Below are 109,841 nucleotides of genomic sequence, written 5' to 3'. Positions count from 1 at the left end.
GTGAGCTGGCGGCGGCCGTCGCCGCGCTCGGGGTCACCCACCACCTGCTGGGCGCAGCCGGCCCGCACGACGCCCCCGCCTTCCGCGACTCCGGCATGGCCGGTTCCGCCGCCGCGGCCGACCCGCGCGCCTTCGCCGGGGTCCCCCTGGCGGTCGCGGCCGAGGCCGTCGGCGCGGTCCTCGACGCGGTCGACCCCCACGTCGTCGTCACCTACGACGCCGGCGGCGGCTACGGGCATCCCGACCACGTGCGCACCCATGAGGCCACCCGGCTCGCGGCCGCGAGCCGGGGCGTGCCCGTGCTCGGGGTCCTGGTGCCGCTGTCGTGGGCCACGCAGGACCGCGAGTGGCTGGCCCGCTCCGTGCCCGAGGGCGAGGGCTGGGTGCTGCCCACCGCCGAGCACGCCTACGCGGCCAACGTCGTGCCCGACGAGGTCGCGACCCGCGCCGTGGTCGACCCGTCGGTGGTCCCGGTGCAGGAGGGCGCCCTGCGCGCCCACGCCACCCAGGTCGTGCTCGGCGCCGGCTGGTACGCCCTCTCGAACCACCACGTGTTCCGGCTCGCCGGGCGCGAGGCCTACGCCCTGCTCGACCCCGACACGGGGCGGCCCCTGCCCGAAGGACGACCGTGACCGACTCCGACCCCGCGCTCGACCCCAGCCTCTTCCGTCAGGCGATGGGCCGCCTGGTGCAGGGCGTCAGCGTCCTGACCACGCGGTACGAGGGCCACGACCACGCGATGACGGCCGACACCGTCACGTCGGTCTCGCTCGAGCCGCTCCTCGTGCTGGCCTGCGTCGAGACCGAGAGCCGCTGGCACGACGCCGTCCTGGAGTGCGGGGTCTGGGGGGTCTCGGTGCTCTCGGCCGACCAGCGCGCCCTGTCGGAGTGGTTCGCGACCCGGGGCCGCCCCCTGCACGGCCAGCTCGACCGCACGCCCTTCCACCGGGGTGCGCGCACCGGCGTCGCGCTGCTCGACGGGGCCATGACTCACCTCGAGGTCCGCACCACCTCCACGCTGGAGGCCGGTGACCATGTCATCGTCGTGGGTGAGGTCCTCGGGCTGGGCCTCCCCGACACCGTCGGGCCCGCCCTCGTCCACTACCGCGGCCGCTACGGGAGCATCGAATGACCGACCTGCTCGAGCACGCACGCTGGGAGGAGCCCAGCTGGGAGGAGCGTGCCCCGGGCCCGCGCCGCTGGCCCCGGGTCCTCCTGGGGGTGCTGCTCGCGCTGGGCCTGGTCTACCTCGCCGCCGCGTGGTGGCTGGGTGACCGCATCCCGCGGGGTACCACCGTGGCCGGCGTGCCGGTCGGCGGCCAGGACGCCGGCGAGGCCGGAGCCACGCTGGGCCGCGCCCTCGCGGGCGCCGACACCACCCCGCTGACGCTGACCTCGCGGGTCGGCAGCGCCCGGCTCGACGCGAGCGCGGCGGGCCTGTCGGTCGACGTCCCGGCCACCGTCCGGGACCTCACCGGCTTCAGCCTCGCCCCGACGGACCTGTGGCACCACCTCGTGGGCGGGACCGCGCAGCCGGCGGTGGTGCGGGTCGACGAGGCGGCGTTCGTGAAGGCCGTCGAGGGCGTCCGCGAGCGCCTCGACGCGGCCCCGAAGGAGGGCTCGCTGTCGCTGGCCGGCGGCACCGTCGCGTACGTGGCACCGACCCCCGGGGTCGTCACCGACGTGCAGGGCACCATGGCCGCGGTCCGCCGCTGGTGGCCCGGGCAGGACGGGGTCGAGGTCGTGGCGGCCACGACGCCGGCCAAGGTCTCGGCCTCCGAGCTCGAGCGGGTCCGCGACGAGTTCGGCCGCGTCGCGGTCTCGGCACCGGTCACGGTGGAGGCCGGTGACCGCTCCTTCCGCATCTCCACGGCCAACCTCGCCACCGCCATCGTGCTCACCCCCGACGCCGACGGCACCATCACCCCGCGCGCCGACGACGCCAAGCTCCGCGCCGTGGTGCACAAGGGCGCGCTGGCCGCGAAGCTCGAGGCACCGGCCCAGGACGCCGTCGTCACCTTCCGCGGCCTGACCCCCACCGTGACCCCGCAGGTCGTGGGGGTCGCGCTCGACGACGCGGCCATCTCGCGCGAGGTCTGGAAGGCGATCACGAGCGCCGACGACCGCACCGCCACCATCCCCACCCGCCAGGTCCAGCCCGCGTTCACCACCGCGGCCGCGACAGCCAGCCTGCCCACCGGGGTCATCTCGACCTTCACGACGAAGTTCCCCTGCTGCCAGGCGCGGGTCAAGAACATCCAGCGCGGCGCGTCGGTGGTCGACGGTACCTACGTCCGGCCGGGCGAGCAGTTCAGCCTCAACGCGGTGCTCGGCGACACCACCACCGCCGAGAGCGGCTACGTCCAGGCGGGCATCATCCGCTACGGCCGGGCCGCCATGTCCTACGGCGGTGGGCTCTCGCAGGTGTCGACCACGGTCTTCAACGCCGCCTTCTTCGCGGGCATGCGGCTCGACGAGTGGACGCCGCACAGCTACTGGATCTCGCGCTACCCCGAGGGTCGGGAGGCGACGATCTCCTACCCGGACCTGCAGCACAAGTGGACGAACACGACCCAGGGCGGCGTGCTCGTCAAGGCCACCACCACGGGCACGTCCATCACCGTCACGTTCTACGGCCGCAAGACCTACGACGTCACGGCCACCAAGAGTGCCCGGTACGACATCACCAAGCCCGAGGTGATCGTCGACGACAGCCCGGACTGCCTGCCGCAGAACCCGGTCGACGGTTTCACCGTCGACGTGGGCCGGATCATGAAGCAGAACGGCAAGGTCGTGAAGCGCGAGACCTTCACGACGAAGTACGTGCCCGAGGACGACGTCACCTGCACCAACCCGAAACCGGTGTCCTGACGCCGGGCCGGCCGAGGGCCCGTCAGGCGCGCCGCAGGGTCACGTAGTCGTGGTGCGGGCGGAAGCCGTGCGCGCCGTAGGTGGCCAGGGCGGGCACGTTGTCGGTGTCGGTCTGCAGATGCAGCGAACGCACCCCCCGCCCGGCCGCCTCGCGCGCCAGCGTGCCTAGCACGGCCGAGGCCAGCCCCCGCCGGCGGGCCGACGGCGCCACCCACATGGCCCCGATGCCGCCCCAGGCGGCCGCCACCCCGAGTCGCCCGATGGCGACGACCGCGCCCGAGGCGTCGCGCACGCGGGCGAAGACCTGGTCGGGCGAACCGGTGAGGACGCCCTCGGCCGCGCGGCGCGGGGCCTCCCGGTAGGCCGAGAAGGCCGCGAACCAGTCGTCGTCGAGGGCGGTCGAGCACTGCACCTCGGTGCCGGCCGTCGCATCGGCCGTGGAGGCGCAGACCGCCGTGACCGCGGCGGTGAGCGTGCGCGTCGGGACCCGGGGGAGGTGGCCGCGTTCGAGCAGCAGGGCGCCGAGCGGGTCCTGCGTGACGTCGAGCCCGACGGGGCCGGCCACCGTGACGGCCGACGGCAGCCCGCGCGCGGTGTACCAGGCCCGGACCCGGTCGAGCGCGGCGTCGAGGGGGAGCCCCGGGTCGCCGGCCGTCATCACCGAGTTGGCCCGTCCGGTGAAGCCCTCGGCCGCCCGCAGCAGCCAGTCGCCGAGGTGCTCGGTCTCGGTGGCGGGCCAGGCCCCCACCATCACGCGCTGGAGGTCGTCGACCGACAGGGCGAGGTGCGGGGCGCCGCGGCGCGCCGGCGCCGGAGGCACCTCCTTCAGGGCCGTGACGTCGGCCGAGGCGACCTCGACCACGCCCCGGCGGGTGCGCACCACGAGGTGGCGGGGGTCGGCGTGGACCAGGTCGCCGACGACGTCGGTGAGGGTCGCCCCCGTGCGGGGGTCGGGCACCGGGAGGCGGTGGCGGACCACCACCCTCGACCCGAGGGGCGGAACCCCCGCGAGCCCGTGCTCCGGCGTCTGCATGGCGTGAATAGTATGAGCGGCATGACGTACGTGATCGCGCAGCCCTGTGTGGACCTCAAGGACAAGGCCTGCATCGAGGAGTGCCCCGTGGACTGCATCTACGAGGGCGAGCGCAGCCTGTACATCCACCCCGACGAGTGCGTCGACTGCGGCGCCTGCGAGCCGGTCTGCCCGGTCGAGGCCATCTACTACGAGGACGACGTCCCCGAGCAGTGGGCCGAGTACTACAAGGCCAACGTCGAGTTCTTCGACGACCTGGGCAGCCCCGGCGGGGCGGCGAAGCTCGGGGTCATCCCCAAGGACCACCCGATCATCGCCGACCTGCCCCCGCAGGAGCACGCCGAGTGACGTAGGTGCTCACCCTTCCCGACTTCCCCTGGGACTCCCTCGCCGCCGCCAAGGAGCGCGCCCGCGCGTTCTCCGACCCCTCGCTGGGGGAGGGTGCCGGCACCGGGCTGGTCGACCTGTCGGTCGGCACCCCCGTCGACCCCACCCCGTCCCTGGTCCGCCAGGCGCTCGCGGAGGCCGCCGACGCCCCCGGCTACCCGCAGACGTACGGCACGGCCGACCTGCGCGAGGCGGTGGCGGCCTGGTTCGCCCGCCGGCGCGGCGTGCCCGACCTCGACCCGGCGGGGGTGCTGCCCACCATCGGCTCCAAGGAGCTGGTCGCCTGGCTGCCCACCCTGATGGGGCTGGGCCCGGGCGACGTCGTGGCCTTCCCGCGGGTGGCCTACCCCACGTACGACGTGGGGGCCCGGCTGGCGGGGGCCGTGCCGATGGCGGTCGACGGTCTCACCGCCCTCGGCCCCCTCACCCCGGCAACGACCCCGAAGCTGTTGTGGCTCAACACCCCCGGTAACCCCACCGGCCAGGTGCTGGGCGTCGAGCATCTCGCGAAGGTCGTGGCCTGGGCCCGCCAGCACGGCGTCGTGGTGGCCTCCGACGAGTGCTACGCCGAGCTCGACTGGCGCGAGCGCGACCCCGGCTCCACCGAGCCGCCGACGACCCCGTCGGTCCTCGACCCCCGGGTCTGCGGCGGCTCGCACGAGGGGGTGCTGGCGGTCTACTCCCTCTCGAAGCAGTCGAACCTGGCCGGCTACCGCGCCGCCGTCGTGGCCGGCGACCCCGCCCTGGTCGCACGGCTGCTCGAGGTCCGCAAGCACGCCGGGATGATCGTGCCGTGGCCGGTGCAACGGGCGCTGGTGGCCGCGCTCGGCGACAGCCGCCACGTGGAGGAGCAGAAGGCGCGCTACGCCGCCCGCCGGGCGCTGCTCCGCCCGGCGGTCGAGGGCTTCGGCCTGCGGGTCGAGCACTCCGAGGCGGGGCTGTACCTCTGGGCCACCGCCGACGAGGACTCCCGCGCCACCCTCGACCGGCTGGCGGCGCGCGGCATCCTGGTGGCGCCGGGTGACTTCTACGGCGCCGCCGGCCGCCGGCACGTGCGCATCGCGCTCACCGCCACGGACGAGCGGGTGGCGGCCGCCGCCCGTCGTCTGACCTGACCCTCCGGTCACGCGGACCGTCCCCGGATTCCGTAGGCCGCGTACGGGCGGGTAGGGTCGAAATGAAGCCCGAACCCGACGACCCGCGAAGGATCGCGACATGACCGACGGAGCAACCCTCCACGCTGCGGGCAAGCAGCTCGACCTCCCCCTCGTGCCCGCCACCGAGGGCAACAGCGGCTACGACATCTCGCCGCTGCTCAAGGAGACCGGCAACGTCACCCTCGATGCCGGCTTCACCAACACGGCCAGCACCACCAGCGCCATCACCTACATCGACGGCGACGCGGGCATCCTGCGCTACCGGGGGTACCCGATCGAGCAGCTGGCCAAGAGCTCGACCTTCCTCGAGACCTCCTACCTCCTCATCTACGGCGAGCTCCCCACCGCGGTCGAGCTCGCCGGCTTCGAGGACCGGGTCCGCGAGCACACGATGCTGCACGAGGACCTCAAGGGCTTCTTCCAGGGCTTCCCGCGCGACGCGCACCCGATGCCGGTGCTCTCCTCGGCCGTCTCGGCGCTGTCGACCTTCTACCAGGACAGCCTCGACCCGTTCGACAAGGAGCAGGTCGAGATCTCGACCATCCGCCTCCTCGCGAAGCTGCCGACCATCGCGGCGTACGCGTACAAGAAGTCCATCGGGCAGCCCTTCCTCTACCCCGACAACGACCTGTCGCTGGTCGAGAACTTCCTGCGGATGACCTTCGGCGTGCCCGCCACCCGCTACGAGATCGACCCCGACATCGTCAAGGCCGTCGAGCTCCTGCTGGTGCTGCACGCCGACCACGAGCAGAACTGCTCCACCTCCACGGTGCGGCTCGTCGGCTCCTCGCACGCCAACCTCTTCGCCTCGGTCTCGGCCGGCATCAACGCCCTGTTCGGCCCGCTGCACGGCGGCGCCAACCAGGCCGTACTCGAGATGCTCGAGCGCATCAACGGCGCCGAGTACACCGCCGAGGAGTTCATGACCAAGGTCAAGAACAAGGAGGACGGCGTCCGGCTCATGGGCTTCGGCCACCGGGTCTACAAGAACTACGACCCGCGCGCGGCCATCATCAAGGACACCGCCCACGAGATCCTCAGCAAGACCTCCGGCGGTGACGAGCTGCTCGAGGTCGCGATGCGCCTCGAGGAGATCGCGCTCGCCGACGACTGCTTCGTCGAGCGCAAGCTATACCCGAACGTCGACTTCTACACCGGCCTCATCTACAAGTCGATGGGCTTCCCGACGCGGATGTTCACCGTCCTGTTCGCCCTGGGCCGCCTCCCCGGCTGGATCGCCCAGTGGCGCGAGATGATCGAGGACCCGGCCACCAAGATCGGCCGTCCCCGCCAGGTGTACATCGGTGAGGGCGAGCGCGACTACATCGCCCTCGACCAGCGCTGACCCCGGCGCTCCGCGCGACGACGAGGCCCGACCCCCAGCGGGGTCGGGCCTCGTCGTCGTTCCGGGCGGGTCCGGCGACGGGCCGGTCAGGCGGTGGCGATGACGACGGTGGTGGGGGCGCCGGTGGTGTCGGTACGGCGCCAGGTGAGGGCCGAGTCCTCCATCGAGCGCACCCACTGGCGGCCGTCGACCGCCACCCGCACCGCGCCGGTGTCGGTGGCACGGGCGACCGCCCAGGACGCCACCGCCCAGGCGGCGTCGGCCGAGCCGGTCGTGACCGTCACGGTGCTGCCCGAGACCCGCCCGGTCAGGCCGAAGTCCTTGGAGAGCAGGGCCGCGAGCTCGTGCGGGTCGCCGGCGGCCTCCGGGTCACGCAGAGCGCAGCCCAGGCCGGCGTGCGTCTGGCCCGAGACCACCGAGGCGGTGGCGCGGGCCTGTCCCTCGTGCTGGGCGTAGGCCTCGCCGGCGGCCGAGCGCTGCACGGCCTGAGCGGCGGCCGCGATGTCCATCTCGGTGTAGCCGCGCACCTTGACGAGGGCGTCGTAGAACTTGTTGGTCGAGTACTCGGGGTCGAGGATCTGCTCCGCGGTGCCCCAGCCCTGGGAGGGCCGCTGCTGGAAGAGCCCGAGGGAGTCGCGGTCGCCGAAGCGCACATTGCGGACCTTGGACTCCTGCATGGCGGTGGCGATGGCGATGGACGCGGCCCGCGGCGGCAGGCCGCGCTTGACCGCGATGGCCGTGATGGCGGCCGCGTTGCTGGCCTGGTCGGGGGCCCACGAGTAGGTGGAGCCCCCCGCCGTCACCTCGCACTGCTCGCCCGAGACGGCGTGCACGAGGCGCTGGACCCCCCTCCAGCCCACGACCCCGACGACCGCGACGACGACGAGCACGAGCAGGGCGGCGAGACGGCGTCGGCCGGGGGAGCGGCGCGGCATCGGTGGTCGTCCTTCGGTCGGGGGCGTTCGGCGGATGGGTGGTGCGGAGGGGTCAGTCGTTGGCGTGCAGGGCGGAGTTCAGGACGACGCCGTGGCCGTCGCGGGGCCGGGCCTGCACGGTGCCGGTGACGGAGTGCCGCAGGAACAGCAGGCCGCTCTGCCCCGACAGCTCACGCGCCGCGGCGACGGTGCCGTCGGGCAGGGTGACCTTGGTGCCGGCGGTCAGGTACAGCCCGGCCTCGACGACGCAGTCGTCACCGAGGGCGATGCCGAGCCCGGCCTCGGCTCCGAGCAGACAACGCCTGCCGATGCTGACCCGTTCCGTGCCGCCGCCCGACAGCGTGCCCATGGTGGAGGCGCCCCCGCCGATGTCGGACCCGTCACCGACGACGACACCCTGGCTGATGCGCCCCTCGACCATCGAGGAGCCGAGGGTGCCGGCGTTGAAGTTGACGAAGCCCTCGTGCATGACGGTGGTGCCGCTCGCCAGGTGTGCCCCGAGCCGGACGCGGTCGGCGTCGCCGATGCGCACCCCCGACGGCACCACGTAGTCGACCATCCGCGGGAACTTGTCGACGCCGAGGACCTGCACCGGGCCCCGGGCCAGCATCCGGGCGCGCGTGAGCTCGAAGCCCTCGACGGCGCACGGGCCCTGGGTGGTCCAGACGACGTTGGGCAGGACGCCGAACAGGCCGTCGAGGGAGATGCTGTTGGGGAGGGCCAGCCGGTGCGAGAGCAGGTGCAGGCGCAGGTAGGCGTCGGCGGTGTCGGCCGGGGCGGCGTCGAGGTCGATGCTCACGAGGCGGAGCTCGCGCCGCACGCCGCGCACGGCGTCGGTGCCGACGAGCTGCGCCAGCCCGCGGGGAGCCTCGATCTCGCCGGCGCCGCCGACCGCGCCCAGAGCCGGCGAGGGGTACCAGGCGTCGAGGACGGTCCCTGACTCGTGGACGGTGAGGAGGCCGTGGCCCCAGGCGGTGCGCGACATGGCATCCAGCCTACGGGGCGGGCCGACGCGACCGCGGCGGCTCCGGGCGCCCTCACTAGGGTGTCGGCATGGCTGCGAGCACCCCCTCCCTGGACCTGACCGACGACGTCACGACGCTCACGGCGCGCCTGTGCGACATCCCCTCGGTGAGCCTGGAGGAGGCCCCGCTGGCCGACGCCGTCGAGGCGGCGCTGCGCGCGCTGGGGCGCCTCGAGGTCACCCGCATCGGCAACACCGTCGTCGCCCGCACGGAGCTGGGCCGGGCCGAACGGGTGGTCCTGGCCGGCCACATCGACACGGTCCCGCTCACCAGCGACCCCGAGAACCTCCCCACCCGCCGCGTCGCGGGCCCCGGCGGTGACGTCCTCTGGGGACGGGGCACCGTCGACATGAAGGGCGGGGTGGCCGTGACGCTGCGGGTCGCGCAGCAGCTGGCCGAGCCCAACCGCGACGTCACCTACGTCTTCTACGAGGCCGAGGAGATCGACAGCCGCTACAACGGCCTGCTGCACGTCCAGGAGCAGGCGCCCGAGCTGGTCGAGGACGCCGACTTCGCCGTCCTGCTCGAGCCCACCGACGCCCGCATCGAGGGCGGGTGCAAGGGGACGCTGCGCGCGACCGTCACGACCAAGGGCATCGCGTCGCACTCGGCCCGCCCCTGGAAGGGCCACAACGCCATCCACGACGCCGCCGACGTACTGGCGCGCCTCGTGGCGTACCGGCCCGCCACCCGCGAGGTCGACGGCCTGGAGTTCCGCGAGGCCCTCAACGCCGTGGGGATCCAGGGCGGCATCGCGGGCAACGTCATCCCCGACCGTTGCGTCGTCACCGTGAACTACCGCTACGCCCCCTCGCTGAGCGAGTCCGACGCCGAGGCCCACGTGCGTGGGGTGTTCGACGGCTTCGACGTCGAGGTGCACGACAACGCCGGGGGCGCCCGTCCCGGCCTGCACCTCCCGGCCGCGCGGGCGTTCGTGGAGTCCCTCGGCGTGCCGGTCGAGGCCAAGCAGGGCTGGACCGACGTCGCGCGCTTCTCGGCGATGGGCGTGCCGGCGGTCAACTTCGGCCCCGGCGACCCCAACCTGGCCCACATGGACGACGAGCAGTGCCCGGTCGAGCAGTACGGCGCGTGCGAGGCGGCCCTGCTGCGCTGGCTCGGCTGAGCCGGGCGGACCCGGCGACAGCACGCGCCGCCGGGCCACCCCACGGTGGCGCTCAGATGCCCCGGTAGCGCTCCCACCAGGTGAATGCGACGCGGTAGGCGCTCGGGGTGTTGTCGGCGGCGTGGCTCGCGAGGCCGTTGCGCCCGCGCCAGTAGTCGCAGACCTGGTCGCGCGCCACGTGGCCACCGTCCTGCTGCCAGAGGTCGGGGTCGCCGATGGCCACCGCGTGCACGTGATAGGCGAAGCCCTGGGCGGGGGTGCGCAGCCAGGCCGCGAACCCGACGGTGCGCAGCGCCCGCACCAGCTGCCAGCGCTGGGTGGTGGTGAGGCCGGTCACGGTCACGTCGACCACCCCGCCGCCGTCATGGGTGCCTGCCGAGGCGCCCACCCCGCCCGGGTTGTAGCTGCCCTGCGTGAGGCGGATGGCGAAGGGCAGCTTCGCGTCGGCCGCCGCCAGCATCTGCCGGGTGCGGGTGTTGACCCGCCGGCCGCCGTAGGTGTCGGTACGCGAGCCGACGGTCACGGGGTGGGCCACGGTGAACCGGTTGGCCCCCAGCTTCGTCAGCGAACCGGTGCCGGGGAGGCCGTTGGCGTCGATGCCGGAGTACCCGAGGCGGCGCTGCCAGGTGGCGTACGAGCCGGTGGTGCCGCTGCCGTACCAGCCGTCGGCCGTGGTGGAGATGCCGCGGGCCGTCAGCGCCTGCTGCACGCGCACCGTCGAGGGGTTGTCGGACAGCCCGGCGGTCTGGCCGCAGCGGGGCTCGACCTGGCCGGCGACGACCACGCGGGCCATGTCGACCGCCGGTAGGGCGGCCGACGCCGGGGCGGCGGTGGCCACCGCGGCGACGAGGGCGGCGGAGGTGCCCGTCGCGGCGAGTGTGGTGCGGAGTGACATCGGTGTTCCTTCCCGTCGAGGGCGACGGCCGCAGGCCGCCGCGGGCGGTCCGGTTCCCCCCGGAGCCCACCGCGGACGCTACGGCGGCGGGCCGTGAGCGGCCATGGGGAGCGGTCCCCACCGCCGTGGGCCGGACTAGGGTGCAGGCGTGGACACCCCGACGCCGCCCGAGCCCAGCGCCGCGCCCCGTCGCGACCGCGAGTACCACCAGGGCCCGGTGCTGATGCGCGGCTCGAAGGTGCCGGGCTCGACCACCGACCAGCGCCTGCTCGACAGCAGCGACTCGGCCGACTGGCTGCACACCGACCCGTGGCGCGTGATGCGCATCCAGTCCGAGTTCGTCACCGGCTTCGGGGCGCTGGCCGAGCTGGGGCCGGCCGTCAGTGTGTTCGGTTCGGCCCGCACCCGCCCCGACGCCCCCGAGTACGCGCTGGGCCAGGAGGTGGGGCGAGCCCTGGTCGAGGCCGGGTACGCCGTCATCACCGGCGGTGGCCCGGGCGCCATGGAGGCCGCGAACCGCGGCGCCCTGGAGGCCGGGGGCACCTCGGTGGGCCTCGGCATCGAGCTGCCGTTCGAAGCGGGGCTGAACCCGCACGTCGACCTCGGGGTCAACTTCCGCTACTTCTTCGCACGCAAGACGATGTTCGTGAAGTACGCCTGCGGGTTCATCGTGCTGCCGGGCGGCTTCGGCACCCTCGACGAGCTGTTCGAGGCCGTCACCCTCGTGCAGACCCAGAAGGTCACGAGCTTCCCGATCGTGCTCGTCGGCGCCGCGTACTGGGGCGGCCTGCTCGACTGGCTGCACGACACCGCCGCCGCCGCCGGTACCCTCAACGCCGCCGACCTGTCGCTGCTCACCGTCACCGACGACCCGCACGAGGCCGTGGGCCGCATCGTCGAGGCCGACCACGCCGGCACTCGGGCGCGCGCCGTCGCGCCGAAGCACCCGGAGTAGCCGCAGGGGGCGCGCCCGTAGGATCGCCCCGTGGTCCCGGTCCTGCTCGCCCTCGTCGCCGTCGCACTCATCGTCGCGGCGCTGGCCGTCGCGAGCGGCCGGTGGGCGGTCGACGGGCTCGCCGACGCCACCCGCAGCACGCCCGACCACGGGCTGCCCTCCGAGCCGGACGCCGCCGACGTGGCCGCCGTCCGGTTCGACACCGCCCCGCGCGGCTACCGGATGGACGAGGTCGACGAGCGCCTCGACCGGCTGCGCACGACCCTGGCCGAACGCGAGCGCGAGCTGGCCGACCTCCGGGCCCAGGAGGACTGATGGCCTTCACCATCCGCCGCGACAGCACGCTGGAACGGGGGCCGGCCTGGGACGCCGTCACCGACCTGGCCGAGCACACCCGGCACGTCCCCCTCACCGAGGTCTCGGTGCCCGCGGGCGGCCTCGCGCTCGGCTCGGAGGTCTCGGCCGTCACCCGCCTGGGGCCCCTCGCCGGGGCCGACCGCATGCTCGTCACCGCCCTCGAGCCGGGGCGGCGCCTGCGCCTGGTCAAGACCGGCTGGTTCCTGCGCGGCTGGGCCGACATCGAGGTGCACGACACCCCCGGGGGCTCGCGCGTGGAGTGGACCGAGGAGCTCTGGCTCCCCGGGCTGCAGCGCCTGACCCGGCCCGTCGGCGACCGACTGGGCCCGCTGCTGTTCGGGCGGGTCGTCGAAGCCCTCGTCGCCGGTGCCGAGGAGCGCCGCCCGTCGGCCCCCGAGGAGGCCGGGTGACCTGGTCGTTCCTCGCCGCGCTCGCCGCGGTCGCGACCCTCGCGGGCGCCGCCTGGTGGCTGGGTCGCCCCCGCCCCGACGCCCCCGCCGACGGGACCCCGGCGCCGGAAGGGTTCGCCACCGCGCTGCGCGGCTACCGGATGGACCAGGTCGACGAGGTCCTCGACCGGCTCGAGGCGCGGGTCGCCGACCGGGAGCGCGAGATCGCCGTGCTGCGCGGGGAGGCCCGCGACGAAACCCCCGGCGGGCCTGCGGCCGGCGCCCCCACCGCGCTGGCGACGCGGGCGCTCCCGGACGCACCGCCGGACCGCCCGGACCGCCCGGTCCGCCCGCTCCGCCCGGCCCGGCAGGGGCTCTCCTGGGCCGTCGCCGGCACGCCCCGCCCCTGGGGCCGTCCCGACCTGCTGGCCCCTCTGGCGTACCTGCTCGTCGCCGCTTACGTGACGATGCACCTGCTCACGGCGGTGCGCACCGGCTACCTGTCGCAGGGGGTGCAGGACCAGCAGGCCTTCGAGTGGTACTTCGGGGCCACCGCGCACAACGTCGCGACCTTCTCGAACCCGCTCATCAGCGACCTCCAGAACTTCCCCGACGGCGTGAACCTGATGGCCAACGCCGCCGTGCTGGGGCTGGGCCTGCCGCTCACCCCGCTCACCCTGCTGGCCGGCCCGCAGGTCACCTTCGTCCTGGTCGAGCTGCTCGGCCTGGCCCTCACCGCCTCGGCCTGGTACTGGCTGTTCCGCCGCCGGCTACCGGTGCACCCCCTCGCGGCCTTCCTCGGCGGCCTGCTGGCGGGCTTCGGCCCCGGGATGGTCTCGCACGCCAACGGCCACCCGAACTTCGTGGTGCAGGTGCTGGTGCCGGTCATCCTCGACCGGCTGCTGCGCCTGGCCCGTGGCAGCGCCCGCCCGGTCCGCGACGGCGTCGTCCTCGGCCTCCTGGTCGCCTGGCAGGTCCTCATCGGCGAGGAGGTGCTGCTGCTGACGTCCGTGGGGGTGCTCGTCCTCCTCCTGGGGTACCTGGCCGCCGGATGGCGCCCCACGCTGGCCGCCCTGCGCGGGCTCGGCACCGGCGTCGGCGTCGCGCTCGTCATCACCGCGCTGCCGCTGTGGTGGCAGTTCCTGGGGCCGCAGAGCTACACCTCGATCTACCACCCGCCGGCCGGCAACGACCTCGCGCAGCTCTGGGGCCGCGCGAGCCGCACGGTCGGCGCCGACCCCTGGGCGGCGGCCGCGGTGTCGATGAACCGCACCGAGGAGAACTCGTTCTTCGGCATCCCGCTGTGGGGGGCCGCCGCCGCCACCCTCGTCGTCCTGTGGCGCAGCGTCCTGGTGCGCGTGCTGGCCGTCGTGGTCGTGCTCTCGTGCTGGCTCAGCCTCGGCGAGGAGCTCACCCTCCACGGCACGCCACTGGGCATCCCGGGTCCGTGGGCCCTGCTCGAGCACGTCCCCGTGGTCGAGAACGTCCTGCCCACCCGCTTCACGCTCATCGCGCTGCCGGCGTTCGCCGCCCTGCTGGCACTGGGCGCCGAGGCCGCCCGCCGGGCCGTGCTGGCCGTCATCGGCGAGCGGGTGCCGGCCCTGGTCGTGGGCATCGGCGTCGGGGCCATGGTGCTGCTGCCCGTCGTGCCCACTCCGCTCGTGGTCGACCCGCGCAGCCCGATGCCCACGTTCTTCTCCGAGGGCGCCTGGCGCGACTACGTCGACGACGGTGGCTCGATCCTGGCCGTCCCCCCACCCGACGTGGCCGACACCCGGGCCCTCGAGTGGCAGGCCGAGGCGCGCTGGGGGTTCCCCGTCGTGGCCGGCTACTTCGTCGGTCCCGACGGCACCGCCGAGCGCGGGGGCCGGTACGGGGCCACCCCCACGGCCCTCGCCGGCTGGCTGGCCGAGGTCGCGCAGAGCGGCGTCGCGCAGCCCGCCGGCCCCGAGCAGAAGGCCCGCTTCGACGACGACCTGCGCGCCGGCCGGGTCGACGCCCTCGTCCTGCCGGTCGACCGGCCGGCCGCGGACGCCCTCCTGGCCTCGGTCTCGTCGGTCTACGGCCGGCCCACCACCATCGGCGGGGTCCACGTCTGGGACGTGCGGGAGGTGACCGATGGCGCGCGCTGAGGTGGCACCCGCCGCCGGCGTCCAGGCCGCACCGACCCGCCGCCCGGTGCTGCGCCGCCTGCTGACCTCGCAGGGGCGCCACGAGCTGGCCGGGCACGCCCTGGCCCATCCCGTCCGCACCCTGCTGGCCGTCTACGTCGTCTCCCGCCTGGTCTCGCTCCTGGCCCTCTGGGTGGCGGCCACCTGGTTCCAGAACCCCGCGGGCGTCGGGCACCCCGACCCCTCGGTCGGCGACATGGTCGGGCTCTGGGACAGCGTCTGGTACCGCCGCATCGTGCAGGACGGCTATCCGGTGCCGCTGCCGGTCGACACCACCACGGGCTACGTCACCTACAGCGCCTGGGCGTTCTACCCGCTGTACCCCTACCTGGTGAAGGGCCTGATGGCCACCGGGCTGTCGTTCGAGGTCGCCGGGGTCGGGCTCAACCTCGTCCTGGGCGCGGTGGCCGTGCTCCTCATCCACGCGCTGCTGCGCACGACCCACCACGCCGGCCCGCAGCCGCAGCGCGAGCGGCTGGCCCTGGTCGCGGCCGCGCTCTGGTGCTTCTACCCCAGCACCGTCGTGATGCTGAAGCCGTACACCGAGGCCCTGGCCGTCGTCCTGGTCTGCGCCGCGCTGCTCCTGCTGGTGCGGCGGCACTACCTGCTGGTGGCCGCCGTGGCCATCCCGCTGGGCTTCACCCGCGGGGTCGCACCGGCCCTCGGCATCGCCGTCCTCATCCACCTGGGGGTGCGCTGGCGCGAGGAGCGCGCGGCGGGTCGCCGCCCGCTCGCGGGGGAGTGGACCCGCGTCGTCGTGATGCTGGGGGCGCTCGGCGTGAGCGCCATCGCCTGGCCGGTCGTGGCCGGGCTGGCCACGGGCGTCCCCACCGCCTTCTTCGACGTGCAGGAGGTCTGGGGCCAGAAGCCGGCCGACGGACCCTTCGTCCTCTGGGTGCAGTGGGCCTGGGACGCGCGCGGCCTGTTCGGGGTGCTGGTCCTGCTGGCGCTGGCCGCCACCTACGTGGCCCTCGTGCTGGGCCGGCACGGGAGCTGGCTGAGCATCGAGGTCCGCGCCTGGGCGCTCGCGTACCCGATCTTCCTCTTCGCGGTGGTGCGGCCGATCACCTCGATGTGGCGCTTCCTGCTCCTCGACGTGCCGCTGGCGGCGCTGGTGGCGTCGGTCGCGATGCGCACCGCCAACGGCCAGCAGGTGGTGCCGCACTGGCGCCGGCGGGTCGCCGTGGTGGTCGCCCTGCTGGTCGTCGGGATGCTCTGGTGGACCACCAGCCTGCTCACGTACACCCCGTGGGGCTCCTTCCCCCCGTGACCGCGCGGGGCGTGGATTTCGCCACGTCGGAGGACTACGGGATAATGGGCGTCTGTCCGGCGGTACGGCGCGGGGCGACGCACGCGGCGCGACATCCGCAGCCGCGGTGACGAAGGGAAATGAGCCCATGGCGGCAATGAAACCCAGGACGGGTGACGGCGATCTCGAGGTCGTCAAGGAGGGACGTGGCATCGTGCTGCGCATGCCCCTCGAGGGTGGCGGCCGGCTCGTCGTCGAGATGACCCCGGACGAGGTGCGCGCCCTCGGTCGGGCCATCGACAGCTGCGACGGCCTCTGACCCCTCACGTCCGACCATCGGGGCCCCCACCGCCATGCGGCGGGGGCCCCGTCGCGTCCCCGGCCCGTGAGACACGCTGGCGGGCGCTCGCGGCCCCGCCTAGCGTCGGGGGCCCCGGTCCGGCACTCTGCCGCGCCGGGTCACGACTGCCGCGCGAGCGGCTGGAGGAGACACGATGAACGCCGGGTACGGGCTCACCGTCCGATGGTCGCTCGAGCAGGCTCCCGACGGGGTGGCCGACGAGCTGCGCGAGTACGTGGTCGGCACCTCGATCGCGCGCTTCATGTTCCTCGACGGGCTGGCCTTCAAGGTCTGGCGGATGCGCGAGGGCGAGTGGTTCGAGGGCACCTACGTCTTCGACAGCGAGGAGGAGCGCCGCGTGTTCCGGGCCGACTTCGAGCCCGGCGCCGACACCGCGCCCGGCAGCGCGATCATCGGCTCGGGCCCGGTGCTCGTCGAGGAGTGGGAGGTCGTGGCCATCGCCGAGGGCCCCGCGGGCTTCCGGCGCGGAGCCGGCCCGTCGGTCAGCTGACGCCCCAGGGCCCCGCTGCCGTCAGCGGCGGACGGCGACGAGCATCCCGTCGCTGACCGGCAGCAGCGAGGCGACCAGCTCGTCGTGGTCACGCAGGGTCTTGCCGAGGGTGCGCAGCGACACGGTGGTGGCGTCGCGCGCCGCGGGGTCGGCCACCTGGTCGTGCCAGAGCATGTTGTCGACGGCCAGAACCCCGCCCGGGCGCAGCAGGCGCACCGCGTGCTCGACGTAGCCGGGGTAGCCCTCCTTGTCGGCGTCGACGACGACCATGTCGTAGGCGCCGTCGGTCATGCGGGGCAGGACCTCGGCGGCGGCCCCGGTGATGACCCGGGTGCGCTGGGGGGCGTGGCCCGCGGCGGCGTAGGCCTCGCGGGCGGCTCGCTGGTGCTCGGCCGAGACGTCGATGGTGGTGAGCACACCGTCGTCGGGCATCCCGGCCAGCAGCCAGAGGCCCGAGGTGCCGGCGCCGGTGCCGATCTCGACGACGTGGCGCGCGGCGACCGCAGCGGCCAGGAGACGCAGGAGGGACCCGGCCCCGGTACCCACCGGGCTCGCGGAGCCGAACTCGACCCCACGGCGGCGGGCGGCCTCCACGACCTCGGGCTCGGGCACGAACTCCTCGGCGTAGGACCAGCTGGCCGGCTTCATCCCGCTCATGCGCCCCACCCTACGGCGCGCGGCAGGACCGGGCCGACGCCCCACGCTCCCAGCGTGCGTCCAGGTTCGCCGGGAACAATTCCCGGCCACGACACGTATCGATGGGTGACATGAGCAGCATGGTGAGGGACCAGCCGATGACGACCACGACGCAGGACGCGGGCCCGCAGTCCGCGCCGGGGTGGACCCCGCCCACGTGGGAGGAGGTCGTCGAGCAGCACTCCGCCCGGGTGTACCGGCTGGCCTACCGCCTCACCGGCAACGTCCACGACGCCGAGGACCTGACCCAGGACGTCTTCGTCCGGGTCTTCCGGTCGCTGCACACCTACCAGCCCGGCACCTTCGAGGGCTGGCTGCACCGCATCACGACCAACGTCTTCCTCGACAAGATGCGCCGCAAGCAGCGCATCCGCTTCGACGCCCTCTCGGACGAGTCGGCCGCCCGGCTGCCGAGCCGCGACCGCAGCCCCGAGGTGACGTACGAGGAGACCCACCTCGACGACGACGTGCAGCGGGCGCTCGACGCGCTCTCGCCCGACTTCCGTGCCGCCGTCGTGCTGTGCGACATCGAGGGGCTCTCGTACGAGGAGGTCGCGGCCACGCTGGGCATCAAGCTCGGCACCGTGCGCTCGCGCATCCACCGCGGCCGCTCCCAGCTGCGCGAGGCCCTCGCCCACCGCGCGCCGGCACCGCGCCCGGAGCCCGTCACGCCCGTCCGCCGCCGGCCCATGGTCCGGCGCCCCGCCGCGGGGACGGTATGAGCCGCCACGGCGTCCGCTGCCACGACGACGACCTGGCCGAGTACGCGACGGGCCGGCTCGACGCCGACCGCTCCCGCGAGTGGGACCGCCACCTGGTGGCCTGCGAGTGCTGCCGCCGCGAGGTCGCCGAGGAGCGCCGCCTGCGCGAGGCGCTCGCCGGGGGTCCCTCCATGCCCGGCGACCTGCGGGCGTCCCTGCTGGCGATGTCACGCGACCTGTCGCCGACGCCGTTGCCGGTGACCGGCCCCGAGCCGCTGGCCCTCCTGGCGCCGGGTGCCCCGCCCTGCCACCGCAGCCCCCTGCGGGCCACCGTCGTGGCCGCCGCGGCCGCCGGGGTGTCGGCGGCCGCCGCCTGGAGCCTCACCGTCGGCCTGGTCCCCGCGCGCCCGGCGGTGACCGGCCAGAGCCTGCCCGTCGTGTCGCCGGGCGGAGCCACCGCAGGCCCCGTGGGGTCGTCGGGCACCACGGCCTTCGTGCCGGTGCGGTGGACGATGCGGACCTCCGTACCCGTCGTCACCGACCGACGGGCAGAATCCACCCCATGAGCGAACGCGACCCGGGGACCGACGACTGGCAGCCCTGGGACCGCGGCCGGCCGGCCGACGCCACCGAGGTCACTCCCACCGACGCGCCCCCGGAGCCCACGTGGGCCCGCACCCCCGAGCCGACCCAGCCCGTCCCCGCCGCCGGTGCCACCGCGCCGTACACCCCCATCAGCGGCTCCTGGTCGGCCCTGCCCACGGCGCCGCCTCCGGCCCCGCTGGCGGGGCCCGACGGCGCCGCGGTCGGCGCACGACGCCGAGGCCCCGGCTGGGGCGCCCTGGTCGGTGCCACCGTGGCGGCCGCGCTCATGGCGGGCACCGGCGGCGGCATCGTCGGTGGCTACCTGGCCGACCGCGGCGGCGAGGCGGGGGGTGGCTCCGTCCCCACGGCCGCCGCACCCACGCCCGGCCCCGGCGCCACCACCCGCCCGCAGGGCTCCATCGCCAACATCGCGGCCACGGCGCTGCCCAGCGTCGTCACCCTCAGGGTGCAGGGCGCCGACGGGGGCGCCACCGGCTCGGGCTGGGTCTACGACGACGCCGGCCACGTCGTCACCAACAACCACGTCGTCGCCTCGGTCGGCGCCAAGGGCAAGGTCACCGTCGTCCTGTCGAACGGCAAGCAGGTCTCGGGCACGGTCGTCGGGACCGACGCCTCCTACGACCTGGCCGTCGTCAAGGTCTCCGGGGCCGACCTCACGCCGCTCACCGTCGGCCGCTCGCGCGACGTCGTCGTGGGCGACCAGGTCATCGCCGTGGGCGCACCGCTCGGCCTCGACTCCACGGTCACGGCGGGCATCGTCAGCGCGCTCGACCGCCCGGTCACCCCCGGGGGCGAGAGCGACCAGTCCTTCATCAACGCCATCCAGACCGACGCCGCCATCAACCCGGGCAACTCGGGGGGGCCGCTGCTCGACATGGCCGGCGAGGTCATCGGGGTCAACTCGGCCATCGCGGCCATCCCGGGCAGCTCGATCGGCGGCGGCCAGAGCGGCAGCATCGGCGTCGGCTTCGCCATCCCCAGCGACCAGGTCGCCACCACCGTCCAGCAGCTGATCGCCACCGGCAAGGCCGTGCACCCGGTGATCGGGGTCTTCCTCGACAGCACCTACGACGGCGAGGGCGTCCGCATCGCCGACGAGGGCCCGAACGGCGCCCCGGCGGTCGACCCCGAGGGCCCGGCGGCCAAGGCCGGCCTGCGCCCCGGCGACGTCATCGTCGCCTTCGAGGGCGCACCGGTCAGCAACGACGGTGAGCTGGTGGTCAAGATCCGGGCCCGCAGGGTCGGGGACTCCGTCCGGCTGACCGTGCGGCGCAACGGTGGCGAGCAGGATGTCACGATGGTCCTGAAGGGCTCGGAGTGACCGGGCCGTCGCCTGCCACGGAAGGGGAGTGACGCGGTGTTCGGCGTCAACGGGTGGGAGGTCATCCTGCTCGCGCTCATCGCGGTCTTCGTCCTCGGCCCCGACCGGATGCCCGAGTACGCGGCCAAGCTGGCCCGGGCCATCCGCAAGCTGCGGGTGATGGCCGAGGGGGCCAAGGACCAGCTGCGTGACCAGCTGGGCCCCGAGTACGAGGACATCAACTGGCGCCAGTACGACCCGCGCCAGTACGACCCGCGGCGCATCGTGCGCGAGGCGCTGCTCGAGCCCCTCGACGACGCGGTGGCGCCGATCCGCGACGAGATCGGCTCGGTCCGCTCGGCCGCCCGGCTGCGCGGCGGCGCCGACGCCGGCGCCGGTGCTGCCGGCGCCCTCGGGGCCGCGGCGGTCGCCGGTGGCGCCCCCGGCGCGGTCCCGGGTGACGGCCCGGCCGACCTCGACCGGCCCGCCGAGCCCGAGATCGGCCCGCACGACGCGATGGCGCGGGCCTGGGGTGCCCCGCGCGCGTACGACCCGGGCCGCCCGGTGCCCTACGACGCCGAGGCCACCTGAGGCCCGCGGCAGCGCGAGCCGGCGATGTGGGTCAGCGGCCGACGGGGCTGAGCCCCAGTGAGCGCCCGGCCAGCCCGCGCGAGCGCGAGGCCAGACCCTTGGCGATGCCCCGCAGCGCCACGGCGGCCGGTGAGTCGGGCTCGCCGAGGACGACGGGCATCCCCTGGTCGGCCCCGACCCGCAGGCAGGTGTCGAGCGGGATCTGACCGAGCAGCGGCACGTCGGAGCCGATGGAGCGGGTGAGGCTGTCGGCGACGTCCTGGCCGCCGCCGGAGCCGAAGATCTCCTGGCGCGAGCCGTCGGGCATCTCGAGCCAGCTCATGTTCTCGATGACGCCGGCGAGACGCTGGTGGGTCTGCAGCGCGATGGACCCGGCCCGCTCGGCGACCTCCGCGGCGGCCTGCTGCGGGGTGGTGACGACGAGGATCTCGGCGCCGGGCACGAGCTGGGCGACCGAGATCGCGATGTCGCCGGTGCCGGGCGGCAGGTCGAGGAGCAGGACGTCGAGGTCGCCCCAGAAGACGTCGGCCAGGAACTGCTGCAGCGCGCGGTGCAGCATCGGCCCGCGCCACACGACCGGCTGGTTGCCCGGCACGAACATCCCGATCGAGATGACCCGCACGTCGTGGCTGACCGGCGGCATGATCATGTCGTCGACCTGGGTCGGCTTGTGCTCGACGCCGAGCATGCGGGGGATCGAGAAGCCGTAGATGTCGGCGTCGACGACCCCGACCGAGAGGCCCTCCTGGGCCAGCGCGGCCGCGAGGTTGGCGGTGACCGAGGACTTGCCCACCCCGCCCTTGCCCGAGGCGACGGCGTAGACCCGGGTCAGCGACCCCGGCTTGGCGAACGGGATCTCGCGCTCGGCGACGCCGCCGCGCAGCTTGGTCTTCAGCTCGCCGCGCTGCTCGTCGTTCATCACGCCCAGGGTGACGGTGACCCCGGTGACGCCCTCGACGCCCGCGAGCGCCGCGGTCGTGTCCTGGGTGAGCTTGTCCTTGAGGGGGCAGGCGCTGACGGTGAGGAGGATGGTGACGGCGACCCGGCCGTCGGCGTCGCAGTCGAGGGCACCGACCATCCCGAGCTCGGTGACGGGGCGCCGGATCTCGGGGTCGATGACCGTCTCGAGAGCGGCGTGGAGGGCGTCCTGGCTGACCTGCGGCATGCCCTCGAGTCTAGGTCGGCTCCGGGGCCGGCCCGTCCTCGCCCCCGTCGTCGGGGGACGTCTGCTTGGTCACCACCAGCCCGCGCTCCTCCATCTCGTCGAGGAGGTCGCGCAGCTCGCTACGGACGAAGTCGCGCGTGGCGGTGTCGCGCATCGCGATCCGCAGGGCTGCGACCTCACGGGTGAGGAACTCGGTGTCGGCCAGGCCGCGCTCGTCGCGCGAGCGGTCCTGCTCCAGCGCCACGCGGTCGCGGTCGGCCTGGCGGTTCTGCGCCAGCAGGATGAGGGGCGCCGCGTACGACGCCTGCAGGCTGAGCATCAGGGTCAGGAAGATGAACGCGTACGGGTCGAAGCGCAGTGCGGGCGGAGCCAGGGTGTTCCAGAGCAGCCAGAGGACGACGAAGACCGTCATCCCGATGAGGAAGTACGGCGTGCCCATGAAGCGCGCGAACTTCTCGGACAGGACCCCGAACGACTCCTGGGTGAACAGGGCCGGCATCTGCAGGCGCCGCCGCGTGGTCTCGCGCGGCTGGTCGATGCGGGGGCGGCGCTCGCGCTCAGCCACGGGTCACCTCGGAGGGCGGCACGACGTCGTGCCGCTCCTCGCGCCAGTCCTCGGGGAGGATGTGGTCGAGCACGTCGTCGACGGTGACCGCGCCGAGCAGGTGGCCCTCCTCGTCGACCACCGGCATCCCCACGAGGTCGTAGGTGGCGAGCATCCGGGTGACCTGGCCCAGGCTGGCGGTGGGCAGCAGCGGCTCGACGTCCTTGTCGAGGATGCCGCCCACCGGGTTGTGCGGCGGCTCGCGCAGCAGGCGCTGGATGTGGACGATGCCGAGGAACTTGCCCGTGGGTGTCTCGAGCGGCGGCCGGCAGACGAAGACCGTGGTGGCCAGCGCGGTCGAGAGCTCCTGGCGGCGCACCACGGCCAGGGCCTCGGCGATGGAGGCCTCGGGCCCGAGGATCACCGGCTCGGTCGTCATCAGGCCGCCGGCGGTGTTCTCGTCGTAGGTGAGCAGCCGGCGCAGGTCGGCGGCCTCGTCGGGCTCCATCTTCTGGAGCAGCTCCTCGCGGCGCTCGGCCGGCAGCTCGGAGAGCAGGTCGGCGGCGTCGTCGGGCTCCATGGCCTCGAGGACGTCGGCCGCGCGGGAGACCTCGAGCCCCGCGATGATCTCGACCTGGTCGTCCTCGGGGAGCTCCTCGATGACGTCGGCGAGCCGCTCGTCGCCCAGCGCGGCCGCCACCTCGGCGCGGCGCTGGGGGCTGAGGTCGTGGATGACCTCCGCGAGGTCGGCGGGCTTGAGGTCCTCGTAGGTCTCGAGCAGCTTGGCGGCGCCCTGGCCCTCGCTGGCGTCGCGCAGGCCGCGGACGTCCTCGACGGTGGCGACGAAGGTCTCGCCGCGCCGCCGGCCCAGCAGCCCGAGACGGGTGGGGCGGGAGGTCTCGAGCCGCACCGCGACCCGGGCCACCCCCCAGCCGCGCGTGCCCATCTGCTCGATCCCGATGTCCTGCACGGTGGCGGCCACGACCTCGCCGCCCTCGGTGCTGACCTGCACCGGGCGCTCGAAGAGCTCGGCCACCACCAGGGTCTCGTTGGGGCGCTGCTCGAAGCGGCGCATGTTGACCAGGCCGGTGGTGATGACCTGGCCGCCCTCGACGGAGGTGACCCGGGTCATCGGCACGAACACCCGGCGCCGCCCGGGCACCTCGACCACGAGCCCGATGGCCCGAGGGCGCGCTCGTGAGGCGCTGAACGTGACGACGACGTCGCGGACCCGGCCGACCTTGTCACCGAGAGGGTCGAAGACGTCGAGCTCGGACAGGCGGCCGACGAAGGCGCGGGTCGGCGTGCTCACGTCCGACAGGCTAGCCGCCGGGCGGGGTGCCGCCGACGCCTCAGCGGGTCGTGTTGCGGCGCGCCCCGGCGCGGCCCCGCCAGTGCCAGGGGCGGCGGGTGACCGTGGCCGGCGCCGCGGGGCGCACGGGGGCCGCCCCGGAGCCGTCGTCGTAGGAGCCGGGGCCCTCGACCGGGCGCCCGTGCGGGCTGACGACGTGGATGGTGTTCTCCTCGCGCCAGCGGGCCGCGACGTCCCCGGTCGCGTTGAGCCGCTCGGGGCGCAGGACCTCGACCGCGGCGTCCCACTGCGGGGTGCCGGGCTCGAGCCGTCGGGCGGTGGCGTGCAGGGTCAGCAGCCGGCCGCCGCTGTCCTTGCTGCGCAGCACCATCTCGACCTCGTCGGGGAGCGGGGGGAGGGGCTGCTCGCCGGGGCCGGAGACCACGTAGGCCGCCGGGCCGCTGCCCCGCTCGTCGCCGTCGTCGTGCCACACGTGCCACACGGGGTGGGTGCCACCGCCGGGGACGCGCAGCCAGAGCAGCCCGGACTTCTTCGCCGCCTCGTCGATGAGCCGGGTGACGTCGACGCCCACCGCGGGGGGCGGGCCCTCGCCGGGAGGCGGCGCGCTCTCCTCGCTCATGCCCGGCACTCTCCCACACCGGCGGCGGGGCGGGCGGGTGCGGTGGGCGACCACTGGGCCGCGCGGGTCGTTGTGTGGTACCCATCACGGATGAGGGAGTCCGCGACGCCGCGGGGCGCCGCCGCCGACGGTCCGGTGGTCCTCGTGGTCGACGACGACGAGGCCGTGCGTACCGTCGTGCGCTGGCAGCTCGAGCACGAGGGCTTCCGCACCGTCGAGGCCGACGACGGTCCCTCCGCCCTGCGCCGCATCCGCGACGACCGCCCGGCGTTGGTGGTGCTGGACCTGTCGCTGCCGGGGCTCGGCGGTCTCGACCTGCTGCGCGAGCTGCGCCGCGGGGGGAGCGGGCGCTCCGACACCCCGGTCATCGTGCTCTCGGGCCGCAACGGCGAGCACGACCGCATCGTCGGCCTCGACCTCGGGGCGGACGACTACCTGGTGAAGCCCTTCTCTCCCGGCGAGCTCGGCGCGCGGGTGCGCTCGGTGCTGCGGCGCGCCAGCCCGGAGCTGTCGGGCGAGGTCGTGGGGGTCGGGCCGCTGCAGGTCGAGACGGCCACCCGGCGGGTCACGGTCGACGGTGAGGAGGTCGAGCTGACCCCCAAGGAGTTCGACCTGGTGGCGTTCCTGGTCACCCATCCCCGGCAGGTGTTCACCCGGAGCCAGCTCCTGGACCGGGTGTGGAGCTCCTCGTCGGAGTGGCTCGGCGAGGCGACCGTCACCGAGCACGTGCACCGGCTGCGGCTCAAGCTCGAGCAGGACCCGGCCCGGCCGCGGCTGCTGCTGACGGTCCGCGGCGTCGGCTACCAGCTGAGCGACCCCGGATGACGGCCACCGGGCGGGCCGCGGGGGCCGGGGCGCTGCGCCCCGACGACGTGCGCGACATGCTCGAGCGGCAGACCGCCGTGCTGGAGCTCATCGCCGCCGCCACCCCCCTGCGTGAGGTGCTGACCCACATCCTGACCTCGCTCGAGCTCTTCATCCCCGGCGCCCGCTGCTCGGTTCTGCTGCTCGACCGCGAGCACGGCACCCTCCACCACGGGGCCGCCCCCAGCCTGCCCGGCGGGTACGTGGCGGCCATCGACGGGATGGCGATCGGCGACGGTGCCGGTTCGTGCGGCACCGCGGCCGCGCTCAACCGGGCCGTCGTGGCGCGCGACGTGCGCCGCGACGTCCGCTGGGTCTCCTACCGCCCCGCGGCCGAGGCGGCGGGGCTGCGCAGCTGCTGGTCGACGCCGATCGAGGGGCCGGACGGGCTGCCGGTCGGCACGTTCGCGGTCTACCACCCGGAACCGCACCGCCCGACCCGGCGCGAGCAGCTGCTCGTCGAGCGCTTCACCCACCTGGCCTCGGTGGCCATCGAGCACGCCGACGTGCTGGGCGAGCTGGTCGAGAGCGAGGAGCGCTTCCGCCGCTCGTTCGACGACAACTCGCTGGGCATGGCCATCGTGGGCCTCGACCGGGCGGTGGTCACGACCAACACCGCGCTCACCGCCGTCCTGGGCGAGCGGCGCGCCGACCTGGTGGGACGGCGACTGGCCGAGGTCGTCACGCCGGTCGACGGCCCCTTGGACGCGCGCCTCGACGGCCTGGGCCGCGACGACGCCGCGCCCGTGGTCTTCGAGGCGGTGCTGCACCGCCGGTCGGCGCGCGCCGTCGAGGTGGAGGTGACGGTCTCGCTGGTGCACGCCCGCGACGGCGGCCCCGGCCAGTACGTGGTGAACGTCTTCGACCTCACCGAGCGCCGGGCGGCCGAGCAGCACCGCCGGGCCCGGCTGGAGGCCGAGACCGCCCGCCGTACGGCCGAGCAGCTGCTGCGGGCGCGCTCGGCCCTGCTGGCCGCGGTCGGCCACGAGGCGCGGACCCCCATCCAGGCCATCGTGGGGTTCGCCGAGCTGCTCGGCACCCTCGAGCTCGACGAGGCCCAGCGCCGCGAGGCGCTCGGGCGCATCGACGCCGCGGCGGGCCACGTGATGGACCTGCTCGCGGACGTCCTCGACCTGAGCCGCCTCGAGGCCGGGGCCCTGCCCGTGGCGCTCGAGCCGGTGCTGGTGCGCGACGTGGTCGTCGAGGTCCTCGGCCTGCTGTCTCCGGCGGCCGACCGGCGCGAGGTCGACCTGTCCATGGCGCTGCTCGACGACGTGGTGCTCGCCGACCGGCGGCGGCTGCGCCAGGTGCTGCTGAACCTGGTGGGCAACTCCATCCGGCACGGTGCCGTGGGCGGCGATATCGCGGTGCGCACCCGGCCGGCCGGCGAGGGCTGGGTGGTCGTCGCGGTCGACGACGACGGCCCGGGCATCCCGCCCGACCTCCTGCCCCGTGTCTTCACCCCGTTCGCTGCCGCGTCGGCGCCCGAGCGCGAGGCGGCGGAGGGTGGCGCCCCCGACGGTGACAGCAGCATCGGGCTGGGGCTGGGGCTCGCCCACGGGCTGGTCGAGGCGATGGGGGGCGAGCTCACGGTGGCCTCGTCGTCGCCGGCGGGGACGTCGGTCCAGGTGCGGCTGCGCCGCGCGCCCCCCGACGCCTGAGCCCCTCGCCGCGTCGAGTCGCGTCGCGTCGCGTCGCCTTGATGGTCCGTTGAGACGGCCGACCTACGCTGCGCCGGAGCGCCGGCACCGGGCCGGTGCGCACCCCGCGAAGGAGTTCGACGACGATGTCCAGCACCCTGTTCGCCTGCTACCGCGAGCCCGATGACCCTGCCGCGTTCGACCGGCACTACGACGAGGTACACCGCGGTCTCGCCCTCGCCCTCCCCGGGCTGCGCTCGTTCACCGGGACGCACCCGACGGCGGGCCCCGACGGCGCCGCGCCCGCGTACTACTTCATCGCGGTGCTCACCTTCGACGACGACGCCGCCCTCGGCGCCGCGCTCTCGGGCCCGGAGGGGCAGGCGGCCGTGGCGGACCTGCCGAACTTCGCCGGCGCGGGCGTCGACCTGATGACCGGCCCCACGGCCACCTACTCCTGACCGTGCCCGGGGCCCGGGGGAGGGAGGCCGCCCCGCCCCCGGGCCCCGTTGAGCAAACCATGAGACGGCGACCCCTTGTCACCGGGCCCGCACCTTGGGTTGGCTGATCGCAACGGTCGGAGCGGACCTCGTCCCCGGGGTCCACCGGGCCGGCCGGGCCCACGACCTCGTGAGGAGATGTGTGATCGATGAAGCTCGCCCTCTACCTGCCCACCTTCCGTGACCATGTGACGGTCCAGGAGCTGGCCGACCTGACCGACCTGGCCGAGGAGCTCGAGTTCGACTCGGTGTGGACCCTCGACCGGATCATCGTGCCGGAGGCCTCCGACCGCGGAGAGCTGCAGTACCCCTTCGGCATGATGGAGCAGTTCCCCCTGCAGATGCCGGTGTCCTCCAAGGGCAAGTGGTTCCAGGGCTGGCCGCTGCTGCCCTGGCTCGCCGCCCGGACCGAGAAGGTGCGCATCGGCATGAGCATCACCGACACCCCGTACCGCTCGCCGGGTGTCTTCGCGGCCGAGTGCGCCACCATCGACCACCTCTCGAACGGGCGGCTCAACGTCGGGGTCGGGGCGGGCTGGATGCCGGAGGAGTTCGCCGCCGCCAGCGCCACGCACCTCTTCCCGCGCCGGCACGCCCACGTGCGCGAGACCATCGAGATCTGCCAGGGCATCTGGCAGAACGAGATCTTCGAGTACCACGGTGAGTTCGCCGACTTCGGCCCGTCCGGCTTCGGCCACCAGCCCCTGCAGAAGCCCGGGCCGCCGATCTTCTTCAGCGGCCTGAAGGACCCCAAGCGCTCGGCCCGCCGGGTGGCCAAGTACGGCCTGGCCGGCTGGATCGGCATCCAGGACACCCCCCGCGAGCTCGCCGAGTGGCGCGCCGCGATCGCCGAGGAGCTCGAGGCCCTCGGCAAGTCGATCGACGACCTCGAGATGAGCAGCATGATCTGGTTCACCATCACCGACACCGAGGTCGACCAGACCGACAACCGCAAGCTCACGAACATCCTGGTCGGCACCGAGCAGCAGATCACCGACCGGCTCAAGAGCTACCAGGAGGCCGGGCTGACCATGCCGCTGCTCTGGCCGCCCTTCGCCGACGTCCCGGTGTCGAAGACCCTCGACGACCTCAAGCGGCTGAAGAACGACATCATGCCGAAGGTCGAGGCCTCCTGACCCGAGCCCCGGCCATCCCCCCGGTCACGCGGGTGGGCGACGCGACCACGCTCGCCCACCCGCGTCCGTGGTGGGTCAGGGCAGGCTCAGCGCCAGGTTCGCCGCCTGGAGGGCGGCGAAGGCGGGCTTGCGCGACCAGTCGGTGCGCACCAGGCCGTAGTGGTCCTGCTGCACGTTGCCGAGGGCGGTGTCCCGCACGGTGTACCAGAACAGCGCGGTGACCTGCGGGTACTGGCTGTTCACCAGGGTGTACATCTGGGTCAGGTAGTCGGCCTGGACGGCGTCGCTCACGCCGCGGTTCCAGTTCTCGACACCGGTCCAGTTGGTGTGAGTCGACCAGCCGAGCTCGGTGAGCCACACCGGCGTGGTGTCGCCGTTGCGGGCCATGACGTCCATGTAGGTCTTCATGTTTGCGACGGTCCACTTGGTGCCGTCCCAGGGCGCGAGCGGCGACTGGTCGGCGATCGCGGGGTAGGGGTGGAACGCGTTGACGTCGTAGCTGCCCTTGACGCCCGCGTCGTACATCTGCTGCAGGAAAGCGGTGTCGGAGTACTCGAGGCCACCCATCACCACGAGGGTGTCGGGGTTGCCGGCCTTGATCGCGGGGTAGGCCGCCTGGAGCAGTCGGGTGTAGGCGACGGGGTCGGCCGGGTTCCAGAACCGGGCCCCGTTCTGCTCGTTCCAGACCTCGATGGCCTTGACCTTGCCCTTGTAGCGCGCGGCGACCCACTGGGCGGCCCGGGCGTAGGCGGCCGGGTCGGGGTGGGCGGCCTTGCCGGTGCCCACCGTGGCCCACTCGGGGGCCCAGTAGAGGGTCAGCAGGACGTCGAGGCCGGCGTCGGTGGCGTTGGCCACGGCGCGGTCGACCATGGGGACACCCCAGCCGAGGTCGTACGAGCCGGGCCCGGTGGGCTGGAGGGTGGCCCAGGCGACGTCGAGTCGAGCCCAGCGGGAGCCCGACTGGGCGATCGCCGCGGCCATCGACTTCTGGTCGGCGTCCGTCACCCCCTGCCACATCGCGGTGTACTGCACCCCCGAGGCGAGCCGCGCGGTGCGGGTCGTCGTCGGCAGGGTGTTCGGGACCGGGGTGGTCGTCGACGGCGTCGTGGTGGTCGTCGGAGCCGGCTTCGCGGTGGTCGTCGCCGTGCGCGAGAGGTACTTGCGCGCGTTGTCGGAGATGGGACGGGCGGACGTCGGAGCGGCGCCCAGGGCGAGGAGGAGGCAGCACGACAGGGTCGCGGCCAGCCAGGTGATGGCCTTCATGGGAGTCTTTCGGTAGGACCGATGGTCGTCAGGTCCCTGCGCGCACATCTTCTCCGGCCGCCGTTCGCCCGCAGCGGTTTCGGCGAAACATCCACCGAACGGACGAACCGGGCCCCGAACGTCGCGCCCGGCCCGGCCGGATGACGTACGACGGCCCGAGGTCCGGGTCGCCGTGGGCCCGGCGCGCGAGGGCGTACTGTCGGGGTACGGAGCCGTCCAGGCTTCCCTCTCAGAGAGTTCCCCCATGGCCGACAAGTCGCCGCGGAACAGCATGTCCAAGAAGTCCGGGAAGTCCATCAAGGAGAAGCGCGCCGAGAAGCGCAACGGCGCGGAGGCCACGCTCTCCGACGCGATCCACCCGCCGAAGAAGAAGTGAGCCTGCTGGGGCTCGGTGTCATCGGGTCCTCGGCCAAGGAGAACGAGTACCGGCTGCCGCTCCACCCGGAGCACCTGCCGGCGCTCGACGCCGACCTGCGCGCGCGCATCACGCTCGAGCACGGGTACGGTGCCCGCTTCGGCGCCTCCGACGCCTCGCTGGCGCCGCACGTGGCGGGCTTCGCCTCGCGCCAGGAGATCCTGGCCGGGTCCGACGTGGTGCTGCTGCCCAAGCCGCAGCACGAGGACGTCGCGGCGCTCGGGCCGGGGCAGGTGCTGTGGGGCTGGCCGCACTGCGTCCAGGATGCCGCGCTGACCCAGCTCGCCATCGACCGGGGGCTCACCCTCATCGCCTTCGAGGCCATGAACCACTGGACCCGCGACGGCAGCGTCGGGCTGCACGTGTTCCACAAGAACAACGAGCTGGCCGGGTACTGCTCGGTGCTGCACGCGCTCCAGCTCGCCGGGCTGACCGGCGACTACGGGCGCCGGCTGAGCGCCGTCGTCATCGGGTTCGGGGCCACGGCCCGGGGCGCGGTGACCGCGCTGAACGCCCACGGGGTGCACGAGGTCGCGGTACTCACCAACCGCCAGGTCGCCGCCGTCGGCTCGCCGATCCACTCGGTGCGCATCCGCCAGTTCGACCACGAGCCGGGTGGGGCCGCGCTGAGCCATGTGGTGACCGAGCGGGGGCGCGAGCCGCTGCCGGCCTACCTGGCGGAGAACGACATCGTCGTCAACTGCACGCTGCAGGACACCTCGGCGCCGCTGGTGTACCTGCGCACGTCCGACCTCGACGCCTTCCGGCCCGGCAGCGTCGTCGTCGACGTCTCGTGCGACCTCGGGATGGGGTTCGAGTGGGCGCGCCCGACCTCGTTCGACGAGCCGACGTTCGTGGTGGGCCCGAACGTCCTCTACTACGGGGTCGACCACAGCCCGTCGTACCTGTGGAGCTCTGCTACGTGGGAGAACAGCACTGCGCTCATCCCGTTCCTGCGCCCGGTGCTCGAGGGCAGCGCGTCCTGGGACGCCGACGAGACGCTCCGCCGGGCCATCGAGATCCGTGACGGGGCGGTGGTCAACCCCGCCATCCTGGCCTTCCAGGGGCGCTCGGCGGAGGCTCCGTTCGCGGTGTGCTGAGACTCGCCGCGACATCGAAAACGATTGCGCTGCAGACGAACACCTGTGGGTAGTTGCTTGCATCCGAACGTGTGTTCGGGTATCCATGCTCCATGGACAGGGGGCAGCTCAGCAGCCGTATCGCGGCCGCGCGTGCGGAGGTCGCGGCGCTGGGGCGTGCGCTGGTCGAGCACGGCCGCGGGCTGGATGCCGCCGAGTGTTACGAGCTGGCCGGTGAGGCGCAGAAGCTGGCGAACGCCGCTGATGGTCTCGTGTCCGTGAGTGCCGCGTTGGGGCTCGGGTCGAGGTGCGACTGTCGGGGGACGGTCCCGTCGAGCGGGTCCACGCCCTCGGGTACGTGGACCAGATGGCGGCGAGCCTGGTCGCGCTCGAAGCGGGCCTGACGGAGGGGCTGGCGGGGCGGAAGGTCCACCTCGGCGCGGCCCTCGGTGAGCGGTTCCCCCTGGTCCGTGACCGGGTCCTCGCGGGGGACGTCCCGGCGGCGACGGCCCACAAGGTGGTCGACTCGTGCGCCGGGCTGGACGTCGAGGCGCGCGGGCGGGTCGATGCCGAGGTGTCGGGCCGGTTGAGTGAGCTGGACCCGGCCCAGGTGACGGCGCACGTGCGTCGGGTGGCTACGCGAGCGGCGGCCGACCAGGTCGCCGCGCAGGTCGCGAAGAGTCGCCGCACCCGGACGGTGGAGGTCCGCCCCGGGCCGGACGGGTTGACCGACGTGTACGCCCTCCTGCCGACGGCGACCGTGGCCGCGGCCTGGGCGGCGACCGAGCAGCTCGCCGGGGAGTACCGCGGCATCGACGACACGCTGACCCTGTCCGAGGCGCGGGCGGATGCGTTCGGGGATCTGTTCCTGCGCAACGTGACGGTCAGTGCCTCGGTCACGCTCGGGGTGCCCGTCGTCACCGACCGACCAGCGCCCGAGCCGGCCATGGTCGAGACCGTCGAGGTGCCCTGGGGCGACGACGACACGGTCATCGATGCCTACACCGGGGAGGAGACCCGCTTCGGCGACCTCCCGCCGGAGGCGCAGCGCCTGTTCGAGACCACGACGATGACCGTCGACCCGGACCTGCGCGCGATCCCCATGGCCCAGGTCACACCCGGGTTCGCCGTCTCCGGCACGCAGTTGCCCGGCCTCGGCTGGGTCGACGCCGCCACCGTCGCCAACCTCCTCAAGGTCCTCCCGATGGACGTCGCGGGGGCCGTGCTGGACGCCGAGACCGGCACCCTGGCCTCCCTGACCACCAGCGCCTACCGACCGAACAAGGCGATGCGGGACTTCGTCACCACCCGGGACGGGACCTGCCGGATGTGGGGGTGCTCGAGACGGGCGGAGTACACCGACCTCGACCACACCAGACCCTGGCCCGGGGGCGTCACCTCACCGACCGACCTGGCGTGCCTCTGCCGACGGCACCACCGGCTGAAGCAACAAGGCCGCTGGCGCCCCACCCTCGACCCCGACGGCACCCTCACCTGGACCTCGCCCTCCGGCACGCGCCGCGGCACCGAGCCGGCCCACCGCGTCGCTGCCTCCGCCCCACCCGACGTGCCTCCTTTCTGACCGCCGACGCTGTCCGGGCGCGGGATGGGTCACACCGTGACCTGGCTCATGCGCCCGCGCGCGTCGCCGCTGCTAGCGTCCGACGCGACCCCGCACCCGCCTCGGAAGGCCGCTCGATGCGCAGCGCCAAGGACTTCTTCGCCCCTCTCGCCGTCGGTGCCCCGGACCCGGTGCGCGAGGTGCCGGCCCGCCCGAGCCGGATGATCCACTTCTTCGACCCGAGCAACCCGAAGATGGCCGCCAAGGTGCCCGACCTGGTCGGCACCGTCGACGTGCTGCTCGGCAATCTCGAGGACGCCGTCAAGGCCGACAACAAGGAGGCCGCGCGCCGAGGGCTGGTCGACATCGCGAAGGTCACCGACGTCGGCGAGCACACCCAGCTCTGGACCCGGGTGAACGCGCTCGACAGCCCCTGGGTGCTCGACGACCTGACCACCCTGGTCACCGAGATCGGCGACCGCCTCGACGTCGTGATGGTGCCCAAGGTCCAGGGCCCCGAGGACATCCACTACGTCGACCGCCTGCTGGCCCAGCTCGAGGCCAGGGCCGGCCTGCGCCGGCCGATCCTGGTGCACGCCATCCTCGAGACCGCCCGCGGCATGGCCAACGTCGAGGAGATCGCCGGCGCGAGCCCCCGCATGCAGGGCATCAGCCTCGGCCCCGCCGACCTCGCCGCCGACCGCCGGATGAAGACCACGCGCGTGGGCGGGGGCCACCCCGGCTACCTGGTGCGCCAGGACCCGACCGACGGCGACGTCCAGGGCCCGCGCGCCACCTACCAACAGGACCTCTGGCATTACACGATCGCCCGGATGGTCGACGCCTGCGCGATGCACGGGATCCTCCCGTACTACGGCCCCTTCGGGGACATCCAGGACGTCGTCGCGTGCGAGGACCAGTTCCGCAACGCCTTCCTCCTCGGCTGTGTCGGCACCTGGACCCTGCACCCGGTGCAGATCGCCATCGCCAAGAAGGTCTTCAGCCCCAGCGCCCACGACGTCGCCCACGCCCGGCGGGTGAAGGAGGCCATGGGCGACGGCACCGGCGCCGTGATGCTGGACGGGAAGATGGAGGACGACGCCAGCCTCAAGCAGTGCCTCGTCATCCTCGAGCTCGCTGACCGGCTGAGCGCGAACGACCCCGAGCTGGCCGCTCTCTACGCCCCGGCCGAGGGGGACGGCCCGGCATGAGCGAGCCCTACCGCCCCCGGCGCTCGGTGCTCTACATGCCGGGCAGCAACGAGCGGGCCCTCGAGAAGGCGAAGACCCTGCCGGTCGACGGGCTGATCCTCGACCTCGAGGACGCCGTCGCCCCCGACGCCAAGCCGGGCGCTCGCGAGAACGTCTGCGCGGCAGCGGCGTCCAGCGCGTACGGCCAGCGCGAGGTCACCATCCGGGTCAACGCCGCCGGCACTCCGTGGCACGACGCCGACCTCGAGGCAGCCTGCGCCGCGGGCCCCGACGGCATCGTGGTGCCCAAGGTGGGCTCGGCCGACGAGGTCCGTTCGCTGGTGGCTGCGATGGAGCGCCACGGCGCCCCCGACCGCACCCGGCTGTGGGCGATGGTCGAGACGCCCGGGGCCGTCCTCGACGCGCGCGCCATCGCCGCCGCGTCCGACCGGCTGGCCGTCCTGGTGCTCGGCACCAACGACCTCGTCAAGGAGCTGCGGGCCCGCTTCGTCGCCGGCCGTGCCCCCTTGCTGACCTCGCTGTCCCTCGTGGTCCTGGCCGCCCGCGAGGCGGGGGTGGCCGTCCTCGACGGGGTCTACAACGACGTCGTGGACCTCGAGGGGTTCGAGGCCGAGTGCCGTCAGGGCGTCGACCTGGGCTTCGACGGCAAGACCCTGATCCACCCGGGGCAGGTCGAGCCCTGCAACCGGGCCTTCGCGCCGAGCCAGGCCGAGGTCGAGGACGCGCGGGGCGTCGTCGCGGCCTGGGCAGCGGCTCGCGGCCGTGGCGTGGTCACCCACGACGGCCGGATGGTCGAGAACCTCCACGTCGAGGTGGCGCAGCGGGTCCTGGCGGTCGACGAGGCCGTGCGGTCCCGTTCCTGACCGCAGGCTGTGCGTCGGGCAACGATGCGGTCACGGCAGGCGTGTCGATGTGGTCGCTCCGGGCCCTATGGCGTCCCCTGGAAGGGATGCGACCCTCCAGCCTCCACCCGTCCGCCCTTGCCGCACTGGCCGCCCTCGCGGCGGTGACGGCGTTGTCCGGGTGCGCCCAGGCCGGGGTGTGGGGTGGGGCCGTGGGCGGCCCAGCGGCACCGGCGGCGGCCTCGCCCTCCCCGAGCCCCGCGCGCACGACGCCGAGCGTGAGTCCCACGCCGAGCGTGAGCCCGACGCCGAGCGTGAGTCCCACGCCGAGCGCGAGCCCGACGCCCACCACGCCGGCGGTCCCCGCTCCGAGCACGACGCCCTCGAGCACCGCGGCCGCCACCCCCCGCCCGCTGGAGGCGCTGCGCTACGGGGACAGCGGGCCCGAGGTCCTCGCGGTCCAGCAGCGCCTCACCACGCTCGGCTACTGGCTGGGCCCGGCCGACGGGAACTTCGGCGCGCTGACCCAGCAGGCCGTCTTCGCCCTCCAGAAGTCCGCCGGCCTGTCGCGGGACGGCATCGTCGGACCGAAGACCCGCGCTGCCCTGACCGCCGGCACCCGCCCACGGGCCACGCTCTCCGGCAACGGGATCGAGATCGACCTGGAGCGGCAGGTCCTCATGGTCGTGCGCCAGGGGGCACCGACGGTCATCCTCAACACCTCGACGGGCAGCGGTGAGCAGTACACGTCGAAGGGCCACACCTCCACCGCGTACACGCCCACGGGCACGTTCACGGTCTTCCGCCAGGTCGACGGCCAGGACGACAGTGACCTCGGTTCGCTCTGGCGCCCCAAGTACTTCTACCGGGGATGGGCGGTGCACGGCTCGCCGAGCATCCCGCCGTACCCGGCGTCGCACGGCTGCGCCCGGCTGAGCAACGCCGCGATCGACATGATCTGGGCCGAGGGCCTCATGCCCATCGGGTCACGCGTCCTGGTGCACTGACCGCCGGACGGCGGCCCTACTCGCCGGGGTAGACGACCCCGACCTGCCGGCGCACCTCGTCCATCACGGCCATGACCCGGCGGGTGGCCTCCCAGGGCACCGGGCCCGGCTCGGTGCGCCCCTCGGCCACGGCCCGCGCCGCCTCGGCGATCTCGTACCGGAAGCCGTGCTCGGGGTGCTGGGGCTGCATCGTGTCGAGCACGGTGCCGTCGGGCGCCACGAGGCGCACCGTGGTGGCGGCCCCGTAGAAGAAGCCGGGCCCGGTGAGCTCGAGGCGGCCCCTGGTACCCGCGGCCAGCGCCTGGCACGGCGTGGCGGCGGCCATCGTGGACGTCATCCGGGCCAGGGCCGGCCCGACCAGCCCCGTGACGCCCACGCTCACGTCGACACCCTCGTCGCTGAGCGTCCCGCGAGCGGCGACCCCGCCCAGCTCGCCGAGCAGGTGGTCGGCGAACGCGATGGGGTAGACCCCGAGGTCGAGCAGCGACCCGCCCGCCAGGGCCGGGTCCGAGAGCCGCTGGGGCCCGTCGGGCCAGAGGAGCTGGCCGTGGTCGGCCTGCACCAGCACCAGGTCGCCGACGGTGCCGGCCTCGACCGTGCGGCGCACGACGTCGTACTGCGGCAGGTAGCGGCTCCACATCGCCTCGCCCGCGAACAGGCCGGCCGCCCGCGCGGCGTCGAGGACCTCGTCGGTCTCGGCCAGGCTGCGGGCGAAGGCCTTCTCGACCAGTACCGGCTTGCCGGCGGCCAGCGCCAGCAGGGCATGCTCGTGGTGCTCGCTGTGCGGGGTGGCCACGTAGACCGCGTCCACGCCGTCGTCGGCGACCAGCGCCTCGTAGGAGCCGTGGCTGCGCGCGGCACCGTGGCGGCGCGCGAACCCGCTGGCCCGGTCGGCCGAGCGTGAGCCCACGGCCACCACCTCGCCGCGGGTGCCGGCGCGGACCGCGGCGGCGAAGGTGTGGGCGATGCCCCCCGGGCCGAGGACGCCCCAGCGCAGCGGCGGGGCGTCCATCGGGTCGGGGACCGTCGAGGGGGCGAGGCGCTGCGGCGTCGTCGGCATGCGAGAGACCCTACGGTCAGAAGCGGCTCGTCGCCTCGGCGACCAGATCCGCGACCAGCTCGCCCGGGTCGACCTCCAGGCCCCGTCTCCGGAACCACGTGACCATCGTCGTGGCGTCGCGCTCCAGGAACTCGAAGCCCTGCGGGTTGCCGATGACGTCGACCACTTGCGGCCAGTCGATGATGACCAGCCGACCGTCGTGCACGAGCACGTTGTAGGGGCTGAGGTCGCCGTGGGTCCAGCCGTGCCGGGCCAGCGTGAGCAGGCTGGTGCGCAGCTGGTCGTAGAGGTCGGCCAGCTCGGCCGGCGTGGGCCGCACCGACACCAGGCGCGGGGCCGCCACCGGAGTTCCGCCGGCGGTGTCGCCGACGAACTCCATCAGCATCTCCGTCTCGTCGAGCTGCACCGGGTAGGGGACCGGTAGGTCGAGCGCCCAGAGGGCCGCCAGGGCGCCGAACTCGGCGGCCGCCCACTGGCCGCCGATGACCTGCTTGCCGAAGTCGGTGCGCTTGGCCATGGCCCGCATCTCGCGGCTGCGCCGGACGCGGCGGCCCTCGAGGTAGCCGGCGTCGCGGTGGAAGAGGCGGTGCTCGCCGCTGCGGTACCGCTTCGCGGCCAGGGTCACGGCCCGGTCGGTGCCCGGCAGCCAGCGCCGCAGCACGTGGACGTCGGCCTCCTTGCCGGTCTTGAGGACGCCGAGGTCGGCGTCGACCGCGCCGAGCTCGGTGATGACCCAGGCGGGGCGGGGTCTCGGCCCGTGGGTGGCGCCGTCCCAGGAGGACCAGCGCTCGCCCTCGGGCGGGGCGTCAGGTGAGGTGTCGGTGGAGAAGGCGGCCTGTCGGGCCGGGAGGTGGAACGGCTGGTGTGCCAAGGGAGTGCTCCTGTGCGAGGAAGGGGATCGGGACCGGGGAACGGCCCGGGACAGTCGTGGACATGTCGGCCTCCTCCTTCGCTCGGTGGCGCGGGACATCGCGCGCGTGACGGGCCTAGCGTGCCCGCACCACCGCAGCTGCGCCAGCGGATTTCCGAACCCGCCGGCGCGTGGGGCGAGTCACACGGTGCGCGGCCTCACACGAACGGCCCCCTCGCGCCCGGCCCCGGCACACTGGCATCGACACCCCGACCCACCCGAAGGCGGCGATCTGCGCATGTCCCGACTCCAGACCACCGACGGCCTCACCGAGGAGCAGCACGAGCTCGTCAAGCTGGTGCGCGAGTTCGTCGACGAGCAGATCCTGCCGGTGGCCACCGAGCTCGAGCACAAGGACGAGTACCCCACCGACATCGTCGAGGGGATGAAGGAGATGGGGATCTTCGGGCTGATGATCCCCGAGGAGTACGGCGGGCTCGGGGAGTCGCTGCTGACCTACGCGCTCGTGGTCGAGGAGATCGCGCGCGGCTGGATGAGCGTCAGCGGCATCATCAACACCCACTTCATCGTCGCGTACCTGATCCTCCAGCACGGCACCGACGAGCAGAAGCAGCGCTACCTGCCGCGGATGGCCACCGGGGAGGTGCGCGGGGCGTTCTCGATGAGCGAGCCCGGGCTCGGCTCCGACGTGGCCGCCATCCGCACCAAGGCCGTGCGCGAGGGCGAGGAGTGGGTCATCACCGGCCAGAAGATGTGGCTGACCAACGGCGGCTCGGCCAACCTCGTGGCGGTCCTCGTGCGCAGCGACCTCGGCGAGAGCGACAGCCCGTACAAGAACATGACGACCTTCCTCATCGACAAGGAGTCGGGCTTCGGCGAGACGGCCCAGGGCGTCACCGTGCCCGGCAAGATCGACAAGATGGGCTACAAGGGCGTCGACACCACCGAGCTGGTCTTCGACGGCCACCGCACCACCGACGCCCAGGTCCTCGGTGGGGTGCCCGGCCAGGGCTTCTACCAGATGATGGACGGCGTCGAGGTGGGCCGGGTGAACGTCGCCGCGCGCGCGTGCGGCCTGTCGATGCGGGCCTTCGAGCTCGGCATCGCCTACAGCCAGCAGCGTGAGACCTTCGGCAAGAAGATCGCCGAGCACCAGGGCATCCTGTTCCGCCTGGCCGACATGGCGACCAAGGTCGAGGCCAGCCACCAGATGATGGTCAAGGCCGCGCGCCTGAAGGACGCCGGCCAGCGCAACGACCTCGAGGCGGGGATGGCCAAGTACCTCGCGTCCGAGAACTGCGCCGACGTGGTGGAGCAGAGCTTCCGCATCCACGGCGGCTACGGGTACTCCAAGGAGTACGAGATCGAGCGGCTCTACCGCGAGGCCCCGATGCTGCTGATCGGTGAGGGCACGGCCGAGATCCAGAAGATGATCATCGGCCGCCGGCTGCTCGAGGACTACAAGGCCCGCTGACGCCGAGGTCCGCCCGGGGTCGTCCAGCGGGCGTCCAGCCGCCTCCCAGCCGATGGTGCGAGGATGGAGCCATGAGCAGCCAGCCGATGCGTCCCGGCCTCCGTGCCGCCCTCTCGCTGGAGTACCCGATGTCGCTCGGGGTCCACGACAGCTACGAGGAGGCCCAGAAGGCCGTCGACTACCTGTCCGACCACGAGTTCCCGGTGCAGGACGTCCTCATCGTCGGTACCGACCTCAAGCAGCTCGAGCGCGTCACCGGCCGCCTCACGCAGGGCCGCGTCATCGGCGCCGGCGCCCTCTCGGGCATGTGGCTCGGCCTGTTCGTCGGGATCATCTTCTCGGTCTTCGACCCCACCGGCCTCAACGTCGCGAGCATCATCGCCACCGTGCTCTTCGGTGCCGTGTTCGGTGCCATCTGGGCCACCGTCGGGTACCGGCTCACCAAGGGCCAGCGCGACTTCACCAGCGTCAGCCAGGTGGTGGCCGCCAAGTACGAGGTGCTGTGCGAGCACAAGCACGTCCAGCGCGGGCGTGAGCTGCTGAGCCAGATGGACCCCATGAAGGCGGCCCAGGAGCAGGTGCGGATCGCCCGCGAGCAGGAGCAGGCGCGGGCCGCCGCCCAGCAGCACCCCAGCGAGCCGCGCCACCCCGCCGACCCCTCGATCTGAGCGCCGCACGGGGCTAGGGTCGGGCCATGCAGCCCGACCGCCCGACGCTCGAACGCTTCGACGAGACCCCGGCCTCGGTCCTGTGCGTAGTCGCGCACCCCGACGACATCGAGTACGGCACGGCGGCCGCGGTGCACCGCTGGGTCGGCGCCGGCGCGCGGGTGACCTACTTCCTGCTGACCAGTGGCGAGGCCGGCATCGACACCATGGATCCCGAGCGGGCCCAGGCCGTCCGCGAGGACGAGGAGCGCGAGAGCGCCCGCCGCGTGGGGGTGGAGACCGTCGAGTTCGGCGGCTGGCCCGACGGGGCGGTCGAGTACGGGCTCGCCCTGCGCAGGGACATCGCGCGCGCCATCCGGCGGCACCGCCCCGAGCTCGTCGTGGCCTCGCACTGGGGCGAGCGCTTCGCCGCGGGCATGCTCAACCAGGCCGACCACCGCGCCGTGGGGCTCGCGACCCTCGACGCCGTCGCCGACGCCGGCAACCGCTGGCTGCACCGCGACCTGCTCGAGGTCGAGGGGCTCGAGCCGTGGGGTGGTGTGAAGGTCATCGCGGTCGGCGCCTCCGACCGGCCCACCCACTTCGTCGACGTGTCGGGGGAGCCGTTCGAGGCGGCCGTGCACTCGCTCGAGGCGCACGAGGCCTACAACCGCGCCCTGCCGGCCGAGTTCCCGGCGCCGCGGGCGCTGCTGCAGATGATCCTCGGCGGGGGCGGCGAGGCGGCCGGGGTCGAGCACGCGCTGCTGCTCGACGTCATCCGCCGCGGCTGACCGCGACCCCCCCTCAGCTTTTCGGGGTCACCCCGAAAAGTGCACCGGGCAAGGGTTGCGAGGCGCTGTCTCGTGCAGGAGCCCTTGTGTCGAGCGGTGTCCGGGGCGGCTCCTCGTCAGGAGCGAGCCCGCGCCACCCAGGCCTCGACCTCGTCGCTGCGACGCGGCATCCCGCCCGAGAGGTTCTCGCAGCCGTCCGCGGTGACGAGCACGTCGTCCTCGATGCGCACGCCGATGCCGCGGAAACGCTCGGGGGCCAAGAGGTCGTCGGCCTTGAAGTACAGGCCGGGCTCGACCGTCAGGACCATCCCGGGCCTCAGCTCGGCGTCCATGTACTCCTCGCGGGTGGCGAGGGCGCAGTCGTGCACGTCGAGGCCGAGGTGGTGCGACGTGCCGTGCACCATCCAGCGGCGGTGGTACTGGCCGTGCTCCTTGTCGAGGGTGTCCTCGACCGAGACGCCCTCGGGTAGGAGCCCCCAGGCGTGCAGGTGCTCGGCGATGACCCGGATGGCGGCGGCGTGCACGTCGGAGAACCTCGCGCCCGGCCTCACGGCTGCGATGCCGGCCTCCTGCGCCGCGTAGACGGCGTCGTAGACCTCGCGCTGGGCGTCGGTGAAGGTGCCGTCGACCGGGACGGTGCGGGTGACGTCGGCGGTGTAGAGGCTGTCGACCTCCACCCCGGCGTCGATGAGGACGAGCTCGCCCGGCGTGACGTCGCCGGTGTTCTTGATCCAGTGCAGGGTGTTGGCGTGGTCGCCGGCCGCGCAGATCGCGTCGTAGCCGACCCCGTTGCCGCGGTGGCGGGCGGTGAGCCCGAAGGTCCCCTCGAGCCAGCGCTCGCCGCGGCCGTTCGCGACGGCGTCGGGGAGCGCCGCGAGCATCGCGTCGAAGCCGGCGTGGGTGGCGTCGACCGCCTCGCGCATCTGCTCGACCTCGTACTCGTCCTTGACCAGGCGGGCCACGGACACCGCGTGCGCGAGGGCGTCGTCCGCCTCCTGGAGGGACTCCTGGGCGGCGCCGTTCTCGACCCGGGCGGCGTCGAGGCGCTCGGTGAGCTCGCGGTCGGCGTCGCGCACGACCCGCACGGTGAGCTCGCCCGCGTCCTTCGCGACGGCGTCGACGAGGCCGTCGACGTGGCGCGCGGTGAGGCCGAGCTCACGCTCGACGTCCTCGACGGACGGTCGCGCGCCGACCCAGAACTCGCCGTAGCGGGCGTCGGCGAAGAACTCGTCGCTGTCACGCTCGGCGAGCGGGCGGAAGTACAGCACCGCCTCGTGGCCGCCGTCGTCGAGGGGCTCGAGGACCAGCACGGCGTCGGGCTCGCGGTCGGCGCCGAGGCCGGTGAGGTAGGCGAACGCGGTGTGCGGCCGGAACACGTAGTCGGTGTCGTTGCTGCGGACCTTGAGGCCGCCCGCGGGCACGACCAGCCGCTGCTTGGGGAAGGCGGCGCTCAGCACCTCGCGACGCGCGGCGGCGTGGGCCGCGGCCGGCGCCGGACCCGTGGTCGTGGGGGTGCGCGGGGCCCAGCCCTCGCGGATGAAGGCCCGCAGCTCGTCGGTGGTCGCCCGGCCCCGGTTGTCGGCCTGCTTCTGCTCTTCGCTCACCCCGCCATGCTGCCACGGTGGGCGGGGCCGGGTCACCGCGGCCGCGCGGGTGTGCGGCGCCTCCGGGTGGGCCAGGGGCGCGGGCTCAGTCCTCCTCCCAGTCGAGCGTGCGCTCGACCGCCTTCTTCCAGCCGCGGTAGCCCTCGCGGCGCTGGTCCTCGCTCCAGCTCGGCTCCCAGCGGCGGTCCTCGGCCCAGTTCTCGCGCAGCTCGTCGGTGCCCGACCAGAACCCGGTCGCCAGCCCGGCCGCGTACGCCGCCCCGAGGGCGGTGGTCTCGGCGACGACGGGCCGCGAGACCGGCACGCCCAGGATGTCGGCCTGGAGCTGCATGCAGAGGCTGTTGGCGGTCACCCCGCCGTCGACCTTCAGGCAGGTCATCTCGACGCCGCTGTCGGCCTCCATCGCCTCGGCCACGTCGCGGGACTGGTAGCAGATGGCCTCCAGGGTCGCCCGCGCCAGGTGGGCGTTGGTGTTGAAGCGCGAGAGCCCGACGATGGCGCCGCGGGCGTCGCTGCGCCAGTACGGCGCGAACAGCCCGCTGAAGGCCGGCACGAAGTAGACCCCGCCGGTGTCCTCGACCTGGGCGGCCAGGCGCTCGACCTCGCTGGCGCCGCTGATGATGCCCAGCTGGTCGCGCAGCCACTGCACCGCGCTGCCCGTGACCGCGATCGAGCCCTCGAGGGCGTACACCGGCTTGGCGTCGCCGAGCTGGTAGGCGACCGTCGTGAGCAGGCCGTTGCGGCTGCGGACGAGCTCCTCGCCGGTGTTCAGCAGCAGGAAGTTGCCGGTGCCGTAGGTGTTCTTGGCCTCCCCGGGCTCGAAGCAGACCTGCCCCACCGTGGCGGCCTGCTGGTCGCCGAGCACGCCCGCGATCGGCACCTTGGCCGTGCGGCGGTCGCCCGAGGTCACGCCGAACGCCTCGGGGTGGCTGCTCGGGTGGATGCTCGGCAGCATCGCGCGCGGGATGCCGAAGAACCCCAGCAGCTCGTCGTCCCAGTCGAGGGTCGTGAGGTCCATCAGCATCGTGCGGCTGGCGTTGGTGACGTCGGTGACGTGCAGGCCGCCGTCGGGACCGCCGGTGAGGTTCCAGACCACCCAGGTGTCGGGGGTGCCGAAGACGGCGTCGCCGCGCTCGGCCGCCGCGCGCAGCCCGTCGACGTTCTCGAGCAGCCACTGGATCTTGCCGCCGGAGAAGTAGGTGGCCGGGGGCAGCCCGGACTTCGCGCGGATGACGTCGCCGCGGCCGTCGGCGTCCAACGCCTTGGCGATCGCGGCGGTGCGGGTGTCCTGCCAGACGATCGCGTTGTGGAAGGGGCGGCCGGTGCGGCGGTCCCACACGATGGCGGTCTCGCGCTGGTTGGTGATGCCGATCGCGGCCAGGTCCGCGCTCGTGATGCCGGCCGAGGTCAGGGCCGAGCCGATGACGCTCTGCGTGCGGTCCCAGATCTCGAGAGGGTTGTGCTCGACCCATCCGGCGCGGGGGAGGACCTGCTCGTGTTCGAGCTGGTGGCGGGCCACCTCCTGGCCGGCATGGTCGAACACCATGAACCGGGTGCTCGTCGTGCCCTGGTCGACCGCGCCGATGAAGTCCGCCATGGCCCGAGCCTATGGCGACGGACCGGAACGGGGCGTGAGCCGGGCGCCGGGGTTGTTGCCACCTGGCGGGGCAGCTGCACCGTCATCGCGCAACAACCCCGCCGTCGCGGCCGCCTGTGGATGACGCGGCGCCGGGGCGCGGCCATCGGGGCACGCTGGGCGGATGGACCGGCTGCTCGCCCTTGCCCGCGCTCGCGGCGGGGTCGTCACGTCCGGGCTCGCCGCGCGGGTCGGCGTCGACGAGCACGGGCTGGTGGCCGCCCGGCGTTCGGGGCTGCTGGTGCGGGTCCGGCGCGATGCGTACGTCGTGGGGGCACTGTGGGCGGCGGCCGGCCCGGAGGAACGCCTCGCCCTGAGGACCCGCGCGGTCCTGCTCAGCCGGCGGGACCCGGTGGCCGCGAGCCACGAGGCCGCGCTGGCCCTGCACGGGCTGCCGTTGGTGTCGCCGCTGGGGTCGACGGTCGACGTGGTCGCCGACGTGTTGAGGACCCGTCGGGGCGGCAGCCTCCACCTCCATCCGCGAGGGCCGGAGCCCGACGTCGTCGTCGACGGTGTCCGCGTCGTCCCGCTCCCGGTCGCCATCGCCCAGGTGGCCCTGCGGAGTGGGCTGCGGCCGGGGGTCGTGGCGCTCGATGCCGCGCTGGCGCGAGGGTCCTGCGACCTCGACGCCCTGCGCGCGGCCCTCGCCCACCGGGCCGTCACCGCCGCCGCTGTCCGACGGGGCGAGGAGCTCGTGACGCTCGGGGATGCGCAGGCCGAGTCGCCGGGCGAGAGCCTGACCCGTCTGCTGCTCCATGACCTCGGGTACCCGGCCCGCTCGCAGGTGGTGGTCCACGACGAGGAGGGGCGTTTCGTGGCCCGAGTCGACCTCCTCGTCCACGGGCGCGTGGTGGTGGAGTTCGACGGTGCCGTGAAGTACGAGGGCGCCGACGGTCGAGCCGCGCTGGTCGCCGAGAAGCGTCGCGAGGACCGCCTGCGGGCGTTGGGCTACACGGTGGTCCGGGTGACCTGGGCCGACCTGCACGATCCGGCGCGGTTCGCACGGCTGGTCCGGCGGGCGTTCGCGGCGGCCGGGGTGTGATGGCCTTGCTGTCGTGTGCGCACCGGCCCGGCGCGGTTGCTGCGTGATGGCGCTGCAGCTGCGTGGCCATCCTGCAACAACCGAGGCACGAGTGCGGTGGGGGCGGTGTGGGGAAGGGCACGCCGCGGCGGGCTGCCGGGGCGCGGGCCCGCGCGGGAGGATGGCGGACGTCGGGCGAGGTCCAGCGAAGGAGACATGACGTGCAGTTCGGGCGCAGCTACGAGGAGTTCGAGGTCGGTGCGACCTACAAGCACTGGCCCGGCAAGACCGTCACCGAGGCCGACGACCACCTGTTCTGCCTGCTGACCATGAACCACCACCCCCTGCACCTCGACGCCCACTACGCGCAGGAGACGACGCAGTTCGGCAAGAACGTCGTCGTCGGCAACTACGTCTACTCGATCCTGCTCGGGATGTCGGTGCCCGACGTCAGCGGCAAGGCCATCGCCAACCTGGAGGTCGAGAGCCTGCGCCACGTCGCGCCGACCTTCCACGGCGACACCCTCTACGGCGAGACCACGGTGCTCGACAAGCGCGAGAGCACCAGCAAGGACGACCGCGGTGTCGTCCACGTCGAGACCGTGGGCTACAACCAGGACGGCACCGTCGTGTGCGTCTTCCGCCGCAAGGTCATGGTGCCCAAGCAGAGCTACCTCGACGCCCGCGGCGGCGAGCAGCCGGGACGCCCGACGCCGGTCCCGGACAAGAACTGGCCGGGGCCGGCGTCGAGCGGAGCGTGACGCCTCACGGCGTCTGGGTCACCGTCCGGCCGCCCTCGGACCAGCCGATGCTGCGGTAGGGCGCGCCCCGGGCGGAGACCGGGCTCGAGAACGTGGCCCAGAGGACCGCGCGGTCGGTCCCCGGAAGCGGCACGACGCTCAGGGCGTGCGTGAGCGTCGCGCCCGGGACCAGCGGCCTGGCTCCCGGCACGGAGCCCGCCGTGGACGCTGCGTCACACGCGGCCCGTCCCCCCGTCATGGTCCCTCCTGGACGACGGTCACACCTGCAGTACGGCAGGGCGCCGGGAAAGGTTGCCGCGCCGCGGCAGGTTCCCGCTGCCCCACTACGCTTCGCCTGTGATCGACCTGCACACCCACTCGAGCGCGAGCGACGGTACGCAGACCCCGGCCGAGCTCGTACGCGCCGGGGTCGCCGCGGGCCTCGACGCCATGGCCGTCACCGACCACGACACCACGCTCGGATGGGACGAGGCCTCGGTCACCGCCCGCGAGGTGGGCCTGGTGCTCGTCCCGGGCATCGAGGTCTCGTGCGCGCGGGGTGCGCAGTGCCTGCACCTGCTGGCGTACCTGCCCGACTCCGCGCATCCGGCCCTGGTGGCCGAGCTCGAGCAGGCCCGCGCGAGCCGTGAGACGCGCCTGGACCGGATGGTCGAGGGCATGGCGGCCGACGGCATCCCCGTCACCGTCGCGTCGGTGCGGGCCGAGGTCGAGGACGGTGCCACCCCCGGCCGCCCCCACATCGCCGACGCCCTGGTGCGCGCGGGGGTGGTCGAGCACCGCGACGAGGCCTTCGCCCGCTGGCTCGGCGACGACAGCCCCTACTACGTCACGCACTACGCGCCCGACCCGGTGCGCGCCGTCGAGGTCGTGCGGGCCGCGGGCGGGGTGCCGGTCGTGGCTCATCCGTTCTCGCGCACCCGCACCGGTGTCGTGGGGCGTGAGCTGGTCGAGGAGCTGGCCGCGGCCGGGCTGGCCGGCCTCGAGGCCCACCACCGCGACCACGACGACGCCGCGGTGCGCGAGCTCGTCGACCTGGCGGGTGCGCTGGGCCTGCTCGTCACCGGCTCCAGTGACTACCACGGCGCCGGCAAGCGCAACCGCCTGGGCGAGAACACCACCGCGCCAGAGGTGCTCGCCGCGATCGAAGCCCAGGCCACCGGCACCGAGGTGGTGCGCCCGTGAGCTGGTTCGACCTCCCCGTCTTCACGACGACCTTCGTCACCCTCACCGTCATCCTCGACCCGCCCGGCGCCATCCCGATCTTCCTCGCGCTCACCGGGCCGCTGACCCCGCAGCAGAAGATCTCGGCCGCCCGGCGCGCCAGCCTGGTCGCGCTCGGGGTCATCGCCTCGTTCGCGGTGTTCGGCCAGCGCATCCTCGACTACCTCGGCATCACGCTGCCCGCGCTGCAGGCGGCCGGCGGCCTGCTGCTGCTCGTCGTGGCGCTGCAGCTGCTCACCGGGTCGGAGTCGGAGTCGCTGGCCGACGCCGGGGTCAACGTCGCGCTGGTGCCGCTGGGGACGCCGCTGCTCGCCGGGCCCGGAGCCATCGTCGCCACCATGCTCGCGGTGCAGCGGGCCGACGGCGCCGGAGGGCTCGTCGCCGTCGGGGCTGCGCTCACCGCCGCGCTGCTCGTGGTCTACCTCGTCTTCCGGTTCGCCTCGCCGCTGGCGCGCTTCCTCAAGGACAGCGGCATCGTGCTGCTGTCGCGCATCGCCGGCCTGCTGCTGTCGGCCATCGCGGTGCAGATGGTCGCCAACGCCGTCATCGCCTTCGTCAACGGCCAGGGCACTCCCGCCCACTGACGCGGACAGCCCCGCAGGGGATCCGTGGCCTTCCGTACGGTGGGGGCGTGCCCGAGTACGTCCTGCTGCTGTCCTGCCCCGACCGTCGCGGGATCGTCGCGACGGTCACCGCCCTGCTGTTCGAGCGTGGCGCGAACATCGAGGAGAGCCAGCAGTTCGACGACGTCGGCACCGACCAGTTCTTCATGCGGATCCGCTACTCGGTGCAGGAGGGGGACCCCGGCGCCGACGGCTGGCGCGCCCTCTTCGCCCCGGTGGCGCAGCAGTACGGCATGGACTGGACCATCCGGGATGCCGCCCGCCCCTACCGGGCCGTGGTGATGGTGAGCCGCTTCGGGCACTGCCTCAACGACCTGCTCTTCCGCTGGCGCTCGGGCGCGCTGAACCTCGACATCCCCGCCGTGGTGTCGAACCACCGCGACCTCGAGCCGCTGGTGGCCTCGTACGGCATCCCGTTCCACCACGTGCCGGTCACGGCCGACACCAAGGCGGAGGCCGAAACCGCCCTGCGGGCCGTGCTGGCCGAGCACGACGTCGACCTCGTCGTCCTGGCCCGCTACATGCAGGTGCTCTCGGACGGTCTGTCGAGCGACCTCGCGGGGCGCGTCATCAACATCCACCACTCGTTCCTGCCCTCGTTCAAGGGCGCCAAGCCCTACCACCAGGCGTTCGAACGGGGCGTGAAGATCATCGGAGCCACCGCGCACTACGTGACGCCGGCGCTCGACGAGGGCCCGATCATCGAGCAGGACGTGGTGCGGGCCGACCACCGGATGACGCCCGAGGACCTCGTGCGGGCCGGCGAGGAGGTCGAGTCGCGGGTGCTCGCGCGCGCAGTCCGCTGGCACTGCGAGTCGCGCATCCTGCTCAACGGCCGGCGCACCGTCGTCTTCAGCTGAGGGCGGAGCTCTCGGGCGTCGCGGCGTGGCCCTCCCGCCCGTGGGTACGCCGGTCCTGCTTCATCTCGGCCTCGAAGACGTGCCGGCGGCCGGCCATGAGCTCATCGCGCGCGGCGCGCTCGTGCTCGCGGAAGCGCGCGTAGTAGCCGTCGTCGTACTCCTCGACGACCTGGAACGACCAGCGGCCCGCCAGGACGTTGCGCCCCACGAGGTCGGTCTCGACGCGGTCGGCGAGCTCGTCGTGGCCGGCCGCCCGCAGCTGGTCGACGGCCTCGCCGAGGGTCAGGTCGGCCGTACCGCACCTGCGGTGGAAGGCGTAGAGGTGGCCGCGGGCCTCCTCGACCACCTCGAGGGCCTCCGAGAGCTTGCCGAGGGCGGCGACGGTGGCGTCGTCGGTGCCGGCGGGGCGGGTGTGGTCGGGGTCGACGGAGTCGTGGGCCATGCCCCCACGCTAGGGCCGCCGGCCACCCCTGTGGAAAACCCGACGGCCACCGGGCCGAGGTTCGACAGGCTGGGGCCATGACCTTCGAGAACCTCCCCGACGGCTGGGACCAGCACCCGCTCGACGACCCCGCCCTGACCGCCGACGTCGTCGACCTCGTGGTCGGCGACGCCGACCGCGAGTCCGGCTGCGTCGGTCTCCTCCTGCTCGACGACCACCGGCGGCTGGTGCAGCCGTGCGTCGTCGGCGACATCCCGCCCGAGGCCGACCCCGCCGACCTCGTCCCCTTCCTCGAGGAGCTCGCCCGGATGGTCGCCTCCGGTGGCGGCGCGGTCGTGTTCGCCCGCGGGCGGCTGGGCTCGGTCCTGCTCACCGACACCGACCGGGCCTGGCACGACGCCGCCGTCCGCGCCTGCCGGGCCGGGGGTGTGCCGCTGGTCGGGGCCTACCTGGCCACCGGGGCCGGGGTGCGGGCCTTCCCGGTGCCGCTCACCGAGCTCGGTGGCCTCGCGTCCTGAGCCGGTGGGCAGCCGCCTTGACGCGGTTCTGGCACCGCAGGGAGCAGAACCGGCGATGCGTGTTGCGCGAGCGGTCGACCCACACCCGGTCGCACTCGGGCGCCGCGCAGACGCCCAGCCGCGAGCCCAGGTCGCCGCCGATCGCCATCGCGAGGCCGGCCGCCAGGCCCGCCGACCAGCCCCGGGCGAAGGTGGTGTCGGGGCCGTGGAAGTGGATCGACCAGCCGCCGTCGTCGTCCCGGTCCAGCTCGGGATGGGCCTGGGTGCGGCGCAGCATGGCGTTGACCAGCCCGGCCGCGGTGTCGTCGTCGCCGGCGTCGAGCGCCTCGAAGACCTGCCGGGCCGCCAGCACCTCGGCGCGCAGGGCTTCGAGCTCGGCGACCGATGGGCGGGGCTCGTACCCGTCGTAGCGCACCACCTCGACCACGGCCCGGCGGAGGTCCGCACCCCACGGGGCCTCGTGCCGGCGTCCGCCGTCGAGGCCGGGGGAGAGAGCGTTGACGAGGCGGACGGTGGCGTCGACGGCACGGTCGACGTGACTGTTGAAACGCATGTCATACGGTACCTAGGGTCGGAGGTGTGTCACTGTTCAATCAGCGTATGTCAGTCATGCAGGTCCTGGTCGCCGCGCGGGTCGTCAACCGGCTCGGGGGCGCCGGGATGGCCTTCCTCGGGGTGCGGATGACCCGTGACCTCGGGGTGTCGCTCCCCACCGCGGGCACCGTGCTCGCCGTCTTCGGCCTGTGCACCATCCCCTCGCGCGTCCTCGGCGGCGTGGTCACGACCCGGTGGGGCCCGCGGGCCGCGCTGGTCGGCGGCCTCGCGGCGGCGGGCGGGGCGCAGGCGGTGGTCGCGGCCGGCGACTCCCTGGCGGTGGTGGCGCTGGGTGTGGTCCTGCTGGGCCTGGCCTACGAGGTGGTCGAGCCGGCCACCTCGACGGCGGTGCTTCTCGGGGTCGAGCCGGAGCGCCGGGCGTCCCGCTTCTCGCTGCTGTGGGCGTGCGTCGCGGTGGCAGGCGTGGTGGCCGGGGTCGTGGCCGCCCTCGTCACGCGGTGGGGCGTGGGCGCCCTCTTCGCCGTCGACGCCGCCACCAGTCTGGGGGCCGCCGCCCTGGTGGCGGTCCTGCTGCCGCGGCTCGCCCCCGCGCGCGGCCGGACCGCCCCGCGACCGTGGCGCGCCGCGCTCGGCGCCCGCCTGCTGGCCTGGACGGCGCTGTGCTCCGTGTCGTGCACGGTCGTCATGCTCGTGGTCCTGATGCTGCCGGTCGCCCTCGACCGCGCGGGGCACCCCCCGTCGGTCGCCGCCCTGCTGATGGCCCTCTCGGCCGCGGCCGCCCTGGTCGGGCAGCGGCTGCTGGCCCGCTGGGAGGCACGGGTGAGGGCATCGGTCGTGCTGGCGGTCGGCTACGGCCTGCTGGGCACGGGCCTGGCCGCGTGGGCCGCCGGAGGGCTGTCGGCGCTGCTGCTGGGCGCGGTGCTCGACGGCGCGGCGAGCAGCCTCGTGGTCGGGACCCAGCAGGCCGTGGCGTCACGCCTGGTCGCCCCCGGGGCCGAGGCGGCGGTGATGACGGTGCAGGGCCTGTCCTGGGGAGTGGCCACGGTGGCGGCACCGCTGCTGGGGGCGGCCCTGCTGGCCCGGGGGCCGGCGGTGCTGTGGCTCAGCGCGGCCGCGGTGTGCCTGGCGCTGGCGGCCGGTCACGCGGCGCCGCGGGGGGCGACCCGGGGCCGGAGGGGTCAGATCTTCGTGAGCCGCGTGTAGGGGCTGACGATGCGGGCCCGCTGGGCTCCGCCGAAGTCGACGACGACCGCCGCCGACTCCTGGGTGATGACGCGGCCGAGGCCGAACTTGTCGTGCGTGACGCGGTCACCCACGGCGAAGCTCTCGATCTCGGGCGCCACACGAGCGCTGAACGGGCTCCTCGCGGAGTACTGGGGCTCGGAGGCTCGTCGCTGTGTCACCCCCTCAGTATGCGCCCTCGGGCGCCGGGCCGCGTCGCGCGGCGTGCCGCGGCGCCTCCCGGGGGAGGCGTTCAGCACTCGATGACGTTGACCGCGAGGCCGCCGCGAGCGGTCTCCTTGTACTTGACCTTCATGTCGCGCCCGGTGTCGCGCATCGTCTTGATGGCCTTGTCGAGCGAGACCACGTTGCGCCCGTCGCCGCGCAGCGCGAGCCGAGCGGCGGTGATGGCCTTGACCGATGCCACCGCGTTGCGCTCGATGCACGGGATCTGCACGAGGCCGCCCACCGGGTCGCAGGTCAGGCCCAGGTTGTGCTCGATACCGATCTCGGCGGCGTTCTCGACCTGCTTCGGGGTCCCGCCCAGCACCTCGGTGAGGGCGCCGGCCGCCATCGAGCAGGCCGAGCCGACCTCGCCCTGGCAGCCGACCTCGGCGCCCGAGATCGACGCGTTCTCCTTGTAGAGCGTCCCGATGGCGGCCGCGGTCAGCAGGAAGCGCACCACGCCCTCGTCGTCGGCGCCCGGGACGAAGCGGGTGTAGTAGTGCAGGACGGCCGGGATGATGCCGGCCGCGCCGTTGGTCGGTGCGGTGACGATGCGCCCGCCCGAGGCGTTCTCCTCGTTGACGGCCAGGGCGTAGAGCGTGACCCAGTCCATCGCGGCCAGCGGGTCGGTGGTGTGCTCACCGCGCAGCTGGCGGGCCAGGCGCGGCGCCCGGCGCTGCACCTTGAGCCCACCGGGCAGGACACCCTCGGTGCGGCAGCCGTTCTCGACGCACTCCTGCATCACCGACCAGAGGTGCAGCAGACCGGCGCGGACCTCGGCCTCGGTGCGCCAGGCGGTCTCGTTGGCGAGCATCACGCCGCTGACGGGCAGCCCGGTCTCGTCGCAGCGCTGCAGCAGCTGGTCGCCGGTGGTGAAGGGGTGGCGGACGGGGGTGGCGTCGGGCACGATCGCGCCCTGGCCCACCTCGTCCTGGTCGAGCACGAACCCGCCCCCGACGGAGTAGTACTCGCGCGTGCGCAGCGGCTCCTCGCCCTCGGTGGGCTCGGCCGAGGCCCATGCCGTGAAGCGCATCCCGTTGCTGTGGAACGGCAGGGTCGCCCGCCGGTGCAGCAGCACGTCGGTGTCGGGGTCGCACACGATGTCGTGGGTTCCGCCCAGGTGCAGCACGCGGGAGGTGCGGACCTCGTCGACCCGGCCCTCGGCGGCGCGCGGGTCGGTGGACTCCGGCGACTCGCCCTCGAGGCCCAGCAGGACGGCCTTGACCGAGCCGTGCCCGTGGCCGGTGGCGCCGAGCGAGCCGAAGAGCTCGCCGCGCACCCGGCCCACCCGGGGCAGCAGCCCGTCGTCGCGCAGCCCCGCGGCGAACGTGTGCGCGGCCCGCATCGGGCCGACGGTGTGGGAGCTCGAGGGCCCGATGCCCACGGAGAACAGGTCGAACGAGGAGATGGCCATGGCGGGGCCAGTGTGTCACCCCGGGCCCGGTTCTGGGGACGGCCGCGGCGACGTCGGTGGCGGCCGCTACGGTCGGGGGATGGGCAGTGAGGGGGTCGAAGGGCGTCCGCGGGGGGCGCAGCAGCCGGCGCCGCGCCCGGCACCGCGGCAGGCGGCGCTGCCCGGCATGCCCGAGCCACTGTGGGGCGGCAGTCCCAGCAAGCTCCTCGCGTTCCTCGACTGCCCGCGCCGCTACCGGATGACCTACCTCGACCGGCCGGCGCCCGAGAAGCGCCGCCCGCGGGCGCACACCTCGCTCGGCATCGCGGTGCACAACGCGCTGCGTGACTACTGGGACCTCCCCGCCCCCGACCCCGTGGCGGGCGGTCGCCTGGTCGAGAAGGCGTGGATCGACGTCGGCTTCCGCGACGGCGAGCAGTCCCGGCGCTGGAAGGCCCGGATGCGCGACGCCGTCACGGCCTACCTCGAGGCGCACCCTCCACAGGCCCGGCCCGTCGGCATCGAGCGCACCGCGTCGTTCGTCAGCGGCGACCTGCGCGTCCAGGGCCGCATCGACCGGCTCGACGACCGCGGCGGCGAGCTGGTGGTCGTCGACTACAAGACCTCGCGCGTGCCCTCCACCGACGACGACGCCCGCACCTCGATGCCGATGGCCCTCTACGCGGCGGCCGTCTGGAAGATGTTCCGCCGCCCGGTGCGCCGCGTCGAGCTGCACCACGTCCCCAGTGGCACGGTGGCCGCCCACGAGCACACCCCCGAGTCGCTCGGGCGGCACGTCGAGCGGGCCCGCTCGATCATGCGCGACGCACGCCGGGCCGACGCCGACCACGCCCGCCACGGCGCCGCGTCCGAGCTCTTCCCCCCGGTCACCGGGCCGCTGTGCTCCTGGTGCGACCTGCGGGCGCACTGCCCCGAGGGGCGGGCCGCGGCACCCGAGAAGTCGGACTGGGCCGCGCTCGGCGATGACTGAGCGCGGCGCTGTCACCGGGCCGTGCCAGGCTCGGGGGATGGAGCAGCGCATCTCGTTCGTCACCATCGCCACCGCCGACCTCGAGGCCTCGCGCCGCTTCTACGTCGACGGGCTGGGATGGGAGCCCGAGCTCCACGTGCCGGGGGAGGTGGTGATGCTCACGGCCGGGGAGCGGCTCGTGCTCTCGCTCTGGGACCGGGCGGCGTTCGAGGCCGAGCTCGGCGGCACCACGGTCAGCGGGCCGGGGCTGCTGCCCTTCACCCTGTCCCACAACGTCGAGACCCCCGCGCTCGTCGACGAGGTGCTGAGGCTCGCCGCGGCCGCAGGGGCGTTGGTGGGGGGTGCCACCGACCGCGAGTGGGGTGGCTACACGGGCTACTTCGCCGACCCCGACGGGGTGCGGTGGGAGGTCGCCTGGAACCCCGGCCCGATCGGGCTACGGGTGGTGCCGACGACCGACACCACCCCGCGGGGCTGACCGGCTCGGCTCAGAGGCCGGCGGCGCGGCGCAGCGGCGTCTGGCCCTGGTAGAAGGCCTGGAGGTTGTCGCTGAGGATGCTGCGGATCATCGGGGCCTCGGCCACGCCGTTGCCCGCGGCGTCCTGGGCGTCGACCATGGCGAGGAGGTCCTCGATCTCGGCCGGCGTGCGGTAGGTCGAGAGGTCGGCGCGCAGCCGACGGGCCTGGGCACGCCGCTCACGGCGCTCGCGCAGGTCGTCCTTGACGGTGGTCCAGAGTGCGGTGCTGTTGGTCATGAGTCCAGTGTTCGCCGTCGCAACTCATGCGTCCAATGAATTCGGGACATAGATGGAATGCACTATCGTCATGGGATGGACACCGATGCACTGCGCTGGTTCCAGCTCGTCGCCGACGGCTACACCGTCACCGAGGTCAGCGACGTCTTCGGGGTCAGCCAGCCCGGGGTCTCGCGGGCGCTGGCCCGCCTCGAGGCCGAGGTCGGCACCCCGCTGCTGCACCGCCAGGGCCGAGTCCTGCGGATGACGCACGCCGGTACCGCCTTCAAGCGGCACGTCGACACGCTGGTCAACAGCCTCGACGACGGGCTGGCCGCCGTCTCCGAGCTCGTCGACCCCGAGAGCGGCGTGGTCACCCTCGCGTTCCCGCTGAGCCTCGGCAGCTGGCTGGTGCCCAGCCTGGTGGGGGCGTTCCGCCGCGAGCATCCCCGGGTCCACATCGCGCTCGAGCGCACGGTGGTGGGCGAGCACGGGCGGGCCTCCACGCAGCTGAGCACCCGCCGGGCCGACCTCGAGCTCACGGCCCACCGGGTGGCGGGCCAGGGCATCGCCTGGCAACGGGTGCTCGTCGAGCCGCTGGTGCTGGCGGTGGGCCTCGGGCACCGCCTGGCCGGGCGCGACCGCGTCGCGCTGGCCGAGGTCGCCGACGAGCCGTTCGTCATGCGCGCGGCGCCGTCCGGGATGCGCGAGCAGGTGCGCGACCTCTGCCGCGGCGCCGGCTTCGAGCCCGACATCTCGGTCGAGGCGGCCGACCTGCCGACCATCCACGGCTTCGTGGCCGCGGGGTTCGGAGTGGCGGTGGTGCCCGCCCAGGGGCTGCCCACGCCGACGACCTTCGCGCGGACCCGGCTGGTGCCGCTCACCGACCCCGAGGCGCACCGCGAGGTGGGCCTGGCGTGGGTCGAGGGTCGGCCGCTGCTGCCGTCGGCCGTCACCTTCCGGCGCTTCGTGCTGGCGTCGGGTGAGCACCCGGCCGGATGAGAGGATCGGGCCGTCCCCCGCGGCCCCCGTCCGAAAGGCTCGCCCGATGGCGTCCAAGCGCAAGGCCACGATCATCGCCCTCGCCAACCAGAAGGGCGGCGTCGCCAAGACCACCTCGGTGGCCTCGCTCGGAGCGGCCTTCGCCGAGGCCGGGCGCCGCGTCCTGCTCGTCGACCTCGACCCCCAGGCCTGTCTGACCTTCAGCCTCGGCATCGACCCCGACACCGTCGAGGCCTCGATCCACGACGTGCTGCTCGGCGGCACGACCATCGCCGACGTCGTGCACCGCTGCGACGACGGCGTCGACCTCGTGCCCAGCTCGATCGAGCTGGCGGGCGCCGAGGCCGTGCTGCTGGGGCGCCCGGCCCGCGAGTACGTGCTGCGCGACGCCCTCGACACCGTGCGCAAGGACTACGACGTCATCGTGCTCGACTGCAGCCCGAGCCTGGGGGTCCTCACCCTCAACGCGCTGACGGCCGCGCAGGGCCTGGTCATCCCGATGCCCTGCGAGATGCTCAGCCACCGCGGGGTCGGCCAGCTGCTCGACACCGTCAAGGACGTCAAGCGCATCCTCAACAAGAAGCTCAAGGTCATCGGCATCCTCCCGACCCTCTTCGACGGGCGCAGCACCCACGCCCGCGAGGTGCTCGAGGACGTCGGCGACCGCTACGGCCTGCCCGTCCTCTCGCCCCCGATCCCCAAGACGGTGCGCTTCGCCGAGGCCCCGGCGGTGGGCCGCTCGATCCTCGCGACGGCCCGCACGTCCAAGGGCGCCACGGCCTACCGCGAGGTCGCCGCGAGCCTGCTCGAAAGCCTCTGACCGTATTCCCTTGAGCGCGGTGAGAACGTTCACCGCGGGTTCGACAGTGCTGGTTGGACCCCGGGCGGGCCCGCTCCCTAGAGTCGAGAGCATGACGACCACCACCCCCGCACTGATCGCCGACTCCGCGTCCTCCGGCTTCCGCCACGGCACCATCGAGCAGCGCGACCTGCGCCCCGACGACGTCCGCATCGACGTCGCGTACGCCGGCATCTGCCACTCCGACATCCACACCGTCCGTGAGGAGTGGGGCACCGCCCACTTCCCGCTGGTCACCGGCCACGAGATCGCCGGCACCGTCGCCGCGGTGGGCGACGCCGTCACCAAGTACAAGGTCGGCGACCGCGTCGGCGTCGGCTGCCTCGTCGACTCCTGCGGCGAGTGCGAGATGTGCCGCGACGACCACGAGAACTTCTGCACCAAGGGCTCGGTCGGCACCTACAACGACCAGGGCTACGACGGCGAGTGGACCACCGGCGGCTACGCCCAGCAGGTCGTCGCCAGCGAGCGGTTCGTACTCGGCATCCCCGAGGGCATCGAGCTCTCGCAGGCCGCTCCGCTGCTCTGCGCCGGCATCACCACCTACACCCCGCTCGTCCGCTGGGGTGCCGGCCCGGGCAAGAAGGTCGCCGTCGTCGGGATGGGCGGCCTCGGCCACATGGGCGTCAAGATCGCCGTCGCGCTCGGCGCCGAGGTGACCGTCCTGTCGCAGACCCTCTCCAAGGAGGAGGACGGCCGCGCGTTCGGTGCGACCGACTACCGCGCCACCAGCGACGAGCAGACCTTCAAGGACCTGCGCGGCCAGTTCGACCTCATCCTCTGCACCGTCTCGGCCGACCTGCCGGTCGACAAGTACCTGCGGCTGCTGAAGACCTTCGGGACCTTCGTGATGGTCGGCCTGCCCGAGAACCCCCAGGCGCTGCACTTCGGCTCGCTGATCATGGGCGACAAGGTCATGACCGGCTCGAACATCGGCGGCATCAAGGGCACCCAGGAGATGCTGGACTTCTGCGCCGAGCACGGCATCGGGGCCACCGTCGAGGTCATCTCGGCCGATGAGGTCGGCGACGCCTACGACAAGGTCGTCGGCTCCAAGGTCCGCTACCGCTACGTGATCGACACCAGCACCATCACCCCCGCGGCCTGACCGCAGGCACGGCAACGGCCGTCGGCATCCCTCGTGGTACCGACGGCCGTCGTCGTCCCACAGGGTGACAGGAGCCGGTGACACCGCGCGGGTGTTCGGCGGAACCGGCCCCTGACACGACCGCGCCGTGACCCCTCGGGGTCACGGCGCGGTCGTTCGTGTTCAGGTGCGCTCAGGCCTGGGTGGCCTCGCCGGCCGGCTCGCCACCCCGGGTGCGGCGACGGTTGCGGCTCCGGCGCGGACGATCGGCGCCGTCCTCCGTGCGGCCCTCGGGCCGCTCGGCGCGCTCGCCCCCGCGGCCCCGGCCGCCGTCACGGGAACCCCCGTCCCGGGAGCCGCCGTCGCGGCCGCCGCGGCCGTCGCGACCGCCGCCGTCACGGCCGCCGCGACCACCCCGGCCGCCGGACTTGCCCGTCTCGCCCAGGTCCTCGAGCACCTCGGCCTCGAGGCCCTCACGGGTGCGCAGGGCACGCGGCAGGCGGCCCTTGGACCCCTCGGGGATCGAGAGGTCGGAGTAGAGGTGCGGCGAGGAGGAGTAGGTCTCGACCGGCTCGGGCATCCCGAGGTCGAGGACCCGGTTGATCATGCCCCAGCGGTGCAGGTCGTCCCAGTCGACGAAGGTGACCGCGATGCCGGTGTTGCCGGCGCGCGCGGTGCGCCCGATGCGGTGCAGGTAGGTCTTCTCGTCCTCGGGGCACTGGTAGTTGATGACGTGGGTGACGTTGTCGACGTCGATGCCGCGGGCCGCGACGTCGGTGGCGACGAGGATGTCGACCTTGCCGTTGCGGAAGGCGCGCAGGGCCTGCTCGCGCGCGCCCTGGCCGAGGTCGCCGTGGATGGCGGCGGCCGCGAAGCCGCGCTCGGCGAGGTCGTCGGCGACCTTGGCGGCGGTGCGCTTGGTGCGGCTGAAGATGATGGTCAGGCCACGGTCCTTCGCCTGCAGCATCCGGGCCAGCATCTCGACCTTGTCCATCGCGTGGGCGCGGTAGACGAACTGCTCGACGGCCTTGACCGTGTGCGCGTTCTCCTGGTCGTCGCCCATCGCGCGGATGTGCGTCGGCTGGTTCATGTAGCGGCGGGCCAGGGTGACGACGGCGCCCGGCATGGTGGCCGAGAACAGCATCGTCTGGCGGCCGGCGGGGGTCATCGCGAGGATCTTCTCGACGTCGGGCAGGAACCCGAGGTCGAGCATCTCGTCGGCCTCGTCGAGGACCACGATGCGCGCGTTGCCGAGGTCGAGGTGGCCCTGCTGGGCGAGGTCGATGAGGCGGCCGGGGGTGCCGACGACGACCTCGACGCCGCGGCGCAGCGCCTCGACCTGCGGCTCGTAGGCGCGGCCGCCGTAGACGGTGAGGACGCGGATGCCGCGCTTGCGGCCGGCCCTCTCGAGGTCGCCCGAGACCTGCACGGCGAGCTCACGGGTCGGGGCCACGGCCAGCGCCTGCGGCTTGCCGGCAGCCGGCAGGGTGGCGAAGGCGGCGTCGTCGGGGGAGACCACGCGGTTCAGGATGGGGATGCCGAAGCCGAGCGTCTTGCCGGTGCCGGTCTTGGCCTGGCCGATGATGTCGTGGCCGCCGAGGGCGACCGGCAGGGTCATGGCCTGGATGGGGAACGGGGTGGTGATGTTGTGCTCGGCCAGCGCGGCCACGATGTCGGGGTGGATCGGGAAGTCGGCGAAGGTCGGCTCGGGGGCCGCGGGGGCGGGCGCAGCCGCCTCGTCGGGCACGGTCGGGCTGTCGGTGACGTCGGTCATGGGTTCTCTTCCGGTCGGCGGGCGCGGGAGAGCGCCTGCGCAGGAGCTGCGGGCCGATCGGGGGTCTTCGGAGGCGGGACGGCGTGTGCTGCGGCGCCGGGGTCCCACCCATCAAGGTCACTCACGTTCGTGCCGACCGGGCACCGTGGACGGGGCCATGCTACCGGTTAGGCTCGCTGACCATGGACGCAACCCCGCCGGGCGCCGCCGTCGTCGACCTCCTCGGCGTGCTCGCGCACGGTGAGCTGACGGCGTTCATCCGGATGGCGGTCGACGCCGACCTGGCGCCCACTCTGGCGCTCAAGGCGTCGATGGGGCAGGTGGCGTGCACGGACTTCGCGCGGTTCACCCAGCTGGTCGAGCACATGCGCGCGCGGGGGATCGACCCCGACGCCGCCATGGCGCCGTTCGTCACGCCCATCACCGCCTTCCACGAGCGCACCCGGCCCAAGGGCTGGCTCGAGGGGCTGGTCAAGGCCTACGTGGGAGACGGCATCGCCAAGGACTTCTACCGCGAGATGTCGGCCTTCGTCGACGAGGACACCCGCGCCGCGATGCGCGCGACCCTCGAGGACGACGGCCACGCCGACTTCATCGTGCAGATCGTGCGCGACACCATCCGCAGCGACCGCCGGGCAGCGGGGAGGCTCGCCCTGTGGGGCCGGCGGCTGCTGGGGGAGGCGCTGTCGCAGGCACAGGCGGTGGCGGTCGAGCGCGATGCCATGGCCGCGCTGCTCGTGGGCGGCGGTGCCGACCTGGCCGAGGTGGGCCGGATGTTCACCCGCCTCACCGACAACCACCAGGCGCGGATGGCGAGGTTGGGTCTGGAGGCCTGAGGCCGCCCTGCCCCCCGCGCCGGCTCGATCGCCCGGCGGCCGATGACGCACGAAGGCCCCCGCCGAGATGGCGGGGGCCTTCGTGTGCTCGACCGGGAAGGTCGGGTGCGCTCGCTCAGCGAGCGACGTGGTTGCGGGAGGTGACCCGCTCGTAGCCGACGATGAGGACGGCGGCGACGATGATCGAGATGATCCAGCGGAGCCAGTCGACGCCGTTGGTGGTCTGCACACCCAGCAGGCCGGCCAGGAACCAGCCGATGAGCGCGCCCAGGATGCCGAGCACGATGGTGATGACCCAGCTGATGTTCTGACGACCGGGCAGAGCAAGGCGGGCCAGGATGCCCACGATGATGCCGGCGATGATCGAACCGATGATGGACACGGTTCCTCCTTCGCGGGGATGTGACCCCGATGTGGTCCGTTCCGGCACCGTGGCGGTCAGCCTCGGCACCGGGGCCGGGAACCCCGGCACGACCACGACGCTAGACCTTCGACGAAGTTTCGTCAAAGATTCGACACGGCGGGTCGGTCTCCAGTGTCCGCGCTGGTCAGAGACGTTTATCCCCGACGAAAGGGGGAACCGCCCCTCCGTCAGACGTTGCCGAACCCGACCTTGCCCTTCTCGGTCTCGCCGACCTGCACCCAGCCCATGGAGCGGCCGGGGACCAGCACGGTGCGGCCCTTGGTGTCGGTCAGCCGCAGCACGCCGTCGGGGCTGGCGAGGGCCGCGTCGACGGCCCGGGCGACCTCGGCGGCGTCGGCGTCGGTCTCGACGGTGAGCTCGCGGGAGACGTTCTGGACACCGATGGTGACCTCCACGGGGCACGACCTTTCGTTCACGCGCGGGACCGGCCCGCGGCGGGTTGGGGACTCCTGCCCAGGCTAACCGTCGGGCCGGACACCCTGTTCCAGGTGGCGACCCGTGTTCGCTCTGGGCTCAGCGCCCGAGAGCGGCCGTCAGTCGCCGACCTTGGGGAACGAACCCAGCCCGCGCCAGGCCAGGGCGCTGATGATGGCGGCGGCCTCGGCCTCGGGAATGCCGCCGTCCTGCGCCAGCCAGTGCCGTGCCGACACCTGGGCCATCCCGGCCAGGGCCGAGCCGAGGAGCAGGGCGCGCTCGTCGTCGGCGCCGGTGTCCTCGGCGATGACCTCGGCGATCGCCTCCGCGCACGCCATCTCGACCGAGTCCAGCCGGGCCCGCACCTGCGGCACGCTGGTGAGGTCGGACTCGAACACCATCCGGAAGGCGGCGTCCTCGCGGGTGACGAAGGCGAAGTAGGCGGCCACGGTGGCGCGCACCCGGGCCTCGTTGTCGCCGTCGGTGGCGCCCAGGGCCCGCCGGACGAGCTGCTCGAGGGTGTCGCAGTGGGTGTCGAGCAGGGCCAGGTAGAGGTCGAGCTTGCCGGGGAAGTGCTGGTAGAGGACGGGCTTGGAGACCCCTGCGCGCTCGGCGATCTCGTCCATCGCCGCGGCGTGGTAGCCCGACTGCACGAACACGGCCTGGGCCGCCTCGAGCAGCTGGGCCCGTCGCTCGCTGCGGGGCATGCGGGCGCTGCGGGGGCCTGCGGTGCTGGTCATGGTTCCTCCGTCGGCGGATGTGCGCGCGCCATCCTACGGAGCGGTAGCGCCCGCGGGCCGGCGTGGTCCCGGGTGTTAGGTTCGCGCCATGGCGCGACCTCCGCTGGTGCCGCTCGGCCCGGAGCTCTCCGGGCCCGAGCGCACGCGCTTCGCCCGCCACCTCCTGCTGCCCGACCTCGGCCTGGACGGCCAGCGGCGGCTGCGCTCGGCCCGGGTGCTGGTCGTGGGGGCCGGTGGCCTGGGCTCGCCGGCGCTGCTGTACCTCGCGGCCGCCGGTGTGGGCACCATCGGGGTCGTCGACGACGACGTCGTCGAGGTCACCAACCTCCAGCGCCAGGTGGTGCACGGGGTCGACGACGTGGGGCGGGCCAAGGTCGACTCGGCGGCCGACGCCGTGGCGGCCATCTCGCCCGGGACCGTCGTCGTGCGACACCGCGACCGCCTCGACGCGCTGACCGCGCTGGGCGTGCTGGCCGACTACGACCTGGTGCTCGACGGCGCCGACAACTTCCCGACCCGCTACCTGGTGGGCGACGCCTGCGCCCGGCTCGGCATCCCGCACGTGTGGGGCTCGGTGTACCGGTTCGACGGCCAGGTGTCCGTGTGGTGGGCGGGCGAGGGGCCCTGCTACGCCTGCGTCTTCCCGAGCCAGCCGCCCGCGGGGGCCGTCCCCTCGTGCGCGGTCGGCGGCGTGCTGGGGGCGGTGTGCGCGTCCGTGGGGTCGGTGATGGCCACCGAGGCGGTCAAGCTCGTGGCCGGCATCGGCGACCCGCTGGTCGGCCGGCTGCTGGTGCACGACGCGCTGCGGCAGACGTGGGACGCCGTGCCGGTGCGCCGCGACCCGGGATGCCGCGTGTGCGGGTCAGGGGCCGACGCCACCCGGGCGCTCGGCTGGGCCACGGTGCACCAGGGGGCCGGGGCCGACAGGGAGGGGCCGACGGCGGCCGAGGTCGCGCGTCCGAGTGTCGACGTCGCCGAGCTGGCGCGGCTGCTCGACGAACGGAGCTCCGGGGGAGCCGGTTTCGTGCTGCTCGACGTCCGCGAGCCGGGGGAGCGTGACGTGGCCGCCATCCCCGGGTCCGAACTCGTCCCGATGGGACTCGTGCGCGACGGCGCCGAGGTGCCGGGCGCGTCGGGGCGGGTCTACGTGCACTGCAAGTCGGGCGGGCGCTCGGCCGAGGCGGTCGACCTGCTGCGGGCGCGCGGGGTCGACGCGGTCGACGTCGAGGGCGGCATCCTGGCGTGGTCGCGCGAGGTCGACCCGTCGGTGCCCACGTACTGAGGAGGGCGGATGGTCGAAGGCGTCGAGCGGTTCGTGGCGGCGCAGGACGCCGGGGGCGCGTACGGGGCCGCGCTCGGCGAGCTGCGTGCGGGGCGCAAGCGCGGGCACTGGATCTGGTTCGTGCTGCCGCAGGTGGAGGGCCTGGGGTCGAGCGGGATGTCGCAGCGGTACGGGCTGCGCGGGCTCGACGAGGCGGGGGCGTACCTGGCCCACCCGGTGCTGGGGCCGCGGCTGCTGGCGTGCGTCGAGGCGCTGCTCGCGGTGCGCGGGAGTGACGCCGAGGCGGTGCTCGGCGCGGTCGACGCGATGAAGCTGCGCTCGTCGATGACCGTGTTCTCGCGCGCCGCCGAGGGGGAGGATGCGGCGCCGTTCCGGGCCGTGCTCGACCGGTTCTTCGAGGGCGCCGAGGACCCGCGGACCGTCGCCCTGCTGTGAGGCGGTGCGAAGGAGCGAAGTGCGCGAAAGATGTTCTGCGGTAGGCGATCTCCTGTGGCTTGCCGCTTGTCTTCGTACGCGTGTTCGGGTATCATTTCTCCATGGACAGGGGGCAGCTCAGCAGGCGTATCGCGGCCGCGCGTGCGGAGGTCGCGGCGCTGGGGTGTGCGCTGGCCGAGCACGGCCGAAGCCTGGATGCCGGTGAGTGCTACGAGCTGGCCGGAGAGCTGCAGGGGGTGGTGAACGCGGCCGAGGGCGCCCAGGGTGTCGCGGCGGCGTTGGGGGCGCGGGTCGAGGTGCGGCTGTCGGGGGACGGGCCGGTGGAGCGGACGCATGCGGTGGGGTACGTGGACCAGATGGCGGCGAGCCTGGTCGCTCTCGAAGCTGGCCTGACGGAGGGGCTGGCCGGAAGGAAGGTGCACCTCGGCGCGGCCCTCGGTGAGCGGTTCCCCCTGGTCCGCGACCGGGTCCTCGCGGGGGATGTGGCGGCGGCGACGGCGCACAAGGTCGTCGACGCGTGTGCGGGGTTGGATGTCGTGGCGTGCGGGCGGGTGGACGCGGAGGTCGCCGGCCGCCTGGCGGACCTGGACCCGGCGCAGGTGACCGCGCACGTCCGCCGGGTCGCGACCCGGGTCGCGGCCGACCAGGTCGCCGCGCAGGTGTCGAAGACCCGCCGCACCCGGACGGTGGAGGTGCGGCCCGGCCCGGACGGGCTCACCGACGTCTACGCGCTGCTCCCAACGGCGACCGTGGCCGCGGCCTGGGCCGCGACCGAGCAGCTCGCCGGGGAGTACCGGCAGGTGGACGACAGCTTGACGCTCTCCGAGGCCCGCGCGGACGCGTTCGGGGACCTGCTCCTGCGGAACGTGACGGTGTCGGCCCAGGTGACGCTCGGAGTGCCGGTGGTCACCGACCGACCAGCGCCCGAACCCGCGATCGTCGAGACCATCGAGGTGCCCTGGGGCGACGACGACACGGTCATCGACGCCTACACCGGCGAGGAGACCCGCTTCGCCGACCTCCCCCCGGAGGCGCAGCGGCTGTTCGAGACCACCACGATGACCGTCGACCCGGACCCCACCCCGGTGCCCATGGCGCAGGTCACGCCCGGGTTCGCCGTGTCCGGCACCCAGCTCGCGGGCCTCGGCTGGGTCGACGCCGCCACCGTCGCCAACCTCCTCAAGGTTCTCCCCCTGGACGTGGCGCGGGCCGTGCTGGACGCCGACACCGGCACCCTCGCCTCCCTCACCACCAGCGCCTACCGCCCACCCCAGGCCATGCGGGACTTCGTCACCACCCGGGACGGGACCTGCCGGATGTGGGGCTGCACGAGACGGGCCGAGTACACCGACCTCGACCACACCAGACCCTGGCCCGACGGCGCCACCTCACCGACCGACCTGGCGTGCCTCTGCCGGCGGCATCACCGGCTGAAGCAGCAGGGCCGCTGGCGACCCCGGCTCGACCCCGACGGCACCCTCACCTGGACCTCACCCTCCGGCACGCGCCGCGTCACCGAACCGGCCCACCGCGTCGCTGCCTCCGCCCCACCCGACGTGCCTCCCTTCTGACCGTCGGCGCCGGTCGTCGGTCGCCACGCCGCGCTGTCGGAGCGGCGTGATGGAATCGCTCGCGTGCTCGTCCTGACCCGCCCCGACCCCGCGGCCGCCTCCGGCCCCGTGGGGCTCGACGCCGCGCAGCAGGCCGTGGTCGAGCACCGCGGGCCGGTCCTGCGGGTCCTCGGGGCGCCGGGCACGGGCCGCTCCACCACGGCCGTCGAGGTGGTGGCGGCGCGGGTGGCCGAGGGGCTACGCGCCGACGCGTGCCTGCTGCTGGCCCCCACCCGCCTCGCGGCCGCCCGCCTGCGTGACGCCCTGACGACCCGCGTCGGCGGCACCAGCACCACCCCGCTGGCCCGCACCCACCAGTCCTTCGGCTTCGGCATCCTGCGCGAGGCCGCGGCCCTGGTCGGCGACCCGGCGCCACGGCTGCTCAGCGGCCCCGAGCAGGACGTCGTCCTCGCCGAGCTGCTGGCCGGCCACGCCGCGGGCGAGGCCCCGGCGCCCCCGTGGCCGGCATCCCTGCAGCTGGCCCTCCCCACACGCACCTTCCGCGGCGAGCTGCGCGACCTGCTGATGCGCGCCGTCGAGCTGGGCCTCGAGCCCCACGACCTCGCCGCCCTGGGGCGCGAGCACGAGCGGCCCGAGTGGGTGGCCGCCGCCGACGTGCTGCGCGAGTACGACGAGGTCACCGCGCTGTCCGCGCCCGGTGCGTTCGACCCGGCGTGGGTCCTGGGCGCGGCCGCCGACCACCTCGAGGACGACCCCGACGCGCTCGACCGGCTCCGTGCGCGGGTCCGGCTCGTGGTCGTCGACGACGCCCAGGACCTCACCCCCGCGGGGCTGCGGCTGCTCCGCACGGTCGTGGGGCGCGGGGCCGTCGACCTCGTCCTGCTCGGCGACCCCGACGCCTCGACCCAGACCTTCCGCGGCGCCGACCCGCGCCTGTTCGTCGGTGCCTGGCCCGACGCCACCACGGTCGTGCTGACGACCGGCCACCGCTGCCCGGCCGTCGTGCAGGACGCGGCGACCCGGGTGGTCGGGCACGTCGGCGTCGTCGGTGGACCGGCCCATCGCCGTCCCGCCCCGGAGCGTGACGGGGGCGCCGTCGAGGTCCACCTGGTGCGCACCGTCGCCCAGGAGGCCGCGCTGGTCGCGGGCCTGCTGCGGCGGGCCCACCTCGAGGCATCGGTGCCCTGGTCGCGGATGGCGGTACTGGTGCGCGGCGGCTCGCGCACGGCCACCCTGCGGCGGGTGCTCACCGGCTCGGGAGTGCCGGTCGGTACCGCCACCGCCGACCTCCCGGTCCGCGACGAGCCGGCCGTGCGCCCCTTCCTCGCCCTGCTGCGGATGGCGCTCGGCGTCGCGGCCGGGGCCGAGACCCTCGACCCCGCGGCCCTGGTCGACGTCCTGACCTCCCCGGTGGGCGGGGCCGACGCCGTCGTGCTGCGCCGGCTGCGACGCTCGCTGCGCCGCCTCGAGCTCGAGTCCGGCGGGGGGCGGCCCAGCGACGTGCTGCTGGCCGAGGCCGTGCTGGCCCCGTTCGTGCTCGAGCGACTGGGCCCCGAGGCCCGACCCGCCCGGGCGGTCTCGCGGGTGCTGGCCACCGCGGTCGCCGCCCTGTCCGAGGGGTCAGGGGTCGAGGACGTGCTGTGGGCCATGTGGCGTGCCAGCGGCCTGGCCGGCCCCTGGCGCGAGAGCGCCCTGGCCGGGGGCGCCGCGGGCCGCCGGGCCGACCGTGACCTCGACGCCGTGCTCGGCCTCTTCGACGCTGCCGGCCGGTTCGTCGAGCGACTCCCCGCCGCCCCACCCGCGCAGTTCCTCGACCACCTGCTCGCCCAGGACGTCGCCGGCGACAGCCTCGTCGCCCGGGCCCCCGACGGCGAGTCCGTCGCCCTGCTGACGCCCGCGGCCTCGGCCGGGCGCGAGTGGGACCTCGTCGTCGTCGCAGGCGTCCAGGAGGGGGTATGGCCCGACCTCCGGCTGCGCGGCTCGCTGCTGCGCTCCACCGAGCTCGTCGACGTCGTCACCGGCCGGGCCGGCGACGCCCGCGCCGCCCGGGCCCAGGTGCGCCACGACGAGACCCGGCTCTTCCACGTGGCCCTCACCCGGGCGCGCGAGCGGGTAGTCGTCACGGCGGTGCGCAGCGAGGACGAGCAGCCCTCGCCGTACCTCGACGTCGTCGACCCCCGCACCGAGCCGCGGCCCTTCACCGACGTCCCCCGGCCTGCGACCCTCCCCGGCCTGGTCGCAGAGCTGCGCCGCGAGCTGGTGGCCGACGACCCCCAGGTCCGTGGCGCGGCGGTGGCCACCCTGGCGCGGCTGGCCGTCGAGGGTGTCCCCGGCGCCGACCCGAGCCGCTGGTGGGCCCTGCGCGAGACCACCGACGACCGTCCGCGGCGCGCCCCCGACCGGCCGGTGGGTGTGTCGCCGTCGGCCATCGACCGGTTCGCCCGGTGCGGGCTGCAGTGGGCGCTGCGCTCCGCGGGCGGCGAGGGCCCGTCGGTCGGTGCGGCCGACATCGGGACCCTCGTCCACGACGTCGCGCACGACCTCGGCGACACCGACGCCGCCACCTACGCCGCCGAGATCGAGCGGCGGTGGGGCCGCCTCGGGATGCCACCGGGCTGGCTCTCGCGCCGCGACCTGGCCCGCGCGCAGCAGATGGCCGGGCGCCTGGCCACCTACGTCGCGGAGTCGTCGGCGGCCGGCTGGCGGCGCGCCGCCTCCGAGGAGGCGATGCGCGTCGCCCTCGGCCGGGCCGTGGTGCGCGGGCGCGTCGACCGCATCGAGGTCGACGGCCAGGGCCGCGTGCGCGTGGTCGACCTCAAGACCGGCGCCAGCAAGCCGAGCGCCGACGAGGTACGCCGGCACGGCCAGCTGGGCGCCTACCAGCTGGCCGTCGAGGCAGGGGCCCTGGCCGCCCACGGGCGTGCATCGGGCGGGGCGGCCCTGCTCCAGCTCGGCCGGGCGGCCAACAAGATCACCACGCTCCAGGTGCAGGCTCCGCTCGCCGACGACCCCGAGCCGGGCTGGGCCGCCGAGCTGCTCGAGACCACCGCCGACGCGATGGGGGCGGCCACCTTCATCGCCACCCCCGGGACCTGGTGCGGGTCGTGCCAGCTCCAGTCGTCGTGCCCGGCGCGCGAGGAGGGCCGGCGGCTGTGACCACCACCGACACCGGCCTGCGCTGGAGCGCGGTCGACCTCGCTCGGGCCCTGGGGCAGTCCTATGCCCCCACCGCCGAGCAGGCCGCCGTCATCGAGGCCCCGCTCGCGCCCCTGCTCGTCGTGGCCGGGGCCGGCTCCGGCAAGACCGAGACGATGGCGGCCCGCGTCGTGTGGCTGGTCGCCAACGGGCTCGTCGAGCCCGACCAGGTCCTCGGCCTCACCTTCACCCGCAAGGCGGCCGGCGAGCTCGGCGAGCGCCTCATGGCCCGGCTCGCCGCCCTCCGTGAGGCCGGGCTGTGGGCACCACGCACCGACGACGTCGCGGCCGTCCTCGACGACGGCCCCACCGTCTCGACCTACCACTCCTACGCGGCCGGGCTCGTGCGCGAGCACGGCGTCCGGCTGGGCATCGAGTCCGAGAGCCGGCTGCTGAGCGAGGCCGCGGCCTGGCAGTTCGCCCACGAGGCCGTCGCGTCGTGGGACGGCGACGTCGAGGGCGTCGAGAAGGCCGAGTCCACCGTCACCACCGCGCTGGTCGACATCGCGGGCGAGATGGCCGAGCACCTGGTCGACGTCGATGCCGTCGCAGCCCACCTCGACGAGGTCGTGGCCACCCTGGAGGCCGTGCCCCGGGGCGCGTCGAGGCGCACGGCCTACCCGGCGCCGGTGCGCGACGCCCTCGCCGTGCTCCGCGAGCGCCGCGCGGTCCTGCCCCTGGTCCAGCGCTACGCCGAGCTCAAGCGCTCGCGCGACGCCATGGACTTCGCCGACCAGATGGCACTGGCGGCCCGCATCGCGCGCGAGGTGCCGGAGGTCGGCGCCGGTGAACGGGCGCGCTACCGAGCGGTGCTGCTGGACGAGTTCCAGGACACCTCCGAGGCCCAGCTCCAGCTGCTCCGCGCCCTCTTCGTCGCGCCCGGCGAGCCGGTGCCGGTCACCGCCGTCGGCGACCCGCACCAGTCCATCTACGGATGGCGGGGCGCGAGCTCGACCACCCTCGACCGCTTCCGCTCCGACTTCGCCGACCCCGAGCCCGCCCGGGTGCAGCACCTCGCCACGAGCTGGCGCAACGACCACGCCGTGCTCGCCGTCGCCAACCGGGTGGCGGCGCCGCTGTCGGCATCCGCCCGGGTGCCGGTCGAGTCCCTCGTCGCGCGGGCCGACGCCGGGCCCGGCCACGTCGCGGTCGCCCGGCTGCTCACCATCGAGGACGAGGCCGAGCACGTGGCGGCCTGGCTCCAGGAGCGCCGCGAACGCCATCGCGCCGCGACGGCAGCGGTGCTGTGCCGCAAGCGTTCCCAGTTCCGGCCGGTCGTCGACGCGCTCGAGGCCCGCGGCGTCCCGTACGAGGTCGTCGGCCTCGGCGGCCTGCTGCACACCCCCGAGGTCGCCGACCTCGTCGCGATGCTGTGGGTCGTCCAGGACCCCACCCGCGGCGACCACCTGATGCGGCTGCTCACCGGGCCGTCCTGCCGCCTCGGGGTGGCCGACCTCGACGGGCTGGGCGAGTGGGCACGGCTGCGCCAGCGCCAGGCCCGCGGGTCGACCGGCGAGGACGACCGTGGGCGCGACCTCGCCCCCGACGCCAGCGAGCGGGCCAGCATCGTCGAGGCCCTCCACGACCTGCCCCCTGCCTCCTGGGTGGGTGACGAGGGTCAGCGCCTCTCGCCGCTCGCGCTCGAACGCCTCGACGGCCTCGGCCGCGCGGTCCGCCGGCTGCGGGGCCTCACCGGCCTGGGGCTGGCCGAGATCGCGGCCGAGGCCGAGACCGCGCTCGGTCTCGATGTCGAGGTGCTGGCCCGCCCGGGCTGGAGCCCCGGGGCGGCCCGGGCCCACCTCGACGCCTTCGCGGAGGTCGCCGCCGCCTTCTCCACGAGCGCCGACCGCACCTCCCTGGGTGGCTTCCTGGCGTGGCTCGACGCCGCCGTCGACGAGGAGCGGGGGCTCGACCTGGGCTGGGTCGAGGCGCGTCCCGACGCCGTCCAGGTGATGACCGTGCACGCCGCCAAGGGCCTCGAGTGGGACGTCGTGGCGGTGCCAGGGATGGTCGAGGGGTCCTTCCCCGCGCACTCCGCCCAGACGAAGCTGGCCGACGAGGGGTGGACCCACGGCGAGCCGAACGACAAGGGCTGGCTCGTGGGGCTGGACGCCCTGCCCTACGACCTGCGCGGCGACGCCGACGGCCTCCCGCACCTGCCCTGGCGCAGCGTGGCCGACTGGGACGACCTGGCCGCCGCCCACGCCCGCTTCCTGGCCGAGGGGGCGGCGCACGGCATCACCGAGGAACGTCGTCTCGCCTACGTCGCCACCACCCGGGCGCGCCGTGACCTGCTGCTCACCGCGCCGGTGTGGGGCACCGCGTCGACGCCCCGCATCACCTCGCGCTTCCTGACCGAGGTCCGCGATGCCGGGCTCGCCGACCTCGACGCCCCCTGGGAGCCCATGCCCCCCACCGACGACCCCAAGCCGCAGAACCCGCGCACCGCCGAGCCGGTCTCGGTCACCTGGCCCGAGCCGGAGCGGTCGGCGCGCCTGGCGGCCCTCGCCGGGCCGGCCCGGGCCGTCAAGGAGTCGGTGGCCGCGCTGCGGGCCGGCGCCCCCGACGCCATGGCCACCCGGGGCCGCTGGGCGGAGGAGGCCCGGCTCCTGCTCGGTGAGCGTGCGGCCCGGCGGCGGGGCGGCGACCTCGAGGTCGAGCTGCCGCCGCACCTGTCGACCTCGGCCCTGGTCTCCCTGGCCGACGACGCCGAGGCCTTCACCTCCGCGCTGCGCCGCCCGATGCCGCAGCCCCCGGCGCTCGCGGCGCGGCGGGGCACGGCCTTCCACGCCTGGGTCGAGCAGCACTACGCGCGGGCCGCGATCGTCGAGGTCGACGAGCTCCCGGGCTCGGCCGACGACGATGCCGCCGACATCGGGCTCGAGCCGCTGCGGCAGGCGTTCCTGGCCTCCGAGTGGGCCGACCGGCAGCCGGCCGAGGTCGAGACCAGCGTCGAGACCGTCATCGACGGCATCGCCGTGCGCGGCCGGATCGACGCCGTCTTCGAGGAGCGGGCCGACGGCGGTGAGCCGCAGTGGATCGTGGTCGACTGGAAGACCGGGCCGCCGGCCACCGGGGCCAAGGCCCGCTCGCGAGCGCTCCAGCTGGCCGCCTACCGGCTGGCGTGGGCGCGGCTGCGCGGGGTGGAGCCCGACCGGGTGCGGGGGGCGTTCTTCCACGCGGCGACCGGCGAGACGGTCTGGCCCGAGCTGCCGGATGCGGCCGAGATCAGCCGAGTCCTCGCTGCGGCTCGGCCTCGGTGACCTCAGCGACCTCCGGCACCTCGGGCAGCACGTCGTCATCGTCGTCGTCGACCACCAGCTGCGGGGGAGCGGTCGGCCGGTCACGCACGGCGACGGGGGCCAGTGAGAGCCGCCGGTAGTCGTCGCCGCCACCGTCGAGCGCGGTGTGCACCTCGTCGTCGAGCCGGCGCAGCTGGGTGGCCAGGACCTCCACCGCGCCGGGGTCCTTGCGGGCCAGCGCATCCATCAGGCGGGCCAGCAGCCCGAGCTCGGCGCCGAGCCGGGCCCGCACCACGAGGTTGGGGTCGGGGCGCTCGACGCGGGCGTGGGCGTAGGCCTCGAGGACGGTCTCGACGGCATCGGGGGAGGCCTCGGTGACCAGGGCCGCGAAGTCGTCGGCGGGGTCGGCGACCTTGGCGTCCTCCCAGCCCGTCATCGCCTTGACGCTGCCGGTGGCCGCATCGCGCTCGTCGCGGAAGACGGCCAGCACCTGGTCCCCGGTGAGGTCGCCGTGCACCGGAGTGGCCGCGAACCGCCACAGCGCGACGTCCTCGAGCGCTCCCTCCCAGCGGGTCAGCAGGGCCGTGGGGACGCGGCCGGTGGCAGCCGCCCGGTCGAGCTCGGCCAGCCGGCGGGTGCGGTAGGCGTCGGCGTCGTACGCCGGCAGCCCCGCCTCCTCGAACAGCGCGGGGTCGGTGTTGTGCAGCGCGGCCACGGCCCGCCCGAGCTCGGCAGCCAACCCGGGGCCGGGCGGCAGCTCGGCGAGCTCGAGGGGATGCCCCGGCAGGTAGGGGTAGACAGCGGCCCGGCCGCCCTCCTCGAGGGCCACGAACCCCTTGGGGGCCGGCACCGCGAACGGCAGCCGCCGTGCCAGCAGCCCGAGCAGGGTCACCGCCCGGTCCATCTCGGCGCCCGCGACGTCGGTGCGGGGAGCCCGCACCACCCAGCGGCGGTGCTCGGTGTCCTGGACGAACGCGATGTCGAAGGACTGCCCGGGCAGGCTCGGGAGGGCCTCGACACTCACCGGGTCCAGCCCGGGAACGGCAGCGCTGGCGAGCGCTGCGAGGAAGGCGGGGCTGCGGTCCACGCCCCCACGGTATGCCGACGGAGCGCCGTAGGCTGGGAGCCGTGCCCCGTGCCGAGCGAACTCTTCCCTCCGTCGCCCTCGGCGCCGCGGCTCTCGACCGCCGCGCCGAGCTGCGCTCCGACCCCGCGCTGCTGCCCCGGCTGCTCGCCGACCCCGGCACGCGCGTGCTCCGGCTGTACGGGGACGCCGTGGGGGTCGACGAGCTCGGCGACGGCGCGGTGACGGTGACCCTCGGGCCGCCCGAGGACGCCGATGCCGACCGCCTCGCGATCTACCTGGGCGAGCGCGACGGGGCGGCGCACGTGGGGGTCGTGCACGACGCGCCGGGCGAACCCGACCCTCGGCTGCGCACGCTGCGCCAGGTCGGTGCCCACCTCGACGACCTCGGCGCCGCCCTCTTCACGACCACGCTGGCGCTGGCCAACTGGCACCGCGCCCACCCGTTCTGCCCGCGGTGCGGCAGCCCCACCGCGGCCGCCACGTCGGGCTGGGTCCGCCGGTGCCCCGACGACGGCAGCGAGCACTACCCGCGCACCGACGTGGCCGTCATCATGTCGGTCGTCGACGACGCCGACCGGCTGCTGCTGGCGAGCGGCAAGGGCTTCCGCAGCACCGCCATGTCGGTCCTGGCCGGGTTCGTGGAGCCCGGCGAGACCCTGGCCTCGGCCGTGGCGCGCGAGGTGGCCGAGGAGGTCGGGGTCGAGGTCGACGAGGTCACCTACCTCGGCGACCAGCCGTGGCCCTTCCCGTCCTCGCTGATGGTCGGCTTCACCGCGCGGGCGCGGGGCACCGCCCTGACGCTCCAGGACGACGAGATCGCGGCCGCCCGGTGGTTCACCCGCGACGAGCTGCGCGCCGCGGTGGCCGACGGGTCGGTGCTGGTGCCGGGGCGCGTCTCCATCGCGCGGCGGCTGCTGGAGCACTGGCTCGGCGGCCCGCTCGACGCGCCCGAGGTCGTGTCGATGCGCTGAGCGCGCCGCCGCCCGGGCCCCGACGGCTCGGGCTCGGCGACCGGGCTCAGCCCAGGCGCTCGCGCACCTGCGCGACCGACGGGTTGGTCAGGGCCGAGCCGTCCGGGAACAGCACGGTCGGGACGGTCTGGTTGCCGCCGTTGACGGTCATCACGTAGTCGGCGGCGTCGGGCTGGCGCTCGATGTCGACCTCGTCGTACGCGATGCCCTCGCGGTCGAGCTGGGACTTCAACCGGCGGCAGTAGCCGCACCAGGTCGTCGAGAACATCGTCACGGTGCCGGTGGCGGGCAGTGCGGGGGTGCTCATGCTGCTGGCAACGCCCACGACGGGCGGATGCTTCCCACCACCCGCCGACCCCGGACGACGAGTGGCCCCCTTCCCGGCGACCGCACCGTCGGGGGCCCCACCTAGGATCGGGACGCCATGACGACCCTGCCCGTGCATCCCGGAGCCGACGCCGTCCTCGACGCCCTCGACCCCGAGCAGCGCGAGGTCGCGGCGCACCCCCGCGGGCCGATGTGCGTGCTGGCGGGCGCCGGCACCGGCAAGACCCGCGCCATCACCCACCGCATCGCCTACGGGGTGCTCTCGGGTACCTACCAGCCCCAGCGCGTGCTGGCCGTCACCTTCACCGCGCGCGCGGCCGGCGAGATGCGCACCCGCCTGCGCGACCTCGGGGTGGGCGGGGTCCAGGCGCGCACCTTCCACGCCGCCGCCCTGCGCCAGCTGCACTACTTCTGGCCACAGGCCATCGGCGGCGCCGCGCCCGAGGTCATGCCGCACAAGGCCTCGGCCGTCGCCGAGGCCGGCGGCCGGCTGCGGCTGCGGCTCGACTCGCCGGGCATCCGCGACGCCGCCGCCGAGATCGAGTGGGCCAAGGTCTCGATGCTCACCGCCGACGGGTACGCCGCCGCCGCCCGGGCCCAGCGCCGCGAACCCCCCGCCGGGCTCGACGCCACCGCGATGGCGCGGCTCATGAGCACCTACGAGGACGTCAAGACCGACCGCGGCGTCATCGACTTCGAGGACGTCCTGCTCCTCACGGCCGGGATCCTCGGCGAGCACGAGCAGGTCGCCCGGGCGGTGCGCGCGCAGTACCGGCACTTCGTGGTCGACGAGTACCAGGACGTCAACCGCCTCCAGCAGACCCTGCTCGACCTCTGGCTCGGCGGCCGCGACGACGTGTGCGTCGTCGGCGACCCGGCCCAGACCATCTACTCCTTCACCGGCGCCTCGCCCGAGCACCTGCTGGGCTTCCGCACCCGCCACCCCGACGCCCGCGTCGTCGAGCTCGTGCGCAACTACCGCTCCACGCCGCAGGTCGTCGGGCTGGCCAACCTGGTGCTGCGCAGCCCCGGCGGTGGCCGCCGCTCGGGCTCGGTCGAGCTGCGCGCCCAGCGGCCCGAGGGCGCCGCCCCCGAGCTGCTGGTCGCCGACGACGACCCGGCCGAGGCGGAGCAGATCGCTACCCGGGCCGCGGCCCTGGTCGAGGCCGGCCACCCCGCCTCCGAGATCGCCGTCCTGTTCCGCACCAACGGCCAGAGCGAGCGGCTCGAGTCCGCCCTCGCCGAGCGCGGCATCCCCTACCTCGTGCGCGGTGGCGAGCGGTTCTTCTCGCGCAAGGAGGTCCGCGACGCCGTGGTCCTGCTGCGCGGCGCCGCCCGCACCGACGACGGCGAGGTGCCGCTGCCCGACCTCGTGCGCGACGTCCTGCTCGGCGCGGGCTGGACCCGCGAGGCCCCCACCTCCGGCGGCGCCGCCCGCGAGCGCTGGGAGTCGCTCGCCGCGCTCGCCGCCCTCGCCGACGACCTCGCCGCCACGACGCCCGACGCCCGCCTGCCCGTCTTCGTCGGCGAGCTCGCCGAGCGCGCGGCCGCCCAGCACGCGCCCACGGTGCAGGGCGTCACCCTCGCGTCCCTGCACGCCGCCAAGGGCCTCGAGTGGGACACCGTCTTCCTCTCGGGATGCTCCGACGGCCTGCTGCCGATCACGATGGCCGAGACCCCCGACGAGATCGAGGAGGAGCGGCGGCTGCTCTACGTCGGCGTCACCCGGGCCCGCGAGCGACTGGTGCTCTCGTACGCGCGGGCCCGCACGCCGGGGGCCAAGCCCACCCGCCGGCCCTCCCGCTTCCTCGACGGCACCGAGGCCGTCCTCGGCGCCGCCGCCCGCAGCCGCCCCAAGACGGCCAAGAAGGTCAAAGCCGTGCCTGCGGCGGCCCGCACCACCTGCCGGGTGTGCGACGCGGGGCTGGCCACCGCCAAGGAACGCACCATCGGGCGCTGCGCCGACTGCCCGCCCTCGATGGACGAGCGCCTGTTCGAGACGCTGCGCGAGTGGCGCCTGGCCACGGCCAAGGAGAACGACGTGCCCGCGTTCGTGGTCTTCACCGACGCCACCCTCACCGCCATCGCCGAACGCGTGCCGGCCGACCGGGCCGCCCTGGCCGGCATCGCGGGGGTCGGGCCGGCCAAGCTCGACCGCTACGGCGACGCCGTCCTCGAGATTGTCAAAGATTTTTCTGCTGCTGAGAACGGTTGAGCCGCAGCCATACCGGGCCCGAATCCGCCCTGCTCGCCCGCGAGATCGGCGATTAATGCGTTGCCGCCCGTTCGAGGCCGGTCCTACAGTGACCGTCGTACACCTCGCGTGCCCGCCCGGGCACCGGACGGACCCGAGACCTGTGAGGAGGTCGGCCTGATGGAGACCACGACGAAGAACGCCGCGGCGATGACCGCTGCCTGCGTGTCGTACGCCGCCGTCCGCATCGGCGCCACCACCGCCCACGCAGGCGATCTCGGTCGTTTCCAGGGGCGCACCCTGTCCGCCGCCGGCATCGCCGTGCGTGACCGCGCGGCCACCCCGACCGTCGGTCTCGGCGTCGTCGCGATGGACGCCCCGACCCAGGGACCCGCACACCCCCGCCTCGAGGGGCCACCTGTCTAGACCACAGGTCGCCTTCCACCTCGAGGCCGCGGATCCCACCAGGGATCCGCGGCCTTTCCCGTGTCCCGGCACCCACGACCTTTCCGACCAGACCAGCCACGCGAGGACCAGAAGCCATGAGCACCAGGAGCGAGCGGGACCACCGCGACCGCCCACCCAGTACCCCGTGCCGCACCCGGCGCGACGGAACCGACCAGCGCCACACCCGGCGCGCCGACCAAGGAGGTGACCCCCCGATGCAGCTGACCGACCTGCTGGACCTGCACGAGACGTCCTCGACCCGCGGTGACACGATCCCGTGCCGCGAGAACGACGCCGAGCTGTGGTTCGCCGACACCCCCGACGGTGTCGAGTTCGCCAAGGCGCTCTGCCGGACCTGCCCGGTCCTGGAGACCTGCCTCGCGGGCGCCCTCGACCGGCGTGAGCCGTGGGGCGTCTGGGGCGGCGAGCTCTTCGCCCAGGGAGTCACCGTGGCGCGCAAGCGGCCCCGGGGCCGCCCCCGCAAGTCCGAGGTCGCCGCCTGAGGCGGCGGCCCCCGCCGTACCACCGACAGGAGAACGACATGTACACCCGACGGATGCAGCGCGTCCGCCGCTTCGTGCACCAGCGCAGCGTCCACGAGACGCGCCGCCGGCAGCGCGAGGCCGCGAACCGCGAGCAGCTGGTCGCGGTCGTGCACGCCATCGTCCGATGAGCGTCACGCCCGCCGCGCGCACCGCCCCTGACATCGCGTCGGGGGCGGTGCCCGCGCACCCCGAGGTCACCGTGCCCCCGGTGCGCGAGCGCGACTTCTGGCGCGCCGTGGTCGCCGACGTCCTGGCTACGCTGACCCCATGGCCGCGCTGACGATCGCCCAGGACCCCGCCGCCGACCGGGTCCTCTCGCAGGACCCGTTCGCCCTCCTGACCGGGATGCTGCTCGACCAGCAGTTCCCGATGGAGCGCGCCTTCGCCGGGCCCGCCAAGATCCTCGAGCGCTTCGGCACCCTCGAGCCGGCCGCCCTGGCCGCCGCCGAGCCGGAGGCCTTCGCCGACCTGTGCTCGACCCCGCCGGCCATCCACCGCTACGGGCGCTCGATGGCCGGCCGGGTGCAGGCGCTGGCCGCCGTCGTGCGCGACGAGTACGACGCCGACGCCTCGCGCATCTGGACCACCGCCGCCACCGGCGCCGAGCTCGTCGACCGGGTCAAGGCGCTGCCGGGCTTCGGTGACCAGAAGGCCCGCATCTTCGCCGCCCTGCTCGGCAAGCAGCTCGGCGTGCGCCCCGAGGGGTGGGCCGAGGCCTGCGGCGCCTACGCCGAGGAGGGGTCCTTCCGCTCGGTGGCCGACGTCGTCGACCCCGACTCCCTCCAGAAGGTCCGTGAGTTCAAGAAGGCGGCCAAGGCGGCGGCCAAGGCCCGGGCCTGAGCGTGTCCGGCGGCGTCGACGAGGCGATGCCGGCGGCCGAGCCGGCCCCGGTGTGCGCCACGTGCGGCGCCGGCCCGGCGGCCGGCGAGACCGCCACCGCGCGCCTCACCTGGAGCCGCGGGATCGAGAACGGGCGCGAGGTCTGGACCTGTGCTGCCTGCAGCCGCCGGCACCTGCGCAGCATCGAGGGGAAGCTCGACCCGACCTGGTGGTGACCCGGGCGGCCGGCGCGGTCAGGCGCGGTCAGGCGGCGTCGGGAGCCGGCGGCCAGCGCGACTCGTCGACCCCGGGCAGGTAGGCGCAGATCATCTCGCGCAGCGGCACGGTGCCGCCGAGCTGGCTGAGCACGCCGATGCCGCCGAGCCAGACCCGGTGGATGAGCAGGTACTCCGGCGGCAGGTTGAGCTTGAGCCCGACGAGGAACTGCGGGCGCCGGGGGTCCTGCAGCTGGGCGGCGGCGCCGCGCAGCCACGCCCGGGTGGGGGTGAAGTGCTCGTGCAGGATCGGCTCGAGCAGCGGCTCGATGTACTCGACGAGACCGGCGGGGTCGATGTCGATGCCGCGCTTGATGAAGCCCTCCGCGCGCAGCACCTTCACCAGCTCGTCGCCGTCGCCCGACAGCGCGGCCGTGAGGATCGCGCCCATCTCGGGCGGCAGGCCCCCGGGAAGGCGGTTGACGGCGCCGAAGTCGAGGACACCGAGCCGGCCGTCGGGGGTGATCCGGAAGTTGCCGGGATGCGGGTCGGCGTGCAGCAGCCGGGCTCGGCCGGGGGAGCGGAGCTGGAACTCGAGGTAGAGCGAGGCGGCCTCGTCGCGCTGTTCCTGGGTGCCCTCGCGGATGACCTCGGCCAGCGGCGTGCCCTCGACCCACTCGGTGACCAGCACCTGCGGGGACTCGACCAGCACGTCGGGCACGAACACGTCGTCGTCGTCGCGGAAGGCCTTCGCGAAGTGGCGCTGGTGCTTGGCCTCGAGGGCGTAGTCGAGCTCCTCGGACATCCGTGCCCGCAGCTCGTCCATGATCGGCTTGACGTCGATGCCGGGCACCCACGACCCGGCGACGCGGGCGACCCGCGAGATCTGGTTCAGGTCCGAGAGCAGGGCCTTGCCGGCGCCGGGGTACTGGATCTTGACGGCGACCTCGCGGCCGTCGCGCCACACCGCCCGGTGGACCTGGCCGATGGACGCGGCCGCCGCGGGCGTGTCGTCGAACTCCACGAGCTTGGTGCTGGCCCACCGGGGTCCGAGCTCCTGGGCCAGGATGGCGTGGACCCGGTCGACGCCCATGGGCGGCCCGGACTCCTGGAGCCGGGTGAGGGTGGCCCGGTAGGGGCCGGCGAGCTCCTCGGGCATCGCGGCCTCCATGACCGACAGCGCCTGCCCGAACTTCATCGCACCGCCCTTGAGCTCGCCCAGCACGGCGAAGAGCTGCTCGGCGGTGCGGGCCTGCAGCTCGGCGGCCACGGCCTCGGCCGGGCGGCCGCCGATGCGCTTGCCCACCCCGAACGCGGCTCGGCCGGCATGGCCGAGAGGCAGGCCCGCCAGGCGGGCGGCGCGCGCGAGGGACGACCCGGGGATGCCACGCTCGCGCTCGCTCACCCCGCCATTGTCGCCGACGCGCACGGGCACCCGGGACGGGAGCCCCAGACGCGGTGCACGACTGTCACGGCCCGGGCCCCGATCTCGGTCGAGATGGCGGCCAGAGTCGTGTCGCCGCCCAGGACGCCGAGGGCGGTGACGCTCGTGACGGCGGCCGCCAGCAGCACGGCCGCGTGGTCCGGGCGGGGGGCCGGGCCGCCGGCGACCGCCCGCGCCGCCGGGAGGCCGCCGCCGACGCAGGCCAGGCACGGTGGCCGCCCCGGGACGACCAGCGGGCCGACCACCAGCGGCCCCGGCCCGGCGGTGACCGGGAGCTGGGGCACCCCCAGCCGGTGCCACGGCGCGACCGCCGAGGGCGCCCGCCGCCAGAGCGGGACCTCCCCGTCGGCGACCAGCACCACGAGCGCCGGGGGAGGAGCACCCCCGGCGACCTCGAGCTCGGCGGCGTCGGCCGCGAGGGCCCCGGCCCGCACCCGGACCCCGCAGCGGCGGAGCTGGGCGACGGTCTCGGCGGCCAGCGGCCCCGCGCCGTCGACCACCACCTCGCTGCGCCCCATCACGACCCCCGTCCCACCGCGACCCTGCCCGGCGTCGCTCCCACGACGCCGCCATCCTGCCCCGCGGCGCGCCCGGCCCGGGCCGGTCGTCCACAGGCGGAAGGCCCCGGGCCACGACGGGTCCGGGGCCTTCCGCGGGTGACGCGCGGCTCAGGCCTTGCCGAGGATGCGGTTGAGGTTGGTGCCGCAGACCGGGCACTGGCCCTTGGCCATCCGGCGGCCGTTCTCGGACACGACGACCTTCCCCTCGGCCTCGCGCTTCTCCTTGCACTTCACGCAGTAGAACTCGCCCTTGTACGTCTCGTCAGCCATCGACGTTCTCCTTGTCGCCGGCCGGGGTCACCCCACGGCCGCGTGGATGCCGCCGCAGCGGCCTGGACCCGGCCACCCTAGCGATCCGCGGGGTCCCCACCCCGTCCGCGCGGGCGGCGTTCGGCCCCGAACGCGACGCGTCCGCCCCGGGTGCCCCAGGAGCCCCACCGGTCGCCCCGGACCCCGTACGATCCGCCTGTGGGGACGCCGGACATCGAGGTCCGCCGCAGCGGACGCCGCCGTCGCACGGTCAGTGCCTACCGCGACGGCGGTCGCACCGTCGTGCTCATCCCCGCCTCGTTCTCCGCCGCCGAGGAGGCCCGCTGGGTGGCCCGGATGCTGGCCCGCCTCGAACGTGGCGAGCACCGACAGCCGCTCAGCGACCAGGCGCTCGCGACCCGGGCCGAGCGACTGTCGCGTCGGTACCTCGGCGGGCACGCGCGCCCCGACAGCGTCCGCTGGGTCACCACGATGGACAAGCGGTGGGCCTCCTGCACCCCGGCCACCGGGGCGATCCGCGTCAGCGACCGGCTGCGCGACGTACCCGAGTACGTCCTCGACTACGTGCTGCTGCACGAGCTGGCCCATCTCCTGGTGGCGGGGCACGGCGCCGGCTTCTGGCGGCTGCTGGGGTCCTACCCGCGCCTCGAGCGCGCCCGGGGCTTCCTCGACGGGCTGGCCCACGCGGCCGGCGAGCCGGCTGCCGACGCTCTGGACGCGGAGGACGAGGTGGCTGGACCGGCCGATCCGGCGTCAGCCGAGGCCCGCGACCCGGCGGGCGAGCCGCACCAGGGGTGAGAGCTCGGCCCGGGTGCCCTCGGGCAGCGCGTCGACCGGCCACCACCGCACGTCCAGCGACTCCCCGCTGACCGCCGGCTCGGCGCCCTCGGGGGCCACCGCCACGTAGCGCACGTCGAGATGCTCGCGGCAGCGCCGGAAGTCGCCGTCGAGCACGTGCCGGTCGAGCTGGACCGGGTCCGGCAGCGGCTCGAGCGAGGCCAGGCCGCTCTCCTCGCGCGCCTCCCGCCGGGCCGCGGCCCACACCGAGGCGTCGCCGGCCTCGAGGTGCCCGCCGAACTGGAACCACTGGCGCGCCTTGCGGTGATGGGTCAGCAGCACCCGGGTGCCGGCCGGGTCCAGGACCAGGCACGAGGCGGTCAGGTGCTCGGACGGGCCGGCCTTGGCCACGCCGTCGGGGTGCGCGGCGAGGAACCCCAGGTACTGCCGGCGCAGCTCCTCCTGGGCGGCGTCCGGAGCGGCCCAGCCGCCCAGGAGGTCGCCGGCGTCGGCGTACAGGTGCGCGAAGGTGCGGGCGACGTCGGCCGGGGCCGTCACCGCTCGCCCTCGTCGCGCAGCAGCGCGTCGAGCTCGGCGTCGAGGTCGTCGGTGGCCGGCGAGGCGCTGCGCTCCACGTAGCCCAGCGGGTCGTCGAGGTCGGCCGTCGAGGGGGCCAGGTCCGGGTGCCGCCACGCGGCGTCACGGGCCGCGCCGCCGCCGGAGTCGGCGAGGGCCCGGAAGAGGTTCGCGGCGTCGCGCAGCCGACGGGGCCGCAGCTCGAGGCCGACCAGGGCCCCGAACACCTTCTCGGCCGGGCCGCCGGTGGCGCGGCGCCGGCGGACGGCCTCGGCCAGGGCCGACGAGGCCGGCAGGTGCTCGGCCACGGCCTCCTCGGTGACGACGTCGACCCAGCCCTCGACCAGCGCCAGCAGGGTCTCGAGCCGGCCCAGCGCGGCCTGCTGCGCGGGGGAGTGCAGCGGTGCGAACATCCGGCCCTGCACCGCCGCCTGCACCGCCTGCGGGTCGGAGGGGTCGATGCTGCGGACCGCCTCCTCGATGGCGTCGGTGTCGATCGTGATGTCGGCCGCGTAGTCGCGCACGGCGGCCAGCAGCCCCGGCGCCAGCCACGGCACCGACTCGAAGAGCCGCACCCGGGCGACCTCGCGCACGGCGAGGTAGAGCCGGGCCTGCGGCTCGTCGACCTCGAGGCCCTCGGCGAGCTCGCGCACGGCCCGCGGCATCAGGACGACGTCGGGGGAGGCGACCAGCGGCAGCGAGACCTCGCAGCCGGTGAGGACCTCCCCGGCGAGGGTGCCCACCGCCTGGCCCAGCTGCATCGAGAACATGGAGCCGTGCATCCGGCGCAGCATCGGGCCCGCCTGCTCGAGCATCCCCTCCATGCCGGCGGGCAGCGCGCCCTCGGGCAGGCCGCCGAGCTGGCCGGCCATCGCCGCGGTGACGGCCTCGGTGACGCCCTCGGCCACGGGCTCGACCAGGTCGGCCCACACGGGCATGGTGGCCTCGACCCACTCGGCCCGGCTCCAGGCGACCCCGCGCAGCGGCGGCGCGGGCAGGTCGGTGACCGCGTCGAGCCACAGACCGGCCACGTGCACGGCCTCGGCGGCGTCGCGTCCGTCGGCGGCGGTCGCGAGGGTGTCCCCGGCGGCGGAGACGGTCTTGCGCGCCAGGTCGGTGGCCATGGGGGCGTCGACGGCGGTGGCCGACGGGGGCGCCGCGAACATCGCCTGCACCTGGCCCATCACCATCTGCAGCATCTGTGGGTCGACCTTGTCCAGGCCCATGCCGCGCACCATGTCGGCCAGCTGCGGGTCGAGGGGCGCGCCGCCGGTGAGGCCGCGCAGCATCTCCTCCAGCTCGGGGGGGAGGTCGGGGGTGTCGTCGTCCGCGTGGTCGGTCACAGCGGGTCTCCTGCGCATCGGGTGAGAGGATGTCGTCCTGTCTGTACCCAACCACGGTGGCCGGTGAATCGTTCCGGCCGGCCGTCCCCCGAGGAGCTCCCTGTGCCCACCGATGACGCCCGGGTCGCGCTCGTCGCCGTCCGTGACGAGCCGCTGTCCGTCGACGAGGCGCTCGCCGCCGTCCGCCACCCCGCCTGCGGTGGCGTCGCCCTCTTCGTCGGGCTCGTGCGCGACCACGACCACGGTGACTCGGTCACCGGGCTCGACTACTCGGCCCACCCGAGCGCCGAGGCGACCATGCGCGAGGTCTGCGACGAGGTGCTGGCCTCCTCCGACGCCCTGCGCGTCGCGGCCGTGCACCGCACCGGCACCCTCGCGATCGGCGACCTCGCGGTCGTCGTGGCCGCCGCCGCCCCCCACCGCGGTCAGGCGTTCGACGCCTGCCGCGCCATCATCGACACCCTCAAGGCGCGCACCCCGATCTGGAAGCACCAGCAGCTCGGCGACGGGTCCGCCGAGTGGGTGGGGATGCCGTGAGCGGACTCCCCGACGAGGACCTGCGTCTCGAGCACGCCCACCCCGGCGACACCGCGCACGACGATCCCTGGCGGCCCGGTCGGCTGGCCGCGGGTGCGCTGACGGCGGTCTTCGTGCTGGTGATCCTGGCGGCGGGGATGACCTTCGTGGGCCTGCCCTACGTCGTCCTGTCGCCCGGCCCGGCCACCAACGTCCTCGGTGACGTCGGCGGCAAGCCGGTGCTCTCGGTCTCGGGCGCGCAGACCTACCCCACCGACGGGGCGCTCGACTTCACCACCGTCGGTTTCGACGGCGGGCCGGGGCGCACCGTCACCATCTACGACCTCGCCGAGGCGTGGCTCAGCGACGACATCGCGGTCGAGCCCGAGAAGCTCTACTTCCCGCCGGACGTCTCCGAGGACGACGTCGCGGCCCAGAACACCGAGATGATGAACGAGTCGCAGGTCGTCGCCGCGGCCACCGCGCTGCGGGCGCTCGGTCGCACCGTGAAGACCACCGTGGGCATCGCCGGTGTCCCGCAAGGCAGCCCGGCGCAGGGCGTCATCGAGACCGGCGACGTCATCGTGTCGGTCGACGGGACCCCGGCCACCGACCCCGCCGCCGTGCGGGCGGCCGTCACGGCCCACCAGCCGGGCGAGGACGTCCGCGTCACGGTCCGGCGGGGAGGGGTCGAGAAGACCCTCACCGTCAAGGCCGGCGACTCCCAGGGGCGCGCCGTCATCGGGGTGCTGCTCCGCACCGACTACGACCTCCCCGTCGAGGTCACGCTCAACACCGGCCAGGTCGGCGGCCCGTCGGCGGGCCTGATGTTCAGCCTCGCCATCTACGACGTGCTCACCCCGGGCGCGCTCACCGGGGGCAAGCGCATCGCGGGCACCGGCACCATCGAGGACGACGGCTCGGTCGGGGCGATCAGCGGCATCCAGCAGAAGATGGTCGGGGCCCATGCCGTCGGCGCGCGCTGGTTCCTGTCGCCGGCCGAGGACTGCGCCGACGCCGTGGGGCACGTCCCCGACGGGATGACGCTGCTCAAGGTCACGACCTTCACCGACGCCAAGGCCGCGGTCGAGGGCATCGCGAAGGGCGACACCGCGGGCCTCCCGCGCTGCGGCTGAGCCCCGGACCCGGCGCCGGCTCCGGCCGCGCCGGCGTCCCGTCAGTCGAAGGTCGCGCGCAGGGCGTGGACCAGGCCCGGGGCGATGTCGTCGCCCAGGGCCACCCGGTCGTCGCTGTCGTACGCGCGCTGACGGAGCAGGCACCGCGAGGCGCCGTCACGGGTGACGGCCACCACGAGCCGCACGTCGGCCCGCTCCGGGTGCGCGGCCACGGCCGCCAACGCGGCCTCGGCGTCCTCGGGCAGGTCACGCTCGGCCGCCGGGGGCACGACGATGCGCTCGAGGGCCAGCGCGCAGCCGGTGACCTGGTCGGGCCACGCGATGCGCGCCAGCAGGTCCTCGATGCCGTCGGCCTCGGGCAGCTCGTCCTGCTCGACCGCCGAGAGCGCCCCGGCCACGGCGTCGTGGGTGGCGAGCCCGTCGGCGAGCTGCGGCTCGTGGGTCAGCAGCTCGGCGGTCGGCACGAGCGCGAAGAGGCGCACCGGTTGGTCCCACCCCGAGCGCGCCACGTGCCGCTCGGTGTCGAGGGCGGCCAGGGTCAGGGGGTCGGTCACCGGTCGGGGCGCGTCAGTCACGGGGACCATGGTGCCCGAACGAACGATGGGGGGCGCTCGGGCGTTCAGGTGTGCGAGGTAGGTTGACCATCCTTCCCGCACGACGACCCCCGCCAGTGGGACGAGGAGAGCTGTGAGTCGCTCGGAGTGGTTCGACGGTCCGAACGGCCCCGACGAGGGCGCCCCGCGTCCCGGCGGGCCCGGCGCGGGCGGAGGGCGGACGGGGACGGTCGGCGTCCGCCGCCGCCGGGGCCCCCTGGTGCCTACACTCGTCGTGCTGGCCGGGCTGGCGGTGCTCGCCGGCCTGGTGGCCGACCTCTCCACCGACGTGTGGTGGTACGACTCGGTCGGCTTCCGCGGCGTGTTCGTCACCGAGCTCACGACCAAGACCCTCATCTTCGCCGTCGCGGGGCTGCTCACCGCGGGCGCGGTCGGTGCGAGCCTCGTCGTGGCCTACCGCACGCGCCCGATCTACGTGCCCGTCACCCCGGCCCAGCAGGTGCTCGAGCAGTACCGCCAGGCCATCGAGCCGCTGCGGCGGATCGCGCTCGTCGTCATCCCGGTGGTGCTCGGCCTGCTCGCCGGCTCCGGGTCGATGGGGGCCTGGCGCACCTACCTGCTGTGGGCCAACGGCGGCGACTTCGGCACGAAGGACCCGCAGTTCGGGCTCGATGTCGGCTTCTTCGTCTTCACCCTGCCCTGGTTGGACTTCATCGTCAGCTTCGTCACCGTGGTGCTGGTGCTGGCCTTCCTCGCGGCGGCCTTCACCCACTACGTCTACGGCGGCCTGCAGCTGCCGGGTCGCGGGCCGTCCACCCGCGCCGCCTACGTGCACCTCGGCGTGCTCGGTGCGCTCATCGCCCTCACCCGCGCGGCGTCCTACTGGCTCGACCGGTACTCGCTCTCGACGCAGAAGGGCAGCCTCATCACCGGCATCACCTACACCGACGCCAACGCGGTGCTGCCGACCAAGGCCATCCTGGCCGTCGCCGCCGTGATGTGCGCCGGGTTCTTCCTGGCCGCCATCTGGAGCCGCAGCTGGCGCCTGCCCATCACCGGCGTGGCGCTGCTCGTGGTCACCGCGGTCGTCGTGGGCGCCGTGTACCCGGCGCTGATCCAGTCGCTGAAGGTCGGCCCCTCCGAGAAGTCGCTCGAGGCGAAGTACATCGGGCGCAACATCGCCGCCACCAGCGCGGCCTTCGGGCTCGACCGGGTCGAGCGCATCCAGAACGTCGTGCCCGCACAGGCCCCCGCCACCGCAGCGCTGCGGGCCGGGGCCGAGGACATCCCCGGCGTACGCATCATCGACCCCAACGTCGTGGCGCCCACGTTCCGCCAGCTCGAGGGCCAGCGCGACTACTACGCCTTCCCCGACACCCTCGACGTCGACCGCTACACCGTCGACCAGCGCGTCGACGACGCCGTCGTGGCGGTGCGCGAGATCAACCTCGACGGCCTGCCGGACAACCAGCGCAACTGGATCAACGACCACACCGTCTTCACCCACGGCTACGGCTTCTACGCGGCGTACGGCAACCAGCGCACCACCGAGGGCGACCCGGTGTTCTTCGAGGGCGGTGGGCGCAGCACGCTCGGCCCGTACGAGCCGCGCATCTACTTCGGCGAGCTCTCGCCGGAGTACTCCGTGGTCGGGGCCGAGCGGGGCGCCTCGCCGCGCGAGTTCGACTACCCGGGCGGCTCCGACGGCGACGTGGCGGTGCAGAACACCTACACCGGCGGCGGGGGCGTCTCGATCGGCTCGTTCATGCGCCGGGTCGCGTACGCCATCAAGTACCGCGAGGCCAACTTCCTGCTCTCGGACGCCGTCAACGGCCAGTCGCGCATCCTCGACCACCGCACCCCCAAGGAGCGTGTCGAGCGGGTCGCCCCCTGGCTGCAGCTCGACGGCAACGCCTACCCCGCCGTGGTCGACGGGCGCGTGCAGTGGATCGTCGACGGCTTCACCACGTCGGCCAGCTACCCCAACAGCCGCCTCGTCGACCTCGCCGAGGCCACCTCCGACTCGGTCGCGCGGCGCTCCAACGTCGTGCAGGTGCGCACCGGCGAGATCAACTACATCCGCAACGCCGTCAAGGCCACCGTCGACGCCGAGGACGGGTCGGTGCGCCTCTACGGCTGGGACGTGAGCGACCCCATCCTCAAGGCCTGGAGCAAGGCCTTCCCCGGCTCGGTCCGACCGCTGTCGGACATCTCGGGCTCGCTGATGTCGCACATCCGCTACCCGCAGGACCTCATCAAGGTCCAGCGCGACCTGCTGAACGAGTACCACGTCACCGACCCGGGCACGTTCTACAGCGGCTCCGACAAGTGGCGCGTCCCGCGCGACCCGTCGGTGGCCAGCCAGGACCAGCCGGTGCTCTTCCAGTCGATCGCCCTGCCGGGCGAGAAGGCCGCGACGTTCTCGATCACCACCTCCTTCGTGCCGGCGAGCAACAACGAGGCGGGCCGCGAGATCCTGCGCGGGCTCCTGGCGGTCAACGCCGACGCCGGCACCCAGGCCGGCAAGCCGGCCGCCTCCTTCGGCGCCCTGCGGCTGCTGGAGTTCGGGGCCGCCCAGCCGCCGGGCCCGGGGCAGGTACGCAACCAGATCCAGAACTCCACGTCGCGCTCGCAGAACCCGGCCGAGCCGCTGAACCTCGCGCAGTACATCACCAACAACTCGGGCTCCGGCAAGCAGCTGACGTTCGGGAACCTGCTGACCTTCCCGCTGGCGGGGCGCACGTTCTACGTGCAGCCGATCTACGTCCAGGCCTCCAGCGGGTCGGGGTCGTTCCCGCAGAACAAGATCACCGTGGCCTTGTACGGCACCAACGTGGCCTGGGGCGACACCCTCGAGCAGGCCATCACCGGGCTGTTCGGCCAGGGCAGCGGCGGGGGAGGGGGCGGTGGCAGCCCCACCACGCCCACCACCCCGAGCACGCCGTCGACGAGCCTCGAGCAGCAGCTCACCGTGGCCATCGGCGAGATCCAGGCGGCGTACTCGGCGGGGCAGCAGGCACTCACCAAGGGCGACTTCGCCGCGTACGGCGATGCCCAGAAGGCCCTGGCCGAGGCCATCACCAAGGCCGACTCCATCGCGGCCCAGCTGGGGGCTCCGGCCGCGACGCCGGCCCCGTCGGCCACCCCGTCGGCGGCGCCGTCGGCCAGTACGACGGCCAGCGCCGGGTAGCCGATTTGAGTCCGGGCGCCCCTCTCGCGTACTGTCGAGTCATACCGAGCACGGCCTCCGGGCTGTGACTCACTCGACGCGGGGTGGAGCAGCTCGGTAGCTCGCCGGGCTCATAACCCGGAGGTCGCAGGTTCAAATCCTGCCCCCGCTACCACGGTCAGGCGCGGAACCCTCGGGTTCCGCGCCTGACGCCGTTCGGGGGGCCCGCCCGCGTCTCAGCCCGTCACGTCGATGGCGCCGTGGGCGCCGCGCTCGGCGTCGACCATCACGTGGTTGACGAAGGTGTACCGCCCGGGCTCGTCGAAGACGGTCTCCACGAACCCGCCCTGGGCGGCCGCCAGCGCGAGGGCCTGCGAACCGCCGGTGCGCGACGGTCCCCGCGCCGAGCCGAGCAGCCAGTCACCCTCCAGCCAGGTGCGGTCGAACTGGCCGCCGACGACGTGGAACGACAGAGGCCGGTCGGGACCGGCGTCCAGCAGCCAGATCCGCACCCGCTCGCCGACCTTCACGGTGAGCGGGGCGTGGTCGTAGGCGTTCCGGTAGCCGTTGAAGACCACGGCGTCGGGCTTCTCGGCCTGGAGCGCGTCCATGTCGACCGGGCCGCCCTGGGGGCCGTAGTAGTGCTCGGACTGCACCAGGACGAAGGAGCGGTCGACGGCCGGCAGGTCGGGAGGGTCGATCACGACCGCGCCGAACAGGCCGTTGGCGATGTGGGCGCTCATCGGGGCGGACGAGCAGTGGTACAGCCAGATCCCGGCGCGGCGTGCCGTGAACCGGTAGGTCAGGGACTTCCCCGGCGGGATGGTCACCATGACCGCGTCGGGGGCGCGCTGGCCGGCGTGGAAGTCGATGGAGTGGCCCACCGTCCCGTGGTTGACGAGCCGGATGACGAAGGTGTCACCCACCCGGCCGTGCAGGGTCGGCCCGGGGGAGGAGCCGTTGTAAGTCCACAGCTGCTGGGTGACGCCGGGCGCGACCTCCTTCACCTGCTCGGTGATGGTGAAGGTGCGGTGGTGCACCCGGCCCGGCTCCAGAGATGGCAGCGCGGGGTCGGGGATGACGGTGCCGGGTGCCGGCTCGCCCGGCGCCATCTCGTGGCCGGCGTGGGCGCCCGCGGTCGACGCGGCGCCCCCCGGAGGCGCGGAGGGGGCGACGGCGGCCATCGGCGCGCCGACGGCCTCGATGGCCAGCACCATGCCCATCTGCCGGTGCCCGACGACCGAGCACCAGCCGTCGACGTCGCGCCCGACCACCCCGGCGTCGAGCACGGCCGACTCCCCGGGCGCGATCCGCCCGGAGTCGTGGCCGGTCTCGAGCACCAGGTCGTGGACGTCGGTCCGGTCGGTGTTCTCGACCGTGATGACGAGCCGGTCGCCGACCGGCACCCGGATGCGCGACGGGGTGAAGCGCATGTCCTTGGCCTCGACCGTGACCGCGGTGGTGTGCCCGGTCGGCACGGCTCCGTCGGCCGCGGAGTGCGGCGCCCCGACGAGGCGGGCCGGGTCCAGCGAACCGCCGAAGGCCACCGCGGTCATGACCAGCGCGAGGCCGACGACGGCAATCCCGGTGGTCTGGCCGACAGGACGAAGGGTGGTCTCGGGCGTGTCAGCGGAGCGGGCCGTACGACGGCGTCGGCTCGTGCGCACCAGGATCGGGACGAACGAGGCGAGCGCGGCGAGCACGAGCACGGACGCGACGACGCGCACCGGGCTCGGGACCGGCAGGACGCAGACGAGCAGGCCGAGGTTGGTCAGGCTCACGCGCAGCGCCCCGCCGGCGTCCAGGTCGCGGTTGGTGGCGCGGACGGCGGCCGGCCCGCCGCCCATGACGACGGGGATGAGGTAGGACGTGGCGCCGAGCAGGACCTGGGCCACGAAGCCGGCGGCCAGGTAGGGCGTCAGCTGTTCGGTGGCCTTCCCGATCCCGAGCCACGAGCCGGCGTGCGACACCGCCCACGACACGTGCAGGACCAGTGCCGACAGCAGGCCGAGCAGCCACGCCATCCCCGCGAGCAGCGACCAGGCCGGGAAGGACGTGGGGGGCTTGACGCGGGCGGTCCGGGCCAGTGGCCAGACCACGAGCCCGGCGCCGACGACGTACACCAGCAGCCCGGCGGGCACCAGGAGCACGACGTCGGCCCAGGCCGCAGCGACGACGAGCGCGATGCCGGCGAGCAGCACGGGCAGGGCCTGGCGGCCACGCTGTTCCGCACCCTCGAGGATGCGGGTGCGCAGCATCGTCGGGCCGAGGGTGACCACGGTGCCGAGCACGGTCAGGCCGACCCAGCCGAGGAGGTTGACCGCGATGTGGGCGAGCTGCACCCGCGTGTGGAGGGGCTCGCCCGGGTCGGCGGCGAGCACGGTGCCCAGCGTGACCCCGACCAGGAGCAGGGCACCGGCGGCGACGTAGAACCAGACCGTGCCGGCGAAGCGGGAGGCGAAGCCGGTGCGGAGGCCGCGCAGGAGGCCCACCACGTGCCAGGCGACCGCGACCGCGATACCGACCGCGCCGACCACGACCAGCCACCACTGGGAGCCCGGCACACCGGTCGCCACGAGCAGCACGCCGAGGTTGAACAGGAGCAGGCGTCGGGACTGCACGCGTCGCGGGGTGGGGGGCAGCCGCACCAAGGTGTCGGCGAAGTACCTGCTCCACACCAGGATCGAGTGCCCCGCGGCACCCAGGACGAGCAGGTGGATCATCAACCAGCGCGGTGCCGGGATGTAGGTGTGGGCGAGCGACACGACGACCACGCCGAGCAGCCAGAGGACCACCGGCAGGTCGCGCAGGGGCCAGAAGCCGCGCGAGCCGCTCTCGACCGCCGGGGCTCGTGAAGCGACCGTGACCTTCACGAGGACGCCACCGCGGTAGCCGCCGCGGGTACCCGCCGGGGCCGGGCCGGCGCTCCCCGGACCGCGCTGCCGACCGCCACGACGAGGAAGAGCAGCAGCGCGAGCGCGTTGCCGGCGCCCCCGAGACGGCGAGCCATCTCGCTGCCCAGGGCGTCGCCGCCCCAGAGCCGCAGCACCAGCGAGAGCTGGAGGAGGCCCCACGGTCCGTACATCACCGGGCGGTAGGGCAGCGGCACCCGCGTCACGGCGGGCAGGATCGAGGAGGCGTGGGCCATGATCATCGAGATCGTGAAACCGAGGAAGACGGCGTGCACGACGGCGTCGTACCTCGCGCCCCCCGCGGTCGTGCCGCCCAGCAGCCAGATGCCGCCCGCGACGACCAGCCAGGCCTGGCCGGCCAGCATGCAGCCCGCGGCGAACCGGGGCAGACCCGAGCTCCTCACCGTGCGGCGCGCCACGTCGTGACGCACCAGCCACGCCGTCAGCGCGAGGAGGGCGACGCCCAGGAGCGGGGTCCCCACGGCCGGCCACAGGGTGGCCGCCACGACGGCGCTCGCCAGCCCGCTGCTCAGGAGGACGAGGTCGCGCCCCGCCGTCGGCGGCATGGCCAGGCGCGCGAGCTCGAGGCGCTCGCCGCCGATGGTCAGGATCACGAACCCGGCCAGCCACGGGATGGTCTGGGACGTGTCGGCACCGGCGCGCCACAGCACCGCCCCGCCCAGGGCGCACACGGCGCCGAGCGCGGAGACCAGCACCGCGTCGTCACGGTTGCGGTGCCACAGCGGGACGTAGACCAGGCACAGGGCCAGCGAGCCGGCCGTGAGCAGGGCGGCGCCGACCGCCCGGGTGGGCTCCGGGACGAGCAGCACGGCTCCGAGGCCCAGCAGCGCCGGTGCTGCGTACCCGACGGGGCGACCGAGCGCGACCGCTCGCTCCAGGGCGACGAGGGTGCCGACGAAGCCGAACACCATGAGGATCCCGTGGACGTCGCCGAGGCGAGCGGAGCCCACCGGGGGCCAGGCGTCCAGGAGGCCGAGCCCGGCGTCCATGCCGACCAGGAGGGCGAGGCCGGCGGGGAGCGCGAGCAGGGTTCGCGCGGCCGGCCGCCGTGCGCTCATCCCCCGGTCCCGGGGCTCGGGATCCGCACCAGGCACGCGTCGGGCTCGCCGAACGGCTGCAGGGCGTGCGGGTCGAGCGACTCGCCCAGGACGCCTTCGATCAGCCCGAGGTGCACGCTGCAGACCGCCGCCGGATGGGCCCGGGCGGCGTCGAGGAAGGGGCACCGGGTGAGCCTGACCACCGTCGGGTCCGGGGACGGCTCAGGGCCGAAGCCGACGTGCTCGAGGGTCAGCAGGAGGCGTTCGCGCGGGGTCCGCTCGTCCCCGTCGAACACCGCGCGCAGCCGCTCACCCCAGGCGCGCCCCCCGGACTCGCCGGTCTCGCGGGCGGTGGCACCGGGGCTGGCCTCGATGCCGCGGGCCAAGGACTGCGCCAGCGCGGCGTACGGCGCCTCGCGGGCGACGTAGGCCCAGGCGGGGCGGCCGCGCCCCGCGGGGCGGGCTCGCAGACGCGTGACGTGGGAGGCCTGGTGCAGGGCGTCGAGATGACCCCGCACGGTGTTCTCGTGCAGGCCGGTGACCTCCACGAGCTGGGCGAGGGTCGTCGGCGCTCCCCGCCGGGTCAGGGCGGCGAGGACGCGGCCCTGGGCGTCCGTGGGGGCTCGGCCGGGTCCGGGCCGGGGGCCGGTGTTTTTTTCCACGGTGATCATTGTATGTTATTCGTACCTGATCCTCGAAAGGACACACCCCATGACTGCTCTGACGATCTCCTCGAGCCCGGCCGACGCCGAGGCCGTGGAGGCGGTGGCGAACCACCACGCCCTGATGTCCGGTGAGCTGGCCCTGCTGGTGGCCGACCTCCTCCACACGGCGGGGGGTGAGGCGCCCACGGCCCGGGACCGCCTCGTCGCCTGGGCCCGGGAGTCCCTCGTCCCGCACGCGCTGGCCGAGGAGAGGAGCCTCTACCCGGCGGCGAGTGGGATGGCGGAGGGCCGGCTGCTCGTCGACGCGATGCTCGCCGAGCACGTCGCCATCGTCGCCGTGGTCGACGAGGTCGAGAGGGCGACCACCCCCGTGGGGGCGGCCGCCTCCGGCCGGGCACTGCAGGCGCTCTTCGCCGTCCACCTGGCCAAGGAGAACGACCAGCTGCTGCCGCTGCTCGCGACCTCCCCCGAGCACTCGCTCGCCGACCTGCTCGCCGGCATGCACGAGCTGCTCGGCGGCCACGACGGGCACGGGCACGGACACTCCGAGCAGTCCGAGCCGGCGCCGGGCCACGGTGGGTCGGGCTGCGCCTGCGGCACCGTCGACCCGCCCGGCCACCCCGAGCTGGACGTCCGGGTCATCCCGCACGCCATCCGGCACGCCACGATCTTCGGCGCGCTCGACGCGGTGGCTCCCGGCTCCGGCCTGGAGATCGTCGCCGACCACGACCCGGTCCCGCTGCTCGACCAGGTGCAGCGACGCACCCCCGGCCGTTTCGGCGTCACCTATCTCGAGCGGGGACCGGTCGACTTCAGGGTCCGGTTCATCGCCCGCGCGTAGGCGACGCTCGTCGCGACCCCGCCGTCGCCCCGGCGGGCGCGGACCGCGCTCGGGCGCGAGAGGCGGCATAGCGGCCGCGTCGCCGGTGTTGACCCGGATGTGAACGTCACCCCTGCCGCCCCGCACCGCATCGTCGTCATCGGCTCGGGCTTCGGTGGGTTGTTCGGCACGCAGGCCCTCAAGCGGCGCGGCGACGTCGAGATCACCCTCGTGGCGAAGACCGCCCACCACCTCTTCCAGCCGCTGCTCTACCAGGTGGCCACCGGCATCCTCTCCGAGGGCGAGATCGCCCCGAGCACCCGCGAGGTGCTCGCGCGGCAGAAGAACGCCCGGGTCGTGCTCGGCGAGGTCACGCACGTCGACCTGGCGGCGCGCACCGTCACCTCCGAGCTCCTGGGCCGCGAGAGCGTCCTCCCGTACGACACCCTCCTGGTGGCCGCGGGCGCCGGGCAGTCGTGGTTCGGCAACGACCACTTCGCGCGCCACGCGCCCGGCATGAAGTCGATCGACGACGCCCTCGAGCTGCGCGGCCGCATCTTCGGGGCGTTCGAGCTGGCCGAGATCGCGCAGACCCCCGCCGAGGTGCAGCGCGCGCTGACCTTCGTCGTCGTCGGCGCCGGCCCCACCGGGGTGGAGATGGCCGGGCAGATCGCCGAGCTGGCCCACCGCACGCTCAAGAACGACTTCCGCCGGATCGACCCGCGTGACGCCCGCATCCTCCTGGTGGACGCCGTCGACACCGTGCTCCCGTCCTTCGGCGAGCGCCTCGGCGGCGCGGCCAAGCGCACGCTGAGCGACCTCGGGGTCGAGGTCCGGCTCGGCACGATGGTCACCGACGTCGACTCCACCGGCATCGTCGTGCGCGAGCCCGACGGCTCCTCGCACCGCATCGACGCCCTCACCAAGGTCTGGGCCGCCGGCGTGCAGGCCAGCCCGCTCGGACGCCAGCTCGCCGAGCAGTCGGGGGCTGGGCTCGACCGGGCCGGGCGCGTGCAGGTGAACCCCGACCTCACCCTCCCCGGCCACCCCGAGGTCTTCGTCGTCGGCGACATGATCTCGCTCGACGGCCTGCCCGGGGTGGCCCAGGTCGCCATCCAGGGGGCCCGGTTCGCGGCCCGCCAGATCGGCCGTCGCCTGGACGGCACCGACACCGAGGCGCACTTCGAGTACCGCGACAAGGGCTCGATGGCGACCATCTCGCGCTTCAGCGCGGTGGCCTCCATCGGGCGGCTGCGCTTCGCCGGGTTCTTCGCCTGGGTCCTCTGGCTGGCGATCCACCTCGTCTACATCATCGGCTTCAAGAGCCAGGTGACGACGCTGCTGCACTGGGCGGTGAGCTTCCTGGGGCGTGGTCGCGCCGAGCGGGTGGCCACCGAGCAGCAGGTCTTCGGGCGGCGCGCCCTCGACGCCCTGCCCCGGCGCGATGCTCCGGTCCTGCCGGGGTCCGCGGCCACCGTCGAGCCGACGGAGGCCGGGCTCGAGCCCGAGGCGCCGCGCCCGGTCGGCTGAGAACGCTCGTCCGTCCCCGTCGGGCCCCGGCCGTAGGGTGACGCCATGCCGCTGGACTACCCCATCCACCGACGCACGCTGCCCAACGGGCTGCGTGTCGTCGTCTCGCCTGACCACACGGTCCCCAACGTCACGGTCAACCTCTGGGTCGGGGTCGGCTCGCGTCACGAGCAGCCCGGCCGCACCGGCTTCGCCCACCTCTTCGAGCACCTGATGTTCCAGGGTTCGCGGGGGGTGCGCAGCGGTGAGCACTTCGAGGCGCTGATGGCCGAAGGGGGCCGGCTCAACGCGACCACCTGGTTCGACCGCACCAACTACTTCGAGACCGTGCCGTCGGGCGCGCTCGAGCTGGCCCTGTGGCTCGAGGCCGACCGGCACGGTCACCTGCTCGACGCGCTCACCCAGGACAACCTCGACAACCAGCGCGACGTGGTCAAGGAGGAGAAGCGCCAGCGCTACGACAACCAGCCCTACGGCAACGCGCTGGTCGACGTCTACGCCGCCGTCTTCCCCGAAGGCCATCCGTACCATCACCCCACGATCGGCTCGATGGCCGACCTCGACGCCGCCGGTGTGGATGACGTGCACGCGTTCTTCCGTCGCTACTACGCGCCCGACAACACCGTGCTGACCCTGTGCGGCGACGTCGAGCCCGAGCACGGGTTCGCCCTCGTCGAGCGGCACTTCGGCCCCCTCACCGCGCGGGCCGAGACGCCCCGGCCGCCCCTGCCGCAGCTCGAGCCGCTGGCCGAGCCGGTCCGGGTGGTGCGCCGTGAGCAGGTGCCCAACGACCGGGTCCACGTCGCGTTCCGCCTGCCGGTCGACGGCACCGACGAGCTCGTGGCCGCGATGGTCGCGCTCGACTGCCTGGCCGGCCTGTCCACCTCCAGCCTGGTGCGCCGGCTGGTCCGGCGCGAGCAGGTGGCCGTCGGGGCCCATGCCACCGCCTGGGGCTTCGTCGACGGCGTCTCCCTGGGCTTCGTCGTGCTCGACGTCGCCCCCGGCGCCGACCCCGACCTCCTCGAGGACGCCCTGGTCGAGGAGCTCGAGCGCCTCGCCACCCACGGGCCGACCGAGGCCGAGCTCGACGCCTCCATCGCCCAGTCCGAGCGCGGCTGGCTCTCGGCGCTCGCGAGCCAGGAGGAGCGGGCCGACATGATCAGCCGCTTCACGCTCCTGCACGACGACCCGGGGATGGTCAACACCCACCTCGACCGGATGCGCGCCGTCACCCCCGAGCGCGTGCTCGAGGCCGCGCGCCGCTGGCTGGCGCCGCAGAGCCGGGCCGTCGTCTCGTACCTCGGCGACGCCGACCAGGCGGAGGCGGTCGCGTGAGCACCCGCCCGCCCGTCCTCGCGCCCGCCCCGTGGGCCTTCCCGGCCGCCGCCGAGCACCTCCTCCCCAACGGCCTGCGGGTGCTGGTGCACGACCTGCCGGGGCAGTACGTCCTCTCGCTGCGCCTCGTCGTCCCCGCGTCGCTGGCCGACGAGCCCCGCGCCATCGAGGGCGTGTCGGCCATGACGGCCCGCCTCCTCGACGAGGGCACCGCCCAGTACACCTCCGAGGAGTTCGCCGAGCTCATGGAGCGCCACGGGATGGTGCTGGGGGCCGGGGTCTCCGACGGTGGGCTGATGGTCGACGTCGACGTGCCGCAGGCGCACCTGGCCACGGCGGCGCGGCTGCTCACGGCCGCGCTGGCCGACCCGGTCTTCCCCGACGACGAGGTGCGCCGCATCCTGCGCACGCGACAGGCCGAGATCGAGCAGGAGCGGGCCTCGGCCGCCCATCGCGGCAGCCGCGAGCTCGCCCGCACCCTCTGGGACGACGGCGACCGGGCCGCCCGCCCGGCCGCCGGCACCAGCGGGACCATCGCGGCGATCACCCGCGACGACATCGTCGCGCGGCACGCCCGCGCGGTCGGTCCGCGGGGTGCCACCCTCGTCCTGGCGGGCGACCTGACCGGGGTCCCCGTGGCCGAGGTCCTGGCCGGGACCCTCGGTTCCTGGGAGGCCTCCGGCCACGTCCCGCCCCCTCCCGCGCGCCCCCCGGTGCCCGCCACCGACCGGGCCCGGGTCGTCGTCGTCGACCGCCCCGGAGCGGTGCAGACCGAGCTCCTCGTGGGACGCCCCGGCCCCGACCGCTCCACGTCAGCGGGCTGGGCGCCGCACCCGGTGCTGGCCTTCGTCCTGGGCGGCTCCCCGAGCGCGCGCCTCGACGCCGTCCTGCGGGAGGAGAAGGGCTACACCTACGGGATCCGCTCCGGGTTCCGGCCGCGGGCCGCCGGCGGGACCTTCGTCACGGCCGGCTCGGTACGCACCGAGGTCACCGGCGAGGCGCTCGAGATCGTGCTCGGCATCCTCGACGGGGCGCGCGACGGGTTCACCGACGCCGAGCTGCGCTCCGGGGTCGACTACGTCGCCAAGACCGCCCCCGGCCGCTACGCCACCGCCGACGCCGTGGCCGACGAGACGGCCGCCCTGGCACTCGAGGGGCTGCCGCTGGACTTCACGACGCGAACCCTCGACGCCGTCCGGGCCCTCGGGCTCGACGACCTCGACGCCGCCTACCGGCGCACGGCGACGGGGGAGTGGTCGGTGGTCCTGGTCGGCGACGCCGCCGGCGTGGTGCCCCAGCTCGAGGGGCGGGTCACCGGCGAGGTCACGACCGTTGCCCTCTGAGGCCCCGGGCCCCGTGGCGCCCGGGTCGCCGACCCGCTCGCTCGTGATGCGCTCGCCGGTCGGGCCGCTCGAGCTGCTCGCCCGCGACGGGGCCCTGGTCGCCATCCGGTTCGACGCCGAGCCGGAGGCCGACCCCGCGACCGCTACGGGCCCGGACGGCCGCAACGACGTCCTGGAGGACGCACGGCGCCAGCTCGAGGAGTACTTCGCCGGCCTCCGCCGGGTCTTCGACCTACCGCTGGCGCCCACGGGCACCCCTTTCCGGCAGCGGGTGTGGGCCGAGCTGGCGCTGGTGCCGTGGGGGAGGACCACCACCTACGGCGCGCTGGCGGCCGCCCTCGGGCTGCCGCCGGGTGCGTCGCGGGCCGTCGGCGCGGCCAACGGGGCGAACCCGCTGCCGATCGTCCTGCCGTGCCACCGGGTCGTCGGGAGCGACGGGACCCTCACCGGGTACGCCGGCGGCCTGCCCCGCAAGGCCGCGCTGCTCCGCCTCGAGGGGGTGGCCACCGAGGCCGACCAGGCGGTGCTCTTCTAGCCCGAGGTCGCCTCGCGGGCGGTCCCGAGGCGCGCCAGGACCTCGTCGTGCAGCAGGCCGTTGGTGGCCACGGCGTTGCCGCCGAACGGCCCGTCGGTGCCGTCGAGGGAGGTGAAGCGGCCCCCGGCCTCGGTGACGACCGGCGCCAGCGCCACCATGTCGTGCAGTGACAGCTCGGGCTCGGCCGCGATGTCCACCGCACCCTCGGCCACGAGCATGTAGGACCAGAAGTCGCCGTACGCGCGCTCGCGCCAGCACGCCCGCGCCAGGTCGAGCACGGCGTCCAGACGGCCCACGGCGTCCCACGAGGTGGTGCTCGAGATCGAGAGCGAGGCGTCGGCCAGGGTCGAGACCCCCGAGACGTGCATCTGCCTGGCGCTGGTGAGGCTGCGCCCGGACCACGCACCGGAACCGGTGGCGGCCCACCACCGCCGGCCGAGCGCGGGGGCGGCCACGAGGCCGAGCACCGGTGCGCCGTCGACCACGAGCCCGATGAGGGTGGCCCACACCGGCACGCCGCGCACGAAGCTGTGGGTGCCGTCGATGGGGTCGACGACCCACTGCCGGTTGCCCGAGCCCGTCGGGGGCATCTCCTCGCCGATGACCATGTCGCGAGGACGCGTGCGCTTGAGCTGGGAGCGCACCAGCTCCTCGGCGTCGCGGTCGGCGTCGCTGACCAGGGTGAGGTCGGGTTTGGTCTCGACGTGGAGGTCGTCGGCGCGGAACCGGGCCATGGTCACCCGCTCGACGGCGTCAGCGAGGACATGGGCCAGTCGGAGGTCGTCGTCGAAGCCGGGCACGGCCCTCACGGTACCGGCCGCCGAAGATCTTCCGGCCCAGGACGCGAACCGGTCGCACTTCGGTCACAATCAGGTCTCGGCGCGTCATGGAACTACCAAAGCGGGCATCGGTGGTCTTTAGTTGACCCCGGCACGCCGGTCGGCGCTGCATCGAGTCGGACCCGATCGGGTCCAGCTCACGGAGACCATCCGGACACCGGGTGGCGAACCACTTCACGTAGGAGGACATCCATGCGAGGAACCACTCGCACGGTCGCCGTCGCGGCCATGTCAGCCGTCGCCCTGCTTGCCGCCGGTTGCGGCAACGGCGGCGAATCCGGGGGGAGCAGCAGCTCCGCCGCCGGTGGCCAGAAGGGCGGCGAGATCACCGTCCGCGGCTGTAACCCGCAGAACCCGCTCGTCCCCAGCAACACCACGGAGACCTGTGGCGGCAACGTCATCGACGCGATCTTCTCCAAGCTCGTCCACTACGACGCGGAGACGGCCAAGCCCGAGAACGACCTGGCGGAGTCCATCGAGACCACCGACAACCAGAACTTCACCGTCAAGGTGAAGCAGGGCAACAAGTTCGCCGACGGCACCGACGTCACCGCCAAGAGCTTCGTCGACGCGTGGAACTACGCCGCCTACGGCCCGAACGCGCAGTCCTCCGGCTACTTCATGGAGCCCATCGAGGGCTTCGGCGACACCCAGTGCACCGGCGAGGGCGACGACCCGTGCGCCGGCGCCGGCAAGGCCAAGGCCGAGACCCTCACCGGCCTGAAGGTCGTCGACGACTACACCTTCACCATCAAGACCTCCGAGAAGGTCTCGAACCTGCCGGTGCGTCTGGGCTACTCGGCGTTCGCGCCGCTGCCCGAGGCGTTCTTCAAGGACCCGAAGGCCTTCGGCGACAAGCCGATCGGCAACGGCCCCTACAAGCTGGACGCCTGGAACAAGGAGCAGTCGATCGTTCTCTCGAAGAACCCCGACTACAAGGGTGCCTTCGGCGGCAAGGTCGACAAGATCACCTTCAAGATCTACCAGGACTCCGACTCCGCCTACAACGACGTCCTCGCCAACAACCTCGACATCACCGACGAGATCCCGGCGAGCGCGCTGATCGACGACAAGTACAAGTCGGACCTGCCCGACCGCAACGCGCAGAAGGAGACCGGCGTCATCCAGACGATCACCTTCGCGCCCACCAAGGTCGACCCGAACTACGCGGACCCGAAGATCCGTCAGGCGATCTCCATGGCGATCGACCGCAACACCATCATCAAGCAGATCTTCAACGGCACCCGTGAGCCCGCGACCGGCTGGGTCTCCCCGGTCGTCGACGGCTACAAGGCCGACCAGTGCGGCGAGTACTGCACCTACGACGCGGCCAAGGCCAAGGCGCTCCTCACCGAGGCCGGCGGCTTCAAGGGCGACAAGATCACCCTGTCGTACAACGCGGACGCTGCTCACAAGGAGTGGACCGAGGCCACCTGCAACAGCATCAAGCAGGCGCTCGGCGTCGACTGCGTCGCCACCGGCGTCGTCGACTTCGCCACCTTCCGCTCGCAGATCGCGGACCGCAAGATGAAGGGCATGTTCCGCACCGGCTGGCAGATGGACTACCCGTCGATCGAGAACTTCCTCGCCCCGATCTTCAAGACCGGCGCGTCCTCCAACGACGGCGACTACTCCAACCCGGCCTTCGACAAGCTCCTCACCGAGGCCGCTGCCGAGACCGACGCCGCCGCGGCGAACCAGAAGTACCAGGAGGCCGAGGCGCTCCTCGCCCAGGACATGCCGGCCATCCCGATGTGGTACGGCAAGACCACCATGGGCTGGTCCGACAAGGTCACCGGTGTGAAGATCACCGCCTTCGGCACGATCGACTTCTCGTCGGTCGCCCTGAAGTGACCTGAGGGACCGTCAGGTTCCACGCCACGCGCCGTCGGCCTGTCAGCACCTGCTGGCAGGCCGACGGCCGTGTCCGGGGGACGCGCGGGGCCGCCGGGACCCCGTCGCTACCGCCTCCCACACGCATGGTCTAGGTTCGTCCCGGTAATCCGTCCGACGCCGTGCCGGTCACCGCCGGTCACGCGTCCCGAGTAGTCAGGGAGGTGACATGGGCACCTACGTCCTGCGACGACTGCTCCAGATGATCCCGGTGATCCTGGGAGCCACGTTCCTCATCTTCGCGATGGTCTTCGCCCTACCGGGCGATCCCCTCGCCGGCAAGTGCGGTGAGCGCCCCTGCTCGCCGGCCTACGCGGCCGCGTTCCGCGAGAAGTACAACCTCAACGACCCGCTGCTGGTGCAGTACGGCAAGTACGTCGGCAACCTCGCCCAGGGCGACCTCGGCGAGACCTACAACAACATCAGCGTCGCCGAGCAGCTCAAGAACCGGTACCCGGTCACGGCCAAGCTCGCGCTGATCTCCATCCTCATCGAGACCATCATCGGGATCGCGGCCGGTGTGCTCACCGGCATCCGCAAGGGCGGGTTCCTCGACAACCTCGTCCTGGTCTCGACCCTGGTGCTGATCTCGATCCCGATCTTCGTCATCGGCGGTCTCGCCCAGTACTTCCTGGGCGTCAAGCTCGCGCTGTTCCCGGTGACGGTCACGTCCAGCACCCCCACCGTGTACCAGCTGCTGCTGCCGGCCATCGTGCTCGGCTCGCTGTCGGTGGCCTACGTGGCCCGCCTGACCCGCACCAACCTGGTCGAGAACCTGCGCTCCGACTACGTGCGTACCGCGGTGGCCAAGGGCCTCACCAAGCGCCGCGCCATCGGCATCCACGCCCTGCGCAACTCGCTGATCCCCGTGGTCACCTTCATCGGCTTCGACTTCGGTGCCCTCCTCGGCGGCGCGATCGTCACCGAGAGCATCTTCAACATCCCCGGGGTCGGCGGCTACATCTTCCGCTCCATCCGCTCGCGCGACGGCGTCTCGGTCGTCGGGGCGGTGACGGTGCTGGTCATCGTCTACCTCTTCGTCAACCTGCTCGTCGACCTCCTGTACGGCCTGCTCGACCCGAGGATCACCCATGACTGAGGCAGCCATCACCGAGGCTCCCGGCGTCGCCCCTCCGGACGACGCGGGCGACGCGGGCCCGGCCCGCTCCCTGGCGGGCGACGCCTGGCGCGCCATGCGCCGCAACCCGCTGTTCTGGATCAGCTCGGTCATGATCCTGGTCTTCGTGCTCATGGCCGTCTTCCCGAGCCTGTTCACCAGCACCGATCCGACCGAGGCGATCCTCCAGGAGTCCCGGGCCCTGCCCGGTCAGGGCACCTGGTTCGGGCGCGACATCCAGGGCTACGACATCTACGCCCGGTGCATCTACGGCGCCCGGGCCTCCATCCTGGTCGGCCTGTTCACCACCCTCGGCACCGTCCTGCTGGGCGGGACGATCGGCATCATCGCCGGCTACGCGGGCGGCATCGTCGACACCCTGCTGTCGCGCCTCGGCGACATCTTCTTCGCCATCCCGCTGCTGCTCGGTGCCATCATCTTCCTCGTCTCCCTGCCGCCGACGAACAACTACCTGTTCATCGTGCTCAAGGTGGTCGGGGCGCTGGTCGTCCTGGGCTGGCCGAGCATGGCCCGCCTGATGCGCAGCAGCGTCATCCAGGTCAAGCCCAACGACTACGTCCAGGCCGCCCGGGCCCTGGGCGCCAGCCCGTTCCGCGTCGTGCGCTCGCACATCCTGCCGAACGCGGTGGCGCCGATGATCGTCGTCGCCACCATCAACCTCGGCGCCTACATCTCGGCCGAGGCCACGCTCTCGTTCCTCGGCATCGGCCTGCAGCAGCCGGCCATCTCGTGGGGCATCGACATCAGCTCGGCGATCGTGGGACTGCGCACCACCCCGCACATGCTCTTCTTCCCGAGCCTGTTCCTGTCCCTGGCCGTCCTCGCGTTCATCATGCTCGGCGACGCCGTGCGTGACGCGCTCGACCCGAAGAACCGGTGACGCCCCTCATGACCACCGACACCCCGACCCGGAGCAAGGGCTCCGACGTCACCTACACCCCCCAGGACGGCGTCCTCCTCGAGGTCGACGACCTCTTCGTCGAGTTCCACACCCCCGACGGGGTGGCCACCGCCATCAACGGCATCTCCTTCGAGCTGCACCAGGGCGAGTCCCTGGCCATCCTCGGCGAGTCCGGCTCCGGCAAGTCCGTCACCGCGCAGGCGATCATGGGCATCCTCGACATGCCGCCGGCCGTCATCCCGCAGGGCCACATCCGCTACTGCGGCCAGGACCTGCTGACGATGGACCCCGAGCAGCGTCGCAAGACGCGCGGCCCGGAGATCTCGATGATCTTCCAGGACGCGCTGTCGTCGCTGAACCCGGTCTTCCCCGTGGGCTGGCAGATCGCCGAGATGTTCCGCACCCACCGCGGGATGAACAAGAGCGACGCCCTCCAGCAGGCCGTCCGGCTCATGGAGCGGGTCCAGATCCCCGGCGCGCGCGAGCGCGTCAAGGCCTACCCGCACCAGTTCTCCGGCGGGATGCGCCAGCGCATCATGATCGCCGTCGCGATCGCGCTCGACCCGGCGGTGCTCATCGCCGACGAGCCCACGACCGCGCTCGACGTCACGGTGCAGGCGCAGATCATGGCCCTGCTCGAGGAGCTGCAGGAGGAGCGCCAGATGGGGCTCATCCTGATCACCCACGATCTCGGCGTCGTGGCCGACGTCGCCGACCGCATCGCGGTCATGTACGCGGGCCGGCTCGTCGAGAAGGCCGACGTGAACGACCTGTACGCGGCGCCGGCCCATCCCTACACCCGCGGCCTGCTCGAGTCGATCCCGCGCCTGGACCAGAAGGGGCAGAAGCTGTCGGCCATCGGTGGGCTCCCGCCCAACCTGATGCGGATCCCGGCGGGCTGCCCGTTCAACCCGCGCTGCCGGATGGCCCAGGACATCTGCCGACGTGACCTCCCGCCGCTGCGCGAGGTCGCCCCGGGCCGCCTGGCGGCCTGCCATTTCGCCGAGGAGGTCATCGATGCCTGAGGTCGTCCTCAGTGCGCAGAACCTGGTCAAGCACTACCCCATCAGGAAGGGTGTGCTCAAGCGGACGGTGGGCCAGGTCAAGGCCGTCGACGGGGTCACCTTCGACCTGCACAAGGGCGAGACCCTCGGCATCGTCGGTGAGTCCGGCTGCGGCAAGTCCACGCTCGGCCGCCTCCTCATGCGCCTCGAGGACCCCACCTCGGGGTCGGTGGCCTTCCAGGGCGAGGACTGGTCGGGGGCCTCCGGGCGCGAGATGCGCCGGCTGCGCCGCAACATCCAGATCGTCTTCCAGGACCCCTACACCTCGCTGAACCCGCGCATGACGGTCGGCGACATCGTCGGGGAGCCGTTCGAGATCCACCCCGACGTCGTGCCGAAGGGTGGGCGCCGCAAGCGGGTCCAGGAGCTCCTCGACCTGGTCGGCCTCAACCCCGAGCACATCAACCGCTACCCGCACCAGTTCTCCGGCGGCCAGCGCCAGCGCATCGGTATCGCCCGCGGCATCGCGCTCAACCCGAGCGTGCTGATCTGCGACGAGCCGGTCTCGGCGCTCGACGTCTCGGTGCAGGCGCAGGTCGTCAACCTCATGGAGAAGCTGCAGGACGAGCTCGGCCTGGCGTACGTCTTCATCGCGCACGACCTCTCCGTGGTGCGGCACATCTCCGACCGGGTCGGTGTCATGTACCTCGGCCGGATGGCCGAGCTGGGCGAGGAGGACGAGGTGTACTCGCGTCCCACGCACCCGTACACCCAGGCGCTGCTCTCGGCCGTGCCGGTGCCCGACCCCACGCTGCGCGGCAAGCGCGAGCAGATCGTGCTCGTGGGCGACGTGCCCTCGCCGGCCAACCCACCCTCGGGCTGCCGGTTCCACACCCGGTGCTGGAAGGCGCAGGACCGGTGCACGACCGAGGAGCCCCAGCTGGTGCTGCGGCCCGACGGCCACGGCGAGCACCTCTCGGCGTGCCACTTCGCCGAGGCGCGGGCGGTCGTCGAGACCGTCGACGTCAGCGACGTCCAGCCGGACCTCCGGTTCAGCACCACCGACGTCGCCGACATCCCCGGCGTCGACGACGGCCCGGACGGCGTGGTCGAGGAGCGCTCCGACGTGCTGCACGACGACGCGGACCGGGCCCCGCAGGACATCACGCGCCTGGTCGACGAGCAGCCGGACGACCACCGCACCCCGTAGGGCCGTGGGTCACTCCCCCTGGGCGGGGGAGCGCGACCGCAGCAGGCGCCGCAGCGACTCGAGCCGGGACACCCCGGCCGGTCCTGCGGCGCCGCTGTCGACCCAGGCACCGAGGGCGCACTCCTCCTCGTCGTGGGTGCAGCCGCGTGGGCACTGCGTGGTGCCCGGCTCGAGGTCGGGGAAGTGCGAGATGATCCGGGCCGGGTCGACGTGCGCCAGGCCGAACGAGCGCACCCCGGGGGTGTCGATGACCCAGCCGTCGTCGTCCGGCAGGGGCAGGGCCACCGCGGAGGAGGAGGTGTGCCGGCCGCGCCCGGTGACGTCGTTGACGACCCCCACGGCGCGCAGCGCGTCGGGCACCAGGGCGTTGACCAGCGTCGACTTGCCGACGCCGGAGTGGCCGATGAGGACGCTGACCCGGCCGGCGAGGAGCGCCCGGAGCTCCTCGACCCCGGTGCGGGCCCCGTCGGCGCGCGAGGTGACGACGTAGCGCACGTCGAGCGGGGCGTACTGCTCGAGGAAGGGGGCCGCGTCGGCGAGGTCGGACTTGGTGAGGACGAGCAGCGGCTCCATCCCGGCGTCGTAGGCCGCCACCAGGCAGCGGTCGATCATCCGGGGGCGCGGCTCGGGGTTGGCCAGCGCGGTGACGACGACGAGCTGGTCGGCGTTGGCCACCAGGATGCGCTCGACGGGGTCGGTGTCGTCGGCGGTGCGGCGCAGCACCGTCATCCGAGGGGAGACCCGCACGATGCGGGCCAGGCTGCCGTCGTCGCCGGAGACGTCGCCGACCAGGTGCACCTCGTCACCGACGACGATGCCCTTGCGCCCCAGCTCGCGCGCCCGCATGGCCAGCACGCGCCGCTCGCCGCCCCGGCTCACCAGGGCCGTGTAGCGGCCGCGGTCGACCACCAGGACCCGCCCGGTCACGGCGTCGGCGTGCGCCGGGCGCTCCTTGGTGCGGGGCCGGGAGCCGCGGCGGTTGGGGCGGATGCGGACGTCGGACTCGTCGTAGTCCCGCGTCGACCGCGCCATCAGGCCTCCGCGGTGGCGTGCTCGCGCAGCATGCGGTCCCAGAGATCGGTGAACTCGGGCATGGTCTTGGCGACCGTGCCGACGTCCTCGACCACCACCCCGGGCACCGCCAGCCCGAGCACCGCCCCGGCCATCACCATCCGGTGGTCGGCGTAGGTGTGGAAGACGCCGCCGTGCAGGGGAGCGGGGGAGATGCGCAGGCCGTCGTCGGTCTCGTCGACCGCCGCGCCGAGGGCCCCGAGCTCGGTGCGCAGGGCGGCCAGGCGGTCGGTCTCGTGGCCGCGGATGTGGGCCACCCCGCGGATGATGCTGGGCCCGTCGGCGAGGGCGGCCAGGGCGGCGACCACGGGCGTGAGCTCGCTGGAGCCGTGCAGGTCGACGTCGACGCCGAGGACCGTGCCGGTGCCGGTGACGGTGAGGCCGGCGCGGTCGAGGACGACCTCGGCGCCCATCATGTCGAGGACCTCGCGGACGAAGTCGCCACCCTGGGTGGTGTACTGCGGCCAGCCGGGCACGTGCACCCGCCCGCCGGTGACGAGGGCGGCGGCCAGGAACTGCGCCGCGTTCGAGAGGTCGGGCTCGACCTGCACGTCGAGGGCGTTGACCTCGCTGGGCTCGACCCGCCAGGTGTGCGGCTCGGAGTCGTCGACGACCACGCCGGCGTCGCGCAGGGTCTCGACCGTCATCTCGATGTGCGGCAGGCTCGGCACGGCCCCACCCCGGTGGTGCACGGTGACGCCCTGGTCGTAGCGCGCGCCCGAGAGCAGCAGCCCCGACACGAACTGCGACGAGGCCGAGGCGTCGATCGTCACCGAGCCGCCGCGGACCCGGCCCTCGCCGACCACGGTGAACGGCAGGCCGGTGGCGCCCTCGTCGAGTCGCACCCCCAGGGTGCGCAGTGCGTCGAGCACCGGGGCCATGGGGCGGCGCCGCGCGTGCGGGTCGCCGTCGAAGCGCACCACACCGTCGGCCAGGCCGGCCAGCGGGGGGACGAACCGCATCACGTTGCCGGCCAGGCCGCAGTCGACGGTGGCGCCGCCACGCAGCGGGCCGGGCGTGACCAGCCAGTCGCCGTCGCCGAGGTCCTCGACGCCGACGCCGAGGCCGCGCAGCGCGGCCGCCATGAGGCGGGTGTCGCGCGAGCGGAGGGGGGCGCGCAGACGCGAGACGTCACCGGCGAGAGCGGCCAGCACGAGGTAGCGGTTGGTCAGGGACTTGCTGCCGGGGAGCAGGACGCGAGCGTCGACCGGCCCGTCGGCGGTGGGTGCCTCCCAGTCAGCTGAAGGCATGCTGCGCCTGGGCGGCCTTGAGCCTGGCCTCCGTGGTGGCCGAGTGCGCGACGTGCCGCGCCTCCCGCCGGGTCGTGCGGGCCGCGCGCTGCACGCTCGCGCCGGCCAGGTGGGCCCGATAGGCCAGCCCCGGCTTGCCGTCGGTGTCGACGGCGGCGAGCAGGAGACCGCCGAGCAGCCCGAGGTTCTTCAGCAGGTGGACGCGCTGCTGGGCCCGGACCGCGGGGTCCTCCTCCTTCCAGAACTGGTGCGCCGAGACGGTGGTGGGCACCAGGGTGGCGGCCAGCACGGTGGCCGAGAGGCGCGGCATCCGGCCCATGGCCAGCAGGGTGCCGGCGGTGACCATGGCCACGCCGTTGGCGCGCACGAGCAGCTCGGTGTCCTGCGGCAGGCGCAGCAGCGGGGCCATCTTCTCGACGATCGGCCGAGCGGTCTCGGCCTTGGCCGAGGGGTGCTTCAGCTGGTCGACGCCACCGACGACGAACATCGACGCGAGCAAGGGACGGGCGACGCGGCGCACCAAGGACATCCGCTACCTCCAGATCGGGTTCCTGCTGGTCAGGAGCTCCCTCCCTACCGTAGTTGCTCGCGATGCCCGTGCGTAGCCTGAGCACCATGTGTGGGCGCTACGCCGCGACGGCCAACCCCGACGAGCTCGTCCTCGAGTTCGAGGTCGAGGACGACCGCACGGGCGAGCCCGGTCGCAGCGTCCTGGTCAACCCCCAGGAGCCCCCGCCGGGGCGCCCCGACCACAACATGGCGCCCACCAAGCAGGCCCCCGTGGTCCTGGCCCGGGCACCTCGGGAGGACCGCGCCGCCGGGCCCAGCCGTCAGCTGCGCCTCCTCACCTGGGGCCTGGTGCCGAGCTGGTCGAAGGACCCCCGCGCCGGTGCCCGGATGATCAACGCCCGGGTCGAGACGGTGGCCGAGAAGCCGGCCTTCGCCCGCGCCCTGGCCGCACGGCGCTGCCTGGTCCCCGCCGCCGGCTGGTACGAGTGGCAGGTCTCGCCCACGGCCCTCGACGCCAAGGGCGCGCCGCGCAAGCAGCCGTTCTTCACGCAGCGGGCCGACGGGGCGTCGGTGGCGATGGCCGGCCTCTACGAGTTCTGGCGCGACCCGGCGGTCCCGGACCCCGACGACCCCCTGGCCTGGCTCACCACCTTCACCGTCGTCACCGGCCCCGCCGAGGCGGGCCTGGACCGCATCCACGACCGGCAGCCGATGGTCCTGGACCGCGACGACTGGCGGGAGTGGCTCGACCCGGCCACCGGCGCGGCCGACGCGCTCGCCCTGTTGGCCCCCCACGCCCCGGGGCGCTTCACCGCCCATCCGGTCTCGCGGGCGGTCAGCAGTAACCGGGCCAACGGCCCCGCCCTGCTCGAGCCGGTGCCCGTCTCCGAGCTGGTGGGCGTGGTCGACCCGATGACGGGCGAGATCGTCGGGGCGGACGGGTGAGCGTCGCCCTCGTGGCCACGCCACAGGGGAGTGCCCGTACCACCACCGACGAGCCCGGGGGCGCGCCCGTCGGCACCCTCGTGCTCGGCCACGGGGCCGGCGGCCTGCGGTGGACCGACGACGTGCTGGCCGTGCGCGAGGCCGCTCTGGAGGCCGGCTGGCGCGTCGTCCTGGTCGACCAGCCCTGGCGGGTCGAGGGCCGGCGCGTCGGCCCCGGGCCGGGCGCGCTCGACCCGGCGTGGCTCGCCGTGCTGGCCGCGGTGCCCCGGACCGGGCCGCTGGTGGTGGGTGGCCGCAGCGCCGGCGCCCGGGTCGCCTGCCGCACCGCCGCGGCGGTCGGGGCCGACGCCGTGCTCGCCCTCTCGTTCCCGCTGCACCCTCCGGGCCGGCCCGAGCGGTCCCGCGCCGAGGAGCTGGTGCGGCCCCTCGCCGCCGGCCTCCGAGTGCACGTCGTGCAGGGCCGCAGGGACCCCTTCGGCACGCCGGACGAGGTCCGGGCGGTGCTGCCCGAGGGTGCCGGGCTCGACGTCGTCGAGGGCCCGCACTCGCTCGAGCGGGCGGCCACCGCGGTCGCCGCCGCCGTGGTGCGCCTCCTGCGGAATGTCCGCGTCGTGGGCGATGTTTCAGC

The 109,841-nt window shown here is 74.1% G+C and carries 113 protein-coding genes and 1 tRNA gene (2 of these 114 running past the window's edge); 75 read left to right on the top strand and 39 right to left on the bottom strand.

Annotation, left to right across the window (positions count from 1 at the left end):
• The 3 genes in view from ATL31_RS04960 to ATL31_RS04950 are tightly spaced (each overlapping or abutting the next) and all read left to right on the top strand, a layout consistent with a single transcriptional unit that may run on beyond the window.
• Positions 1 to 632, top strand: the 3' portion of a protein-coding gene (locus ATL31_RS04960) for a PIG-L family deacetylase (RefSeq protein WP_101394800.1). The gene continues 235 nt to the left of window position 1, outside the view; only the last 632 of its 867 coding nucleotides appear in the window; its start codon lies beyond the left edge, outside the window; the stop codon is at positions 630 to 632.
• Positions 629 to 1,132 (top strand): flavin reductase family protein, encoded by a 504-nt coding sequence (locus tag ATL31_RS04955; RefSeq protein ID WP_245861944.1) that lies wholly within the window; start codon positions 629 to 631, stop codon positions 1,130 to 1,132. The genes ATL31_RS04960 and ATL31_RS04955 overlap by 4 nt, the downstream gene beginning before the upstream one ends.
• Positions 1,129 to 2,871, top strand: coding sequence for a VanW family protein (locus tag ATL31_RS04950; RefSeq protein ID WP_101394799.1), 1,743 nt, complete (start codon positions 1,129 to 1,131; stop codon positions 2,869 to 2,871). Before ATL31_RS04955 ends, ATL31_RS04950 begins: the two co-directional genes overlap by 4 nt.
• Positions 2,872 to 2,893: 22 nt before the next feature.
• On the opposite strand, the gene ATL31_RS04945 is transcribed toward ATL31_RS04950, so the two are convergent.
• A complete protein-coding gene (locus ATL31_RS04945; RefSeq protein ID WP_143598325.1) occupies positions 2,894 to 3,904 on the bottom strand; it encodes a GNAT family N-acetyltransferase in 1,011 nt (336 codons plus the stop codon).
• Positions 3,905 to 3,925: 21 nt separating this feature from the next.
• On the opposite strand from ATL31_RS04945, the gene fdxA reads away from it, so the two are divergent.
• The 3 genes from fdxA (at position 3,926) to ATL31_RS04930 (ending at position 6,793) form a co-directional block, all read left to right on the top strand.
• Positions 3,926 to 4,252, top strand: coding sequence for a ferredoxin (fdxA, locus tag ATL31_RS04940; protein WP_101394797.1), 327 nt, complete (start codon positions 3,926 to 3,928; stop codon positions 4,250 to 4,252).
• A 5-nt stretch (positions 4,253 to 4,257) separates the two neighbouring features.
• Complete coding sequence (dapC, locus tag ATL31_RS04935; RefSeq protein ID WP_101394796.1) at positions 4,258 to 5,406, top strand: succinyldiaminopimelate transaminase; 1,149 nt, start codon at positions 4,258 to 4,260, stop codon at positions 5,404 to 5,406.
• 100 nt (positions 5,407 to 5,506) lie between these two features.
• Complete coding sequence (locus ATL31_RS04930; protein ID WP_101394795.1) at positions 5,507 to 6,793, top strand: citrate synthase; 1,287 nt, start codon at positions 5,507 to 5,509, stop codon at positions 6,791 to 6,793.
• Positions 6,794 to 6,879: 86 nt separating this feature from the next.
• Here the strand turns inward: ATL31_RS04930 and ATL31_RS04925 are convergent, their stop codons facing one another.
• Together ATL31_RS04925 and dapD are read right to left on the bottom strand one after the other, a co-directional pair.
• Positions 6,880 to 7,728, bottom strand: coding sequence for a hypothetical protein (locus ATL31_RS04925; protein WP_101394794.1), 849 nt, complete (start codon positions 7,726 to 7,728; stop codon positions 6,880 to 6,882).
• 52 nt (positions 7,729 to 7,780) lie between these two features.
• Positions 7,781 to 8,713 (bottom strand): 2,3,4,5-tetrahydropyridine-2,6-dicarboxylate N-succinyltransferase, encoded by a 933-nt coding sequence (gene dapD, locus ATL31_RS04920; protein ID WP_101394793.1) that lies wholly within the window; start codon positions 8,711 to 8,713, stop codon positions 7,781 to 7,783.
• Between the two features lie 68 nt (positions 8,714 to 8,781).
• On the opposite strand from dapD, the gene dapE reads away from it, so the two are divergent.
• Positions 8,782 to 9,876 carry a succinyl-diaminopimelate desuccinylase gene (gene dapE, locus ATL31_RS04915; RefSeq protein ID WP_101394792.1) on the top strand — a complete coding sequence of 365 codons (1,095 nt, stop codon included), beginning with the start codon at positions 8,782 to 8,784 and terminating at the stop codon, positions 9,874 to 9,876.
• Between the two features lie 52 nt (positions 9,877 to 9,928).
• Here dapE and ATL31_RS04910 read toward each other — a convergent pair whose 3' ends face one another.
• A complete protein-coding gene (locus tag ATL31_RS04910) occupies positions 9,929 to 10,771 on the bottom strand; it encodes a peptidoglycan-binding protein (protein WP_101394791.1) in 843 nt (280 codons plus the stop codon).
• A gap of 223 nt (positions 10,772 to 10,994) precedes the next feature.
• Here ATL31_RS04910 and ATL31_RS04905 point away from each other — a divergent pair, with 223 nt between their 5' ends.
• From ATL31_RS04905 to ATL31_RS04880, 7 genes are all read left to right on the top strand, one after another.
• Positions 10,995 to 11,726: an LOG family protein gene (locus ATL31_RS04905; protein WP_101397265.1), complete on the top strand. Its 732-nt coding sequence runs from the start codon at positions 10,995 to 10,997 to the stop codon at positions 11,724 to 11,726.
• Between the two features lie 30 nt (positions 11,727 to 11,756).
• Positions 11,757 to 12,041 (top strand): DivIVA domain-containing protein, encoded by a 285-nt coding sequence (locus ATL31_RS04900; RefSeq protein WP_101394790.1) that lies wholly within the window; start codon positions 11,757 to 11,759, stop codon positions 12,039 to 12,041.
• Complete coding sequence (locus ATL31_RS16300) at positions 12,041 to 12,493, top strand: SRPBCC family protein (protein ID WP_143598323.1); 453 nt, start codon at positions 12,041 to 12,043, stop codon at positions 12,491 to 12,493. Before ATL31_RS04900 ends, ATL31_RS16300 begins: the two co-directional genes overlap by 1 nt.
• Positions 12,490 to 14,604 carry a DivIVA domain-containing protein gene (locus ATL31_RS16800; RefSeq protein ID WP_143598322.1) on the top strand — a complete coding sequence of 705 codons (2,115 nt, stop codon included), beginning with the start codon at positions 12,490 to 12,492 and terminating at the stop codon, positions 14,602 to 14,604. The genes ATL31_RS16300 and ATL31_RS16800 overlap by 4 nt, the downstream gene beginning before the upstream one ends.
• Complete coding sequence (locus ATL31_RS04890; protein WP_245861942.1) at positions 14,591 to 15,913, top strand: hypothetical protein; 1,323 nt, start codon at positions 14,591 to 14,593, stop codon at positions 15,911 to 15,913. Before ATL31_RS16800 ends, ATL31_RS04890 begins: the two co-directional genes overlap by 14 nt.
• A 127-nt stretch (positions 15,914 to 16,040) precedes the next feature.
• Positions 16,041 to 16,211, top strand: coding sequence for a DUF3117 domain-containing protein (locus ATL31_RS04885; RefSeq protein ID WP_082589468.1), 171 nt, complete (start codon positions 16,041 to 16,043; stop codon positions 16,209 to 16,211).
• Between the two features lie 175 nt (positions 16,212 to 16,386).
• Positions 16,387 to 16,743: a hypothetical protein gene (locus ATL31_RS04880; protein ID WP_101394788.1), complete on the top strand. Its 357-nt coding sequence runs from the start codon at positions 16,387 to 16,389 to the stop codon at positions 16,741 to 16,743.
• Between the two features lie 21 nt (positions 16,744 to 16,764).
• On the opposite strand, the gene ATL31_RS04875 is transcribed toward ATL31_RS04880, so the two are convergent.
• On the bottom strand, positions 16,765 to 17,400 hold the full coding sequence (locus tag ATL31_RS04875) for an O-methyltransferase (RefSeq protein WP_101394787.1): 636 nt from the start codon (positions 17,398 to 17,400) through the stop codon (positions 16,765 to 16,767).
• A gap of 137 nt (positions 17,401 to 17,537) precedes the next feature.
• Here ATL31_RS04875 and sigE point away from each other — a divergent pair, with 137 nt between their 5' ends.
• Genes sigE through ATL31_RS04855 form a run of 4 tightly spaced genes read left to right on the top strand, consistent with a single transcriptional unit; the run spans position 17,538 to position 20,637 of the window.
• Complete coding sequence (gene sigE, locus ATL31_RS04870) at positions 17,538 to 18,161, top strand: RNA polymerase sigma factor SigE (RefSeq protein WP_245861939.1); 624 nt, start codon at positions 17,538 to 17,540, stop codon at positions 18,159 to 18,161.
• Complete coding sequence (locus ATL31_RS04865) at positions 18,158 to 18,706, top strand: anti-sigma factor family protein (RefSeq protein WP_101394785.1); 549 nt, start codon at positions 18,158 to 18,160, stop codon at positions 18,704 to 18,706. The genes sigE and ATL31_RS04865 overlap by 4 nt, the downstream gene beginning before the upstream one ends.
• On the top strand, positions 18,703 to 20,067 hold the full coding sequence (locus tag ATL31_RS04860) for a S1C family serine protease (protein ID WP_101394784.1): 1,365 nt from the start codon (positions 18,703 to 18,705) through the stop codon (positions 20,065 to 20,067). The genes ATL31_RS04865 and ATL31_RS04860 overlap by 4 nt, the downstream gene beginning before the upstream one ends.
• A 36-nt stretch (positions 20,068 to 20,103) precedes the next feature.
• Positions 20,104 to 20,637 carry a twin-arginine translocase TatA/TatE family subunit gene (locus ATL31_RS04855; protein WP_143598320.1) on the top strand — a complete coding sequence of 178 codons (534 nt, stop codon included), beginning with the start codon at positions 20,104 to 20,106 and terminating at the stop codon, positions 20,635 to 20,637.
• A 31-nt stretch (positions 20,638 to 20,668) separates the two neighbouring features.
• On the opposite strand, the gene ATL31_RS04850 is transcribed toward ATL31_RS04855, so the two are convergent.
• The 4 genes from ATL31_RS04850 to ATL31_RS04835 are packed head-to-tail and all read right to left on the bottom strand — an operon-like array spanning position 20,669 to position 24,277.
• Positions 20,669 to 21,802 carry an Mrp/NBP35 family ATP-binding protein gene (locus tag ATL31_RS04850; protein WP_101394783.1) on the bottom strand — a complete coding sequence of 378 codons (1,134 nt, stop codon included), beginning with the start codon at positions 21,800 to 21,802 and terminating at the stop codon, positions 20,669 to 20,671.
• Positions 21,803 to 21,812: 10 nt separating this feature from the next.
• On the bottom strand, positions 21,813 to 22,367 hold the full coding sequence (locus tag ATL31_RS04845) for a DUF1003 domain-containing protein (RefSeq protein WP_245861936.1): 555 nt from the start codon (positions 22,365 to 22,367) through the stop codon (positions 21,813 to 21,815).
• Complete coding sequence (locus ATL31_RS04840) at positions 22,360 to 23,658, bottom strand: magnesium transporter MgtE N-terminal domain-containing protein (protein ID WP_101394782.1); 1,299 nt, start codon at positions 23,656 to 23,658, stop codon at positions 22,360 to 22,362. Before ATL31_RS04840 ends, ATL31_RS04845 begins: the two co-directional genes overlap by 8 nt.
• A gap of 40 nt (positions 23,659 to 23,698) precedes the next feature.
• A complete protein-coding gene (locus tag ATL31_RS04835; RefSeq protein ID WP_101394781.1) occupies positions 23,699 to 24,277 on the bottom strand; it encodes a hypothetical protein in 579 nt (192 codons plus the stop codon).
• A 90-nt stretch (positions 24,278 to 24,367) separates the two neighbouring features.
• Between ATL31_RS04835 and ATL31_RS04830 the strand changes: the two genes are divergently transcribed.
• The 4 genes from ATL31_RS04830 to ATL31_RS04815 all read left to right on the top strand — a co-directional run bounded on the left by ATL31_RS04830 (position 24,368) and on the right by ATL31_RS04815 (position 28,417).
• Positions 24,368 to 25,102, top strand: coding sequence for a response regulator (locus ATL31_RS04830; RefSeq protein WP_101394780.1), 735 nt, complete (start codon positions 24,368 to 24,370; stop codon positions 25,100 to 25,102).
• The gene (locus tag ATL31_RS04825; RefSeq protein ID WP_211283964.1) at positions 25,099 to 26,802 is read left to right on the top strand and encodes a sensor histidine kinase; all 1,704 of its coding nucleotides are present in this window, start codon (positions 25,099 to 25,101) and stop codon (positions 26,800 to 26,802) included. Before ATL31_RS04830 ends, ATL31_RS04825 begins: the two co-directional genes overlap by 4 nt.
• A gap of 125 nt (positions 26,803 to 26,927) precedes the next feature.
• The gene (locus tag ATL31_RS04820; RefSeq protein WP_101394779.1) at positions 26,928 to 27,242 is read left to right on the top strand and encodes an EthD family reductase; all 315 of its coding nucleotides are present in this window, start codon (positions 26,928 to 26,930) and stop codon (positions 27,240 to 27,242) included.
• A 188-nt stretch (positions 27,243 to 27,430) separates the two neighbouring features.
• Positions 27,431 to 28,417, top strand: a complete 987-nt coding sequence (locus tag ATL31_RS04815) for an LLM class flavin-dependent oxidoreductase (protein WP_101394778.1) — start codon at positions 27,431 to 27,433, stop codon at positions 28,415 to 28,417.
• A gap of 75 nt (positions 28,418 to 28,492) precedes the next feature.
• Here ATL31_RS04815 and ATL31_RS04810 read toward each other — a convergent pair whose 3' ends face one another.
• The gene (locus tag ATL31_RS04810; protein ID WP_101394777.1) at positions 28,493 to 29,680 is read right to left on the bottom strand and encodes a cellulase family glycosylhydrolase; all 1,188 of its coding nucleotides are present in this window, start codon (positions 29,678 to 29,680) and stop codon (positions 28,493 to 28,495) included.
• A gap of 244 nt (positions 29,681 to 29,924) precedes the next feature.
• Between ATL31_RS04810 and ATL31_RS17055 the strand changes: the two genes are divergently transcribed.
• The 7 genes from ATL31_RS17055 to ATL31_RS04780 all read left to right on the top strand — a co-directional run bounded on the left by ATL31_RS17055 (position 29,925) and on the right by ATL31_RS04780 (position 35,795).
• Positions 29,925 to 30,056, top strand: coding sequence for a hypothetical protein (locus ATL31_RS17055; RefSeq protein ID WP_281256253.1), 132 nt, complete (start codon positions 29,925 to 29,927; stop codon positions 30,054 to 30,056).
• Complete coding sequence (locus ATL31_RS04805) at positions 30,053 to 31,195, top strand: N(5)-(carboxyethyl)ornithine synthase (protein WP_101394776.1); 1,143 nt, start codon at positions 30,053 to 30,055, stop codon at positions 31,193 to 31,195. The genes ATL31_RS17055 and ATL31_RS04805 overlap by 4 nt, the downstream gene beginning before the upstream one ends.
• A gap of 92 nt (positions 31,196 to 31,287) precedes the next feature.
• Positions 31,288 to 31,578: a hypothetical protein gene (locus ATL31_RS04800; RefSeq protein ID WP_101394775.1), complete on the top strand. Its 291-nt coding sequence runs from the start codon at positions 31,288 to 31,290 to the stop codon at positions 31,576 to 31,578.
• Complete coding sequence (locus ATL31_RS04795; RefSeq protein WP_101394774.1) at positions 31,542 to 32,756, top strand: HNH endonuclease signature motif containing protein; 1,215 nt, start codon at positions 31,542 to 31,544, stop codon at positions 32,754 to 32,756. The genes ATL31_RS04800 and ATL31_RS04795 overlap by 37 nt, the downstream gene beginning before the upstream one ends.
• A gap of 116 nt (positions 32,757 to 32,872) precedes the next feature.
• The gene (locus ATL31_RS04790; protein WP_101394773.1) at positions 32,873 to 33,946 is read left to right on the top strand and encodes an HpcH/HpaI aldolase/citrate lyase family protein; all 1,074 of its coding nucleotides are present in this window, start codon (positions 32,873 to 32,875) and stop codon (positions 33,944 to 33,946) included.
• Positions 33,943 to 34,809 (top strand): HpcH/HpaI aldolase/citrate lyase family protein, encoded by an 867-nt coding sequence (locus ATL31_RS04785; protein WP_101394772.1) that lies wholly within the window; start codon positions 33,943 to 33,945, stop codon positions 34,807 to 34,809. The genes ATL31_RS04790 and ATL31_RS04785 overlap by 4 nt, the downstream gene beginning before the upstream one ends.
• A 275-nt stretch (positions 34,810 to 35,084) precedes the next feature.
• The gene (locus tag ATL31_RS04780; protein WP_245861933.1) at positions 35,085 to 35,795 is read left to right on the top strand and encodes a peptidoglycan-binding protein; all 711 of its coding nucleotides are present in this window, start codon (positions 35,085 to 35,087) and stop codon (positions 35,793 to 35,795) included.
• 16 nt (positions 35,796 to 35,811) lie between these two features.
• On the opposite strand, the gene ATL31_RS04775 is transcribed toward ATL31_RS04780, so the two are convergent.
• Positions 35,812 to 36,855, bottom strand: coding sequence for a Gfo/Idh/MocA family protein (locus tag ATL31_RS04775; protein WP_101394770.1), 1,044 nt, complete (start codon positions 36,853 to 36,855; stop codon positions 35,812 to 35,814).
• A gap of 16 nt (positions 36,856 to 36,871) precedes the next feature.
• Positions 36,872 to 37,726, bottom strand: a complete 855-nt coding sequence (locus ATL31_RS04770; RefSeq protein ID WP_245861930.1) for a serine protein kinase RIO — start codon at positions 37,724 to 37,726, stop codon at positions 36,872 to 36,874.
• Positions 37,727 to 38,003: 277 nt separating this feature from the next.
• On the opposite strand from ATL31_RS04770, the gene ATL31_RS04765 reads away from it, so the two are divergent.
• The 3 genes from ATL31_RS04765 to ATL31_RS04755 all read left to right on the top strand — a co-directional run bounded on the left by ATL31_RS04765 (position 38,004) and on the right by ATL31_RS04755 (position 40,638).
• Positions 38,004 to 39,200 (top strand): acyl-CoA dehydrogenase family protein, encoded by a 1,197-nt coding sequence (locus tag ATL31_RS04765; protein WP_101394768.1) that lies wholly within the window; start codon positions 38,004 to 38,006, stop codon positions 39,198 to 39,200.
• Positions 39,201 to 39,271: 71 nt separating this feature from the next.
• Complete coding sequence (locus tag ATL31_RS04760; RefSeq protein WP_101394767.1) at positions 39,272 to 39,868, top strand: YflT domain-containing protein; 597 nt, start codon at positions 39,272 to 39,274, stop codon at positions 39,866 to 39,868.
• A gap of 26 nt (positions 39,869 to 39,894) precedes the next feature.
• Positions 39,895 to 40,638, top strand: coding sequence for a PIG-L deacetylase family protein (locus tag ATL31_RS04755; protein ID WP_101394766.1), 744 nt, complete (start codon positions 39,895 to 39,897; stop codon positions 40,636 to 40,638).
• A gap of 116 nt (positions 40,639 to 40,754) precedes the next feature.
• Here the strand turns inward: ATL31_RS04755 and ATL31_RS04750 are convergent, their stop codons facing one another.
• Positions 40,755 to 42,242: an aminopeptidase P family protein gene (locus ATL31_RS04750; protein WP_101394765.1), complete on the bottom strand. Its 1,488-nt coding sequence runs from the start codon at positions 42,240 to 42,242 to the stop codon at positions 40,755 to 40,757.
• A gap of 85 nt (positions 42,243 to 42,327) precedes the next feature.
• Entirely contained in the window at positions 42,328 to 43,839 is a 1,512-nt protein-coding gene (gene glpK, locus ATL31_RS04745) for a glycerol kinase GlpK (RefSeq protein WP_101394764.1), read from the bottom strand.
• A 163-nt stretch (positions 43,840 to 44,002) separates the two neighbouring features.
• Between glpK and ATL31_RS04740 the strand changes: the two genes are divergently transcribed.
• Together ATL31_RS04740 and ATL31_RS04735 are read left to right on the top strand one after the other, a co-directional pair.
• Positions 44,003 to 44,920: a type IV toxin-antitoxin system AbiEi family antitoxin domain-containing protein gene (locus ATL31_RS04740; RefSeq protein WP_101394763.1), complete on the top strand. Its 918-nt coding sequence runs from the start codon at positions 44,003 to 44,005 to the stop codon at positions 44,918 to 44,920.
• Between the two features lie 200 nt (positions 44,921 to 45,120).
• A complete protein-coding gene (locus ATL31_RS04735; protein WP_101394762.1) occupies positions 45,121 to 45,660 on the top strand; it encodes a MaoC family dehydratase in 540 nt (179 codons plus the stop codon).
• A gap of 4 nt (positions 45,661 to 45,664) precedes the next feature.
• On the opposite strand, the gene ATL31_RS04730 is transcribed toward ATL31_RS04735, so the two are convergent.
• Positions 45,665 to 45,850: a hypothetical protein gene (locus ATL31_RS04730; protein ID WP_143598318.1), complete on the bottom strand. Its 186-nt coding sequence runs from the start codon at positions 45,848 to 45,850 to the stop codon at positions 45,665 to 45,667.
• 146 nt (positions 45,851 to 45,996) lie between these two features.
• Between ATL31_RS04730 and ATL31_RS04725 the strand changes: the two genes are divergently transcribed.
• The 3 genes from ATL31_RS04725 to purU are packed head-to-tail and all read left to right on the top strand — an operon-like array spanning position 45,997 to position 48,364.
• On the top strand, positions 45,997 to 46,842 hold the full coding sequence (locus ATL31_RS04725; RefSeq protein ID WP_101394760.1) for a PHP domain-containing protein: 846 nt from the start codon (positions 45,997 to 45,999) through the stop codon (positions 46,840 to 46,842).
• Entirely contained in the window at positions 46,839 to 47,465 is a 627-nt protein-coding gene (locus tag ATL31_RS04720) for a MarC family protein (RefSeq protein ID WP_101394759.1), read from the top strand. Before ATL31_RS04725 ends, ATL31_RS04720 begins: the two co-directional genes overlap by 4 nt.
• 47 nt (positions 47,466 to 47,512) lie before the next feature.
• Positions 47,513 to 48,364, top strand: a complete 852-nt coding sequence (gene purU, locus ATL31_RS04715; RefSeq protein WP_101394758.1) for a formyltetrahydrofolate deformylase — start codon at positions 47,513 to 47,515, stop codon at positions 48,362 to 48,364.
• Here the strand turns inward: purU and ATL31_RS04710 are convergent.
• Complete coding sequence (locus ATL31_RS04710; RefSeq protein WP_101394757.1) at positions 48,357 to 48,806, bottom strand: hypothetical protein; 450 nt, start codon at positions 48,804 to 48,806, stop codon at positions 48,357 to 48,359. The two genes, purU and ATL31_RS04710, sit on opposite strands and share 8 nt — an antisense overlap.
• A gap of 77 nt (positions 48,807 to 48,883) precedes the next feature.
• Between ATL31_RS04710 and ATL31_RS04705 the strand changes: the two genes are divergently transcribed.
• Positions 48,884 to 49,324 (top strand): hypothetical protein, encoded by a 441-nt coding sequence (locus tag ATL31_RS04705; RefSeq protein ID WP_101394756.1) that lies wholly within the window; start codon positions 48,884 to 48,886, stop codon positions 49,322 to 49,324.
• On the opposite strand, the gene ATL31_RS04700 is transcribed toward ATL31_RS04705, so the two are convergent.
• Positions 49,296 to 49,877 carry a CGNR zinc finger domain-containing protein gene (locus ATL31_RS04700; protein ID WP_101394755.1) on the bottom strand — a complete coding sequence of 194 codons (582 nt, stop codon included), beginning with the start codon at positions 49,875 to 49,877 and terminating at the stop codon, positions 49,296 to 49,298. The genes ATL31_RS04705 and ATL31_RS04700 overlap by 29 nt on opposite strands.
• 47 nt (positions 49,878 to 49,924) lie before the next feature.
• Here ATL31_RS04700 and ATL31_RS04695 point away from each other — a divergent pair, with 47 nt between their 5' ends.
• On the top strand, positions 49,925 to 51,082 hold the full coding sequence (locus tag ATL31_RS04695) for an MFS transporter (RefSeq protein WP_101394754.1): 1,158 nt from the start codon (positions 49,925 to 49,927) through the stop codon (positions 51,080 to 51,082).
• Here the strand turns inward: ATL31_RS04695 and ATL31_RS04690 are convergent.
• Positions 51,058 to 51,282 (bottom strand): hypothetical protein, encoded by a 225-nt coding sequence (locus tag ATL31_RS04690; protein ID WP_101394753.1) that lies wholly within the window; start codon positions 51,280 to 51,282, stop codon positions 51,058 to 51,060. The two genes, ATL31_RS04695 and ATL31_RS04690, sit on opposite strands and share 25 nt — an antisense overlap.
• Before the next feature lie 71 nt (positions 51,283 to 51,353).
• A complete protein-coding gene (locus tag ATL31_RS04685) occupies positions 51,354 to 52,739 on the bottom strand; it encodes an L-serine ammonia-lyase (RefSeq protein WP_101394752.1) in 1,386 nt (461 codons plus the stop codon).
• 166 nt (positions 52,740 to 52,905) lie between these two features.
• On the opposite strand from ATL31_RS04685, the gene ATL31_RS04680 reads away from it, so the two are divergent.
• A complete protein-coding gene (locus tag ATL31_RS04680) occupies positions 52,906 to 53,709 on the top strand; it encodes a RecB family exonuclease (protein ID WP_101397257.1) in 804 nt (267 codons plus the stop codon).
• 37 nt (positions 53,710 to 53,746) lie between these two features.
• Positions 53,747 to 54,187, top strand: coding sequence for a VOC family protein (locus ATL31_RS04675; protein WP_101394751.1), 441 nt, complete (start codon positions 53,747 to 53,749; stop codon positions 54,185 to 54,187).
• A 10-nt stretch (positions 54,188 to 54,197) separates the two neighbouring features.
• Here the strand turns inward: ATL31_RS04675 and ATL31_RS04670 are convergent, their stop codons facing one another.
• Positions 54,198 to 54,464 (bottom strand): hypothetical protein, encoded by a 267-nt coding sequence (locus tag ATL31_RS04670; protein ID WP_101394750.1) that lies wholly within the window; start codon positions 54,462 to 54,464, stop codon positions 54,198 to 54,200.
• A 75-nt stretch (positions 54,465 to 54,539) separates the two neighbouring features.
• Here ATL31_RS04670 and ATL31_RS04665 point away from each other — a divergent pair, with 75 nt between their 5' ends.
• The 3 genes from ATL31_RS04665 (at position 54,540) to ATL31_RS04655 (ending at position 57,412) form a co-directional block, all read left to right on the top strand.
• A complete protein-coding gene (locus tag ATL31_RS04665; RefSeq protein WP_101394749.1) occupies positions 54,540 to 55,445 on the top strand; it encodes a LysR substrate-binding domain-containing protein in 906 nt (301 codons plus the stop codon).
• 46 nt (positions 55,446 to 55,491) lie between these two features.
• The gene (locus tag ATL31_RS04660; protein WP_101394748.1) at positions 55,492 to 56,265 is read left to right on the top strand and encodes a ParA family protein; all 774 of its coding nucleotides are present in this window, start codon (positions 55,492 to 55,494) and stop codon (positions 56,263 to 56,265) included.
• A gap of 91 nt (positions 56,266 to 56,356) precedes the next feature.
• Positions 56,357 to 57,412 carry an NAD(P)-dependent alcohol dehydrogenase gene (locus ATL31_RS04655; RefSeq protein ID WP_101394747.1) on the top strand — a complete coding sequence of 352 codons (1,056 nt, stop codon included), beginning with the start codon at positions 56,357 to 56,359 and terminating at the stop codon, positions 57,410 to 57,412.
• A gap of 172 nt (positions 57,413 to 57,584) precedes the next feature.
• Here the strand turns inward: ATL31_RS04655 and ATL31_RS04650 are convergent, their stop codons facing one another.
• Entirely contained in the window at positions 57,585 to 59,165 is a 1,581-nt protein-coding gene (locus ATL31_RS04650) for a DEAD/DEAH box helicase (RefSeq protein WP_101394746.1), read from the bottom strand.
• A 182-nt stretch (positions 59,166 to 59,347) separates the two neighbouring features.
• Here ATL31_RS04650 and ATL31_RS04645 point away from each other — a divergent pair, with 182 nt between their 5' ends.
• Positions 59,348 to 60,001, top strand: a complete 654-nt coding sequence (locus ATL31_RS04645; RefSeq protein ID WP_101394745.1) for a ferritin-like fold-containing protein — start codon at positions 59,348 to 59,350, stop codon at positions 59,999 to 60,001.
• Positions 60,002 to 60,116: 115 nt separating this feature from the next.
• Here the strand turns inward: ATL31_RS04645 and ATL31_RS04640 are convergent, their stop codons facing one another.
• The 3 genes from ATL31_RS04640 to ATL31_RS04630 form a co-directional block, all read right to left on the bottom strand.
• Positions 60,117 to 60,383 (bottom strand): GlsB/YeaQ/YmgE family stress response membrane protein, encoded by a 267-nt coding sequence (locus tag ATL31_RS04640; protein ID WP_101394744.1) that lies wholly within the window; start codon positions 60,381 to 60,383, stop codon positions 60,117 to 60,119.
• A 209-nt stretch (positions 60,384 to 60,592) separates the two neighbouring features.
• Positions 60,593 to 60,820 carry a DUF3107 domain-containing protein gene (locus tag ATL31_RS04635; protein WP_101394743.1) on the bottom strand — a complete coding sequence of 76 codons (228 nt, stop codon included), beginning with the start codon at positions 60,818 to 60,820 and terminating at the stop codon, positions 60,593 to 60,595.
• A gap of 138 nt (positions 60,821 to 60,958) precedes the next feature.
• The gene (locus ATL31_RS04630) at positions 60,959 to 61,579 is read right to left on the bottom strand and encodes a TetR/AcrR family transcriptional regulator (RefSeq protein ID WP_101394742.1); all 621 of its coding nucleotides are present in this window, start codon (positions 61,577 to 61,579) and stop codon (positions 60,959 to 60,961) included.
• 88 nt (positions 61,580 to 61,667) lie between these two features.
• Here ATL31_RS04630 and ATL31_RS04625 point away from each other — a divergent pair, with 88 nt between their 5' ends.
• From ATL31_RS04625 to ATL31_RS04605, 5 genes are all read left to right on the top strand, one after another.
• Positions 61,668 to 62,861 carry a ThiF family adenylyltransferase gene (locus ATL31_RS04625; RefSeq protein WP_101394741.1) on the top strand — a complete coding sequence of 398 codons (1,194 nt, stop codon included), beginning with the start codon at positions 61,668 to 61,670 and terminating at the stop codon, positions 62,859 to 62,861.
• Between the two features lie 9 nt (positions 62,862 to 62,870).
• Entirely contained in the window at positions 62,871 to 63,296 is a 426-nt protein-coding gene (locus ATL31_RS04620) for a DUF1810 domain-containing protein (RefSeq protein ID WP_101394740.1), read from the top strand.
• Between the two features lie 101 nt (positions 63,297 to 63,397).
• A complete protein-coding gene (locus ATL31_RS04615) occupies positions 63,398 to 64,867 on the top strand; it encodes an HNH endonuclease signature motif containing protein (protein ID WP_101394739.1) in 1,470 nt (489 codons plus the stop codon).
• A gap of 63 nt (positions 64,868 to 64,930) precedes the next feature.
• On the top strand, positions 64,931 to 68,023 hold the full coding sequence (locus ATL31_RS04610) for an ATP-dependent helicase (protein WP_101394738.1): 3,093 nt from the start codon (positions 64,931 to 64,933) through the stop codon (positions 68,021 to 68,023).
• The gene (locus ATL31_RS04605) at positions 68,020 to 71,325 is read left to right on the top strand and encodes an ATP-dependent helicase (protein WP_101394737.1); all 3,306 of its coding nucleotides are present in this window, start codon (positions 68,020 to 68,022) and stop codon (positions 71,323 to 71,325) included. Before ATL31_RS04610 ends, ATL31_RS04605 begins: the two co-directional genes overlap by 4 nt.
• On the opposite strand, the gene ATL31_RS04600 is transcribed toward ATL31_RS04605, so the two are convergent.
• Positions 71,291 to 72,391 carry a macrolide 2'-phosphotransferase gene (locus ATL31_RS04600; protein ID WP_101394736.1) on the bottom strand — a complete coding sequence of 367 codons (1,101 nt, stop codon included), beginning with the start codon at positions 72,389 to 72,391 and terminating at the stop codon, positions 71,291 to 71,293. The two genes, ATL31_RS04605 and ATL31_RS04600, sit on opposite strands and share 35 nt — an antisense overlap.
• A 41-nt stretch (positions 72,392 to 72,432) precedes the next feature.
• On the opposite strand from ATL31_RS04600, the gene nudC reads away from it, so the two are divergent.
• Entirely contained in the window at positions 72,433 to 73,362 is a 930-nt protein-coding gene (nudC, locus tag ATL31_RS04595; protein WP_245861927.1) for an NAD(+) diphosphatase, read from the top strand.
• Between the two features lie 46 nt (positions 73,363 to 73,408).
• On the opposite strand, the gene ATL31_RS04590 is transcribed toward nudC, so the two are convergent.
• Positions 73,409 to 73,669, bottom strand: a complete 261-nt coding sequence (locus ATL31_RS04590; protein WP_101394734.1) for a mycoredoxin — start codon at positions 73,667 to 73,669, stop codon at positions 73,409 to 73,411.
• Positions 73,670 to 73,786: 117 nt separating this feature from the next.
• On the opposite strand from ATL31_RS04590, the gene ATL31_RS04585 reads away from it, so the two are divergent.
• From ATL31_RS04585 to ATL31_RS04565, 7 genes are all read left to right on the top strand, one after another.
• On the top strand, positions 73,787 to 75,904 hold the full coding sequence (locus ATL31_RS04585; protein ID WP_101394733.1) for an ATP-dependent DNA helicase UvrD2: 2,118 nt from the start codon (positions 73,787 to 73,789) through the stop codon (positions 75,902 to 75,904).
• A 159-nt stretch (positions 75,905 to 76,063) separates the two neighbouring features.
• Positions 76,064 to 76,309, top strand: coding sequence for a hypothetical protein (locus ATL31_RS04580; protein WP_101394732.1), 246 nt, complete (start codon positions 76,064 to 76,066; stop codon positions 76,307 to 76,309).
• 236 nt (positions 76,310 to 76,545) lie between these two features.
• Positions 76,546 to 76,833 (top strand): WhiB family transcriptional regulator, encoded by a 288-nt coding sequence (locus ATL31_RS04575; RefSeq protein ID WP_101394731.1) that lies wholly within the window; start codon positions 76,546 to 76,548, stop codon positions 76,831 to 76,833.
• Positions 76,834 to 76,871: 38 nt separating this feature from the next.
• On the top strand, positions 76,872 to 77,003 hold the full coding sequence (locus ATL31_RS17050; RefSeq protein WP_281256252.1) for a hypothetical protein: 132 nt from the start codon (positions 76,872 to 76,874) through the stop codon (positions 77,001 to 77,003).
• Positions 77,000 to 77,155: a hypothetical protein gene (locus tag ATL31_RS16405; RefSeq protein WP_158239785.1), complete on the top strand. Its 156-nt coding sequence runs from the start codon at positions 77,000 to 77,002 to the stop codon at positions 77,153 to 77,155. Before ATL31_RS17050 ends, ATL31_RS16405 begins: the two co-directional genes overlap by 4 nt.
• The gene (locus tag ATL31_RS04570; protein WP_101394730.1) at positions 77,143 to 77,715 is read left to right on the top strand and encodes an HhH-GPD-type base excision DNA repair protein; all 573 of its coding nucleotides are present in this window, start codon (positions 77,143 to 77,145) and stop codon (positions 77,713 to 77,715) included. The genes ATL31_RS16405 and ATL31_RS04570 overlap by 13 nt, the downstream gene beginning before the upstream one ends.
• A gap of 2 nt (positions 77,716 to 77,717) precedes the next feature.
• Positions 77,718 to 77,930, top strand: a complete 213-nt coding sequence (locus ATL31_RS04565) for a hypothetical protein (protein WP_245861925.1) — start codon at positions 77,718 to 77,720, stop codon at positions 77,928 to 77,930.
• Between the two features lie 28 nt (positions 77,931 to 77,958).
• Here ATL31_RS04565 and ATL31_RS04560 read toward each other — a convergent pair whose 3' ends face one another.
• The 3 genes from ATL31_RS04560 to ATL31_RS16500 form a co-directional block, all read right to left on the bottom strand.
• Positions 77,959 to 79,314 carry an ABC1 kinase family protein gene (locus tag ATL31_RS04560; protein WP_245861923.1) on the bottom strand — a complete coding sequence of 452 codons (1,356 nt, stop codon included), beginning with the start codon at positions 79,312 to 79,314 and terminating at the stop codon, positions 77,959 to 77,961.
• Positions 79,311 to 79,871 carry a hypothetical protein gene (locus tag ATL31_RS16400; protein ID WP_158239784.1) on the bottom strand — a complete coding sequence of 187 codons (561 nt, stop codon included), beginning with the start codon at positions 79,869 to 79,871 and terminating at the stop codon, positions 79,311 to 79,313. Before ATL31_RS16400 ends, ATL31_RS04560 begins: the two co-directional genes overlap by 4 nt.
• Before the next feature lie 150 nt (positions 79,872 to 80,021).
• Entirely contained in the window at positions 80,022 to 80,183 is a 162-nt protein-coding gene (locus ATL31_RS16500; protein ID WP_013493366.1) for a DUF5679 domain-containing protein, read from the bottom strand.
• 198 nt (positions 80,184 to 80,381) lie between these two features.
• On the opposite strand from ATL31_RS16500, the gene ATL31_RS04545 reads away from it, so the two are divergent.
• Positions 80,382 to 80,981 carry a M48 metallopeptidase family protein gene (locus ATL31_RS04545; protein ID WP_211283963.1) on the top strand — a complete coding sequence of 200 codons (600 nt, stop codon included), beginning with the start codon at positions 80,382 to 80,384 and terminating at the stop codon, positions 80,979 to 80,981.
• Here the strand turns inward: ATL31_RS04545 and ATL31_RS04540 are convergent.
• Together ATL31_RS04540 and ATL31_RS04535 are read right to left on the bottom strand one after the other, a co-directional pair.
• Positions 80,937 to 81,518: an NUDIX hydrolase gene (locus ATL31_RS04540; protein ID WP_101394728.1), complete on the bottom strand. Its 582-nt coding sequence runs from the start codon at positions 81,516 to 81,518 to the stop codon at positions 80,937 to 80,939. The genes ATL31_RS04545 and ATL31_RS04540 overlap by 45 nt on opposite strands.
• Positions 81,515 to 82,879, bottom strand: a complete 1,365-nt coding sequence (locus ATL31_RS04535) for a zinc-dependent metalloprotease (protein ID WP_245861920.1) — start codon at positions 82,877 to 82,879, stop codon at positions 81,515 to 81,517. Before ATL31_RS04535 ends, ATL31_RS04540 begins: the two co-directional genes overlap by 4 nt.
• 102 nt (positions 82,880 to 82,981) lie before the next feature.
• Between ATL31_RS04535 and ATL31_RS04530 the strand changes: the two genes are divergently transcribed.
• Positions 82,982 to 83,416, top strand: coding sequence for a molybdenum cofactor biosynthesis protein MoaE (locus ATL31_RS04530; protein ID WP_101394726.1), 435 nt, complete (start codon positions 82,982 to 82,984; stop codon positions 83,414 to 83,416).
• On the top strand, positions 83,413 to 84,531 hold the full coding sequence (locus ATL31_RS04525) for a YlbL family protein (RefSeq protein WP_245861917.1): 1,119 nt from the start codon (positions 83,413 to 83,415) through the stop codon (positions 84,529 to 84,531). Before ATL31_RS04530 ends, ATL31_RS04525 begins: the two co-directional genes overlap by 4 nt.
• Positions 84,532 to 84,572: 41 nt before the next feature.
• Here the strand turns inward: ATL31_RS04525 and ATL31_RS04520 are convergent, their stop codons facing one another.
• Positions 84,573 to 85,115 carry a PPA1309 family protein gene (locus ATL31_RS04520; RefSeq protein ID WP_101394725.1) on the bottom strand — a complete coding sequence of 181 codons (543 nt, stop codon included), beginning with the start codon at positions 85,113 to 85,115 and terminating at the stop codon, positions 84,573 to 84,575.
• Positions 85,116 to 85,344: 229 nt separating this feature from the next.
• Between ATL31_RS04520 and ATL31_RS04515 the strand changes: the two genes are divergently transcribed.
• Positions 85,345 to 88,275 carry a UPF0182 family membrane protein gene (locus ATL31_RS04515; protein WP_245861911.1) on the top strand — a complete coding sequence of 977 codons (2,931 nt, stop codon included), beginning with the start codon at positions 85,345 to 85,347 and terminating at the stop codon, positions 88,273 to 88,275.
• A 77-nt stretch (positions 88,276 to 88,352) separates the two neighbouring features.
• Positions 88,353 to 88,429, top strand: a tRNA-Met gene (locus tag ATL31_RS04510).
• Between the two features lie 61 nt (positions 88,430 to 88,490).
• Here the strand turns inward: ATL31_RS04510 and ATL31_RS04505 are convergent.
• The 3 genes from ATL31_RS04505 to ATL31_RS04495 are packed head-to-tail and all read right to left on the bottom strand — an operon-like array spanning position 88,491 to position 92,886.
• Complete coding sequence (locus ATL31_RS04505) at positions 88,491 to 91,127, bottom strand: multicopper oxidase domain-containing protein (RefSeq protein ID WP_245861909.1); 2,637 nt, start codon at positions 91,125 to 91,127, stop codon at positions 88,491 to 88,493.
• Complete coding sequence (locus ATL31_RS04500; RefSeq protein ID WP_101394723.1) at positions 91,124 to 92,245, bottom strand: hypothetical protein; 1,122 nt, start codon at positions 92,243 to 92,245, stop codon at positions 91,124 to 91,126. The genes ATL31_RS04505 and ATL31_RS04500 overlap by 4 nt, the downstream gene beginning before the upstream one ends.
• Positions 92,242 to 92,886, bottom strand: coding sequence for a helix-turn-helix transcriptional regulator (locus ATL31_RS04495; protein ID WP_143598316.1), 645 nt, complete (start codon positions 92,884 to 92,886; stop codon positions 92,242 to 92,244). The genes ATL31_RS04500 and ATL31_RS04495 overlap by 4 nt, the downstream gene beginning before the upstream one ends.
• A 49-nt stretch (positions 92,887 to 92,935) precedes the next feature.
• Here ATL31_RS04495 and ATL31_RS17140 point away from each other — a divergent pair, with 49 nt between their 5' ends.
• The 5 genes from ATL31_RS17140 (at position 92,936) to ATL31_RS04470 (ending at position 98,452) form a co-directional block, all read left to right on the top strand.
• A complete protein-coding gene (locus tag ATL31_RS17140; protein WP_342749461.1) occupies positions 92,936 to 93,730 on the top strand; it encodes a DUF2249 domain-containing protein in 795 nt (264 codons plus the stop codon).
• 99 nt (positions 93,731 to 93,829) lie between these two features.
• Positions 93,830 to 95,239 carry an NAD(P)/FAD-dependent oxidoreductase gene (locus ATL31_RS04485; RefSeq protein ID WP_101394721.1) on the top strand — a complete coding sequence of 470 codons (1,410 nt, stop codon included), beginning with the start codon at positions 93,830 to 93,832 and terminating at the stop codon, positions 95,237 to 95,239.
• A 45-nt stretch (positions 95,240 to 95,284) separates the two neighbouring features.
• On the top strand, positions 95,285 to 96,574 hold the full coding sequence (locus tag ATL31_RS04480; protein ID WP_101394720.1) for a M16 family metallopeptidase: 1,290 nt from the start codon (positions 95,285 to 95,287) through the stop codon (positions 96,572 to 96,574).
• A complete protein-coding gene (locus ATL31_RS04475) occupies positions 96,571 to 97,917 on the top strand; it encodes a M16 family metallopeptidase (protein WP_101394719.1) in 1,347 nt (448 codons plus the stop codon). Before ATL31_RS04480 ends, ATL31_RS04475 begins: the two co-directional genes overlap by 4 nt.
• A 13-nt stretch (positions 97,918 to 97,930) precedes the next feature.
• Positions 97,931 to 98,452, top strand: a complete 522-nt coding sequence (locus ATL31_RS04470) for a methylated-DNA--[protein]-cysteine S-methyltransferase (RefSeq protein ID WP_245861906.1) — start codon at positions 97,931 to 97,933, stop codon at positions 98,450 to 98,452.
• Here the strand turns inward: ATL31_RS04470 and hisN are convergent.
• A complete protein-coding gene (gene hisN, locus ATL31_RS04465; RefSeq protein WP_170062488.1) occupies positions 98,449 to 99,252 on the bottom strand; it encodes a histidinol-phosphatase in 804 nt (267 codons plus the stop codon). The genes ATL31_RS04470 and hisN overlap by 4 nt on opposite strands.
• Positions 99,253 to 99,483: 231 nt before the next feature.
• On the opposite strand from hisN, the gene ATL31_RS04460 reads away from it, so the two are divergent.
• The 5 genes from ATL31_RS04460 (at position 99,484) to ATL31_RS04440 (ending at position 105,437) form a co-directional block, all read left to right on the top strand.
• Complete coding sequence (locus ATL31_RS04460) at positions 99,484 to 101,145, top strand: peptide ABC transporter substrate-binding protein (protein WP_101394717.1); 1,662 nt, start codon at positions 99,484 to 99,486, stop codon at positions 101,143 to 101,145.
• Positions 101,146 to 101,353: 208 nt separating this feature from the next.
• Positions 101,354 to 102,283: an ABC transporter permease gene (locus tag ATL31_RS04455; RefSeq protein ID WP_101394716.1), complete on the top strand. Its 930-nt coding sequence runs from the start codon at positions 101,354 to 101,356 to the stop codon at positions 102,281 to 102,283.
• A complete protein-coding gene (locus ATL31_RS04450) occupies positions 102,276 to 103,202 on the top strand; it encodes an ABC transporter permease (RefSeq protein WP_101394715.1) in 927 nt (308 codons plus the stop codon). The genes ATL31_RS04455 and ATL31_RS04450 overlap by 8 nt, the downstream gene beginning before the upstream one ends.
• An 8-nt stretch (positions 103,203 to 103,210) precedes the next feature.
• Positions 103,211 to 104,248: an ABC transporter ATP-binding protein gene (locus tag ATL31_RS04445; RefSeq protein WP_101394714.1), complete on the top strand. Its 1,038-nt coding sequence runs from the start codon at positions 103,211 to 103,213 to the stop codon at positions 104,246 to 104,248.
• A complete protein-coding gene (locus ATL31_RS04440) occupies positions 104,241 to 105,437 on the top strand; it encodes an ABC transporter ATP-binding protein (protein ID WP_101394713.1) in 1,197 nt (398 codons plus the stop codon). Before ATL31_RS04445 ends, ATL31_RS04440 begins: the two co-directional genes overlap by 8 nt.
• Positions 105,438 to 105,446: 9 nt before the next feature.
• Here ATL31_RS04440 and rsgA read toward each other — a convergent pair whose 3' ends face one another.
• From rsgA to ATL31_RS04425, 3 genes are read right to left on the bottom strand one after another with little or no spacing between them, the layout of a single operon-like run.
• Positions 105,447 to 106,469, bottom strand: a complete 1,023-nt coding sequence (gene rsgA / locus ATL31_RS04435) for a ribosome small subunit-dependent GTPase A (RefSeq protein ID WP_101394712.1) — start codon at positions 106,467 to 106,469, stop codon at positions 105,447 to 105,449.
• The gene (gene aroA, locus ATL31_RS04430; protein ID WP_101394711.1) at positions 106,469 to 107,758 is read right to left on the bottom strand and encodes a 3-phosphoshikimate 1-carboxyvinyltransferase; all 1,290 of its coding nucleotides are present in this window, start codon (positions 107,756 to 107,758) and stop codon (positions 106,469 to 106,471) included. The genes rsgA and aroA overlap by 1 nt, the downstream gene beginning before the upstream one ends.
• Positions 107,745 to 108,287 carry a DoxX family protein gene (locus tag ATL31_RS04425; protein WP_101394710.1) on the bottom strand — a complete coding sequence of 181 codons (543 nt, stop codon included), beginning with the start codon at positions 108,285 to 108,287 and terminating at the stop codon, positions 107,745 to 107,747. Before ATL31_RS04425 ends, aroA begins: the two co-directional genes overlap by 14 nt.
• Before the next feature lie 86 nt (positions 108,288 to 108,373).
• Between ATL31_RS04425 and ATL31_RS04420 the strand changes: the two genes are divergently transcribed.
• Positions 108,374 to 109,213 (top strand): SOS response-associated peptidase, encoded by an 840-nt coding sequence (locus ATL31_RS04420; protein WP_101394709.1) that lies wholly within the window; start codon positions 108,374 to 108,376, stop codon positions 109,211 to 109,213.
• A protein-coding gene (locus ATL31_RS16620) for an alpha/beta hydrolase family protein (RefSeq protein ID WP_211283962.1) crosses the window boundary here: on the top strand, positions 109,210 to 109,841 show its 5' portion. 19 nt of this gene lie beyond the right edge of the window; only the first 632 of its 651 coding nucleotides appear in the window; its start codon is at positions 109,210 to 109,212; the stop codon falls past the right edge of the window. Before ATL31_RS04420 ends, ATL31_RS16620 begins: the two co-directional genes overlap by 4 nt.

The sequence above is a fragment of the Phycicoccus duodecadis genome, from assembly GCF_002846495.1.
GTDB lineage: Bacteria > Actinomycetota > Actinomycetes > Actinomycetales > Dermatophilaceae > Phycicoccus > Phycicoccus duodecadis.
Note: the sequence above shows the minus strand (reverse complement) of the source record. Positions and strands in the feature narration are given on the sequence as shown.

Coding starts and splice junctions, on each gene's coding strand:
- ATL31_RS04885 (WP_082589468.1), top strand. CDS start 16,041: ATGGCGGCAATGAAACCCAGGACGGGTGACGGCGATCTCGAGGTCGTC.
- ATL31_RS04455 (WP_101394716.1), top strand. CDS start 101,354: ATGGGCACCTACGTCCTGCGACGACTGCTCCAGATGATCCCGGTGATC.
- ATL31_RS17055 (WP_281256253.1), top strand. CDS start 29,925: ATGGCCGACAAGTCGCCGCGGAACAGCATGTCCAAGAAGTCCGGGAAG.
- dapE (WP_101394792.1), top strand. CDS start 8,782: ATGGCTGCGAGCACCCCCTCCCTGGACCTGACCGACGACGTCACGACG.
- ATL31_RS04835 (WP_101394781.1), bottom strand. CDS start 24,277: ATGAGCGAGGAGAGCGCGCCGCCTCCCGGCGAGGGCCCGCCCCCCGCG.
- dapD (WP_101394793.1), bottom strand. CDS start 8,713: ATGTCGCGCACCGCCTGGGGCCACGGCCTCCTCACCGTCCACGAGTCA.
- ATL31_RS04785 (WP_101394772.1), top strand. CDS start 33,943: ATGAGCGAGCCCTACCGCCCCCGGCGCTCGGTGCTCTACATGCCGGGC.
- ATL31_RS04700 (WP_101394755.1), bottom strand. CDS start 49,877: ATGCGTTTCAACAGTCACGTCGACCGTGCCGTCGACGCCACCGTCCGC.
- ATL31_RS04740 (WP_101394763.1), top strand. CDS start 44,003: ATGGACCGGCTGCTCGCCCTTGCCCGCGCTCGCGGCGGGGTCGTCACG.
- ATL31_RS04630 (WP_101394742.1), bottom strand. CDS start 61,579: ATGACCAGCACCGCAGGCCCCCGCAGCGCCCGCATGCCCCGCAGCGAG.
- ATL31_RS04575 (WP_101394731.1), top strand. CDS start 76,546: ATGCAGCTGACCGACCTGCTGGACCTGCACGAGACGTCCTCGACCCGC.
- ATL31_RS04650 (WP_101394746.1), bottom strand. CDS start 59,165: ATGACCGACGTCACCGACAGCCCGACCGTGCCCGACGAGGCGGCTGCG.
- fdxA (WP_101394797.1), top strand. CDS start 3,926: ATGACGTACGTGATCGCGCAGCCCTGTGTGGACCTCAAGGACAAGGCC.
- ATL31_RS04945 (WP_143598325.1), bottom strand. CDS start 3,904: ATGCAGACGCCGGAGCACGGGCTCGCGGGGGTTCCGCCCCTCGGGTCG.
- ATL31_RS04830 (WP_101394780.1), top strand. CDS start 24,368: ATGAGGGAGTCCGCGACGCCGCGGGGCGCCGCCGCCGACGGTCCGGTG.
- ATL31_RS04810 (WP_101394777.1), bottom strand. CDS start 29,680: ATGAAGGCCATCACCTGGCTGGCCGCGACCCTGTCGTGCTGCCTCCTC.
- ATL31_RS04825 (WP_211283964.1), top strand. CDS start 25,099: ATGACGGCCACCGGGCGGGCCGCGGGGGCCGGGGCGCTGCGCCCCGAC.
- ATL31_RS16300 (WP_143598323.1), top strand. CDS start 12,041: ATGGCCTTCACCATCCGCCGCGACAGCACGCTGGAACGGGGGCCGGCC.
- ATL31_RS04820 (WP_101394779.1), top strand. CDS start 26,928: ATGTCCAGCACCCTGTTCGCCTGCTACCGCGAGCCCGATGACCCTGCC.
- ATL31_RS04500 (WP_101394723.1), bottom strand. CDS start 92,245: ATGAGCGCACGGCGGCCGGCCGCGCGAACCCTGCTCGCGCTCCCCGCC.
- ATL31_RS04570 (WP_101394730.1), top strand. CDS start 77,143: ATGGCCGCGCTGACGATCGCCCAGGACCCCGCCGCCGACCGGGTCCTC.
- ATL31_RS04925 (WP_101394794.1), bottom strand. CDS start 7,728: ATGCCGCGCCGCTCCCCCGGCCGACGCCGTCTCGCCGCCCTGCTCGTG.
- ATL31_RS04790 (WP_101394773.1), top strand. CDS start 32,873: ATGCGCAGCGCCAAGGACTTCTTCGCCCCTCTCGCCGTCGGTGCCCCG.
- ATL31_RS04755 (WP_101394766.1), top strand. CDS start 39,895: ATGCAGCCCGACCGCCCGACGCTCGAACGCTTCGACGAGACCCCGGCC.
- ATL31_RS04625 (WP_101394741.1), top strand. CDS start 61,668: ATGGCGCGACCTCCGCTGGTGCCGCTCGGCCCGGAGCTCTCCGGGCCC.
- ATL31_RS04655 (WP_101394747.1), top strand. CDS start 56,357: ATGACGACCACCACCCCCGCACTGATCGCCGACTCCGCGTCCTCCGGC.
- ATL31_RS04875 (WP_101394787.1), bottom strand. CDS start 17,400: ATGAGCGGGATGAAGCCGGCCAGCTGGTCCTACGCCGAGGAGTTCGTG.
- ATL31_RS04910 (WP_101394791.1), bottom strand. CDS start 10,771: ATGTCACTCCGCACCACACTCGCCGCGACGGGCACCTCCGCCGCCCTC.
- ATL31_RS04660 (WP_101394748.1), top strand. CDS start 55,492: ATGGCGTCCAAGCGCAAGGCCACGATCATCGCCCTCGCCAACCAGAAG.
- ATL31_RS04695 (WP_101394754.1), top strand. CDS start 49,925: ATGTCAGTCATGCAGGTCCTGGTCGCCGCGCGGGTCGTCAACCGGCTC.
- ATL31_RS17050 (WP_281256252.1), top strand. CDS start 76,872: ATGTACACCCGACGGATGCAGCGCGTCCGCCGCTTCGTGCACCAGCGC.
- ATL31_RS04800 (WP_101394775.1), top strand. CDS start 31,288: ATGGACAGGGGGCAGCTCAGCAGCCGTATCGCGGCCGCGCGTGCGGAG.
- ATL31_RS04445 (WP_101394714.1), top strand. CDS start 103,211: ATGACCACCGACACCCCGACCCGGAGCAAGGGCTCCGACGTCACCTAC.
- ATL31_RS04865 (WP_101394785.1), top strand. CDS start 18,158: ATGAGCCGCCACGGCGTCCGCTGCCACGACGACGACCTGGCCGAGTAC.
- ATL31_RS04765 (WP_101394768.1), top strand. CDS start 38,004: ATGTCCCGACTCCAGACCACCGACGGCCTCACCGAGGAGCAGCACGAG.
- rsgA (WP_101394712.1), bottom strand. CDS start 106,469: ATGGCGCGGTCGACGCGGGACTACGACGAGTCCGACGTCCGCATCCGC.
- ATL31_RS04775 (WP_101394770.1), bottom strand. CDS start 36,855: ATGCCGACGACGCCGCAGCGCCTCGCCCCCTCGACGGTCCCCGACCCG.
- ATL31_RS04670 (WP_101394750.1), bottom strand. CDS start 54,464: ATGACCAACAGCACCGCACTCTGGACCACCGTCAAGGACGACCTGCGC.
- glpK (WP_101394764.1), bottom strand. CDS start 43,839: ATGGCGGACTTCATCGGCGCGGTCGACCAGGGCACGACGAGCACCCGG.
- ATL31_RS04580 (WP_101394732.1), top strand. CDS start 76,064: ATGGAGACCACGACGAAGAACGCCGCGGCGATGACCGCTGCCTGCGTG.
- ATL31_RS04480 (WP_101394720.1), top strand. CDS start 95,285: ATGCCGCTGGACTACCCCATCCACCGACGCACGCTGCCCAACGGGCTG.
- ATL31_RS04680 (WP_101397257.1), top strand. CDS start 52,906: ATGCCCGAGCCACTGTGGGGCGGCAGTCCCAGCAAGCTCCTCGCGTTC.
- aroA (WP_101394711.1), bottom strand. CDS start 107,758: ATGCCTTCAGCTGACTGGGAGGCACCCACCGCCGACGGGCCGGTCGAC.
- ATL31_RS04815 (WP_101394778.1), top strand. CDS start 27,431: ATGAAGCTCGCCCTCTACCTGCCCACCTTCCGTGACCATGTGACGGTC.
- ATL31_RS04930 (WP_101394795.1), top strand. CDS start 5,507: ATGACCGACGGAGCAACCCTCCACGCTGCGGGCAAGCAGCTCGACCTC.
- ATL31_RS04645 (WP_101394745.1), top strand. CDS start 59,348: ATGGACGCAACCCCGCCGGGCGCCGCCGTCGTCGACCTCCTCGGCGTG.
- sigE (WP_245861939.1), top strand. CDS start 17,538: ATGACGACCACGACGCAGGACGCGGGCCCGCAGTCCGCGCCGGGGTGG.
- ATL31_RS04420 (WP_101394709.1), top strand. CDS start 108,374: ATGTGTGGGCGCTACGCCGCGACGGCCAACCCCGACGAGCTCGTCCTC.
- ATL31_RS16400 (WP_158239784.1), bottom strand. CDS start 79,871: ATGGGGCGCAGCGAGGTGGTGGTCGACGGCGCGGGGCCGCTGGCCGCC.
- ATL31_RS04880 (WP_101394788.1), top strand. CDS start 16,387: ATGAACGCCGGGTACGGGCTCACCGTCCGATGGTCGCTCGAGCAGGCT.
- ATL31_RS16500 (WP_013493366.1), bottom strand. CDS start 80,183: ATGGCTGACGAGACGTACAAGGGCGAGTTCTACTGCGTGAAGTGCAAG.
- ATL31_RS04705 (WP_101394756.1), top strand. CDS start 48,884: ATGACCTTCGAGAACCTCCCCGACGGCTGGGACCAGCACCCGCTCGAC.
- ATL31_RS04620 (WP_101394740.1), top strand. CDS start 62,871: ATGGTCGAAGGCGTCGAGCGGTTCGTGGCGGCGCAGGACGCCGGGGGC.
- ATL31_RS04440 (WP_101394713.1), top strand. CDS start 104,241: ATGCCTGAGGTCGTCCTCAGTGCGCAGAACCTGGTCAAGCACTACCCC.
- ATL31_RS04950 (WP_101394799.1), top strand. CDS start 1,129: ATGACCGACCTGCTCGAGCACGCACGCTGGGAGGAGCCCAGCTGGGAG.
- ATL31_RS04460 (WP_101394717.1), top strand. CDS start 99,484: ATGCGAGGAACCACTCGCACGGTCGCCGTCGCGGCCATGTCAGCCGTC.
- ATL31_RS04760 (WP_101394767.1), top strand. CDS start 39,272: ATGAGCAGCCAGCCGATGCGTCCCGGCCTCCGTGCCGCCCTCTCGCTG.
- ATL31_RS04425 (WP_101394710.1), bottom strand. CDS start 108,287: ATGTCCTTGGTGCGCCGCGTCGCCCGTCCCTTGCTCGCGTCGATGTTC.
- ATL31_RS04860 (WP_101394784.1), top strand. CDS start 18,703: ATGAGCGAACGCGACCCGGGGACCGACGACTGGCAGCCCTGGGACCGC.
- ATL31_RS04590 (WP_101394734.1), bottom strand. CDS start 73,669: ATGAGCACCCCCGCACTGCCCGCCACCGGCACCGTGACGATGTTCTCG.
- ATL31_RS16405 (WP_158239785.1), top strand. CDS start 77,000: ATGAGCGTCACGCCCGCCGCGCGCACCGCCCCTGACATCGCGTCGGGG.
- ATL31_RS04665 (WP_101394749.1), top strand. CDS start 54,540: ATGGACACCGATGCACTGCGCTGGTTCCAGCTCGTCGCCGACGGCTAC.
- ATL31_RS04520 (WP_101394725.1), bottom strand. CDS start 85,115: ATGGTCCCCGTGACTGACGCGCCCCGACCGGTGACCGACCCCCTGACC.
- ATL31_RS04685 (WP_101394752.1), bottom strand. CDS start 52,739: ATGGCCATCTCCTCGTTCGACCTGTTCTCCGTGGGCATCGGGCCCTCG.
- ATL31_RS04710 (WP_101394757.1), bottom strand. CDS start 48,806: ATGGCCCACGACTCCGTCGACCCCGACCACACCCGCCCCGCCGGCACC.
- ATL31_RS04615 (WP_101394739.1), top strand. CDS start 63,398: ATGGACAGGGGGCAGCTCAGCAGGCGTATCGCGGCCGCGCGTGCGGAG.
- ATL31_RS17140 (WP_342749461.1), top strand. CDS start 92,936: ATGACTGCTCTGACGATCTCCTCGAGCCCGGCCGACGCCGAGGCCGTG.
- ATL31_RS04890 (WP_245861942.1), top strand. CDS start 14,591: ATGGCGCGCGCTGAGGTGGCACCCGCCGCCGGCGTCCAGGCCGCACCG.
- ATL31_RS04905 (WP_101397265.1), top strand. CDS start 10,995: ATGCGCGGCTCGAAGGTGCCGGGCTCGACCACCGACCAGCGCCTGCTC.
- ATL31_RS04850 (WP_101394783.1), bottom strand. CDS start 21,802: ATGCCGCAGGTCAGCCAGGACGCCCTCCACGCCGCTCTCGAGACGGTC.
- ATL31_RS04450 (WP_101394715.1), top strand. CDS start 102,276: ATGACTGAGGCAGCCATCACCGAGGCTCCCGGCGTCGCCCCTCCGGAC.
- ATL31_RS04675 (WP_101394751.1), top strand. CDS start 53,747: ATGGAGCAGCGCATCTCGTTCGTCACCATCGCCACCGCCGACCTCGAG.
- ATL31_RS04795 (WP_101394774.1), top strand. CDS start 31,542: ATGGCGGCGAGCCTGGTCGCGCTCGAAGCGGGCCTGACGGAGGGGCTG.
- ATL31_RS04585 (WP_101394733.1), top strand. CDS start 73,787: ATGACGACCCTGCCCGTGCATCCCGGAGCCGACGCCGTCCTCGACGCC.